Raw genomic sequence first — 112,674 nt, forward strand, 5'->3', positions numbered from 1 at the left:
CGCAGGCGCGCTTGTCGCCCCGCTCCAGTTCGGCCAGCGAATCGGCCACGGTATGGCGGGCCAGCACCGCGAGCGAAGCCTGCTCGGCCTCGTTCACCACCGATTTGAAATACCAGCAGGCGTTGGCGCTCACCAGGCAGCGGGCCGGCACTTCAGGGCGGGAAGCCCAGATGCGCTTGTCGTCGATCACTGCCAGATAGATGTCCCGCAGGGTGATCTCTTCCGCCGGGCGGCCAAGGTGGATAGAGCCGTTTCGGCCCAGGGTAGAAACGATGATGCCGTCTTTAGTCAGCGGGACCATCAGTTTGCGGATAAAGCTGGGGTTGGCTTCCAGAGCGGCGGCGAGGGTGGCGCTCGTCGAACGCATGCCCTGCTTCTCAGCTACGGCGACGCTAAGGACCATTTGCAACGCTGTCGGAAAGCGAAAATCTAACATGTCGTTATCTCTGCGAGACGAAATACTCGGGTTTTACCGGTGCGGCGATTGGCGCCGAACACACCGCTTAATTGCACAATAATATAACAAACACGGGGGCTTTTTTGAAGTTTTGCCCAGTGATATCGCACGCAGACATTAGAACGATCGCAAATTTTTGGGCAGGCAGAAAACAGAAACCCGCGTCAATGTTAACGCCGCTCGCTTAACCGGGTTAAACGATCAGAACTAACACTGCCCGCGGGCTTAATTCGAATGTGGCGATCAGGCTCTGTTCAGCACCAGCTGGCCGTTTTTGTCCAACGGGATTTGCGTGCCCGGATCGTGATCCATGCGGATCTTGCCCTGCTGATTACCGATCTTGTAGGTCACGTCATAACCCAGCATTTTCTGAGACTTGTCGTAGACCGTTTTGCAACGCTGCTGAACGCTGGTGCTGACGTCGTTGTTTTGCATCGCCCCTTGCACCTGGTTGCCGGCATAACCGCCGCCCAGCGCGCCGACCACGGTCGCCACGTCGCGCCCGCGACCGCCGCCGAACTGGTGGCCGATCACGCCGCCCGCCACTGCGCCCAGCACAGAACCGGCGATGCGGTTTTCATCCTGCACCGGCGCACGATGCGTAACGGTGACGTTGCGGCATTCCTGACGCGGCGTTTTGATGGTTTCTTTAATCGGCGTTGCGGCGAGCACCTGCGCGTACTGCGGACCGGCAGAAAAGACGTCCAGGCTGGCTACCGCGGCAATCCCCAGAGCGGCAGCGATACCAATCCCAACACCGGCTAACATTGATTTGTTCACAGGAAACCTCCTGAAAGTGTTACCACGCATTTTGTCCGGGGTCTGTGACCGGCTGCACCGCGCTTATTATTTTGCGCATGGGCGGCTTGCGGTATCCCGGTTTACGGCGTGCGCGACGCGCCGTCTGTAAACGAGGTAAAGTCTGCACAATGATTTGAGGGCCCGCAATAAGACAAGGGGACCAAAAATGCGGGAAAACGGCCGTTTTGCCGCTGTTTAGGAGGAATCTTAAGAATTTTACCCATGCCGACGACAGCTTATGCTGAAGAATCAAACAACCGCCGCCGTTCGCCTCGCGCCGCCATAAAAAAACCCGCGCGGGCGAACCGGCGCGGGTTGGTCGACGAAGGCAGGATCAGTGCATTTTCAGACGCGGGCGGATCACCCGGTTGATGCCGCCTACCAGCATCATCAGGCCGGTTTTGATGTAGCCGTGCAGCGCCACCTGGTGCATGCGGTACAGCGAGATGTAAACGAAGCGCGCGATGCGCCCTTCCACCATCATCGAGCCGCGCATCAGGTTGCCCATCAGGCTGCCGACGGTGCTGAAGCGCGACAGCGACACCAGCGAGCCGTGGTCTTTATACACGTATGGCTTCAGCGTCTGGCCGTTCATCAGCGCCAGAATATTGGTGGCGCAGCGCGAGGCCATCTGGTGCGCCGACTGGGCGCGCGGCGGCACGAAACCGCCGCCCTCTTTCGGGCAGGAGGCGCAGTCGCCGATGGCGAAGATGTTCGGATCGCGCGTGGTCTGCAGCGTCGGCTCCACCACCAGCTGGTTGATGCGGTTGGTTTCCAGGCCGCCGATGTCTTTCATGAAGTCCGGCGCCTTGATGCCGGCCGCCCATACCATCAGATCGGCGTCGATGAACTCGCCGCCCTTGGTGTTCAGGCCTTTGGCGTCCGCGCTGGTCACCATGGTGTTGGTCAGCACGCGTACGCCCAGTTTGATCAGCTCCTGGTGCGCCGCAGCGGAAATGCGCGGCGGCAGCGCCGGCAGAATGCGCTCGCCGGCTTCCACCAGCGTCACGTTCAATGCGCTGTTGTCCAGGCCTTCGAAACCGTAGCTGTGCAGCTGCTTCACCGCGTTGTGCAGTTCGGCGGACAGCTCAACGCCGGTGGCGCCGCCGCCGACGATGGCGATGTTGACCCGCTCTTTTTGCCCCGGCTGCGCCGAGAACTTCAGGAACAGGTTGAGCATTTCGTTGTGGAAGCGACGCGCCTGATGCGGGTTATCCAGGAAGATGCAGTGCTCTTTCACGCCCGGCGTACCGAAATCGTTCGAGGTGCTGCCCAGCGCCATCACCAGGATGTCGTACGGCAATTCGCGCGCCGGCACCAGCTCGCCGCCCTGCTCGTCGCAGATCTGCGCCAGCTGCAGCGTTTGCGTCTCGCGGTTGATGTTGGTCAACGACCCCAGTTGGAAGCTGAAATGGTGGTTGCGCGCGTGCGCCAGGTAGCTGAGCGCATCCACGCCGTCATCGAGGGAACCGGTCGCCACTTCGTGCAACAGCGGTTTCCACAAATGGCTGTGGTTGCGATCCACCAGCGTGATCTCCGCTTTGTTCTTGCGGCCAAGTTTATGGCCCAGGCTGGTCGCCAGCTCCAAGCCACCGGCGCCGCCGCCAACAATAACGATTTTCTTCTTTGGCGTTGTCAAAATAACCCCCTAAATGTGAACCATTTGTTATTCCAGGGTAAATAAATAATATCCTTAGAATACATAGGGTTCGCTTAAAATAAATCGGCTCTCTAAGGCCAGAATAACATGCGAGGTTATTTGGTCATACCAAAATTGACGTACATCAAATTTTTTTGGTTAAAGGCTGGACGCGGGGATTTTTTGGGGATTGTGATTCAAATAGTTAGCGCTGAGTCACAGTTTTAAATTTTGCCGATTGCCACGAAAAACTTTACCTTGGCGTACAAAAAAGCCGCACTTTCCGTCGGTACAAAACGGGGAGCGCGGCTCGCGGCGGCGTTATGAAACTGTTAACCCAGCGCCTTGAACGCCTTGATCCGCTGCAGATGGGGTGAGATGTTTTTGAACTTGTGCGTCTGCTGTTCATCCCAGACGATTTCGTAGTAGTGATGCAGCAATTCGGCGCTGCGCCGGTTATCCAGCACCTCGTCGTGCCGCGACAGCACCACCAGACAGCGGTCGCGGTTCTTCTCGCGGAAATCCTCCACGCACTTGGTGGCGATATCGCGATACTCTTCCGGCCGGTCTATCTTGCCGTGCATGTGCTCTTCCGGGTACAGATTGGGGTTGAACATCGCCTGGCGAATGCCGCACAGGAAGCCGATGCGCTCCGCCCAAAAACCACCGAGGCCGACCCCGCAGATCAACGGGTGCGCGTCGCCGCCCTGCTGCACCGCCTTGTCCACCTCTTTCAACAGATGCTGCATGTCGTGACGCGGATGCAGTGTGCTGTAGCTGATGAAGCGCACGTCCGGATCGATAAACTGCAGCTGTAACACCTTTTCATGATTGCCGGGACTGGTGGAATCGAAGCCGTGCAAATAGATAATCATGTGGATCCTCGCAACAAGCCAAGGGCCGCGGGCGCGGCCCTCATCATTTCCGCTCTGCGCCGCGGCGCGGCGCCTGGATTCACCCTTGCGAACGCTGCTTGTGCTCCTCCCAGCGTTCGCTCAGCGCGCTGAGCGCCTTGTGCGCCTGCTGCCAGCGCTCGGAGTCGCGCAGTTCCTGACGGGTGAACTGACCGCGATGATATAACCGCTTCACCTTCTCTGCTTTGACCGGGGACAGGTTATCCAGCACGCTGACCGCACCTTCGCGGTGGTTGCACACCAGGATCATGTCGCAACCGGCATCCAGCGCCGCCTGGCCGCGCTCGGCGTAGCTGCCCATAATGGCGGCGCCTTCCATCGACAGATCGTCGGAGAAAATCACGCCTTCGAAGCCCAGCTCCTGACGCAGGATCTGCTGCAGCCAGTAAGGCGAGCCGCTGGCCGGACGCGGGTCCGCTTCAGTATAGATGACGTGGGCCGGCATGACGGCGTCCAACAGCTGGCGATTGATCAGCTCGCGGAAGATCGCCATGTCGTGCTCACGGATCTGCGCCAGCGGCCGCGGATCGCGCGGGGTTTCCTTGTGCGAATCGGCGCTGACGGCGCCGTGCCCCGGGAAGTGTTTGCCGGTGGTTTTCATGCCGGCACTGTGCATGCCGAGGATAAAGCGCTCCGCCATCGCCAGCGCCTGCTGCGGATCGCTGTGGAACGAACGCTCGCCGATCGCCGCGCTGCCGTGGCCGATGTCCAGCACCGGCGCAAAGCTGATGTCGATATCCTGTGCGATCATTTCCGCCGCCATCAGCCAACCGGCCTCCTGCGCCAGACGACCGCCTTCCTGCGCATCGTGCAACGCGGCGAACGACTGCGCCGCCGGCAGGCGGGTGAAGCCCTCGCGGAAGCGCTGTACGCGCCCGCCCTCCTGATCTACCGCCACCACCAGCCGATCGTGCGAGGCGGCGCGGATCTGGCGCACCAGCTCACGCAGCTGCTCCGCATCGTGGAAGTTGCGGGTAAACAGGATCAATCCGCCAACCAGCGGGTGTTTCAAAATTTCGCGTTCTTCTGCATCCAGCTCGTAGCCGGCGACATCTAGCATTACTGGGCCCACGGGCACCTCACTTCATTATTGTTCGTTCAGAATTCGGATGATGATAAACAAAGTCGCCGGCGCACCGCCGCGCCCCAGCGCAAAAATTCGGCGTCGCCGCTCTGCTGCCAGCGCACTTCAAACCACAGCAGCATCAGATAATCCACCCACGGCAGCCAGCGGCGCACCTGCGCCTGCAGCCGGGCGACGTCGTGATAGCCCTGGCGCGCGTAGTGCTGCAAAAAGTGCTGCTGCTGGCCGGCCGACCAACCGTTGCCGCGAAACAACGCGGCGATATCCAGCGCCACGTCGCCGTCGGCGGCATATTCCCAGTCGATCAGCCGCAGCCCTTCGCCGGTGGCGAGCAGATTGCCCGGATGGATGTCCATGTGCAGCGGCGCCAGGCGCAGTGGCCGTGGTAAGGCGCTGCGTAAAAAATGACGCTGCAGGCGCAGCCAGTCAGGGGTTAAACGCCGCCTATCCAGCTGTTGCCAGTAGCGGCGGAACTGCCGTCGCAGATCCAGTCGGTAACCGCTGAGCGGCCGCCGGTGCAGTTCCGCCGCCATCGCCGCCAGCTCGCCGCGCTGATTCAGCGCCGCAAACTCGGTATCTGTGACGACGTCACCTTCGAGCCATTCGAGGATAAGCCACTGATTATTTTGTGCGAAAACCCATGGCCCCAGCCCCGGCGCGCAGCGGCGCAAGACCCGCGCTTCCCGCCGGCGGCTCACGCCCAGCGCGCGTTTTTCCGCACTGTGCTGCCGCGCCAACAGCGTGATGCCCACACCGTCGATGCGCCAGCTCTCGCCGGTCAGCCCCTGCACCGGGCTGAAATGACAACCGGCGGTATTCACCGCCGGCAGTCTGGTTTCCATCAATCGTCGCAGCGCGGCCTCAGCGTTTAACGGCGCCATTGCCCGACCAGACGATCTCGCCGGTTTGCACCAGCATCAGCTGCATATCCAACGCCGGCGACTTCACGTCGCCGCTGACGTCGCTGTACAGCACGTACTGCGCGCCGACGATGCGCGCCAGGCCAATCGCCTTGCTGCGCGAACCGAAGCTGTCATCCGCCGACAGGCCCAGCGTTTGTCGGGCGCTGGTCAGCTTCGCTTCCGGCACCACGCTGAAGGTGGAGTTCGACGCCAGCGCCTTGTACAGCGCAGCGGTAGCTTTGCCCATCTGCAGCGAACCGTTGGTATTGTTCTTGACGCTGTCCAGCAACAGCACGCTGCCGGCCGTGACGCCATCGGCCTTCAGCATCTGCCCCACCAGCGGCTGAACGCTGCCCAGCCAGTCAAGCTGCTGGATTTTCGGCGGCTGCGGCACCGGCTCGCTGGTTGGCGGCTGTGGCTGCTCGACCGGCGGATTCGGTTGATCCGGCTCGACGGTGACCGGCGGCAGCGGCTGATCCGGCTCAGGCGGACGCGACAGACAGCCGCTCAGGGTTAATGCGGCCAGCGCCACTAAGACGTACTTTTTCATGCTTTTTCTCCAAACCTGGCAAGCGCTTACAGGTACAGATACAGACGCGCGCTTTTGGCGTCCAGGTTGCCGTTAATCGAGTAGATTTTGGTGTCCGAGTCGGGCGCCACGACGATCTCGCGCGGTTTCTCGAAGGGGCGAATATCCAGCCCCTGCGCGTCGTACCAATAGAAACGATAATGCACGGTGACCGGCGTCGATTGGCTGTTGTTGAGCACCGAGGTCGCCATCACCCGCCCGGAGGCGTTCGAAATCGAGGGCGTATCGGCCAAAATGCCGGCGGTCAGCACCGAAGGATCCATCACCACCGTTTGGCGTTTATTGACCGCGATGCCTGACGGCGAGCTGCACCCCATCAGCAACGCGGCGGGCAACGCCAACGCCACCAGACCACGCAGAGTTTTTTTACCGCGCATGATTTCCTCGCTTAACGTGACAACAGCGGCCCCAGCGAGCGGCCACCGACCAGGTGCATATGAATATGATAGACCTCCTGACCGGCGTGGCGGTTGCAGTTGACGATCAGGCGATAGCCGTCTTCGGCGATGCCTTCCTGTTCGGCGATCTTCGCCGCGGCGGTGATCATGCGGCCCAGCGCGGCTTCGTGCTCCACGGTCACGTCGTTGACGGTTGGGATCAGCACGTTGGGAACGATCAGCACATGGGTGGGTGCCTGAGGGGAGATGTCACGGAAAGCGGTGACCAGTTCATCCTGATAAACCACATCAGCAGGGATTTCGCGGCGGATAATTTTACTGAAAATCGTTTCTTCGGCCATCTGGCGTTCCTTGTTTTACACAATTAGCTGTACGCAGTATGAGTGACAAATTCTACTGCTTTCAACCTGATTGCGCACTTTCCGCGTCGAGTGCTGCAGATTCGCGCAGGCCGGCGCCCCGCTTGTGCATCTTTTCACTTTGGTTATTCACTATTGTTGCTTTACTTGCCCCGTGCCGCCGCCAATAGTAACCCCATGATTAACAAAGAGTAGAGGGTGTTATGCCACTGAGGATTTCGGCGCTGTGTGCGCTGTTGCTGAGCGCGGCCGTTCAGGCGGCCACGGCGGGCGGTATCGATCTGCAGGCTAACCGAGAGCCGATACGCGCAGAGCCGAACCCGGCCGCTATCGCACTGATTCCGGAGAACTTTCACTTTGCGGTGCCCGGCAAGCTGACGGTGGCGGTGGCGTTCGAGAACTCCCCACCGCTGGCGCTGTTCGCCGATGACAATAAAACGCTGATCGGCAGCGATCCGGACATCGCCCGCCTGGTGGCCGACAGCCTCGGGCTGGCGCTGAATCTGGTGCCCACCTCCTGGGAAGATTGGCCGCTGGGCATCAGCGCCGGCAAATACGATGCGGCGATCTTCAACATCGCCGTGACCAAACAGCGCAAGACCAAATTCGACTTCGCCACCTATCGGGTGGACACGCTGGGCTTTTACGTCAAATCCACCAGCCACATCACCTCGATCAACCGGCCGCAGGACGTCGCCGGGCTGCGGATCATCGTCGGATCCGGCACCAATCAGGAAAACATTCTGCTGGGATGGGATAAACAGAACCGCGCCGCCGGGCTGCCGCCGGTGCAGCCGATCTATGTGACCGACGACGCCGCCACCAACCTGAGCATTCAGTCCGGGCGGGCCGACGCGTTCTTCGGCCCCCACTCCACCGGCGCCTACAAGGCGGCGCTGACCGGCAAGACCAAAATGGTCGGCATCGGCCCCAGCGTGGCCTACGTCGCGGTTACCAGCAAGAAAGGCAATGGGCTGGTGAACGCCATCAACGCCGCCATCAACGGCGTCATCGTCAGCGGCGAATACGCGCAGGTGCTGGAGCGCTGGGGCGAAGGCGACGAAAAGGTCGAGCGCTCCGCCATCAACCCACCGGGCATCGGCGACTAGCCGCCGATAAGCTGCGGCGCATGCCGACGCATCCACTCGGCCAGCGAATCGAGCGTCGGCCGCAGCGACTTACCGAGCGCGGTGACCTGATACTCCACCCGCGGCGGCACTTCGGGAAACACCTGCCGCGTCACCAGGCCGCGCTGCTCGAACAGCCGCAGCTGGCGCGTCAGCTCTTTTTGCGCAATGGGCGCCACCGCCCGCTGCAGCTCGCTGAATCGTACCGGGCCATCGATCATTATCAGCCGATACAGGATCGGTATCGCCCACTTGCCCGACACCAGATTGACGAAGTCCACCATCGGGCAGGATTCGCCCGGCGTCGGCAACGCCGCCAAATTATTTTCCGCCGCTAATGGCGCTTGCGCCGTCATTTCATCCCACCTCGCCCTTTAGTATCCAAAAGGTGCCTACTATGCAAAAGGAACTATAGCGCAAATAATGCCGCAACTAACGCTAAAGAGGAATCGGTTATGTCACGACTGCAAGGCAAATACGCATTGATTACCGGCGGCACCAGCGGCATCGGGCTGGAAACCGCCCGCCAGTTCATCGCCGAGGGCGCGACGGTGGCGATCACCGGGCGCAGCCAAAGCGCCCTGGACGCGGCGGGCCAGGCATTGGCGGGCAAGGCGCTGTTGCTGCTGAGCGACGCCGGCGATATCCCGCAGCAGCGCGAACTGGCGCAGCGGCTGGGGCAACGGTGGCCGCAGCTGGACGTGCTGTACATCAACGCCGGCGACGTTACGCATCGCCCGCTGCAGGAGTGGGATGAGCAGAGCTATCAGCGGCTAATGGACATCAACCTGAAGGGGCCGTTTTTTCTGATCCAGGCGTTGCTGCCGCTGCTGGCCAACCCTTCTTCGGTGATCCTGTGCGGTTCGGTCAGCGCCCATATCGGCCTGCCGCAGAGCAGCGCCTATGCCGCCAGCAAAGCCGGCTTGCTGTCGCTGGCCAGAACGCTGTCCGGTGAGCTGCACGCGCGCGGCATTCGCGTCAACGGCCTCAGCCCCGGCCCGACCGAAACCCCGGCGTTGGGTAAGCTGGGGTTGGCGGAAGCGGATGAGCAGGCATTGCGCGACGATATCCGCGCGCTGGTGCCGATCGGCCGCATGGGCAGCGCACTGGAGCTGGCCAAAGCGGCGGTGTTTCTGGCGGCGGACGAGTCGGCCTTTATGGTCGGCGCCGAGCTGCAGATGGACGGTGGCGTGGGGAATTTATAATTTAGCGAAGCGGCCGCACCCCGCGCGGCCCATAAGATCACCCCAGCCCAGGGATCTCGACGCCGAAGGTCTGCAACAGCAGCACCACGTTGAGCAGCACGATCACCACCGTACCGACTATCGCCGCCAGGCTGGTCCAACGGCCGTTGGCGAACTCGCCCATGATGTCGCGGCGGCGAGTGAACATCACCAGCGCGATCATCGGCGCCGGCAGCGCCAGGCTCAGCACCACCTGGCTGTAGACCAGCGCGTCGGTGGCGTTGACGCCCATCGCCACCACGATAAACGCCGGCACCATGGTGACCAGGCGGCGCACCCACACCGGAATGCGGAAGCCAACGAAGCCCTGCATGATCATTTGCCCGGCCATGGTGCCCACCACCGAGCTGGAAATGCCGGAGGCGATCAGCGAAGCGAGGAAGATGCCGGCGGCCGCTGCACCGAACAGCGGCGTCAGCGTATGGTAGGCAGTGCCAATTTCGGCCACGTCGCTGTTACCGGCGTGGAAGGCGCTCGAGGCCATGATGACCATCGCGATATTCACCAGCCCGGCGAGCGCCAGCGCGATCACCACCTCAATATTGGAGAAACGCAGCAGCTTGCGCCGTTCGCCGTTATCGCTGGCCGGGCTGCGGTGCTGGGTCAGCCCCGAATGCAGGAAAATGGCGTGCGGCATCACGGTGGCGCCGATAATGCCAACGGCGATGGTCAGCGCCTGCGCGTCCGGCAGCTGCGGCGTCACCATGCCGATCCCGGCCGCCTGCCAGTCCACCGGTACGATGAACATCTCCACCAGGTAACACAGCGCGATGATGCCCACCAGACCACCGATCATCAGCTCGACCGGGCGGAAACCTTTTTTTTCCACCATCAACAGCGCATAGGTGATCACCGCCGTCACCCCCATCCCCGCCAGCAGCGGCATATGGAACAGCAGCGCCAGCGCGATCGCCCCGCCGAGAAACTCCGCCAGATCGGTGGCCATCGCCGCCACTTCGCTGAGCAGCCACATGCCGATCACTACCGGCCGTGAAAACTGGTCGCGGCACATCTCCGCCAGATTGCGATTGGTGACGATGCCCAGCTTGGCCGACAGCGCCTGGAACAACATGGCGATCAGGTTGGCCATCACCACCACCCACAGCAGGCTGTAGCCGTATTTCGCCCCGGCCTGAATGTTGGTGGCGAAGTTGCCGGGATCCATATAGGCAATAGAGGCAATCACCGCCGGGCCGGCGAACAGCAACGGCGTAAAGGCACCGCGCTTGCGTCCGGCAAGGGCGGCGCCAATCGCAATGTTGGTCCGTTCGGTTAACGATGGAGTGGTTGCCGCATCACGCATGAAGTACCCTCAATCTTTCACTGGTTATTTTTCCACCTATCATGCTGACAATGTAGCATCGGCTACACTTTATGCAACAGGCGAAATTCATTGGCTTTGTGTAGAGATATTTCTAACTACCACAATGCGTGGCATCGAATTGATAATGTGTGCTATTTGGACTAACTTAGGGCAACCCTTCCCGCATTGCCGGGAGATGCCATTTTTATGCTTACAGGACGCCCCACGCTATGGTTACCCGCGCGCCAGATAACGCCGACCGCCACGCCCAGACCGACATGCCGGACGAGGCCGAGCACGCCCTGCGTTTTAGCCGCGCCCGCGAAGCGCAGTCCAATGCGCTGATCGAAGATTACGTTGAGCTGATCGCCGATTTGCTGCAAAGCACCCGCGAAGCCAGAACCACCGACATCGCGCGCCGCTTCGGCGTGTCTCACCCGACGGCGATCAAAAATATCGCGCGGCTGAAAAGCGCTGGGCTGGTGGAATCGCGCCCTTATCGCGGGGTGTTTTTAACGGAAGAAGGCGAGCAGCTGGCGCAGAAGGTGCGCCGCCGTCACCGCATCGTGGTCGATCTGCTGATGTGCGTCGGGGTGCCGAGCGAAACCGCCGAGCTGGACAGCGAAGGGATTGAGCACCATATCTCGGACGAAACGCTGGCGGTGTTCGAGCATTACCTGCAAAAGCACGCCAAACCCTGACTCCCGGAGCGCCGATGAGCTACGCCGTGCGGCAAATCCATGATCTGCGCCTGGTGGTTTTCGCCGAAGCCGGGCCGCTGTTGAAAGACGAAAACGACGTCAGCCTGTTTATCGCGCCCGCCTTTGAACACGATGCCGGGATGATTGCCCTCCCCGTCACCGCCTCGACGCCGCCTTCTTCCAACTCAGAAGCGGCATGGCGGCCGCGCCATATCGCAGAAATTCATCAACTACCGCCTGCGCGTGGCGCTGCTGGGCGATATCCCCCCCCGGCCGGCGCAAAGCAACGCGCTGCAAGATTTCGTGCGTGAAGCCAACCGCGGCGAACAGGTCTGGTTCCTCTCTTCTCTCGCCGAACTCGAACAGCGGCTTGGTGCCTGATAGAAAAGGTTCATCGCGCTTTACCGGGAAGTGCTGCTTTGATTTTCAGGAAGAAGTAAGCGTTATCCCGAAAACCATAGGCCATTCGCTTCACCACTTTTATCTTATTGTTCATCCCTTCCAGTATGCGGATATGATCACTCTTCCTCATTTTGATATTTCAAGGAGATGTAGTTGCATGCAAAACCACAGCTCCCAAGGCATTACTCCTTTTCTGAACAAAAATCACCCTGTCAGATTCATAGTTACCACCGGGGTAACATATCCTGATATTGGTCCCTAAATCGGGATCATCAACATCTGCACCAGAACAGCTTTTGTAACTTCCTGATGCGTAAGAATAGTGGACCGTATAACTGGACGTTTCGCCTGGCACCAGATACGTAATTGTGATTATTGGAATCAAAAAAATAAATAACAAAGAAACGCAAGCGCCACCATAAAACTTTAGATAATCAATGTACTTATTGCTTTTAACAGCACCTTTATTTATAAAATACAATGAAATAAATAGGGAAAACACCATCGCAGAAACAACCATGCAGCGATTCGTTGAAACACGGAGAAAAGTGATTTGATAAATTTCTCGCTTCCATACGATGAATAGAAAAACAACAATTAGAAATGATATGGTCGCAGCGAAGAGAAACGGATAGGAGTACTTTTTCACTCGAAGAGTCCTTCTTACAAAATCCTTGTTATAGGTATAGACATTAGACCTATGTTGTTGGGACTACACGTCAACGCAACAATCTTAAGTCGGTTTAACGGCGAAGCGAAATCCCGCGCAGTTTTGCACAATAATTCGATCTCATCCATTACAGACCTGCTCTGGCGCGGGTTCGTTCTACTTTGGACCTTGAAAAAAGGGAGGCTTTCGCCTCCCTTGGTAACTCCCCTGCCTGAATCAGTGATTACGGATGTATTCGTCCATATCGGTTTTCAGGTTGTCGGACTTGGTGCCGAAGATGGCCTGCACGCCGGAGCCAGCGACGACTACGCCCGCTGCGCCCAGTTTCTTCAGGCCCGCCTGGTCAACTTTGGACACGTCGGCCACGCTGACGCGCAGACGGGTGATGCAAGCATCCAGGTTAGTGATGTTTTCTTTACCGCCGAAGGCCTGAACCAGCGCCGCGGACATTTCGGAACCGCCCTGCGCAGTCTGCTCGGCAGCGGTGTCTTCACGGCCCGGGGTTTTCAGATCCAGCTTGGCGATCAGCACGCGGAAGATGGTGTAGTACACCAGACCGTAGACGATGCCGACGATCGGGAACAGCCAGATTTTGCTGCTGTTGCCGCTCAGTACGATAAAGTCGATCAGGCCGTGCGAGAAGCTGGTGCCGTCACGCATGCCCAACAGGATGCAGATTGGGAACGCCAGGCCGGCCAGGATAGCGTGGATCACGTACAGGATCGGCGCGACAAACATGAAGGAGAACTCGATCGGCTCGGTGATACCGGTCAGGAACGAGGTCAACGCGGCGGAGATCATGATGCCGCCGACTTTCGCGCGGTTTTCCGGCTTGGCCGAGTGCCAGATGGCGATGGCCGCAGCAGGCAGACCGTACATTTTGAACAGGAAGCCGCCGGACAGTTTGCCCGCGGTTGGGTCACCCGCCATGTAGCGAGGGATGTCGCCGTGGAATACCTGGCCCGCCGCGTTGGTGAATTCACCAATTTGCATTTGGAACGGTACGTTCCAGATGTGGTGCAGACCGAACGGCACCAAAGCACGCTCAACCACACCGTAAATGCCGAAGGCCACGACCGGGTTCTGATAAGCCGCCCACTGCGAGAAGGTCTGGATAGCCGTACCGATCGGCGGCCAGATGAAGGACAGTACTACGCCCAGAACGATCGCCGCCAGACCGGAAATGATCGGCACGAAACGCTTACCGGCAAAGAAGCCCAGGTATTCCGGCAGTTGAATGCGGAAGAAGCGGTTGAACATATAGGCCGCGATGGCACCGGAGATAATCCCCCCGAGCACACCGGTATCCGCCAGGTGCTTGGCCGCAATCTCTTCAGCCGGCAGGTGCAGCACCAGCGGCGCAACCACCGCCATGGTTTTCACCATGATGCCGTAGGCCACCACCGCCGCCAGCGCAGAAACGCCGTCGTTGTTGGTGAAGCCCAGGGCGACGCCGATGGCGAAAATCAGCGGCATGTTGGCGAAGACCGAACCGCCCGCTTCCGCCATCACGTGGGAGACTACCGCAGGTAGCCAGCTAAAGTTGGCGGAGCCGACGCCCAGCAGGATACCTGCGATAGGCAACACGGACACCGGCAGCATGAGCGATTTACCTACTTTTTGCAGGTTTGCAAATGCGTTCTTGAACATAGTTGAGTGTGCTCCTGAGTAATAATGCTTTGCTACTTCTTGTCGCGATAATTCGCGCTGCAAGGGGGGGAGAAAAACCCCTGCAATTCAGGGTGTCTGAGCACCCCTTGAATTTATTACGCAGAGTAAAATAAATAGCCTGCGCAATGTTTGATGACAATCACGTTTCGATGATCGAGCCGCAGTAACTTTGCATAAACCGGCTGTTTTTTGGCAAAACTGACCAAAAAACATGCATCAATCACCCTGAAACGGGAGGGAACCTTACCCGTTTCAGTGATTAATTACGAGCTTAAAAAAAATTACGCAGACAATGACCTACAGCTATAGCCTAGGTCAAAGATCACAGTTCGAGGTGAAATAAACGTGAAAAGTTGGCGGTGGTGGCTTCGGCCAGTTGCTCCAGGCTGACGCCCTTCAATACCGCCATGTATTCAGCCACATCGCGCACATAGGCGGGTTGGTTTTCTTTGCCACGATGCGGCACCGGCGCCAGGTAAGGCGAATCGGTTTCCACCAGAATGCGATCCAGCGGCACATAGCGGGCCACCTCACGCAGCTGTTCAGCGTTGCGGAAGGTCACGATGCCCGAGAAGGAGATGTAAAAGCCCAGATCCAGCAGAGCTTCGGCCGTGGCCAGATCTTCAGTGAAGCAGTGGAGTACGCCGCCGCAGTCCTGTGCGTTCTCTTCACGCAGGATCGCCAGCGTATCCGCGCGCGCATCGCGGGTGTGGACGATCACCGGCTTGTTCAGATCCCGGCCGATGCGGATATGTTCGCGGAAAGAGTCCTGCTGCAGCTCAAGATTGTCTTTCTGGTAGAAGTAATCGAGCCCGGTTTCTCCCAGCGCTACCACCTGTTCCGCCGCCGCCAGGCGGCGCAGCTCGGCGTAATCATACCCCTCTTCCAGATTGAGCGGATGCACCCCACAGGAGAAGGCCACGTCGTTGCGCTCACCGATCAGCTCGGTCATGGAACGGTAGCCCGGCAGCGTGGTAGCGACCGCCAGCACATAGCCGACGTCGCACGCTTTGGCCTTGGCCAGCGCATCGTCCACATTCTGGTGCAGCGTTTGATAATCCAGACTGTCAAGGTGGCAATGAGAATCGACTAACAACATAATGTTTAACTCTTTTACTTTACAGCGAATGAGGGTGGGAATAGCCGGCGGCGCCGAGCATCTGTTCCCAGCGAAGTAACTGTTCGGTCAGCAGCAGCTCACGATTGACGCCCACCACGCTGAGCAGCTGATGGCGGCAGTTCAGCCACTGCTGCACGATCTGCTGCAGCGAGGCGCTGCTCAGCAGGCTGGCCAGCTGATGCACCAGCGGCTGCTGATCCTGATTCAATACATACTGATGCGCGCCCTGCTGCCACTTCATCGCGTCCACCAGCAGCGCGCACAGCCAGTGCAGGCGCTCGGCGACGTCTTCATGATTCAACACCGGCAGCAGCGACAGCATATCGCGCTGCGGCAGCGCGGCGCTCAACGCGGCGCACAGGGTGCTGCGCTGTTGCCACTGCTGCGGCTGCAACAGCTGTTCGGCGGCCAGCGGCGCACCGTCGTGAAGGCGCAGCGCCGTGAGGCGGTCCGTCTGAGAGCCGGCCGCCTGTCGGCCCAGCCACTGCAGGCTGAGCTGCTCATCCGGGCTCGCCAAATGCCAGTACAGGCAGCGGCTGCGCAGCGTCGCCATCAGGCGCGACGGCTCACGGCAACCCAGCAGAAAATAGGTTTTCTCCGGCGGCTCTTCCAGCGTTTTAAGCAGCGCGTTGGCCGCCGCCTCGGTCAGCTGTTCCGCCTGCGGCAGCCAAATCACTTTAGCGCCGCCCTGCTGCGCGTGGGCGTACAGCGTTTCAATCACCTGACGGATCGGCTCAATGCCCAGGCTGCTCTTGCCCTTTTCCGGCGCCAGCACGTGATAATCCGGGTGGTTGCCCGCCAGCATCAGCCGGCAGCTGTGGCACTCGCCGCAGCTTTTTTCACCGTTGCGCTGCTGGCAGATCAACCAGCGGCTCAGGCCGTAGGCCAGCGCGTCGTCACCGTTGCCCGTTGCCGCGTGCAGCAGCAGCGCATGATGGCCGCGGCCGTCGGCGTACTGCCCAACCAGCTGGCGATAAGGGCCGTTCAGCCACGGGTACCAGTTCATTATGCGCCTTCCTGCTGCCGCAGCCAGTGGCCGAGGCAGCAGCGGATCGCCGCGGTCACCAGCTCCAGCGGCTGGGCGGCGTCGACGGTGACGATGGTTTTATCCTGCGCCGCCAGCTCGAGATAGCGAGCGCGGGTGCGCTCGAAGAACGGCAGCGCCTCCTGTTCGATACGATCCAACTGACCGCGCGCCTGTGCGCGTTGCAGGCCGACCAACGGCGGCAGATCGAGATACACCGTCAAATCCGGGCGAAAATCCCCCAGCACGGTGTCGCGCAGCGAGCTCATCAGCTGCGGATCCACGCCGCGGCCGCCGCCCTGGTAAGCCTGTGAAGAGAGATCGTGGCGATCGCCCACCACCCAGGCGCCGCGCGCCAGGGCCGGTTTGATCACGGTTTCCACCAGCTGCACGCGCGCGGCGTACAGCATCAATACTTCGGCCTTGATGGTCGGCAATTCGCCGTCGATGCCGCGCTTGAACAGATCGCGCAGCTTCTCCGCCAGCGGCGTGCCGCCCGGCTCGCGGGTGAAGACGATGTCGCTGACGCCGTGTTCGCGCAGCACATTGACCACCGTATCGCGCGCGGTGGTTTTACCCGCGCCTTCCAGCCCTTCGATAACAACGAATTTACTTTTCATTCTTTTCCTTTAACGCCTGACGGTACACGCGCACCGCCTGGTTATGGCTCGCCAGATTGGTGGTGAAGGTATGCCCACCCTTGCCGTCGGCGACAAAATAGAGATAAGGCGTTTTGGCCGGATTGGCGGCCGCCTGCAGCGAGGCCTCACCCGGCATGGCGATCGGCGTTGGCGGCAGGCCGGCGATCACATAGGTGTTGTACGGCGTCGGCGTCTCCAGATCCTTGCGCGTGATGTTGCCATTATAGCTTTCGCCCATGCCGTAGATCACCGTCGGATCGGTCTGCAGACGCATGCCGATGCGCAAGCGGTTGACGAACACCGACGCTACCTTGCTGCGCTCTTCCGGCACTGCGGTCTCTTTCTCGACGATCGAGGCCATGGTCAGCAGGTCTTCCGGCGTTTTATACGGCAGGCTGGTGTCGCGGCCGGCCCAGGCGGCCTGCAGCGCTTTGTTCATGCGCACGTGTGCGCGTTTGAGCAGCGCGATGTCGCTCATGCCGGCGGTATACTGATAGGTATCCGGGTACAAATGCCCTTCCGGCGTTTCTCCCGCAGGAATGCCGAGCGCTGCGGCAATCTCCGCCTCACTCTTACCCGCCAGGGTGTGTTTCAGGTATTTGGACTGCTGCAGCACCTGCTGCCAGTCACGCAGGCGTGAGCCTTCGATAAAGCGTGCGGTGAACTGCGCCTCTTTGCCGCTGGCCAACAGTTTCAGCATCTGGCGCACCGTCATGCCCGGCGTGAACCGGTAGGTACCGGCTTTAAACTCCGCCAACTCCGGCTCCAGCTTCAGCAGCCACTGGAACCAGCGCCCGTTGCGTACCAGTTTATCGCGTACCAGTAGCCCTTCCAGCGCTACCCGGCCGGTGCCGGCCGGCAGTTTGAAGATGGTTTCTTGCTGGATAGCCAGCGGCGTATCGGCAAAGCGTTCGATCTTCTGGTAGCCCCAAAACAGCAGCGCCAATACCAGAACAACAATAACAGACAGGACCTTCAGCTTTTTTTTCTTCATTAATCAGCCATGGTTAACAGTGTGGACGCAAAAAATCATACAGCTGGCGCGAAGCATAACGCCATGATTGCGCAGCGTTTACCGGCAGCAGCGGCATCAGCGAATTGCTCACCAGCACTTCGTCGGCATCGGCCAGCGTCTCCAGCGGTTCACTGACGCAGTGCAGACGGTATTCCGAGCCCGCCAGCAGCGCGATCACCCGCCGCCGCATCAGGCCCGCGACGCCGGCCTGGCTCAGATCCGGGGTAAATACCGCGTTTCCCTTACGCCAGAACAAATTAGCCGCACAGCATTCCACCAGCATACCGGCAGTGTCAAGCACCAGCGCCTCGTCGGCGGCCGTCTGGTCAAGATGCGCGCGGATCAGCACCTGCTCCAGGCGGTTCAAATGCTTCAACCCCGCCAGCAACGGATTGCGCGCCAGCGCCACCGGGCTGAGCGCAAGCGTGATGCCCTGCTCGCGCCACTGCAAATAGTGCGCAGGGTAGCTGCTGCGGGCGACGATACGCGTCGGATTTTCGCACCCCGTCGGGCTGTAACCCCGCCCGCCGCTGCCGCGCGTCAGTATCGCTTTGACCACGCCGAGCGGAATTGATTCGGCCGCCAGCGCCATCTCCCGCTCGAAAGCCAGCCAATCGGTGGCAGGCAGCATCAGCCGCTGCGCCGCTTGCTGCAACCGCTCCAGATGCCAGGGCAGCAGCTCGATTTTACCGTCGATAACCCGGGCGGTAGTAAAGCAGCCATCGCCGAACTGCAGGCCACGATCGCTCGGCGCCAGCGCATCGTGGCGCTGTCCGTTAATCCAGTACATGCTTCCTCCTGTTGCCGGGTTATTTCATTACGCTCGCAGGATAGCAGGCGGCGAGACGATACGCAGCCCCGCCAGCGGCCAAACGGCAGGCGTAAAAAAGCCCGGTTAAAAAACCGGGCTTTTCGTCAGCTATCCGCAGCGCGAGTTACACTCGGCGGAAGATCAGCGAGCCGTTGGTGCCGCCGAAGCCGAAGGAGTTACACAGGGTGAACTCCATATCGCTGACCTGGCGCGCTTCGTGAGGCACGAAGTCCAGATCGCAACCTTCATCCGGGTTATCCAGGTTGATGGTTGGCGGTACCGCCTGATCGCGCAGCGCCAGCACGGTGAAGATAGACTCGATCGCGCCTGCCGCACCCAACAGGTGGCCAGTCATCGATTTGGTCGAGCTCACCAGCACGCTGTGGGCATCGGCGCCGAAGACGGATTTCACCGCCTGCGCTTCCGCCTGGTCACCCGCCGGCGTAGAGGTGCCATGCGCATTGATGTAGCCGATTTGTGACGGGGTCACACCGGCGTCAAGCAGGGCATTTTCCATCGCCAGCGCAGCGCCCGCGCCGTTTTCCGGCGGTGACGTCATGTGATAAGCATCGCTGCTCATCCCAAAGCCCACCACTTCGGCGTAGATTTTCGCGCCGCGTTTTTTCGCGTGCTCGTACTCTTCCAGCACCATCATGCCGGCGCCGTCGCCCAGCACGAAGCCGTCACGGTCTTTATCCCACGGACGGCTCGCCGCCTGCGGGTTGTCATTACGGGTGGACAGGGCGCGCGCTGCGCCAAAGCCGCCGACGCCCAATGGGGTGCTGGCTTTCTCTGCCCCACCGGCCAGCATCACGTCAGCATCATTGTAAGCAATGATACGCGCCGCATGGCCGATGTTGTGCACACCTGAAGTACAGGCGGTGGCAATGGAAATGCTTGGGCCACGCATGCCGTACATGATTGTCAGGTGGCCTGCAATCATATTCACGATGGTGGATGGCACGAAGAACGGACTGATTTTCCGTGGGCCACCGTTAACCAGTGAACTGTGGTTTTCTTCGATCAAACCCAGGCCGCCGATGCCGGAACCGATCGCGGCTCCAATGCGGCTGGCGTTAGCCTCGGTGATGTCCAGACCTGCATCCTGCATGGCTTGCATGCCGGCAGCGATACCGTACTGGATAAAGGCGTCCATCTTGCGCGCATCTTTGCGAGAGATGAAATCCTCAGAATTAAAATTCTTTACCAGGCCAGCAAACTTGGTCGCATAGGCAGTGGTATCGAAATGATCGATCAGGCTGATGCCACTCTGACCGGCAAGAAGAGCGTTCCACGTGGACTCTACCGTATTGCCGACAGGAGACAACATGCCCAGTCCGGTCACAACTACTCGACGCTTAGACACGTTTGTCCTCCAGGGAGGGAAAAATATGACACTAGGGATAGAAAAAACTTAGGCGGTCGAACGACCGCCTAGATATGTTCTCTTACTGCTGGCTAGCGTTGATGAAATCAATAGCTGCCTGAACAGTAGTGATCTTCTCAGCTTCTTCGTCTGGAATCTCGGTGTCGAATTCTTCTTCCAGTGCCATTACCAGCTCAACGGTGTCAAGAGAATCAGCGCCCAGATCTTCAACGAAAGAAGCGTTGTTCAAAACTTCTTCCTGTTTAACACCCAGTTGCTCAACAATGATTTTCTTAACGCGTTCTTCGATAGTGCTCATACTCTTAAATTTCCTATCAAAACTCGCTTTCGCGATGGTTTTCGTAGTGTATAAAATGCTGAAAAAGATGCAACTAAATCCCGGCTGGTCAAACCACGATTTTACGCTATTTTGCGGTTTTTGCCTCAAATAACGCAAATGGTTTTCACATTTTTTAAATCATGTACATGCCGCCATTGACATGTAACGTTTCACCGGTGATATAGCCGGCCTCATCAGAGGCCAAAAATGCAACAGCGCTGGCGATTTCTTTAGCATCGCCCAGCCGGTTGGCTGGAACTGATGACAAAATGCCTGCGCGTTGATCATCTGTCAACGCCCGTGTCATGTCCGTCTCAATAAAGCCAGGTGCCACGACGTTGACCGTAATGCCACGCGAAGCAACTTCACGTGCCAAAGATTTGCTAAAACCAATCAGACCGGCTTTAGCCGCCGCGTAATTCGCCTGCCCTGCGTTCCCCATGGTGCCGACAACGGAACCGATGGTGATGATACGGCCAAACCGCTTTTTCATCATAGCGCGCATTACCGCTTTTGACAGGCGGAATACGGAAGTCAGGTTGGTGTCGAGGATATCCTCCCACTCGTCATCCTTCATACGCATCAGCAGGTTATCACGCGTGATGCCGGCATTATTCACTAAAATGTCGATTTCGCCAAATTCGGCGCGAATCGATGCCAGCACGCTGTCGATAGATTGCGCATCAACAACGTTCAACATAAACCCTTTGCCGTTTGCGCCCAGGTAGCTGCTGATCGCTTCAGCGCCGCTCTCGCTGGTCGCGGTGCCGATCACTTTGGCGCCGCGTGCCACAAACGTTTCTGCAATAGCTCGGCCAATACCGCGGCTCGCGCCGGTGACCAGAACGATTTTACCTTCGAAGCTCATCATTTTCCTCTTTATTGTTCAAGCGCCGCCGACAGGCTGGCGGTGTCGTTCACCGCCGCAGCCGTCAGGGTGTCAACAATACGTTTAGTCAGGCCGGTCAGCACTTTGCCCGGCCCCACTTCCAGCAGCGACGTCACTCCCTGTGCTGCGATAAATTCTACGCTCTCGGTCCAACGTACCGGGCTGTACAGCTGACGCACCAGCGCGCTGCGAATCGCTTCCGGATCGTTTTCGGTGCGCACGTCGACGTTGTTCACCACCGGCACCTGCGGCGCGTTGAAGGTGATGTCCTGCAGCGCCACGGCCAGCTTGTCGGCGGCCGGCTTCATCAGCGCGCAGTGCGAAGGCACGCTCACCGGCAGCGGCAGCGCACGTTTGGCGCCGGCGGCTTTGCAGGCGGCGCCTGCGCGCTCAACCGCTTCTTTGTTGCCGGCGATGACCACCTGGCCCGGCGAGTTGAAGTTGACCGGAGAAACCACCTGCCCTTGCGCAGACTCTTCACACGCTTTGGCGATCGCGTCGTTGTCCAGACCGATGATGGCATACATCGCGCCGGTGCCTTCCGGCACCGCTTCCTGCATCAGCTTGCCGCGCAGCTCGACCAGACGGATCGCCGCCTTGAAGTCCAGCACGCCGGCGCAGACCAGCGCCGAGTATTCGCCCAGGCTGTGACCCGCCATCAGCGCAGGCGCTTTACCGCCCTGCTGCTGCCAAACGCGGAAAATCGCCACCGAGGCGGCCAGCAGAGCCGGTTGGGTCTGCCAGGTTTTGTTCAGTTCTTCCGCCGGGCCTTGCTGCACCAGCTGCCACAGGTCGTAACCCAGGGCGGAAGAGGCCTCGCCGAAGGTTTCTTCAACGATCGGGAACTGTGCGGCCAATTCGGCCAGCATGCCAACGGTCTGTGACCCCTGGCCCGGGAAAACAAAAGCAAATTGCGTCATTTTTTCTTCCTGTCCAAATCAGAAACGAACCAGCGCCGAGCCCCAGGTAAAGCCGCCGCCGAAGGCCTCCAGCAGCACCAGTTGGCCACGCTGAATTCGCCCGTCGCGCACGGCTTCGTCCAGTGCGGAAGGCACCGAGGCGGCAGAGGTGTTGCCGTGACGATCGAGCGTCACCACCACTTTGTCCATTCCCATGCCCAGTTTTTTCGCCGTTGCGCTGATGATGCGCAGGTTGGCCTGGTGCGGTACCAGCCAATCCAGCTCGCTGCGGTCCATATTGTTGGCCTGCAACGTCTCATCGACGATACGCGCCAGCTCGGTAACCGCAACCTTGAAGACTTCGTTGCCCGCCATGGTGACATAGGCCGGCTTGTCTTGATTCTGACGATCCTTGTACGGCAGCGTCAGCAGGTTGCCGTAGCTGCCGTCGGCATGCAGATGGGTAGACAGAATGCCCGGCGCTTCAGAAGCCCCCAGCACCACCGCCCCTGCGCCATCGCCAAACAGAATGATGGTGCCGCGATCTTCAGGATCCAGCGTGCGCGACAAGACGTCCGCGCCGATAACCAGCGCATGTTTGACCGCACCGTTTTTCACGTACTGATCGGCCACGCTGAGCGCGTAAGTAAAGCCGGCGCAGGCCGCAGCCAGATCGAACGCCGCGCAGTCTTTGATGCCAAGCATTTGCTGCACCAGGCACGCCGCGCTCGGGAACGCGTGAGTGGTCGTGGTGGTCGCCACGACGATCAGCCCAATGTCTTCTTTAGCCACACCTGCCATTTCCAGCGCTTTCTCAGCGGCCTGGAAGCTCATCGTCGCAACGGTTTCATCCGCAGCGGCGATGCGACGTTCGCGGATACCGGTACGCGTGACGATCCACTCGTCAGAGGTATCCACCATTTTTTCCAAATCAGCATTGGTGCGCACTTGTACGGGCAAATAACTCCCCGTACCGAGAATCTTTGTATACATGTACGATCAGTCACTCTTAGGTAATACAGCCTCAAGGCGCGCAGCAATCCTTTCCGGGACTTGCCGCTGCACCGCCTGCACAGCCTGTTCGATTGCGACTGCAAACGCGTGAGGGTTCGCAGCGCCGTGGCTCTTGACTACGGTGCTGCGCAATCCTAACAGACATGCGCCATTATACTGGTCGGGGTTCAGGTGGCCGAACCGCTTAACCACCCGTTTTTGCAACCAACGGCCCAACAATTTCAGCCACCACGCTTGCTTGTTTCCGTCGCCGGACGATTTCAGCAGCGATAAGAACACCCTGACCACCCCTTCCATGGTTTTCAGGGTGACGTTGCCCACGAAGCCATCGCAAACCAACACGTCGGTCTTGCCGGTGAGCAGTTCGTTTCCTTCCAGGTAACCAATATAGTTGATTGCCGGAGTATTTTTTAGCACAGCGGCCGCTTCGCGGATATTATCCAGGCCTTTGGTCTCTTCTTCGCCAATATTCAGCAGCGCCACCCGCGGTTGCGCAATGCCGATCACCTCTTCCGCCATCACCGCACCCATCACGGCAAACTGCACCAGCATGGTACTGTCGCACTCAACGTTGGCGCCCAGATCCAGCACCACGGTTTTACTGCGTTGCTGATTCGGGATCGCCGTCATCAGCGCCGGGCGTTCGATGCCCTCCAGCGGCTTGACCAACAGCTTCGCCAATCCCATCAGCGCACCGGTATTGCCGGCGCTGACGCAGCCTTGCGCGTTTCCGCTGCTGAGCTGCTCGAGCGCAATGCGCATCGACGTGCCGCGGCTGGCGCGTATCGCTTGTGAAGGTTTGGCGTCGCCGGCGATCACGGACTCGGCGGGCACGACTTGCAGACGCTCCAGAAGAACCGGATCGGCGTGGGCAAGCAAAGGGGAGATGACGTCGGGATTGCCGACCAGCAGGAGATGAAGCTGTAAATTAGAGGCCAGTGCCTGCAACGAAGCAGGCACTGTGACGCAGGGACCGAAGTCCCCGCCCATTGCATCTAACGCCAGGGTTAGACGAGTCAAGGTATCGCTACTTAGCCGATAACCTTGCGACCGCGGTAGAAACCGTCGGCAGTGATGTGGTGACGACGGTGAGTTTCACCGGATACTTTGTCTACAGACAGAGTAGTCGTGGTCAGAGCATCGTGAGAACGACGCATGCCACGCTTGGAACGGGTTGGTTTATTCTGTTGTACGGCCATGGACCTTACTCCTCAATTACTTACGCTTTAAACTGGCTAATACGGCAAACGGATTCGGTTTCTCCGCCTCGGGAGGCAGTTGGCCGAATACCATGTCCGCTTCGGACACTTCACAGTGTTCAGATTCATGTACCGGAACGACAGGCAGTGAAAGAATAATTTCGTCTTCAATCATTGCCAACAGATCGACTTCGCCAAACTCGTCAACTTCGATCGGTTCGTACGCTTCCGGTAATGCCTCAGCCTGCTCATCATTGACGACCGGGCTAAAACAATATGTTGTGTGAACCTGATGTTCGAACGGGACTCCACAGCGTTGGCACATCAACGTTACCGTGACGTCCGCATGCCCTGTTATCACCGCGAGGCGCTGATTGTCGATATTGAACGACAACGACACCTCGACATCACTGTCCACACTGACCACGGAGTCGGCAACACGCGTAACCTGCTCAGGCGCATAGACACCAGCATAGTCCAGGCGTTTCTGAGCGGTACGTACCGCATCAATGGTCAAGGGTAATTTTACCTTTTGCATAGGGCGCGCATATTAACTTTGTAACGACATAGAGTCAAAGAAAAAGGCCGTAAAACGGCTCCTTTCACCAATATTCGCTTCCACAGCGGCCGACAGTTTAAAATGCCGTACCCATTTACGCTACGGTTTGCGAAAAAAATTATGCAGAGATTGCTTTTAGCCTCCACCTCCCCCTATCGAAAAATGCTGCTGGAGAAGCTGCAGCTGCCCTTCGACTGTGCCGCACCCGAGGTGGATGAAACCCCACTGCCGGGCGAAAGCGCCGAAGCGCTGGTGCTGCGCCTGGCGGCGGCGAAGGCGCAGGCGCTGGCCCTCGCCTATCCCGATCATCTGATCATCGGCTCCGATCAGGTCTGCGTGATCGATGGCAACATCACCGGCAAGCCCCATACCGAGGAGAACGCCCGGGCGCAGCTGCGCCAGGCCGCCGGCCAGGCCGTGACTTTTTATACCGGCCTGGCGCTGTACAACGGGCGCAGCAAGCAGCTGCAGGCCCTGTGTGAGCCGTTCCACGTGCATTTTCGCGCGCTGAGCGAAACGGAGATCGCTGCCTATGTTCGCATGGAGCAACCGCTGAACTGCGCAGGCAGTTTCAAGAGTGAGGGATTGGGGATCGCGCTGTTTGACAGGCTGGAAGGCCGGGACCCGAACGCCCTGATCGGCCTGCCGTTGATCGCGCTGTTGGAGATGTTGCGGGCTGAGGGCATCAACCCGCTGGTCTGACGCGGATTACTTGGCCGCCTGCCGGCGCAGCACCTGCAGGCAGTGGCGCAGCTCTTCGTCCATCGGCGCTTCGATGCGCATCGTTTCGCCGGTGGAGGGATGCTCGAAGCGCAGCGCCGCAGCGTGCAGGAACAGCCGCTTCAGGCCGGTACCCGCCAGCTGGCGATCGAACTCGCGGTCGCCATAGCGATCGTCAAAGGCGATCGGATGCCCGGCATGCAGCGTGTGCACGCGGATCTGGTGAGTGCGCCCGGTGATCGGGCTGGCCTTCACCAGGGTGGCGAATTCGTAACGCTCTTCCACCTTGAAGCGGGTTTCCGAAGGCTTGCCTTCGCTGCTGACGCGCACGATGCGCTCACCGCTTTGCAGAATGTTTTTCAGCAGCGGCGCCTGTACGGCCTTGCAGTGGGATTGCCACTGGCCGCGCACCAGCGCCAGATAATCCTTCTGCATGCCCTTCAGCCGCAGCTGTTCGTGCAGCGAGCGCAGCGCGGAGCGCTTCTTGGCCACCAGCAGCACGCCGGAGGTGTCGCGATCCAGACGGTGCACCAGCTCGAGGAAACGGGCTTCCGGGCGCAGCGCGCGCAGCCCTTCGATCACGCCGAAGCTCAGGCCGCTGCCGCCATGCACCGCGGTGCCGGAGGGCTTGTTGAGGATCAGGAGGTGGTCGTCTTCATAAAGGATGCAGTCTGCCAGTGCGGCTACCTTATCCAGCTTGGCGGACACCGGCGTCTCTTCGCGTTCGGCCACCCGCACCGGCGGCACGCGCACCACGTCGCCGGCCGCCAATTTGTATTCGACCTTGATGCGTCCTTTATTGACCCGCACCTCGCCCTTACGCACGATGCGATAAATCATGCTCTTCGGCACGCCTTTCAGGCGAGCGAGCAGAAAGTTGTCGATTCTCTGACCGGCTTCGTCGTCGGAAATCGTGATGAATTGTACTGCTGGATTGTTCGTTTTCATGGTGCGGGATTCTAAATAGAGCGCGTGAATAGCGCCACATCTTTTTCTGTGCTTAACTGTCTCTCTAACGGCGGGCGAAACCCCAGCGGACAATAAGGCAGCAAGCCGATTTGAACGTTTGCGATTTCTTCCGCAGTTAAGGAAAAGTCACCTTGCTATAACGGCATCAGCAGTGGAATAATGCAGTTACTTTCCGCGTTGATTCCCGTTAAACAGGGAAAACGGTGGGATTATAAAATTTGTCTGATCGCGCAAAAACGCAGCAATGGCGTAAGACGTAATGCGAAATCAAACAATTAGCGGGCTGCGGGTTGCAGCTTGGCCGGCAAATGGAATCAGATCTGTCGACGTAAATCAGAGGCTATTCCCCTAGTAAAAGTGCTGTCTTTCACAAAGAAAAGCAGGCTTACCGAGATAATGCGCCCCTATGCAGGCGACAACCGTGAGGTTGACGGCTTTGCGAGAAGACACGGGGCTTTCGGTTTAACTCCGGCCATGAGGTTATTTTGCCCGCAGCTTTGTCGATAATGTAAAAATAACGAGTAAGTTAAGATGAAAAGAATGTTGATTAACGCAACTCAGCAGGAAGAGTTGCGTGTTGCCCTCGTAGATGGACAGCGGCTGTATGATTTGGATATCGAAAGTCCGGGTCATGAGCAGAAAAAAGCGAATATTTACAAAGGCAAAATCACCCGCATTGAACCAAGTCTTGAAGCAGCGTTCGTGGACTACGGCGCAGAACGACATGGTTTCCTCCCCCTTAAAGAAATCGCCCGCGAATACTTCCCTAGCAATTACTCTTCCCATGGCCGCCCGAACATCAAAGATGTGCTGCGCGAAGGCCAGGAAGTCATCGTTCAGGTAGACAAAGAAGAACGTGGCAACAAAGGCGCCGCCTTGACCACCTTCATCAGCCTCGCGGGCAGCTATCTGGTGCTGATGCCGAACAACCCGCGTGCCGGCGGTATTTCCCGCCGCATCGAGGGCGACGATCGCACCGAGTTGAAAGAAGCGCTCTCCTCGTTGCAACTGCCGGACGGCATGGGCCTGATCGTTCGCACCGCGGGCGTAGGCAAATCCGCCGACGCGCTGCAGTGGGATCTCTCCTTCCGTCTCAAGCACTGGGAAGCGATTAAAAAAGCCGCCGAGGGCCGCCCTGCGCCGTTCCTGATCCACCAGGAAAGCAACGTTATCGTGCGCGCCTTCCGCGATTACCTGCGCCCGGACATCGGCGAAATCCTGATCGACAACCCGAAAATTCTCGATCTGGCCAAAGAGCACATCGCTGCGCTGGGCCGCCCGGATTTCAGCAGCAAAATTAAACTGTACAGCGGTGAAATCCCTCTGTTCAGCCACTACCAGATCGAATCGCAGATCGAATCCGCCTTCCAGCGTGAAGTGCGCCTGCCGTCCGGCGGTTCGATCGTCATCGACAGCACCGAAGCGCTGACCGCCATCGACATCAACTCCGCCCGCGCAACCCGCGGCGGCGACATCGAAGAGACGGCGTTCAACACCAACCTGGAAGCGGCGGACGAGATCGCTCGCCAGCTGCGCCTGCGTGACCTTGGCGGCCTGATCGTCATCGACTTCATCGACATGACGCCGGTTCGCCACCAGCGCGAAGTGGAAAACCGCCTGCGCGACGCCGTGCGCCAGGACCGTGCGCGCATCCAGATCGGCCGCATTTCCCGTTTCGGCCTGTTGGAAATGTCCCGTCAGCGCCTCAGCCCGTCGCTGGGCGAGTCCAGCCACCACGTGTGCCCACGCTGTAACGGCACCGGCACCATCCGCGACAACGAATCGCTGGCGCTGTCCATCCTGCGCCTGATCGAAGAAGAAGCGCTGAAGGAAAACACCAAAGAAGTTCACGCTATCGTGCCGGTTCAGGTCGCTTCGTACCTGCTGAACGAAAAGCGCGAATCCGTCAGCGCGATCGAAAAACGCCAGGGCGGCGTGAAAGCCGTCATCGTGCCGAACGATCAGATGCAAACCCCGCACTACTCGGTGCTGCGTGTGCGTAAAGGTGAGGAAACCTCTACCCTGAGCTACCTGCTGCCGAAGCTGCATGAAGAAGACATGGAGCGCCCGCTGGAAGATGCGCCGATGGAACGCAAGCGTCCGGAGCAACCGGCCCTGGCTTCCTTCTCCCTGTCCGCCGATGCGCCGCCGCCGGCTGAAGAAGCTGTCGCCGTGGCCAAGCCTGCCGCTGCCGCCGCCAAGGCTCAAGCCACAGCTCCGGTCGCCGCCAAGCCGGGCTTCCTGGGCCGCCTGTTCGGGGGTTTGAAGAGCCTGTTCGCCGGTGAAGAACAACCTGCCGTCGAAGAAGCCAAACCGGCCGAAACGCCGAAGGCGGAAGGCAACGGTGAAAACCGTCGTCAGGATCGTCGCGGTCAACGCCGTCAAGGCACCGGCCGTAAAGAGCGCGGTGAGCGTGCCGATCGTCCGGAACGCGGCGAGCGTAAAGAGCGCGGTGAAGGCCGTGACAATCGCGAGCGCGACAACCGTGAACCGCGTGAGAACCGTGAAGGCCGTGAATCGCGTGAATCCCGCGATGAACAGCGCCGTAACCGCCGCAACCAGCAGCAGAACGCACCGGTCGCTGAGGAAACCGCCTCGGAAGAAAGCGCTAAAGCGCCGCGCGAAGATCAGCAGCAGCGTCGTGAGCAACGTGCTGAACGCCAGCGTCGTCGTCAGGAAGAGAAGCGCCAGGCTCAGCAGGAAGTGAAAGCGCTGGAAAGCGTTGACACGATCGAGAGCACCGACGAAGAGCAGGAAGAACGCCAGCAGCAGAACATGCAGCGCCGTCAGCGCCGCCCTCTGTCGCAGAAAGTGCGCATCCTGTCTGCGGAAGAAGAACTGCAGCGTGCAGCGGAAGAACTGCTGGCGCCGAAAGCGCCGGTAGCGAAAGCCGCCGACGCGCAGCCGACTGCCGACGACAGCGTCAAGCTGCTGCCGGAAACCGTTGCCGCTCAGCCGGAAGACGATGCCCAGGGCGAAAACCGCGGCAACGGCGAAGGCATGCCGCGTCGCTCCCGTCGTTCACCGCGTCACCTGCGCGTCAGCGGCCAGCGCCGCCGCCGTTACCGTGATGAGCGTTACCCGCTGCAATCCCCAATGCCGCTGGCGGGCGCATTCGCTTCGCCGGAAATGGCGTCGGGCAAAGTCTGGGTAAGCTACCCGGTTGCTCAGGTTGAAGAAACCGAAGTGCAGGCCGAAGTCGTAGAACAGGCAGCGGCACCGGTTGTCGCCGCAGCGGTTGAACAACACAGCGTTGCCGTGGAAGAAACTCAGGCTGCGGCCAGCGTCAACGAGCCGGCACCAGAAGCCGCCGTTGAAACTGCAGCCGTCACCGTAACGGAAGAAGCGGCAGCCGTGGCACCGGTCGTTGCCACCCCGGCCGAGGAAACCCCGGCACCGGTGGAAGCCGCACCGGCACCTGCCGCAGTTGAAGAGCCGAAAGCGGAAGAGACTGCCCCGGCAGTGGAAGCCGAGCCGGTAGCTGAAGCCGTAACTGCAGAGCCTGTGGTTGAAGCCAAGCTGGTGGAAGAGAAGCCTGTGGTCGAAACTGCACCGGTAGAAGCCACGCCAGCGGAAGAAACGCCAGTGGTAGAAGCCGCACCTGCGGCAGCCGCCGTAGAAGCCGCTCCGGTCGAAAAAGCCCCAGCGCCAATCGCCGCGGAACCTACGCCTGTGGTTGCTCAGCAGCCGGCACCGGTGAAAGCCGTGCAGGACGTGCTGTACAAACACATCGCCACTGCGCCGATGACCAAAGCGCCTGCGCCGGCCTACGTGCCGGAAGAACGCAAGCACAGCGATTGGCAGCGCCCTTCCTTCAACTTTGAAGGCAAAGGCTCCGCAGGCGGCCATTCGGCGGTGAGCCAGGCGACCGCGCCGGCCACCAAGCCGCAGCCGGTTAACGAATGAGTTAATCTGCAACCCTAAAAAAAACCCGCCGATGGCGGGTTTTTTCTTGCCGGTAAAAAGGCTCAGGCTATCTTTTTCAGTTTCTTGATGTCCAAAACATCCAACTTGCCGTCAAGCCGGCTGACGAACTGCTGAAAATGCGCCGTCTCATTATGCTTATCCAGCGCTTCACTGCTGGCCCAACGCTCAAAGAACACGAAGACACCCGGTTTTTCCAGATCGCGATGCAAATCATACTGCAGGTTGCCCAACTCCTGGCGGCTCGGCTCGATAATATCGTGCACCGCTTCGCTGACGGCGGCTTCAAATCCCGCTTTCGCTTGCAGGGTGGCGATAACGCGTACTTCCATTGCTTTCTCCCTTTCCACTTGATGAAGGTCGACGGTATTGGCGTCGGCATCGTTGAAATCTCTGCCACTATGCGCCCGCCGCCCTATTGATTTCAACTTGTCGCCAACAAACAGATGCATCTCAGGCACTTTCCGCTTATCCTTACACCCCGGCGTGAATAAACCCATTATTCGCTTTTCATTAGACGTATTTGACCGCCGGAGCCTAGCTAGATGACCGCACAACCTCAAGTTCTGAAAATCCGCCGCCCAGACGACTGGCATATCCACCTGCGTGACGACGAGATGCTGAAAACGGTGGTGCCCTATACCAGCCAGGTATTTGGCCGGGCGATCGTGATGCCGAACCTGGTTCCCCCCGTAACGACCGTGGCCGCCGCGCGCGCCTACCGCGATCGCATTCTGGCGGCGGTCCCGCAGGGCCACAACTTCACTCCGCTGATGACCTGCTACCTGACCAACTCCCTGGCCGCCAGTGAACTGGTCAACGGCTTCGAGCAAGGGGCGTTTACCGCCGCCAAGCTGTATCCGGCCAACGCTACGACCAACTCCAGCCACGGCGTCAGCGACGTGACCGGCATTTACCCGCTGTTCGAACAGATGCAAAAAATCGGCATGCCGCTGCTGATCCACGGCGAAGTGACCGATCCTGCCGTCGATATTTTCGACCGCGAGGCGCGCTTTATCGAACAGGTCATGGAACCTATCCGCCGCCAGTTCCCGGAGCTGAAGATCGTTTTCGAGCACATCACCACCAAAGAAGCGGCGCAATATGTGCAGGCAGGCAATCGTTTCCTCGGCGCCACCATCACGCCACAGCACCTGATGTTCAACCGCAACCACATGCTGGTGGGCGGCATTCGCCCACACCTGTTCTGCCTGCCGATCCTCAAGCGCAATGTCCACCAGGAAGCGCTGCGTCAGGCGGTCGCCAGCGGTTCGGATCGTTTCTTCCTCGGCACCGACTCCGCGCCGCATCTCAAGCACCGCAAAGAATCCAGCTGTGGCTGCGCCGGCTGCTTCAACGCGCCGAATGCCATCCCGGCTTACGCTGCCGTGTTCGAACAACTCGGCGCGTTGGAGCACTTTGAAGCCTTCTGCTCGCTCAACGGTCCACGCTTCTATGGCCTGCCGCTCAACGAAGACTTCATCGAGCTGCAGCGCGTGCCAACCACCCAACCGGAAGAGATCGCCCTGGGCAATGAATCCGTGATCCCCTTCCTGGCCGGTGAAACCCTGAACTGGTCGCTGAAAGACTGATATTTTTGCTCCGCCCTCTTGCCCCCGCACGCGGTTAACTGTATAAATAAACAGTAAATCGCTTCGGGGGCAATTATGCGTGTTGAAGTCACTATAGATAAAACCCGGCCGCTGCCGGCGGGTGCCATTGAGGCGCTGACCGGCGAACTGGGCAAGCGGGTCAATCGCCAGTTTCCAGACGCCGTCGTGCAGGTACGTTATGCCGGCGCCAACGGCCTCTCCGTGCTGGGAGGCGCCAAAACCGACCGGGATCTGATCGAGGAAATCCTTCAGGAAACCTGGGAAAGCGCGGACGAGTGGTTCAGCGCAGAATAACACTGCAATGCTGTTTTTGCCGGGGGTCGCTCTCCGGCTTTTTTGTTTCTGGCGCCCTGCCCATTCATCGCTTACCCTTACTTTGGAACAAAATCCGCCTCAGCGCTGTAGTTAACGCAAAGGAGTAAGCATGGCCCCGGACAAGGTGAAATCCGAAGACGCGATGACGTTTGGTGAACTGCTGGCGCTGATTGCCGATCAGAAAAGGCGCTTGAACGTATTGGAAGTGGCTTTCTCTTATCTGGCCTTCAGCCTGGATGACAAAGCCAACCAACTGCTGATCCACAGCCTGAAGCTGGAATCGCACAGCCAGAACCGCGACGCCGAAACGCAAAAACATTTCGCCCATTTGGCCGAAGAGCTGGAAAAATGCCTGCACGGCTCACCGCCGCCAGCCGGCGCGGAATAACGCCCTGCGCTTTACTCATCCAAAAATTCGCATACCGGTTTGTAGAATAATTGTTCGAATAAATATTTATTTTGCAAATTTCGGTGACAACCCCCTCCACCGATGAAAGCGGATGCGTATACTGTAATTGCTCTCATGATGATGAGCCGCATTGATCCTCGTTAGTCACTCACGGTAGTTACTACTCAATAAGGGGTCTTTATGGACAGAAATGATGAAGTAATTCAGACGCACCCGCTTGTCGGTTGGGATATCAGTACTGTCGACGTTTACGACGCCATGATGATACGCCTTCATTACCTGTCTTCACTAGACCAAACGCCAGAAGAAGCCCAAGTAGACAGAACGCTTTGGCTGACCACAGATGTCGCCCGTCAATTAATCAATATTTTAGAGGCCGGCATCGCCAAGATTGAAGCTACGGATTACCAGGATCTTGATCGCAGAAAACATTGATTCATCGTCCCCTAACCCCTGAGGCGCCGCGCCCCATTCCCGGCGCCTTTTTCTTTGCCTTTCGCCGTTCAATCAGTGCATTGCGCTCGGCAACCTTTTATCATGGGGCGATAAGAAATCGCTATCAGAGAGGGTGGGCACGTGGAATATGATTTGATTGTGGTGGGCAGCGGTTCAGTCGGCGCGGCGGCAGGGTATTACGCTACCCGGGCCGGCTTGAAAGTGCTGATGATCGACAGCGCCATTCCCCCGCACCGCAACGGCAGCCATCACGGCGATACCCGTATCATCCGTCACGCTTACGGCGAAGGTGAAAAGTACGTGCCGCTGGTGCTGCGCGCACAGGCGTTGTGGAATGCGCTGATTCAACAATCCGGCGAGGAACTGTTCCAGTCGTGCGGCGTGCTCAATTTGGGGCCGCAGCACTCCGAATTCATTCGCAATGCTCAGCAGAGCGCGCAGAAATTCCGCCTGAACGCACAAACCCTCAGTGCCGAACAGATCGCTCAACGCTGGCCGGAATTCCGCGCTCCGGAAGGTTACGTCGGCGTTTTCGAGCCGGACGCCGGCTTCCTGCGTTCCGAACTGGCGGTGGCCAGCCTGATCAAGCTGGCGAAAGAGGCCGGCTGCAGCCAGTTGTTCAACTGCCCGGTCAGCGCGGTGGAGCCTATCGATGGCGGCGTTGAGGTCGTCACCGGCGAAGGGCGTTTCACGGCGCAAAAAGCCGTGGTCACCGCCGGCACCTGGGTGAAAGCGCTGTTGCCGCAGCTGCCGATTACGCCATTGCGCAAGGTATTCTCCTGGCATCAGGCGGACGGCCGCTACAGCGTGAACAATCGCTTCCCGGCCTTTACCGTCGAAGCGCAGGACGGCACGCACTATTACGGCTTCCCGGCGGATAACGACGGCCTGAAAGTGGGTAAACACGACGGCGGGCAGCCGATGGCTGCCCCCGAGCAGCGTAAACCCTTCGGTAGCTACGCCAGCGACGGTACCGAAGTTTTCTCCTTCCTGCGGCAGTTTTTGCCGGGTGTAGGCGTATGTTTACACGGCGAAGCCTGCAGTTATGACATGAGCCCCGACGAAGACTTTATTATCGATACCCTGCCGGAGTGCGATCGCCTGATGGTCATCAGCGGATTGAGCGGCCACGGCTTCAAGTTCGCCAGCGCGTTGGGTGAGATTGCCGCGCTGTTCGCGCAGGACAAAGCGCCGCCGGTCGACGTCTCCAGCTTTGGTCTGAAACGATTTAGCTAAGCGAAGGATTTCTCTGTCCAGGTTGCCGCAGAGCCCTGGACAGCGAAATTTGGCGGTTACAATTTATTAACCTGCTAACTCTTTTAAATACCAAGTAAAAATTCTGATAACGGAAATTTCTTGCATTCAGCATTTGAATTTCCGAATTGAACACTTGCAGTGTAAGCCCTATTTTACAGAAGATATGCTCCATCGGCTTTCAACAAGGACGTCACCATGAAACTACTTGTCGTGGACGAATGCTGCTTCACCCGGGTCGGTATAGCCAGCTACTTTGCTGATAGTGGGATTACAACGATCAAGTGCTGCCACAGCATTGAGTACGCTACGCCGCTGTTGGCCAGCTTTCAGCCGAGCCACATTCTGGTGAACCTCAGCAACCAGTGCCGCTATAACGAAGCGGACGCACAGCTGCTGGCGTTTATGGAAGCCAGTCAGTCTGCCTTGCTGTTTATCTATCTCGATACGCCTTACCCCTACAGCGAAACGCCAATGCGCATCGCCGATAACGCGTTCCTGTTCAATAAAAGCATTCTGCCGCTCACCTTGCGCACGCTGCGCGAAAATCCGCTGGCGCTGGCCGATGACGGCGAAGAGCGTTCCCTGTTCAGCCCGCAGGAACTGACGGTGATGAAATATTGGATGGCGGAAATGCCCAACTACCGCATCGCGAAAAAGCTGCAGATCAGCTCGCATACGGTGTATGTGCACAAGCGCCATATCACGGAGAAGATCAACGCGCGCAACCGGCTGGAGTTCTACTCGCTGTATAACGTGCTGCGTTATTTCTACCCGCCCAGCGCGCCAACGAATTCGACGCCGCTGGCGCTGCTGGCGGTGTAACATCAAGCCTGCGATAACGCAGGCTTTTTTATCGCCACTCTTCCAGCGCTCACGCGCGCCCCGCTATAAAAGGTGCCGAGAAAAGGACTATAATCAAAGGTCTCTTTCTTCAGGCGGCTGAAATGTTAAACCGAATACTGGCGGCTATCGTCAACAACGTGCGTGAGCACCTGGTGCTGTATCTTTGTCTGTGGCTGGTGCTGCTGGCGCTGGATGTCTATTTTTTCTTCGTGATGTAACCCATGCCGTCGTCATTTCCCCGATTGAGCTTCAGCCGCTTCGGCGATCCCGCCCAGGTGCTGGCGCTGCAGCAGACGAGCATGCCGTCGCTACGCCCCGGCCGGCGGCTACTGCAGATGCGCTATGCCCCGATCAACCCTTCCGACCTGATCCCGATTCACGGCCAATACGCGCACCGCATCGCCCTGCCGCAGGTGCCTGGCTATGAAGGCGTAGGCGTCATCGTCGATCCGCAAAGCGGACGCTCGACCGGCCGACGCGCACTGGCGGTAGCGGGTGACGGCAGTTGGCAAACCTTCGTCACGTTGCCTGAAGAACGGGTGGTCTGGGTACCGGACGACATCGACGACGCCAGCGCAGCGCAAATCTATATCAACCCGCTCACCTGCTGGGTGCTGCTGACGCAATGGCTACCGCTCAGCGCCGGCGACGTGCTGCTGCTCAACGGCGGCGGCTCCGCCGTTAGCCTGCTGTTGGCGCAACTGACGGCGCTGCGTGGCATTCGTCTGGCGGTGGTGGTACGCAACCTCGCTCATCGCCCAGCGCTGCTGGCCGCCGGCGCCTGGCGCGTTATTGAAGCCCCGCAGCTGGCGCAAATGACCCACTTTGGCGCCCGCGCCGCCATCGACTGCATCGGCGGAGAAGACGGATTGCAGCTGGCGCGGGCGGTTCGCACCGGCGGCGACTTTGTGGCGCTGGGCCTGCTGGGTGGGCGCCAGGTGGACTGGCGGCGCGTGGTAGACGAATTGAAGCTGCGCGCTTCGCTGTTCCACTTGCGCAAATGGAATGCGCAGGCAGCACCGGCGCAGTGGCAAACGGCGTTTTATCAGCTATTCCAGCTGCTGCGACGCGGCCAGCTGGCTTTGCGCCCACCCGCCGCGATTTATCCTTTGCGTCAGTACGCAGCGGCGCTGCAGCACGCAGCCCTACCCGGCGTAAGCGGCAAAATATTCCTTACGCCGACGGTATCGGAGACGATTGCGGTGGATTAACCATTACTCAACGGGGTTCCCAATAAATAAAATACAATGGAGGAAAAGGCGCCTTTTCCGTTAATGCAAACTTATTAGTGGTGAGATGCCCTTTTATTAGGGCAACGGACATTATTATGCTATCAATCTCTACGCTTTGAGATAAGGCGCATCATTACCCAAGAAATAACGATCGATAGTAAAATGAGCATGACAATTAAAGAGTCAAACGATGAACTCATTAAATCTAGTAGGTTTGAGATCTTCGCCACCTTTAAGTACGTATCCTCTGATAGATGCCTGAAAACAACTTCAGCCAGTACGACAAGCCAGGCAACAACAGCAGATTGGGGTTGTAGTGGTAAAGTAATACTGGCCACGGTTTTACAGTAAGAACGGTATCTGTTCTCTGATTCTTCCGGCGTCAGTCCCCCGTTGTAATGATGAGGTCTGACGCTATTGTCGTAATTCAGGATATAACCGCCGATTTGACGCCGGGCCTCATCACTCCCCGCGTAACCATTTGTCGGAACCCATTCTGTTTTCAGACTACGGAAGAAGCGTTCCATTAGGCTGTTATCCCAGCAGTTCCCTCGCCGACTGAGGCTTTGCTTTATCCTGTAACGCCAAAGAACTTGTTGATATTTAAGGCCGGTATACTGGCTTCCTTGGACGCCCTTCTAAGAGTCAAGCTGTTATCGGGATACTGTTGATCCGCCTGTTTTGATTGCGCAGTAACGTGTAAACTTCGCGGGAGATATATCGCTTTAGACAGCGTATCGCTTCCATTTTTGTATGTCCTTCGGCTACACGCCTGGCGACATATTCCTTTGTTTTTGCGTCAGTTCGTAAGCGTCCGATGGCGATGATGTGAAGTGCACTATTTGCAGCACGATCTCCACCACGATTAAGTCGGTAACGGTTCGTTTTTCCAGAAGAAACGGGGACCGGGCTGACACCACACAGTGCCGCAAATCCTGATTCTGATCTTAACCGTTGAGGATTGTCTCCGGCAGTGATCAGCAACTGTGAAGCGCTTTCGTATCCGATAGCATTACGTTTAATCAGCTCAGGTGCCAACTCGTCGACAATTGCCGCAATCATGACATCCAGATCAGCGATTTCGTCATGTAACTCGAGATAGCGTCGGGCAAGGGACTTTAATGAAATGCGATAAACGTTGGTTACATTGCGGTATTCACTGGCATCAGGTCTCCAGGAACCCAGGGTCCTGATGAGCTGCATGCGCGTCATATTTCTGAGCTGTTCACGTAATTCATCCGGGGCAGAGATAATATTTGAATGGATAATCTGGAGAGCGACTCTGCGGGCTGATATTGCTGTTTTTCGGCAAGTTTTTAATACCCGCAGGGACTCAATCATGCCATCACGCGTTTTGGGAGTAACTGTCCTGATGCCTGAGAATGCTGCATGAGCGGCACATTCAGCATCAATTGTGTCACTTTTACCCCGTTTGCGTCGCTCCATCCGGTCTGGAGCAGTCACCTCAAGAACTTCTAACCCGGCGTTCTGAAAATAACGAAGCAAACCGGAACCATAGGTACCTGTGCACTCAACACCAATTCGCTTTAATGTCCCAAACGAGGTCATCCATGCCAGCATCTGCCGGTAACCTTGTCGTGTTGTGGAGAAATACTGAGTCCCAAGGACTTTATTGTTCTGATCTACGACAGCGGCAACGTGCAAATCTTTATGTGTATCCACGCCACCCACAACGGCAGCTTCGGTAACTTTATCAACCATGACAGAGCTCCTGTGAGGAAACAGAGTTGAATCTCCAGACAGATAACCCGGACAGGACAGTAACGAGACAAGCCGTCAGGCCCTTCTTGAGTCACGCGCATCGGTGAGGAGATGCCTCGCATGAAGGCGCTTCCGGCAACCGACGGGTCCAGGGCAGGACACAAAAGGTCGATCGCTGTGTGAGTCAGGATGCGGGAAGGTCTTCACTGCATCAGTAATCACACCAATCTGGTTAAACGGCAAACTAAGTGGTGGTAAAGACTGACATCGGCATTATTACTATCACTATGGAACATGACCTACCGGGGTTGGCCACGCATCTCATAGGCCATCCGTAGGGCACGACTTACCCACGCTGTATCGGCATTCGCTGACAGACTCCAGCCGATAATTCTGCGGACAAAAAGATCCATGACAACTGCCAGATAGCACCAGCGATGCCCTGCCCAGATGTACGTAATATCTCCACACCATACCCGGTCTGGCTCCGGCACAGTGAACTGACGCTCGAGTAAATTCGGCAAACAGATATGTTCCTGGCGGGGATTTTTTATACTGATGTTTTCCGGGCTGACAACTGCTCAGATTCAGGTATTTCATGAGACGCCCGGCACGGTAACGACTCATCGGGACGCCGTTCTGGGTCAGCATTTCAGCCAGAGTGCGTGCACCAGCAGAGCCCCGACTCTGGTTCCATGCTTGGCGTATTTCGCTGTACAACCTGACTCGCGCCGGATTGACAGTATCGCGTCGTTTTCGCCAGTATCGGTAACTGCTACGGTGTATTCCCAGAGCGGAGCAAAGGGTAACAACCGTGTGGCTGTCACTCAGCCTGGCAACTATCGTTAACCGTTCAGTGAGTCGGACATCAAGAGCGCAGTAGCCTTATTTAATATCGTATTCTGTTACTCCAGGCGGCGAACCTGCTTTTCCAGCTCGCGGATACGTTGCTGCTCTGCAGTCATGGGGGTCGCAGAAGTCGTGATCCCCTGACACACTCGCCTGAGCTGGCGTACCCGGCTTTCAAGCGTGGTAAAGCCGACATTCATCGCCTCACTGGCTTGCCGATACGAGTATCCCTTATCAACAATCAGCTGTGCACATTCCAGCCTGGACTCAGGGGTGAAAGTACGCTTAGTTTTCTTGTTCATTAAGTCACCTGTTTCATGTTGGAGTGAGAATATCACCTTTAATCAGGTGGGCAAATTTACTGTGCCACTACAGTTGAAACCGTTTCTCATGTCAGTGATGCCGGCGACCAGTCAGATTTTTGTGCCTTTCCGCCCTTTCCAAAAGCCATCTCTGTCAGTTGAATCAACGGAACACGCTGCTGGCAGATGTTATCGACAAGCTCAATCGTTTTAGCAGGTATATATTTGTCGATAGAGTTGGTTTTTGTAAAAACCTCTAAGCATTGGCGATTATTAAAATGTCATGAGCTAAGTAATGACAGAGTTTCTAAAAGCATTCACTACAAGTAGCAAAACCTCAGTGATTCCACAGTCCATGCCAACTCCCTAGTGCAAAACTATTCCAGCAAAAAAGGCTCCGGTATTAATTTTTTTCAGAGCCAACAATAGTTACATGGTTAATGAATTTATATCGAGTAACTGCCTTAGCTGAAAATCAACAACTGGAAGAACCGGTGAAAAAAAATGACGAGTGGTTTTATACGGAAAAATTTTTCCTTGGTTGACTATGTGCTCTCTGATTTTTAACGGGCAGAACGGCTCACCATTATTCCAGTCGTGTACTCTCACGCGTACATCAGTATAGTCAAGCAATATACAAGGAAGGTACGTTAGCCCAAGATTATTGGCCACGCGATATCGATGGTTGCCATCCATAATGATCCCCGTGTTTTTTTCAATGGGAACGGGTGTTATCCATTTTTGGCAACGCGCTATCTCCTCTGTTAATGCTATAACATGTTCCATGTTGACCTCTTCAGAGGGACGGATCAAGGCAACTGGATGTAATATTACCTCATACTGCATGTTCACCTCACCTGAAATTTTCAAGGGCATTAAGTAAGATATCTATCTCATCTTCACTGTTATACGCATGAACGGATGCACGAACGACTGACTCCAGCCCACGATTTCGCATGTCAATGAATGTCGAACTCGATCGAGAACATGAGACATTAATTCGACGTGGTTGAGCCGATAGGTATTCCTTAACAGATTCAGCTGTTTTATTTTTAATTGTAAATGTAACGATTCCTGACAGATTCTCTCCTTTATCCTGTAACTGAACGTGCGGTATACATTTCAGGCCTGAGCGAAGTTGCTTAGCCAACTTAAAAATCCTTTGCGTTACTTTACCTTGCCCTAACGAAAGCGCATATTTCGCGGCCGCCCCCAGGCCAAGCCTGTCAGCAATATTTGCCTCCCAGCATTCGAATCGTCGGGCTCCTTCGCTAATATGATAACGCTGCTCATCTATAAGACTGGCAGCATGGTGATCAAGCCACACCGGTTCAATATTCGAACTCAGGGTGCTATCCATCCATAAAAAACCCGTACCGCGTGGAGCTCTCAGGTATTTACGCCCTGAGGCTGTTAACACGTGGCACCCAATTTTTTGGACATCAAGTTGTAAATGTCCAATACCCTGGCAAGCATCAAGGAAAAACCACACGCCAGCATCACGAGCAAGGGCGCCTATTTTTTCTACCGGCTGTATTGGTCCTCCATGAGTTCCCAGTATTGGGAGACTGATTAATCTGACTCGAGGATTGTCAAGGGCATGTTGTAACTGCTTCAGACAAACAGCCCCATCCTCATCCGCTTCCAGAATGTTGATCTGAATGCCATCACGTTTTTGTCGTTGCAGGTAAGGTATATAATTGCCTGCATATTCAGTGGTCGAAGTCAGGATGATATCCCCTGGGCGCAAGGGAAGAGAGTAGAATGCGATGTCCCAGGCCCGGGTAGCATTTTCCACAAGCGCGATATCTGCAGGCTTTGCCTGGATCAATTTCGCCAGATAACCATATATATCACCAAGCCATTGGCGCTCACGATCTGCGGCTTCATACCCACCGAGGGTAATTTCTTTTAAATAGTGTTCATGTACAGCCTGTATAACCGGGACAGGCATTAAGCTTGCTCCTGCATTGTTAAAATGAATAACATGCTCAGTCCCTGGCGTGTCAGCGCGGAGTTGTGCCAGACTTAACGTCATGGTTATTCTCCTCTTTTTGCAGGCTTACCATATATCCGGATTGATACGGAACGGGAAGAAATTCCTGATGCAGGCGACGGAATGTGTCATCAGCGTCCAGGTCCGCGAATAATTGTGGATGTATCCATCTGGCTAGTTGCTGGATGGCAATGACATCATACGGGCTGTTGTAGAACTGATGCCAGATGGCGAAAAATGCGCTATTACGGCGTGCAGTGCTATCTGCATAAGCTGGACGGCTGGTGAACCATGCCAGCTTACGCCTGGATTCGTCGATATTGACGCCCGGCCCGAGAGGGATCCACCTTCCACCAGGAACGAAGGCCTGAAAATTCCCGCTGGTGAGTATGACGACATCAGGATTTGCAGCTATCACCTTTTCAGGATTTAACGTAAAAAATGAACCGGGAGCAAGATTGGCTGCGATATTGTCTCCTCCGGCTAATTTAGTAAAACGCCCAAAGCTCCCCTTGCCAAAGGTCATACAGCATTCTTCTGAATAACCTCCAAGACGTTCTAAAAATACCTTTGGCAATGGATTCTTTAATTTTAAAGTCCTGGATGTGACGCGTTGTAACTCACTCTCGCGAAATTTCAAATAGGCTTCAGAGCGTTCCGATTGGCCAAATAACTCGCCAAATAGTTTCACTGTTGGAGGAATATGTGCAATAGGGTCATACCGAAAATCCACGTAGACAATTGGGATACCCGCACTGGCAAGTGCGGCTTCATACCCTGAATCAACAATGGCATTTCGCGCATCCATATTCATGATGATGACGTCAGGTTTCAGATTAATAGCCTGTTCGATATCGAAGGTCCCTTGCTCGCGGCCCCCAAATGTCGGGATTTTCTCCAGTTGTGGAAACTGTTGCCGGTACTGCTGCCATGTTGCCGGATCTGACTGTATTAAATCTTTCCGCCAGGCCACTATCCTCTTGGCAGGATTTTCTTTATCAAGCATGGCGACCAGATACAGTTGGCGCCCTTCCCCAAGGATGACACGCTGTACCGGTAATTTGATGTTAACGGTCCGGCCGAAGAGATCGGTTACAGGCGTCATCGTCTGTTCAGCATGAGCAACTGATGAGGTTAACAATACAATAAAGAGCACAAGTCGTAATATCATTTCTCATAACCTATTTTCTTGTTGAATTCCCTTGAAGAGCGGCTGATTTTTAACGTAATAATTAAAGTCATGGAATACATGACCGCAACGCAAAGAAACAACGCTGACAACCCTGGCCAGAGAAGGACTACGCCCCCCAAAGCAATACCTGCAATGGAGGCGAACTGGCTGATACTCTGGACTACCCCCAATATATACCCTTGCATACCTTCGGCTGTTGTACGCGAGATTAATGCGGTAAGCACAGGCGTGGTTGCGCCAAGGAGAATTCCCCATAAAAAATAAAGCCCGATAAACCAGAGGGTTTCCCTTACTGTAGCCAGCAGCAGTGTTACCAGGATACATCCCATGATGACCCCCACCATTCGGTAGAGCGTGCTGGCTATATCGTGCGCTTCAAACAATCTTGCCCAGAGAGACGCTGATACAATCACTCCCGTAGCCTGTAATCCATAAGCTAATCCTGTTAGCCAATTAGGGGCATTGAACACCGTGCTGACATAAAGAGAAAAAGGCGTTTGCGTAATCATGCGGCTCATTAATAACAAGCCAAGAACCGTCAGTAAGCCAACAATGACGCCATTGTTGATTCCAGTTGGAGTCCTTTTCTTATCTTTTGAATGAACAGCTGAAGTGGACGAGACTTCATGAGGAGCATCAGCAGGTAATATGAAAAGAACAATCAGTGCACACAGCGTACAAATAATAAATGCGCTGACGTTTATCCAGAAGAAACTCAGTAGATCGAGAATGGCTCCCCCGATAATCGCCCCTGCCAAAGAGCCTGCGTTGGTTGACACCTGTAACCAGGCAAAAAGTCTCGTACGCTGTGCCGCTGGCACCATTGCAATACCATAGGCCTGAGCCGGCGCAATATAACCCGCACAGGTACCCTGCAAAAAACGTAAAATAAGCACCAGCCAGACTTCATTGGCGAAAGCAAGCCCGAGTTGCGTTAATGCCAGGCCCATCAGTGCGCGGATCATCATGACTTTATTGCCCGTTTTGTCGCCTACCCGCCCCCAGAATGTACTGGTTAGCATAACGCCAAGCATCGGCGCTATATACACTCCCGTGCCAGCGATGCTCAGTAGTTCTGTGGACGTCATACTTTCGAGATAAAGCGGCCAAAAAGGGCCACTCATTTCCATCGCTCCCATCGAAAGCAGTTGCACGATAAACAGAAACTGGACAATAAAAGTCACGCTGCCCGTTACGCGCATCCTCACTCCCCCCTTATCGTTGGCCAATCGGCGGGGATCGGGGAGGGGGCAATCTTCCCTCCCATATACTCGCAACACCAGTAATAGATTTCTTCTATATATGGTGTTGGCACCCTGAGCCTCTGGCCGATCGAAACCAGCAGGCTTAAACCACAGCCAATATCTTCCCGAAAAACCCGATGGTTTTTATCAAAAATAAAAGTGTCGGATCGCCCTTCGCGGATCAGAGGCAGCGGGATACCCTCATAGGCCTTATTCGTTCGTAAAACGCTGAGGAGTGTTCTGGGGTCAGAAATTGAGTCACCGTATGCCTCGACTATTTCCTGCTGCAATGACTGCACAGAGCTGAGATCGATACCCAGTGAAAGTTCGGCAGCTTTACATAAGGCCTGATTTTCCTCATCACAGCGAGCGAGGAAATAAGCACCGAGTTCCGGGCAGTCACTCCACCAACACGGAATATGATTGAAAGCATGCCCGTGCCACTGCCCCCATGGACCGATGAGACCATAAATGACGGAGCTGTGCATGATTGGATTTCCTGGTGTAAGGGTAATCTCCAGGTAATTAGAAAGCAGAGTGACGGGAGCTTCATAAAGCTGCTTCAGGTAATCAAGCAGAATATCGGTATTCTCAGGTGTTTCCCGGCAATGAACAGCCACGTACAACTGTGATTTCGCCCCCCCCATCCTGACACTTTTTCCAGGTACAAGATCAAACGCAATATGGGGGACATCTTTCATGCCCCATATAACAATATTCGATAAGCCTCCAAATGCTTTTTCTGCCATCCAGTCAAATCCGCCAAAACCGGGAATGGCTCCGACGAAGACCTGCTTATGCCGGGGCAGCGCTGGCGCGATGCTGTGAAGCACGCTTTCGCGCACATGGCTTGGGGCAGTAATGATAATGAGATCTGCAGCGCTACAGGCTTCATCGGCTGACGCCGTCATCCTGACGGCAGGGGCTTTTATAACATTTCCGTCAGGCATGATCGCATGCAACTGAGCGCCACTGCCTTGATATGCGGTGACAGTTTCTGGCCGGCTAGTGTAGAGAGTGACTGCAACTGCGGGATTTTGACTGAATAAAATGGCAGCAAGATGGCCCGTACGGCCGGCCCCACATATTGTTACCCTTAACTTCTCGCCTGAGAACATTATTCTCCCTCCTCAACAGAAGAGAGTGCAAACCAGCTATCAAGTTGCCCCCAAACTTGCTCGGAGAGAAGATCCCGTTCTTTGAGCCACTCCTCATTGAAGATCGTATTTAGATATTTTTCACCGCCATCTGCAATAACGAGAGCCACATTCCCCCGAATCGTTCCATTATTGATAAATTCCAACGCTTTATATATTGCGCCACCGGTAGAACCGCCAACAAGCAGCCCGAAACGGCGCGCAAGATAGCGTGCAGTTTCAAAAGCGCAGACGTCGGAAACCTGTTCACCATAATCAATGCAGCTGTAATCCAGAACTAATCCGACGGTGTCTCCTTCCGGTGTGCCGGTTCCTGATTGATAATAGGGCTTTCCCGGCTTTCCAAATACGATAGAGCCTTCTGGCTCTACGGCGATCGTGACTGTATCCGGATTATGAACCTTGAGGCCATGCGCTATCCCTGTCATCGAACCGCCAGTACCAACACATCCAACCCACGCGTCGACTTTGCCAATCTGGCAGATAATTTCACGCACCAGGTCTGCATATCCACCGGCATTGGCTGCATTATCTGATTGGTTCATGAACACTGCGCCGGGTATTTCACTCGCAATTTCAGCCGCCATACGCTGTCGTTCCACAACCGCGACTTCATTTTCGCCGTAATTACCCTTAACGTAACGAATATCTGCTCCCAGAGCTCGCATGATGGTAATTTTATCCTGAGCGGCATGGTGGTCCACCACTGCAATAAATTTAAGCCCAAATTCGATAGCCGCAATGGCCAGGCCGATCCCCGTATTTCCTGACGATGATTCAACAATTGTCCCGCCTGGTTGGATCCGCCCTGATTTCAGCGCCGCAACAATCATATTTCTGGCCATGCGATCTTTCATGCTCCCGCCAGGATTGTTTTTCTCCACTTTGATATAAAGGCGAGATTCAGATTGCGCCAGCGGTAATTGAATGACGGGAGTATTGCCAATCAAATCAGTTACTTTTCTGAAGATCATTTTACAACTCCTTAATTGTCAACGGTAAAAATGAGATTTTGGCGCGAGCTCATGACCGCGGTCAGTCTTGTGGGGAGCGGGTGCCGGTGGAACTGGTTTTCCAGTAAATCCATTTGGTAACCAGCAGTATTGGCAAATATCAGCAAGTCGCCCGGTTCAGGCAGGTGCTTGAATGTAATCAGACGGTTAGTTATAACGTCCTCGTCAAGGCAACTATGACCCGCAATCCATGCTTTCGCAGCAGGAGGTGGCTCATGAGAATTCTGACGAATATGGAGCGGATCGCTCAGGAATTCAGAGTTGAACCACGTTTCGCATGCACTGAAGCTACTTCCCTCGACAAAAATAACGTATCCGGAATCACCGTGAGGCCGGACTCGACATACGCGAAAAACACTTATGGCGCTCTGGTTGGCCAGACTTCTTCCGGGCTCGACACACAGCGTTAATCCTTCATCGATTAATGCATCGCAGACTCTTTTACCCTCAGGGTCCGCGCCGCCAAGAAACTGAGTGAGCCAGTGCTCAGCGTTTATATCGCCACCATAGGGATAGAAAGCATCCGGGACCCGTCGAGTACGATAGTTTTCCTGCGTTTGTGAGGATAGCCATGCCTTATAGCAATTCCCCTCTACATACTGAACGGGCAATCCTCCCCCGATATCGATAATGCATGGGGAATGGCCAAGATTACGGGCGCAGGCAATTAACGGTAAAGTGTCAAAAAAAGCGTTAACCCTGGATACGGGCGAGTAGCCACTAAGATGGAAATGGAAGCCATCGATTTTTAAGGGATTACAGGTCTCGAGTTTCTGAAGCACAGCACTCACTTCACGGGATGACATACCAAAACGGCTGGTATGGCTGAACGCGGGGCGAAGGCGCAGTAGTATACTGATCCGGCCTGTCGGGCTTTTCCAGCGTTTAGCTACCTCCATGAGGTCGTCCATTTCCTCGACTGAATCCACAACAATCCGCGCCCCCTGCAGAATTAACTCCTGCAAAAAACGTATTGTTTTTGCAGGCCCAGTGGCACACAAATCGTTGCCTCTGCATCCAGCGCGGATAGCATCGTTGAGTTCATGCAGGCTGGATACATCAGCCCCTGTTCCGGCAGTGACGGCCGCCTGTAATAACGACTGTGATTTATTGACTTTAACGCCATAATAAAATTTCGCTTCAATGCCAAATCCCGCCGTAATAGCAGCCATCGCATTGAAATTATTCTCCACGGTATGCGGCCAAACAATATTGAGCGGAGAACCGTAAATTTCTGATAAGCGAACAAGAGTATCAGGGGACGTCTCTAACCATCGGGCAATAACAGGATCCACATAGGGGGGTAATTCTCTGGCCGGGCTTAACCGCCATGAAGTTGTTTCCCGGCAATAGGTATTTAACAGCGAAGCCATATTAAATCCTCTCAGAAATCAATGGTTACCGATGCAAGGAAGGTGCGTGGCGCTCCCTGCGCAATGGTGCTGTATGACGCCACGCCAGCCCAATAATGGCGATCTAACACGTTTTGAACATCAAAGCGGAAAGTTGCCGGTGTACCGTAAACACGCGTTTTATAGGCAGCCCCCATATCTACCGTGGTCCAAGAACGGATAGACTGCGTATTCGCCTGATTGACGTACTGCTTCCCGCTGTAATTGACATGACTGTTCAGGGACAATCCCCGTAGGACAGGGAGGTCATATTCCACACTCGTGTTTGCTTGTATCGGGGATACACCAACGGGTTTGTTACCACGAACGCCAGTGGTGGGAGATTTGGTGAGCTCAGCATCAATCAGGGAAAGACTTCCTGACATTCGCAAATTATCCAGAGGTTCATGGGAGATATTCAGTTCAATTCCACGGTTCCGTTGTTCGCTGTTGGAATTGAATGTATTGTTACCGTCGATTGCACCGCTTGGCTTCGTGATCTGGAAAAGAGCAAGACTGCTTTGGATTCCCGCCTCATCGTATTTAATGCCCACTTCGTATTGACGCGATCGGTATGGACGCATCACCTGACCTGCGTTTTGTGCCGTACCAGGGGCAACATCACCTTTGCTGAGCCCCTCAATGTAGTTGGCATACAGCGAAACGGGTTTCCAGGGACGGTAGACCAGGCCAAGCATCGGAGTGACGGCATATTCATCATAGGAGGATGAACGATCGCCATTAGCGGCGAAGTTATCGGCACGAACCCTTTGGACACGCACGCCTGGCGTGATGTCAACACTTCCATCCAGTACGGTCATTGTGTCGGCAAGCGCGAGACCACTTAACTGGCTGGAGGAGGTTTTTGATACTCTGGCTGGCGCAGAAGGCAGGGTGACATCAACGTCTGGCGGGGAATAAATATTGGAATCTACCGTTTGTCCCCAGGTGCTGGCGATAGCGAGGCGATCATGGTAATAACTGACCTGCAGCGTCGCCTGATGATCAATGGAACCGGTTGAAAAATAACTTCTTGCGCCAGTTTCTAAAATATAACGATTCACCTTAAAGCGGAAATTAGTAATCGTCGAGACGACATCCCCTTTGTCGTTAATAATATTAGGGGTTTGCTCTGATATGCGTGAAACCATCGAGCGCCCACCGCCTGCATTCGCAAAAACGGTCACGTTGTCATTAATATCGTATTCTGTGTGTAGCAATGCCCCCTGATCCCGGATTTTCCACCACATCCCCTTTTGTGCGATGTTTGTCTTGCCATCAGGAGCATCCGGAACATCAATGCCTGCAGCGACGGTGAAGGGGCGATTTGGGGATTTGACGCGCTGATATTGATCAAGCAGGTCAAGGGAAGCCCTCACCCCTCCGTTCCCATAATCGAGAGCAAGCACGCCTAATGCCGTATTTTTATTGGCATTGTCGAGTGCCAAATCGCCACTACTACCGCCACCGTTAAAACGGATTCCCCACATCTCCCCGTCCGGGTTAACCCACAATTTACCGACATCGACATATGCACCGAGTTGGTTGTTGGACTCCCAGGCGGTGGTGAGGCGTTTAATATCCTGAGCTGTAGCCCTTTTAGTCACTGCGTTGATGACACCGCCAACCCCTCCGTTCGGGGACATCCCATAGAGTCCCGCGCCCGGCCCCTTCAGTAACTCTATTCGTTCGAGATATTGCGGCAATAATTGATAATTTGGTGCCACACCATAGACACCATTGAGTGCCACTTCACCGGTATTGCCTTCGCCAATAGGGAATCCACGGATCATGAAAGAATCCAGGATCCCACCTGAAGGAGAGGTAACCCGCACGGATGAATCATTTTTTATAACATCGCCGAGAGATTTAGCCTGCCTATTTTCAATGTATCGCGAGTTATATACCTTGATACTGAATGGCGTATCATGAATGACTTTACTTCCTAATAAGCCAATATGGGTTTGTTTGGATAGTGCATCTTCAGTTTGTGTAACAGTACTGTCGGCGCTAACGACAACGGTATCTTCCGCGTTCGCAATATAAGGAATTAAAACTTCTACAACAGCCAAAACCAGAAACTTCTTTCTACGATTCATAACCATTATCTCTAGTCCCAGAGTTACCGGCGTATCAATCAGCTAAAGGATTATTAAGACCGTGCTGAAGTCGATAATCAGTATATTGTTGTAAATGCATGCTCATTAATGAGCGGGTATACCAGGGATGGTTCATAAAATGCTCGCGTTCCTGATGCCAGAAGCTGGCATCCAGCCTTGGGTGAAGTTCTTTAAATACACGGTCAAGTTCTTCGCCAATAACTTTCCACATACGGTTATCTGGGATGCAATAGAAGTGAGTCAGGCAAAGGGCGATTTCATGTAAATGGCTGACAAGGCAAGCATCCACGACGAAGGTTCTGACGGGTTCAATATCATCTTCAAACACCGTGGGTAAAATGCCAGGCCAGATATAAGGTTTGAGTTCGTAACCTTGCTTACGGAGTGCCGGGGCCCAGCTGCGGCCATCACCGAAGTCACGGATAAGCATGGCCACAGCGCGGCCGGAATCATCAAATAAAACCTGCGTATTTTGTTGGTGTGCTTCAAGCGCCACGCCATAAATCAAATACATAGCCAAGACCGGCTTCAGTATGATCCGGGTATAATGACGAAACCATGTCTCAGGCGTGTCTCCTGACAAGGCAATCAGCTCACTGATAAGGGGATCGGATTTATGCGGGAGCGCGGTAAATAGCGATGCAACCGTGATAGCCAATGAATTATCGTTTCTTGTCCACGCATCCGTACTACGAAACACGACGGAGAGAAACTTACCCTCAGCGTCATCCATACGATCTTTATGACGAAAGTGCCATGCGGCATCTTCCCGGAAAAAGTCGAGCTTGCCGTCAAAACCTTGCTCCACATCCAGGATATCCTCAATAATCGTACTAATACGCGGCCCCATGTGAATGGATTTAGCCTGGAGGCTGCGCATCTCACTGGTCATCCATATGGCAACGGGCAATTTTATAAATGGCAATGCCGGGGCCGTCGGAAGCATTGTTCTGAACGACATTGAGGGTGCGGTTTCAATTTCGGGACCAAATGGCAAAAGAATTCCTTCGTCTATTTCTTTGGCGAAATGACCCAAGATCCAATGTTCAAGATGCCAGGGGTGAAGGGGAATGGGCAGCCATTCTTGAGGGTTGCGATGCTGACTTTCGAGCCAGTCGCACCATTCACTCCAGACGCCAGGAAAGGCCGATGACAGCCATTGACGGATATCCTGAACATGAGGCATCTTCTCGCAATAAACCATGTCGTCCTGTATGGCCCCCATGCGAAGAGTGACTCGGGCTCCAAATTCGGCGGACAGGGCTTCGATGTCTTCATCGTTTAATCCAGGCCGGGACTTCCAGGTAGGATAATAAGGGTGGCCTTCCAGAGATCCCCACTGGTCCAGGAGGGTCGCCCCCTCTCTCAAACTGTGATGGCGTCCTACCCATTTAACAAAATAAGACTCCCCCTTTTTCTCCATATCTTTAGCAATGCTATTCCGCCATTTTGACCGATGTGCTCTGGCCAGCCGATCATTATGGATACTGTTAGCAACATCTTTATTGAATTTAGCTATCCCCTCAGCCGATGGGCTGAAACTAAATTCATTTTTCAGGACGTCGATCAGTTGTTCATGTGACTGAATCGGGGTTTTGCTCCCGTCGGCTGCCTCGAGGATAATATCACCACGATTAATAACACTATTCGCCGGAAAAACCGCCGTTAGATTTAGCTGAAGGATATGTTCTCCATCAGAGAGGCGGTAATTAACCCTACTTTCTTCACCGAAAACCTCAAGTTTCTTTTCATCAAGTAGTTTTTCCGCAAAAAGACAACGAATTATGCGAGAGAGTGCGTTACGTGCCGAAAAATCAGGTTGTGTTGAAAGTGCTTGTCCTGCAAAGCCATTCTCCTCTGCCAACTCCATCATATTTTCTCCCAATGTAAGAGGGTTGAAACGATTAGGTGTAAATTGAGCATCTTAAGGTCAACGTGATATTTCATTGCTCTCTCAGGCTCCTTGAAAACTTTCAGTCACTACGCTACCATCAAAATAAATTCATGTAAATGATAATCAATATCATTCTCATAACCGTAATCAATGATGAGATTACAAATTTATATCAATCACTTAGGCGGTAAAGGTATGAGTGTAGAGATTAGCTATTTGTTTGTCCCTGCTAATAAAGAGGTTATGTTTTCAAAGGCGTTGGCCAGTGGTACCGATGCGATCATTATTGATCTTGAAGATGCCGTTCATCCGAACGAAAAGCCCCTTGGTCGCGATAACGTTCTGAGTTGGCTGCATAAAATTAATAAGAGCAGCATTAAAACCGGAATATATATCCGGATAAATCATCCAAACGACAAGGAGTTTGATGACGACATCAGCTTGCTCAATTCATTAAATAAGCCATTGATTACGGGTGTGATGGTGCCAAAACTGGAATGCAGTGAAACGATAGTCCATATAAATTCAAGGCTTAATTCCGGAATATCAAGGCTACCCTTTATCGGCATCATAGAAACGGCGCGAGGATTGTATCACTGTGAGAGTATAGCCTGTAGCGGTGTGGTCAGATTAGCGTTCGGCTCTTTAGATTATTCACACGATATTAATTGTCTGCAAACACCTGAGGCACTTCTCTATGCGAGAAGTCGTATCGTGGTGGCTTCACGGCTTGCCAACCTATCGCCCCCTATTGATTGCGTCACCCCCGAATTTTGTACGTCCGAAACGTTGTTAACGGATTGCTGTCATGCTCGTTCCCTTGGATTCGGTGCTAAATTATGTATTCATCCGGATCAAATCAATGTGGTTGCCAAGGCATTTAGCCCTACGGAGGAACAAATTAAATGGGCTGAAGAGGTGTTAAAACAATCCAGAGATAACTATGCTTTTCAGGTTGGTGGCTCGATGGTTGATTTACCCTTAATAAAACAGGCAGTCCGTTTAATGAACAGTAAATAAACCAGAGTGAATGTATTGGTCAACCACGCAAACTATAAACAGTCAGATAGAAGCGTTAAGCCACCGTTGGGGGGGTTATTCAAACGCATTAACAACCCCGGGCACAACGTGGCTACAAGAATTCTCCTCACTCCGGCTCTGCCGGAGGCTGGCGCGGAGGGCGGCCGTCGCCCAGGATAACCGCCAGCCGATAGCCGCCCTCGGTGGTCTCCAGCGCGATGCGCGCCACAATTGTCAGCGGCACCGACAGCAGCATGCCGACCGGGCCGAGCAGCCAGCCCCAAAAAATCAGCGACAGGAACACCACCAGCGTCGACAACCCCAGCCCGCGCCCCATCACCCGCGGTTCGAGGATATTGCCGATCACCATGTTGATTGCGATAAAACCTCCCGCCACCACCAGCGCATCACCCAATCCGTTGAACAGCAGCGCCTGAATCAGCGGCGGAATGGCGGCCAATACCGAGCCGATATTGGGAATATAGTTGAGCAGAAACGCCAGCAGCCCCCAGATAAAGGCGAAGCGTACGCCGACCGCCGCCAGGAAGATCCAGACGATCACCCCGGTGGCCAGGCTGATGATGGTTTTAATCACCAGATAACGCGTCACGCCGTCCAGCGCCCGCCGCATCGCGGCGAGGCCTTCATTCGGCTTATCCAGCGCCTGCTGCAGCTTATAAGGCAGCAGCTGCACTTCAAACAGCATAAACACCACGGTCATCAGCAGCAGGAAGACGTTGGTCATGGCGCCAGACAGGTGCCCCAGCATGCGGGTAACCAGATTCATCGCCGCGCTGGGATCGACATATTGCAGCATCGCTTCGCTGGAGAGGCTGATATTGAAGCGATCGGCGTAATACTGCAGCTCGCGCAGTTTCTCGATCATCATGCCGCGGTACTGCGGCAGCGAACGGGCGAACTCGTTCAGCGAAGCGCCCAGCATGCCGATGAACAGCATCACGACCACAATCACCGCCGTTACCAGCAGCGTCACCCCAAGGATGCGCGGCACCCGTCGGCGTTCCAGCATAGCCACTAGAGGATTCAGTACCATCGCGAGGAACACCGCCAGTAGAAACGGCACCACGATGTCGGCGGCGGCTTTCACCCCAGCCAGAATGATCACCAACATCGCCAGCAGGATGGCCAAACGCAGGCTGTTGTCGGTTACACGGGTTCGGCCCATGATGTTTCCTTGTTATTTCATTGGGTTAGCCGGCCATCAAGAGCCGACGCTTGGCGCTAATGGTAGCAAAGTCCGCCGCTATGCCGCAGAGGATTTAGCGTAACCGTTCGAAAAAATTAATCTTTCGATCTGCTCTTCGCCGCGAGAAATAGGCATAACCTTTGCCAACAAATAATCCCACCGAGCAATTTATGGACGGTTTACGTAAAATGACAAAAGCTGACATTAATAGATAATAAGCCTAATTTTCAACAACTAGCATAATCGTTACGTGAAAGAAATAATATCATCTTCAACGATTTATCTGATGAACTCCGAACATCTCAAACAAATTCACTGACTAATATTTCTAAGAAGTAACATAGTTAAATTTATTATTGATTTTATGTTTCCTAAAGTTTAATTATTGCAGCCAGCCAATCGGTAATCGAAGGAAACAGGATGCTCTGGAAAAATACCGCCGATCGTTTCGGTCATGTGTCAGTGTTAATCCACTGGCTGGTGGCGCTGACGGTGTACGGCATGTTCGCACTTGGCCTGTGGATGGTTACGCTGGGCTATTACGACGTCTGGTACCACCAGGCGCCGGAGATCCACAAAAGCATCGGCGCGCTGCTGTTCATCGTCATGGTGATCCGCGTGATCTGGCGCTTTGTCTCGCCGCCGCCCAAGCCTCTGGCCAGCTATGGTCGCCTCACTCGCGTCAGCGCCATTCTCGCGCATCTGGCGCTGTACGCCGTTCTGTTCGGCATTCTGATCAGCGGCTATCTGATCTCGACCGCCGACGGCCAACCGATCAGCGTATTCGGCTGGTTCGACGTGCCCGCCACCGTGACCGGCATGGCGGAGCAAGCCGATACCGCCGGCGCCATTCACCTTTACCTGGCCTGGGCCGTGGTAGTGCTCTCGGTACTGCACGGGCTGGCCGCGCTTAAACATCACTTTATCGATCGTGATGTCACTTTGAAACGGATGCTGGGTAGCAGCGCCGATTAACCTTTGGATTTATGGAGATTGCTATGTTGAAAAAGACCGTATTGGGCCTGACCGCAGGCGCCCTGCTGCTTAGCGCCGGTTCCGCACTGGCGGCGGACTACAAGATCGACAAACAGGGCCAGCACGCCTTTATCGAATTCCGCATCCAGCACCTGGGCTACAGCTGGCTGTACGGCAGCTTTAAAGACTTCGACGGCGGCTTCACCTTCGACGAAAAAGATCCGTCCAAGGACAAGGTCAACGTGACCATCAATACCGCCAGCGTCGACACCAACCACGCCGAACGCGACAAGCACCTGCGCAGCGCCGAGTTCCTCAACGTAGAGAAGAACAAGCAGGCCAAGTTTGAATCCACCGAAGTGAAGAAAAGCGGCGACGGTTATGCGGTGGTCGGTAACCTGACGTTGAACGGCGTGACCAAGCCGGTCACGCTGGACGCCAAACTGATTGGCCAGGGCAACGATCCGTGGGGCGGCTACCGCGCCGGCTTTGAAGCCAACGGCAAGATCAAGCTGAAAGACTTCGGCATCACCACCGATCTGGGCCCGGCGTCGCAAGACGTTGAGCTGATCATCTCCGTAGAAGGCGTACGCGAGAAATAAAAAAAAGCCCGGCTTGGCGGCCGGGCTTCTCATTTCCTCAGGCTCAGCGGGCTGGGCCTTCTTCTTCCGGTGCCGGAATGTGCATCGTAGTCTGCAACAAGCCTTTCGACTTATTGAAGATCTTGACGCCGTTTTCACGGCCGGCACGGCGCGCGCGCTGCTCTTCCCGCGGCAACTTCAGCTCTTCGCGGCAAATCTCGCTGCAGCACCCTTCAAACTTGGCGGCGCAGCTCGGGCACTGAATGAACAGCAGATGGCAGCCGTCGTTCTTGCAGTTGGTGTGGGTGTCGCACGGCGCACCGCACTGATGGCAGTTGGCGATCACATCGTCGGAGATGCGCTCGCCCATGCGCTCATCGAACACGAAGTTTTTGCCGATAAACTTCAGCGGCAACCCCTGCTCTTTCGCTTTGCGGGTGTACTCGATGATCCCGCCTTCCACGTGGTAGATGTTTTTAAAGCCGTTGTGCAGCATATAGGCGCTGGCTTTTTCACAGCGAATGCCGCCGGTGCAGTACATGACGATGTTTTTGTCTTTGCTGTCCTGCAGCATCTCCACCGCCATCGGCAGCTGATCGCGGAAGGTATCCGACGGCACCTCGATGGCGTTTTCGAAGTGACCGACTTCGTACTCATAGTGGTTGCGCATATCGACGAACACCGTATTCGGATCGTCGATCATCTGATTGACGCGATCGGCCTGCAGATACTCGCCGACGTTGCTTGGGTCAAAGCTCTCGTCATCGATGCCGTCGGCCACGATGCGCTCGCGCACCTTGAGGCGCAGCACCCAAAAGGATTTGCCGTCGTCTTCCAGCGCGATGTTCAGGCGCACCTGATCCAGCGCCGGGTGCGAGGCGAACAGCGCGGCTTTGAACGCGTCGAAATTATGCTGCGGCACGCTGATCTGCGCGTTGATGCCCTCTTTCGCCACGTAGATGCGGCCGAACACCTTCAGTTTTTCGAACTGAACGTAGAGGCTGTCGCGAAACGCTTTGGGATCGTCGATGGAGAAGTATTTGTAAAAAGAAACTGTGGTGCGAGGCTCGGTTTCCGCCAGCATGCGCGCCTTCAGTTCCTCGTTAGAAATTCGGTTATGTAACACTGGCATGGTGTACTTTCCTGTCTTTCGGGAGGTGACTGATTATCGCGCGCAGCCTGCCGGCCCGCGCGCGGCGCACATGATACCCGAAAAACCGCCGCCGCGCAGCCCCGCCATAATGCCTACACGGTTGCGCCTGAATAATGCCCGGCCATGATATTGCCGTTAGCCTTTAGCGGGAAATATTGTGGAAAAATCCGGCACCTGATGCATATTTAACGCCGAAAAGGGGGTTTTAATGCGTTGTTTTTTCCCGGAGCGCGAGAAAAATGCCACAATAGTCGCAAACAAACGGCAGAAACGAACCTTGCGGCCGAACTCACCCGGCTGCCAGACCATGCTATGACTCTGTCATTACACTTAAACAACCGTATTCAAACAGAGAACCCATGACTCAAGTTCCTACTTTCAATCGCTCCTTATTGCACCCACGCTATTGGCTGACCTGGGTCGGCATCGGCTTGCTTTATCTGCTGGTGTTGCTGCCTTACCCCGTCATCTACTGGCTCGGCACCTCGATCGGGCGGTTTGCCATGCGCTTTCTCAAGCGCCGCGTCGCTATCGCCCAACGCAACCTCGAGCTCTGTTTTCCCGACATGCCGCAGGCCGAACGCGATGCGCTGGTGGTAAAGAATTTCGAATCGGTCGGCATGGGGCTGTTTGAAACCGGCATGGCGTGGTTTTGGCCTAACTGGCGCATCGAGCGCTGGTTCAAGGTCAGCGGCCTGGAACACATCCAAAAGGCGCGCGACAACCACCAGGGCGTGCTGCTGATTGGCCTGCACTTTTTGACGCTGGAGCTGGGCGCGCGCATCTTCGGCATTCATAACCCGGGCATCGGCGTTTACCGCCCGCACGACAACAAGCTGATGGACTGGCTGCAAACCTGGGGGCGCATGCGCTCCAACAAGTCGATGCTGGATCGCAAGGACGTCAAAGGCATGATCCGCGCGCTGAAACAGGGCGATATCATCTGGTATGCGCCGGATCACGACTACGGCCCGCGCAGCAGCGTTTTCGTGCCGCTGTTCGCGGTGGACAAAGCCGCTACCACCACCGGCAGCTACGTGCTGGTGCGGATGGGCAAACCGGCGATCATTCCGTTCACCCCGCGCCGCCTGCCGGACGGCAAAGGGTATGAGCTGATCATGCAACCGGCGGTGGAAAACTTCCCGCTGGATAATGAAATCGAGGCCGCCGCCTTTATGAATAAAGTGGTGGAAAAAGAGATCCTGATGGCGCCTGACCAATATATGTGGCTGCATCGTCGCTTCAAAACCCGCCCGGAAGGCGAGCCTTCGCTCTACTGATAAAGCAAACCCGCCACCGGCGGGTTTTTTATTGCGCGCCTCTTGAGAATCGACGGCGACGGTGGGATGGTAAAGCCTTTGCCGCCAACCTGGAGCCGCTATGTACATTGTCAGCCTGACCTACCATCGCCCGATCGCCGAAGTCGACAGCCACCTTGACGGGCACATCGCCTGGTTGAAGACCTATTTTCAGGACGGCACCTTTATCGCCTCCGGCCGCAAAAATCCCCGCACCGGCGGCGTGATCCTGGCCAAGGGCATTGACCGTGCGCGGCTGGACGCCATCCTGGCCGAAGATCCCTTCAACGCCGTGGCTCACTACGAGGTCACCGACTTTAGCGCCACCACCACCGCCGCCGGTTTCGAGGCGCTGGCCGGACTATAAAACGCTGTAAATTCCGCGCGCTAAGCGCGGAATAAGGTTAAAACGCCATTTTTAAAACTTTATTTCATTTTTTACCCAATCTTCGTCCCCTCGTTTGCCGTCGCCGCGCTTGCGGCGCATACTTACCACGCTAACTTTCACGTTTTGCCCCTTCATCTTGCCGCCGGCAAAGCGCGTCACCTTTCGGCAGTGGACATTTATGGCTTCGGTAGCAGAACCCGTTAACTGGAAACGTAACCTTTTCGTCGCCTGGGTAGGGTGTTTCCTCACCGGCGCCGCCTTCAGCCTGGTGATGCCGTTTCTTCCGCTGTATGTAGAGACGCTGGGCGTAACCGGCCATCAGGCGCTCAACATGTGGTCCGGTCTGCTGTTCAGCATCACCTTCCTGTTTTCCGCTATCGCCGCGCCATTTTGGGGTGCCCTGGCCGACCGACGCGGCCGTAAACTGATGCTGCTGCGCTCCGCATTGGGCATGGCGATCGTCATGGTACTGATGGGCATGGCGCAAACGGTCTGGCAATTTCTCGCTCTGCGAGCGGTGCTGGGCCTGCTCGGCGGGTTCATACCCAACGCCAACGCACTGATCGCCACCCAGGTGCCACGCAACCGCAGCGGCTGGGCGCTCGGCACCCTGTCAACCGGCGGCGTCGGCGGTGCGCTGATCGGCCCACTCATCGGCGGCCTGTTGGCCGACCTCTATGGTCTGCGCCCGGTGTTCTACATCACCGCCGCGGTGCTGTTCGTCTGCTTCGTGCTGACGCTGCTGTATGTCAAAGAGCAATTCACCCCGGTACAGAAACGCGACATGTTGCACGCACGGCAGGTGTTTGCCTCGCTGAAAAACCCGAAGCTGGTGCTCAGCCTGTTCGTGACTACCATGATTATCCAGATTGCTACCGGCTCGATTGCGCCGATCCTGACGCTGTATGTGCGCGATCTGGCCGGCGCCACCCATAACCTGGCGTTTATCAGCGGGCTGATCGCCTCGGTGCCCGGCGTCGCGGCGTTGATGAGCGCCCCACGGCTGGGCAAGCTGGGCGATCGCATCGGCCCGGAGCGCATTCTGATATGTATGCTGATCGTCTCGGTGCTGTTGCTGATCCCGATGGCCTTCGTGCAAACGCCGTGGCAGCTCGGGGTGCTGCGCTTTCTGCTGGGGGCGGCCGACGGCGCGCTGCTGCCGGCGGTACAGACGCTGCTGATTTACAACTGCACCAATCAGGTGGCCGGCCGCATTTTCAGCTATAACCAATCGTTCCGCGACGTCGGCAACGTCAGCGGCCCATTGCTTGGTGCCGCGGTCTCCGCCGGCTACGGTTTTCGCGCGGTCTTCGGCGTCACCGCTTTGGTGGTGCTGTTCAACGCCGGTTACTCCTGGTGGTGTCTGCGGCGGCGGCCGGGCTACATGCGGGAAGACACGTTGCAGGAAGAACAATAGCTGCATTTATCGCCAATTTCCGCCATTGGCCGGATCAACGCCGCGTTTCCCCTACTTTTAATAATGCTTCCTTCGGGCCTGCGAATTTTCGGCCAACTCGGAACATTCTTACCTCAACATCTTGTTTATCAACAATTAATTAACTTTCAGCGCATAAAACCCGCTGTCAATCATATTCCCGCCGCAACCAACAGAAAAACCAGAAAAGGAGATGCTTGTCGACTTTTCGTCTAAAAAATGGGATACAGGTACTAGACAAAACCAACGACCAGTTATCAAATGGTTAAATAATATCACGCCAGATGTGAACCATCGGCCAAGTGAAAAAAGGTCAGCACGCTTTCCACGGTTTATCAGCGTTGCAGCCGCGGTTTTGTCGGGTAATCCGCATTGGGCGGATCGCCTTCATTAAATACACATACAACCACAGTACGGGCTGCAGCCATGCAGCGCCTTTTTATTGGGAAATCGTTATGCAATCCTCTGTCAATAAGTCAGAAAGCCGGACCTTCTTCGGCCATCCCTATCCGCTGGGTTCTCTGTTCTTCACCGAAATGTGGGAACGCTTTTCGTTCTACGGCATCCGTCCGCTGCTGATCCTGTTTATGGCCGCCACCGTGTACGACGGCGGCCTGGGTCTGGCGCGTGAGAACGCGTCGGCGATCGTCGGCATTTTCGCCGGCAGCATGTACCTGGCGGCACTGCCGGGCGGCTGGCTGGCGGACAACTGGCTCGGCCAACGCAAGGCCGTCTGGTACGGTTCTATCCTGATCGCCCTCGGCCACCTGTCGATCGCCCTGTCCGCGGTGATGGGCACCAACCTGTTCTTCATCGGCCTGATGTTCATCGTGCTCGGTTCAGGCCTGTTCAAGACCTGTATCTCGGTGATGGTCGGCACGCTGTACAAGAAAGGCGATGCGCGCCGCGACGGCGGTTTCTCGCTGTTCTACATGGGCATCAACATCGGTTCGTTCATCGCCCCGTTGATCTCCGGCTGGCTGATCAAGTCACACGGCTGGCACTGGGGCTTCGGCATCGGCGGTATCGGGATGCTGGTGGCGCTGGTGATTTTCCGGGTGTTCGCCGTACCGGCGATGAAACGCTATGACCGCGAAGTGGGCCTGGATTCCACCTGGAACAGCCCGGTCGCGAAGAAAAAAGGCGTCGGCTCCTGGCTGCTGGCATTGGCGGTAGTCCTGGCTGCGGTCATCGTGCTGATCGCTCAGGGCACCATCGTCATCAACCCGGTTGAGGTAGCCAGCGTGCTGGTGTACGTCATCGCCGCGTCGGTCACCCTGTATTTCATCTACCTGTTCGCCTTTGCCGGCCTGAGCCGCAAAGAGCGTGCACGCCTGCTGGTGTGCTTCATCCTGCTGATCTCCGCCGCGTTCTTCTGGTCGGCGTTTGAACAGAAGCCGACCTCGTTCAACCTGTTCGCCAACGATTACACCAATCGCATGGTCGGCGACTTCGAGATCCCGGCGGTGTGGTTCCAGTCGATCAACGCCCTGTTCATCATCCTGCTGGCACCGGTGTTCAGCTGGGCCTGGCCTGCGCTGGCGCGCAATAACGTGCGCCCGAGCAGCATCACCAAGTTCGTGATCGGTATCCTGTGCGCCGCCGGTGGTTTCGGCCTGATGATGCTGGCCGCGCAGAATGTGCTGAGCAACGGCGGCGCCGGCGTATCGCCGATGTGGCTGGTGGGCAGTATCCTGATGCTGACGCTGGGTGAGCTGTGCCTGAGCCCGATCGGGCTGGCCACCATGACGCTGCTGGCGCCGGAGAGAATGCGCGGGCAAATGATGGGGCTGTGGTTCTGCGCCAGCGCGCTGGGCAACCTGGCCGCCGGCCTGATCGGCGGCCACGTCAAGGCCGACCAGCTGGATATGCTGCCGGATCTGTTCGCGCGCTGCTCCGTCGCGCTGCTGATCTGCGCCGCCGTGCTGATTGTGCTGATCGTGCCGATTCGCCGCATGCTGGAAAATACCCAGTCCAAGAGCGCGCAAAAACCGGCGACCACCGCCTGACGGATAACCCATTTTTATCTCGCAAACCGGCGCTCGAGGCGCCGGTTTTTTTATGCTTGCCAGGCCTGATGTTGCAGGACCACCCGGTAGCCGTCAGGATCTTCAAAGGTTTGCCCCGCCCTATCCCAATAGGGGTTATAGGCGACGACCGCCAAGAATCCCGCCGCCCGCATCCGCTCACACCCGGCTCGCCATTCGTTCTCATCCGGCAGGTAAAACACCAGCAGATGATCCTGCGTCGGCGCCTGCCCGACCCGCACCCCACGATGCTGCGTGAACTCCAGATGGTAGGCATGCTGCGGATGCCCGATCATAATGCCGTCAAAGCCCTGATGATCGACAAACTCGCCCAGCCTTTCAAACCCCAACCCGCAGCAATACAGCGTGGCAATCTCTTGCAACCTATCGGTCGGGCGCGCAATGCGCAGCACCGCCTTGGCTATCGACATGAACGCCTCCACCTCATGATAATCTCATACAGCGCCATACCCGCCAGCATCGCCAGCAGGAACGGCCATACCCGTTGTATCTCCGCCCCCGCCAACACCCAGGCCGGGCCAGGGCAGATGCCCGCAATGCCCCAACCGATGCCGAACAACGCACTGCCCACCAGCAAACGGCGATCCGCACGCCTAGCGGCCGGGATCTGCAGCGGTTCCCCCAACAGGCTCCGCTCGCGTCGGCGCGCCCACATAAAGGCCGGCGCCGCTACCGCAATCGCCCCAACCATCACCAACGCCAGCGAAGGATCCCACTGGCCGGTAATATCGAGAAACGCCAGTACTTTGGCCGGATTGGCCATGCCGGCGATAATTAACCCCAGACCGAAAATCACGCCGCTCAGCAGCGCCAACAGAGACTTAAGCATCTTCACCCTCCCAGCAGATGGCGCATCAGCCACACGGTCGTAAAGCCCAGCAGCATAAACACCGCTGTGGCGGCCAACGATCGCGGCGCCAGCCGCGCGACGCCGCACACGCCGTGCCCGCTGGTGCAGCCGCTGCCCAATCGGGTACCCACCCCCACCAACAGCCCCGCGATCGCCAGCCAGCCGCTGCCGGCCGCGACCTCACCAGGAGGCAAAGCCGCCGCAGCAGCATACAGCCAGGGAGAAATCAGCAACCCGCCAAGAAATGCGGCGCGCCAGCCCCGCTCCCGGCCGCCCGTGCTCAATAAGCCGCCGGTAATGCCGCTGATGCCGGCGATGCGGCCGTTGAACAGCAGCAGCAGCGCTACCGCACCACCGATAATGGCCCCACCCGCCAGCGCGGAATAGGGCGTGAAGTGTTGCCAGTCAATGGTCATCTCGGTTCTCCGGCTGTGGGCAATACAGTTGATACAGGGTCGTTAGCAGCACCAGCGCTTTGGCATCGGCTACCGCATAGTAAATCTGTTTGCCGGCTCGCCGGGTGGAGACCAGCCCCTCCTCGCGCAGCACGCCGAGCTGTTGGGACAACGTCGGCTGGCGGATAGCCAGCGCCTGCGCCAGCTCGCTCACCGCCATCTCGCCCTGGCTGAGCCGGCACAGCAGCAGCAGCCGATCTTCATTGCCCAAGGTACGCAGCATCGCACCGGCCTGCGCCGCCGCCTTGCGCATCGCGTCGATATCCATCACCCCTCCAATTAATTTATAAAATTATATAATATCATTTTATAAACTATTTATCTGCCGCGTGCCACAGGCTGGTGTGGAACCGCGCCGCATGGCATGCTGTCATCCCCCTTTTTGCCGCGCGGAGGCCGCTAACGATGCTGCTGTTTCATGACGTTCTGCCGGTCGATCAGCCCGTCCGGCCGTTGGCCAGGGATTATCGCCACGGCGACAGCGAGCCGGATCACTACCATAACTGCGCGCAGCTGATTCACAGCCTGAGCGGCGTAGTGCAGGTCACGACCCGGCTCGGCAGTTGGGTGGTGCCACCCGGCCGCGGCGTCTGGGTACCGGCGAAAATGGTGCACAGCCTGCGCATCACCGGCCAGGTGGCAGCCAGGACGCTGTTCGTCGATCCGTTGGCGCGCGCCGATCTGCCGGCCCAATGCCAGGTGGTGCAGGTTTCACCGCTGCTGCGCGAGTTGATTATCTGTGCGATGGAGATTGCGCCCGGCTATCCGAGCGGCGGGCGCGATGAGCGCGTGATGGAACTGATCCTGGATGAGTTGAGAATGCTGCCGATCCTGCCGTTGCACCTGCCCGAACCGCGTGAGGCCTCACTGCTTGCCTTATGCCGCCATATTCAGGCCACGTTGGCACAGCCCTGGACGCTGGAACAGGCGTCCGCTCATCTCAGCGTCAGCGGACGCACCCTGTCGCGGCGCTTCCAGCGAGAAACCGGGCTGCATTTTAGTGATTGGGTGCGGCGCGCCCGTTTGCTGGCGGCGTTGAACGCGCTGGCGACCGGCCGCTCAGTGTTAGAAGTGGCGCTGGATCTTGGCTATGACAGCCCCAGCGCGTTCAGCGCCATGTTCCGCCGGTTATTGGGGGTTGCGCCCAGCGACTATTTCAGCCGGACCGCGCCGACGACAGATAGCGCCCGGCAACGTTGAACAGCGCCTGCAGCGAAGCGCTGGCGGAGTCAACGTCGATGCCAACGCCGTAGGTCGCCTCACCTTGCGGCAGCGTACAGCGGATGTAGGCCACCGCTCGGCTGTCGCTCTGATGCCCCAGCGTATGCTCGTGGTAATCTTCGATCGCCAGCGGCAAGCCGAAGCGCCGGCGCAGCGCATCCACCGCGCTGGAAAGCAGACCGTTGCCGGCACCCTGCAGGCGCAGTGGCTCTCCTTCGCAGGCAACTCGCGCGTTGAAACTGTAGGCCTCAACCCCATGACTTTCCGTCTGGTAGCTCAACAGCTGCAAGCACGGCTGCTCCACCAACCCATAGGTGTCGCGGAATAAGCGCCACAGCTGTGCGCCGCTCATTTCCTTCCCGCTGCCGTCGGTCGCACGCTGCACCACCTGGCCGAAATCAATCTGCAGACCGCGCGGCAACGCCAGCCCATGATTTTGTTCCAGTAGCCAGGCAGCCCCGCTTTTACCGGACTGGCTGTTGACCCGTATCACCGCCTCATAGCTGCAGCCGACATCGGCGGGATCGAGCGACAGGTAAGGCACTTGCCACCAGCCATCTTGTCGCTGCCGTTGCGCGGCGAAACCTTTTTTGATCGCATCCTGATGCGAACCGGAGAAGGCGGTAAACACCAGCTCACCGGCATAAGGATGGCGAGGATGCACCGGCAGCTGATTGCACTGTTCCACTACTTCCACCACCTGTTTCAGGCGGCTGAAGTCCAGGCCCGGCGCCACGCCCTGGGTATAGAGATTCAACGCCAGCGTAACCAGATCGACGTTGCCGGTACGCTCTCCGTTGCCGAACAGGCAGCCTTCGACCCGATCGGCACCGGCCAGCAGCGCCAGCTCCGCGCAGGCCACGCCGGTACCGCGATCGTTATGCGGATGTACGCTGATCGCCACATCGGCGCGACGGCTGAAGTGACGGCAGAACCACTCAATCTGATCGGCATACACGTTGGGCGTACTCACCTCCACCGTCGCCGGCAGGTTGATGATCATCGGCCGCTGCGGCCCCGGTTGCCACACCTCCGCCACCGCCTCGCAGATCTCCAGCGCGAACTCTAATTCGGTAAAGCAGAAGGTTTCCGGCGAATACTCGAAGCACCAGGCGGTATCGGGCTGAGCCTCGCAATGCCGGCGAATGCGCCGCGCGCCGTTCACCGCCAGCGCCACGGTTGCGGCCTTATCCTGACGGAACACGATGTCGCGAAACATCGGCGCCGTGGCGTTGTACAGATGCACGATAGCCCGTGGCGCCCCCAGCAGCGCCTCGAAGGTGCGATCGATCAGATCGTCTCGCGACTGCGTCAGCACCTGAATCGTGACGTCGTGCGGGATCAGTTGCTCGGCGATCAGCGTGCGCACAAAATCGAAATCCGTTTGCGACGCCGAAGGGAAAGCCACCTCAATCTCTTTGAAACCGCACTGCAACAACAAGTGATAGAATTCGCGCTTGCGCGCGTTATCCATCGGCTCCGCCAGCGCCTGGTTGCCGTCGCGCAGATCGCTGGAGCACCAGCGCGGCGCCTGCCGCAGGGTACGCGCAGGCCACTGGCGGTCCGGTAACGTCACCGGCGGGAACGGTCGGTATTTGCTTGAAGGGTCGATTAACATGGGCTTCTCCTGGCACCTGAGTGAACGATAGCGTCATTATTTCCCGCCATCGCCTCTTCTTCTCCCGCTTTGCGGACAACCGTCGTCGCAAAGCGGACAACAAAAAAATTTGCATCCTGCGCCAGTGAGACAACAATTAGTTTTGACGTTTTCACCCACGCGACGGCAGTGCGCCGGGCGCTCTACTCTGATTGTCAACGGAGGCGAACATGAGCCTGTATGCAACCCTGGAAGAAGCCATCGAGGCCGCACGTGAAGAGTTTATCGACACCGCCGAAGGCGGCGGCGATGACGAACCGCCGGTGCCGCAGCAGTTCAATCTGCAAAAGTACGTGATGCAGGATGGCGACACGATGTGGCAGGCCGAATTCTTCGAAGATGAAGGCGAAGCGGTGGAATGCCTGCCGCTGCGCAGCGGTGCGGCGGCGCAGGCGATATTCGACGGTGACTACGACGAGGTGGAGATCACCGCCGAGTGGATAGACGAAAATACCCTGTACGAATGGGAAGAAGGCGACTTCCAGCTCGAGCCGCCGCTGGATACCGAAGAAGGCCAGGCCGCGGCCGATGAATGGGATGAACGTTAACCCGCACCACGTTTTTATCGCCAAGGAGGCAGCATGATTATCCGCCGGGCCCGCCCTACCGACTACCCCGCCATTTTACAGCTGCAGGGGGAAAACGTGCCGGAAGCGCTCGACGAGCGCCGAAAACGGCAGGGATTTATCGTATCGCGCATGAATGAGGCGCAGCTGACGGCGATCAACCGCGGCATCGGCATACTAGTGGCCGAGCAGGAGAACCAACTGGCAGGGTTCGTTTGCCTGATGCCCGCCGACGTGCAACCGCGGCCGCCGGTGGTGGATGCGATGCTGGCGACGCTCGCCACGCAGTCGTTCGCCGGGCGGGCGCTGAGTGAGCAGCGGGTGTTTCTCTACGGCCCGGTTTGCCTCGACGCCGCCTGGCGCGGCAAAGGCGTGCTGAAACGCCTCTACGCCGCCGTCAAAGCGCACACCAGTCATGACTACGACGTGGGCGCGCTGTTTATCGACGACGACAATCCGCATTCGTTGGCCGCTCACGTGCAAGGGTTGGGCATGACGGCGCTGGCACCTTTCCATTGTGGGCAGAAAGGCTATCAGCTGGTGGTGTTCGCCACCCGCTGAGCAGGTTTATTCATAGGGGCCATGCTGCGCATCGAACGGCAGCATAAAGGTGTCCACCACCATCGACAGCGGCACATCTATCACCGTGACGTAACGCCAGGGCGTATCGCGCAAATCCCACTGCACGCCGGGATAGTACTGGTGGCCATGCCCCGCACCGGGCACGGTGCGGCTGATGATGCTGCCGCAACCGGTTAAGACCATCACGCCGGCCGCCACGCAGGCCAGCCGAAGGTAGGAAGAGAGCTTCACGACATTGACTCTGAGCAAAGGGTTGTTTCGCGAGTGAACAACGCATCGGCCGCAGTCTATCACAGTTCCCTTTCTCTTCCGGTACCGGCGCGCGTAAGCAAAAGGTAAAAAAAAACGGGGAACGCGCCATGCGCATTCCCCGTCTGAGCGTTACCGTTCAGCGATTAACGTCGGCCCGTTGGGTGTGCCAGCGGGTTGTGCGGCAACTGCTGATAGTGCTCACGCCAGGCAGCGCCTTCCGGCAACAGCCAGACGCGCTGGTGCAGACGAGCCAGCGTGACCGGATCGCTCAGCAGCTCCAGACGTTTGCCCTTCACCAGCTTCTCCGGCCCCAGCTGCAGCGCTTCGTTCACCCGCTCCTCGCGGTTGCGATCGAGGGTAGCACGCAGATGGTGACGCGCCGTCGCCAACGCCGTCGCCAGCGCGTTGAAGGACGGGTTGACCACCGCATGCATAAAGCCGTTGGTCAGCGCGCGGTTGCGGTTGAGATGCAGGTACTCTTCCGTCGCCAGCAGCTCGCGCGGCGGGTTGTACTCTTCCGGGATCAGGAACAGCTTGGCGCGTTTGCTCTTCATGCCCAGCGTCGCGCGGCTCGACAGTACCGACACGAACGGCGACAGGATCAGCGAGAACACGATCGGCGACAGCCACCACAGGAAGCGCAGATCCAGCCACGCCATGCCGCCGGCCCATACCAGGCCCAGCAACATCTGCGAGCCATGGCGGCGGAACGCTTCGCCCCAAGGCGTATCGTCATCGTCACGCTGCGGCGAATTCCACACCACTTCCCAACCGAGGAAGGCGCTCACCACGAACACGGTGTGGAACAACATGCGCACCGGCGCCAGCAGCACCGAGAACAGCATTTCCATCAGCATCGAAATGAACAGACGGAACGCCCCGCCGTACTCTTTCGCGCCCTTGGCCCAGATCAGCACGATGCTGAGCAGCTTCGGCAGGAACAATAGTACCAGCGTGGTGGAGAACAGCGCTATCGCCAGCTCGGGCCGCCACTGCGGCCAGACCGGGAACAGCTGCCGCGGCTGCAGGAAGTATTGCGGTTCCATCAGGGTGTGCACCACCTGCAACGCGGTGGAGAGCGCCAGGAACATGAACCACAGCGGCGCCGACAGGTAGGACATGACGCCGGTCAGGAACACCGCGCGGTGCACCGGGTGCATGCCTTTCACCAGGAACAGGCGGAAGTTCATCAGGTTGCCGTGGCACCAGCGACGGTCGCGTTTCAGCTCGTCCAGCAGGTTTGGCGGCAGCTCTTCATAACTGCCCGGCAGATCGTAAGCGATCCACACGCCCCAGCCGGCGCGGCGCATCAGCGCCGCTTCAACGAAGTCGTGCGACAAGATTGAACCGGCGAAGGAACCCTCGCCCGGCAGCGGCGCCAGCGCACAGTGCTCGATAAACGGCTTCACGCGGATGATGGCGTTATGGCCCCAGTAGTGCGACTCGCCCAGCTGCCAGAAATGCAGGCCGGCGGTAAACAGCGGCCCGTAAACGCGGGTAGCGAACTGCTGCACGCGCGCATACAGGGTATCCATACCGGACGCCTTCGGCGCGGACTGGATGATGCCGGCGTTCGGGTTGGCTTCCATCAAACGCACCAGCCCGGTGAGGCATTCGCCGCTCATCACGCTGTCGGCGTCCAGGATCACCATGTAGCTGTACTCACCGCCCCAACGACGACAGAAGTCGTCGATGTTGCCGCTCTTGCGTTTTACGCGACGGCGGCGGCGGCGATAGAAGATGCGGCCGTGGCCGTCGACATCGCGGCACAGCTCCATCCACGCCTTTTGCTCCGCCACGCAGATGTCCGGATCGTAGCTGTCGCTCAGTACGTAGATATCGAAGTGTTCCAGCTGACCGGTCGCAGCGACGGACTCATAGGTCGCACGCAGGCCGGCGAACACGCGTTCGACGTCTTCGTTACAGATCGGCATGATCAGCGCGGTGCGGTGCGCCGGGTTGATCGGCTCATCGCCCTTGATGGTGGAGGAAATGCTGTATTTGTCTTTACCGATCAGCAGCTGCAGGAAGCCCATCAGCGCGGTCCAGAAACCGGCCGAGACCCAGCAGAACAGTACGGCGAACAGGATCAGAATGCCGGTTTGCAGCACATACGGCAGCAGCTGCAGCACCGACTGCATCAGATCCTGATCCAGCATGGCGATAGGATCGATCAGCGCCCAGCCCTGATAAGGCAAGATGGTTTTCATGTACCAGGTGGCGATGCCGGTCTGCACCAGCATCAGCACCAGCAGCACATAGCGGCGCATGGAACCGACAACGCGCCAGCGGTTCTCGGCCTCGGCCTCCTCTTTGGTGGCGTGCCGATTGTGCGGCGAACGCCCCAGCAGAGAATCCCAGAAGCGCGCCACCGGGTTGGTACGCCAGGCTTCCGGGAACATGGTGGTTCGTTTGATCGGCGGCGTCGCCTTCAGAATGGCGCGCCCTTCGGCGTCGGTGTCGAAATCGTCATCGCTGACCGCATCCGGCCAGGCGCTTTCGATGCGCGGTTTGACCGAGGCCAACGCCACGTCATCCGCCGACAGGCTGTTGACGTTGGCGTCGGCGGCGCCCATCTGCCGATGGAGCGCCTCCAGTGCCTGAGCGTCATCCGCCGTGTGAGGGTTGAGCGCCTCCGACCGCTCAGCGGTCAGAGGCAGCGCCGCAAGATAATCCTGGGCGGGTTGAGTAGGCTTATTCATTGGCAGGTAGCTGATAGCTCCAGGTTTCCGACAGAGTCTTATCGCCATTGACCAGCGCCGCGCGCATTTCTACCGGCTTCTTGTCGTCTTTCACTTTCAGACGTACCGTCAAGCGCCAGCCTTTGGTCACTGGGTTATAGCGGACGTTGTTTTCTACCATTTCACCGTTGTCGCCGATGCTGATCTGAGAAGCGACCGGGGTGTTGGCGTCCAGCCCTTTCAGCACCGGGCCGACGAAGTCGACCAGGAAGGCCACGCTGCCGTCAGGCTCGCGAATCAGGTTGGACTGCTTCACGTCACCGGTCGAACGCATGGTCCGCGCCACATAGGCGATGTCTTGCGAATGCAGTTTGTCTTCGTCGCGGGTGAAGTTCAGACGGTAGCTCAGCGTCAGCGGCTTTTTGGCTTCCGGCAGCGTATCCGGCGTCCAGAACGCCACGATATTGTCGTTGGTTTCATCCGCCGTCGGGATCTCCACCAGCTCGACCTTGCCTTTACCCCAGTCGCCCTTCGGTTCGATCCAGGCGCTTGGGCGCAGATCGTAACGATCGTCCAGATCTTCGTAATCCTTGAAGTTGCGGCCGCGCTGCAGCAGACCGAAGCCTTTCGGGTTCTCGACGGTATAGGTGCTGACGGACAGGTGTTTAGGATTGTTCAGCGGGCGCCAGATCCACTCGCCGTTGCCGGCATGGATAGACAGACCGTTGGAGTCGTGCAACGCCGGGCGATAGTTCAGCGTCGGCGACGGCTGGTTCGGCCCGAACAGGTACATGCTGGTCAGCGGTGCCAGGCCCAGTTTACCCACCTTGTCGCGCAGGAACACTTTAGACTCGACGTCCACGGTGGTGTCGCGGCCCGGGATCACCGTGAAACGGTAAGCGCCGGTGGCGCGCGGGGAATCCAACAGCGCGTAGATCACCAGGTGTTTGTCGCCCTGCTTCGGACGCTCAACCCAGAATTCGCGGAAACGCGGGAACTCTTCGCCGGACGGCAAAGCGGTATCGATAGCCAGGCCGCGAGCGGAAAGCCCGTAAACCTGCCCTTTACCCACCACGCGGAAATAGCTCGCGCCCAGCAGGCTCATGATCTCATCGTTTTTGTCGGCGCTGTTGATCGGGTAGATCACCTTGAAGCCGGCAAAGCCGAGGTTTTTCACCGATTCAGGGTCGTGTTTGACCGAACCGAAGTTGAAGTAATCCGGGCTGTACTTGATCTGTTTTACGCTGGTGGAGGTGACTTCATTGATTTTCACCGGCGTGTCGAAGTACATCCCCTGATGATAAAACTCAAGCTTGAAAGGGGTTTTCAGCTTGCTCCAATAGGCTTTATCGTGATTGAACTGAATCTGCTGATAGTCTGCGAACTTCATCTCGCGGAACTGAGAAGGAAGGTTGCTCTTCGGGGCTTCGAAACCTTTGGCGGCCAGATCCTGCGCCTGCTTGGCCACATCATCAATAGAAAAGGCCCATGCCGGCGAACTGAACAGCGTGAACAATACGGTAGCACCTAACCAACGAACGCTCGCGGCGCGTGGTTGTCCGGATAATATATTAACTAGCACATCCCCCCCTATTCGTGTGCTCAAATCATTTAAATCCATATTAATGGATTACTCAGCTTTCCGACAACATGATAAATGGATGGTTCATGTTTACGGCTCATTGTTTAAGCAGCTGATGGAACACCAGCGTAGCAAGCCGCGCAACAAGACGCTATGGAAAAATGCGGGGGGCTATAGTAGGGTTTCGGATAACAATTTAACGTTTGACGACTTATTAAGCGTGTTAATGAGCACCCGATTAAATCACCAGCGGTAATCTATGACTAAAGGCAGCAAACAGCGCGAGTTTTTCCTCGATTCGATCCGAGCCTATTTGATGTTGCTCGGGATTCCGTTTCACCTCTCCCTGATTTATTCCAGCCATGCCTGGGCGGTGAACAGCGCGTCTCCCTCCTTCTCGCTCACGGTGCTGAACGACTTCATCCACGCTTTCCGCATGCAGGTGTTCTTCGTGATATCCGGCTACTTCTCCTACATGCTTTACGAGCGCTACGAGCGCCACCAGTGGCTGAAGGTCAGGCTGGAGCGGGTGGCGATCCCGCTGTTGAGCGCCATCCCGCTAATTACGGTGCCGCAGTTTTTCATGCTGAAATATTTCACCGATAAATTAAACGGCTGGGATGAATTTTCTCTCTATCAGAAATTAAATGTAACAGTTTGGGAATTGGTTTCTCATCTGTGGTTCTTATTGACGCTGTCGTTGTTAACCTGTGCCTGCTTTTATCTGTTCCGTAAAATCAAGCGTCAAACTCGTGAGCATATTCCGGCGTTAATAAACAGACTGCGTGGATTAGGAAACATCTCACTGTGTTTCTTTATTTATGCGGTATGCTATTCGGCCGCACACCGTATTATTTTAATTGTCGCGCCGCAGCTATTATCCAACGGCCTGTTCAATTTCGTGGTGATGGAGACGATGTTCTACCTGCCGTTCTTCATCCTCGGCGCTTATGCGTTTAAGTACGTGTGGCTTAAGGAGATTTTTCTGCGTCGCTCGCCGCTGGCGCTGCTCGGCTCGCTGCTGCTGTTTATCGCATATATGCTGAATCAAAAGCTGTTGGCACACAGCAGCTATATGTTCGAGCTGGAAGTGGTGATCAAAACCCTAATGGGGATCCTGATGACCAACGTGGTGTTCTCTTTCGGGCATAACCTGCTGAATTATCACTCGCCGCGCATCACCTATCTGGTCAACGCCTCACTGTTTATATATCTGGTGCACCACCCGTTGACCCTGATATATGGCGCTTTCGTGACGCCTTATATCGGCAACAACCTGTTGGGATTCTTGCTGGGCCTGCTGTTTGTGTTCTCGCTGGCCTTCGCTTTATATGAACTGCACAAGCGTATTCCGGTGCTGCGCTTCTTGTTCTCCGGCAAGCCGCAATAACCTTGCGCCCCTGTAAACCCGATCGTTTGCAGGGGTTTCCTGTCATCTTGCCGTCGTGCAAAAAGCCTATACTGGTGATTTGCATGCAAAGCACACATTGCTCAGCCTGGCGCCGTCCGTTAGGGCAAAGTGATACGGCTGAATAGATACCCTAATCGTTATAACTGCGATGCATAAGTAGAAATCCGGATCCCTGCCTTACGGTAGTGATTGGGCTCAACACCCCCGAAGGGCTGCGCGATCGTTTACTTCATTCGATGGCGTTAGCTGCATCTCCCTTCCGTCACGACAGAGAGGATTTTGAATGACTGATAAGAAGACCCCGGCTCAGGAAGCCGAAGTGGAAAACGCCACCCTGCTGAAGATCCTCGGTAGGCTGCTGTCCGCGTTGGACGCCTCAATCAGCGGCAAAGAACGCAGCGTTTTGGTCACTGAACTCTCCAACTTCAATCTCGACGGCATTTCCGAAACGGAAAGCAAGTTGGCCAGCGAGCTGATCAAACGGGCGCTGGAATCGCTCGACCACTAACCCTACCGCGCCTGCAAACCATTGAGCCTGCCTGCGCGGGCTTAATGGTTTTTCCCTCAGCCACGATCGGCCATTGTTGCCAAAGCCGAAATACAGCAGCCTGATAATGTTGGATAAAAGGCAGGATTCTCTCTCTTCTCCTCACTTTCTTCGGTTAATCACACCAAAGGGCAATAATTGATCGGTTGTTTTCGCAATCAGCCTTGGCGTTTTACCCACTAAACACGCTATCATCGACACACGCGCAGTGCCCCCTATCCCCCAGCCTCAGGAGAACGATATTTTGGATGCCAGCACCATTAACAGTTTGTTCGTCATCGGTGCCGTGCTGGTGGGGGCAAGCATTCTGCTCAGCTCATTTTCTTCCCGGCTCGGTATTCCGATCCTGGTGATCTTCCTGGCGATCGGCATGTTGGCCGGCGTCGACGGCCCCGGCGGCATCGTCTTCAGCAATTATCCGGTCGCTTACCTGGTCAGCAACCTCGCGTTGGCGGTGATCCTGCTCGACGGCGGCATGCGCACCCGGGTCAGCTCTTTCCGCGTCGCCCTGTGGCCGGCGCTGTCTCTCGCCACCGTCGGCGTGGTGATCACCGCCGGCCTGACCGGCATGGCCGCCGCCTGGCTGTTCAATCTCGATCTGCTGCAGGGCTTGCTGATCGGCGCCATTATCGGTTCCACCGATGCCGCCGCGGTCTTCTCGTTGCTGGGCGGCAAAGGCTTGAATGAACGTGTCAGCGCCACGCTGGAGATCGAGTCCGGCAGCAACGATCCGATGGCGGTATTTCTCACCATCACGCTGATTGCGATGATCGCCGCCGGGGAAACCGCGCTGAGCTGGACCTTCCCGCTGCATCTGATGCAGCAGTTCGGCATGGGCATCGTCTTCGGTCTGGGCGGCGGCTGGCTGCTGCTGACGCTGATCAACCACATCAAACTGGCGGACGGCCTTTATCCGCTGCTGGCGGTGAGCGGCGGCATTCTTATTTTCGCGCTGACCACCGCGCTGGACGGCAGCGGCATTCTGGCGGTGTACCTGTGCGGCCTGCTGCTGGGAAATCGACCGATCCGCAACCGTCACGGCATCGTACAAACCTTCGACGGCCTGGCCTGGCTCAGCCAGATCGGCATGTTCCTGGTGCTCGGCCTGCTGCTCAACCCGCACGAACTGCTGCCGATCGCCATCCCTGCCCTGCTGCTGTCGCTGTGGATGATCCTGTTTGCCCGCCCGCTGTCGGTGTTTATCGGCCTGCTGCCGTTCCGCAGCTTTACCCTGCGGGAACGCGGCTTTATTTCCTGGGTCGGCCTGCGCGGCGCAGTGCCGGTGATCCTGGCGGTGTTCCCGATGATGGCCGGCCTGCCCAACGCCCAGCTGTTCTTCAACGTGGCGTTCTTTGTGGTGCTGGTCTCCCTACTACTGCAAGGCACCACGCTGTCGTTTGCCGCCAAAAAAGCCAAGGTGATCGTGCCGCCGGCGCTGACGCCGATCTCCCGCGTTGGGTTGGATGTGCACCCGGAGAACCAGTGGGAGCAGTTCGTGTATCAGCTTTCGGCAGAAAACTGGTGCGTCGGCGCGGCGCTGCGTGAGCTGAGAATGCCGCCCAACACCCGCATCGCCGCCCTGTTCCGCGGCAAAGAGCTGCTGCACCCTAGCGGCAGTACCCGACTGCGGGAGAACGATATTCTGTGCGTCATCGGCCATGAGCACGACCTGCCGATCCTCGGCAAGCTGTTCAGCCAGGCGCCGGCCGTGACGCTCGACGAGCGCTTCTTCGGCGACTTTATCCTGCAATCCGACGCCCGTTTAAGCGACATCTCGCAGCTTTATGGCCTCAATCTGCAAGACGACGTGGACGAGCAGCAGACGCTTGGCCAGTTCGTCATTCAGCTGATTGGCGGCGAACCGGTGATCGGCGACCAGGTGGAATGGGACGGCCTGACCTGGACCATCGCCGAAATGGACGGCAATCAAGTCAGCAAAATAGGCGTGCGGATCGTAACCGACTGACGCTGCCGCACCGGCTGCGTTACCAGACGAGGGAACTTCTGGCCTTAAGAACGTTCTTAATCACTATCATGATGCATGAAGTACGGCGCCGCTGAATTATATCCGGTTGATATAAAAACAATTTAACAGCGGCGCCAACAGGGATTAGGGATGTGAACGGCAAGACTCGATTTCTTTCGGTGATGACAATCATGGCGCTGGGCGTAGCGGCGCTCGATCTCAGCATCGCCGGTTTGGTCCATAGACTTTTAATTGGATAATTTCAACGTGAAGCAGCGGGAACAAGAAAAAGACATTCTGGGGAAAATACTGGTGACGGTGTCCGCACTTTGCCTGATTCTGGTGGCGGCGTTCCTCATCTGGGGATTCGTGCTGGATTGATACCGCGCGACACTCAGAGATAAAAAAAACCGCCGCGGCGGTTTTTTTATGGGTCAGGCGATCAGATCTTGCAACCTTCGCAGTCCGCTTCGTCTTCGAGGAACTCAGGGACCTCTTTTACCTTCTGCGCCGCTTTTTCTTCGGCTTTCGCCAGTTCGGCATCGATATCAAAATCGAAAATATCATCACTCATCGCTTGGTCCTCACTCTGCTTCACGTTCAAACGCTGAGTATAATCGACAAGCCGCCGGCCGGAAACCTTTCAGTTTGCCGCCGCCAGCCGCGGTGGCTCATCCTGCGGCTTTTTTCCGTAGGCCATGTCGTACACGTCGTAGAAGTCGATTTCGCCCTTGTTGCCGATGATCACCCGCATCTTCTGTTTCAGCGCGGCGCCGATAGACGGCTCATCCAGCAGCTGCTGCACCGCATAAGGCGACAGCGCGCGGGTAAAGTACCATTCGCCGTTGTAGCAAACCCGCAGATCCAGCACCCCGATGTCCTCGAAGCGGTATACCGGCCGGATCTCTATCAGCAGCATGGCGAACATGAACAGCACGAAAGCGGTGAAGCCCAGGAAGGCATATATCCCCATGTAAGGCACCTGGTACATCACGGCGATCACCGCGAAATAACCGGCGAACATGGCAAGGCACAGATAGCGGTGAGTGCGGGCGAATTCGCTGTTGAAGCGCGGCTTGCCGTCACGCCCTTCGCGCCGATTGATCTGTTCAATCTCTTTAACCAAGATGCTTTTAATCGCGTCCATCGTTACAACCTTATGCTGGAAACAGCATTGCCATCAAATCTCACCGCCAAAAGTAACACAAGTACAGTTTCGCCGGGTAGATCAGTTAGCCAACTTAATGGCGGCAACTGTTATAGTTCGGATTCAGCGCGGCTGGGCGGCCTTGCCTTGCGCAAACATGAACATGCGCTGGGCTACATCGTCGGCCTGTTTGATTTTCTGCTTTTGCGGTTCGTTGCTGCGTTGAATGGCGCGGGCGTAAGCGATTTCATGAGCCTGATCGATCATCGCGATGATCCGGTCACGTTCGGTCTTCTCCATATTGCCCAACATGGTGGTGATAATCGCCTGATAAGCGTTGGACGCGGCGCTCAGCGCTTTCTCTCTCGCCTCGAGGGCGGCGACGCGTTGCAAGAGTTCCTGCAGTTGCTCGGAGTGAGACATATCGACCTCCTGTTGCCGGGCAGCAAGCCTGCCTGATTACAGTTTAGCAAAGGATCGAAAGAGAAAGAGGAAGGAAAGCCAGCGGTTACGGTAAAGCACACCCGAAAATCCCAACGAGGAGCCGATAGTGCAAATCAACCCGGGTGCGCTTTACGGTAAGCGCGGTGAGATGAAGGGAAGAAAGCTGGCGCGCTATGCAGGACTCGAACCCGCGTCTATCAATTTTCAAGCCAAAACAAGCCATTATAAAACCAATCACTCTGCCAACTGAGTTAATAGCGCGTTCCTTCGCTTCGGGGTGCCATTATCCACAACAACCTTATGGACTCAAGCTTTTTTAGCATAATACCCTGAATTTACAGATAAGTCTTAGGTTATCGATAGCGTTATGGCATTACGGCAGCTCAATAATCCGGTAATCGCCGGTGATGAGCGGCTTGCACAAAATCTTGTAGCCATCGCTGTCAAAGTGGCTGGCCGCGCTCTGCAGCCGCTGTGCCTGCGCCAGGCTGCTGACCGAGCCCAGATAAAACCAATTGTGAATTACATGGTACTGGCGCAGCGTCTCGCCCTGCTCTTCCAACGCCACTCGCCCGGCGAACGGCCAACAGGCGATGCGTAGCTGTTCCAGCGCCGCGCCGAGCCGCCGCGCATGTTCCTGCGCCGGCTCCACGCCGCAGCAGGCACCGGCGCACTTGCGCAGGCTGTAGCGGAAGCAGGCGCGCCCGGCGGGCAGCTTGTCGATCCCCAGCTTGCCGTAACATAAACGATGCTCGTCGGCGATGGCGCGCAGCTTTTCCAGCGCGGCATGGCGATTGGCAAACAGCCCATAAAGGTGGGGCGTGACGGCGAAATCGATCTCTTTGGCGTGGGCAATCGTCACCGTGTCCGCCTGCAGACGCAGCGCGCACAGCTGTTTCGAGCGCCGCAGGCGTTTGTTGAACAGCGGCTGCTGTTGCTTGATCAATTGCGCCTCCAGCAGCAGTGCCCCCAACTCGCCCGCAGTCTCAATAAAGCTGATGTGCCGGGTTTGCCGCAGCATTTTTGCCTCATCCTGGGCACGGAAATGCGCCATTACGCGGCTGCGTACGTTGACGCTTTTACCGATGTAAAGCGGCAGGCTTTCGCTCTGGCCGTGAAACACATAGACGCCCGGCCCTTTGGGCAACGGCGCCAGGCAGGCGCGCAGGTGCTCCGGGTATTGGTAAATGTCGATTTCCGGCTCGAGGCGGTTTGGCATCATGGCGGCGGCGTTATCCTGCTGATGAATGAATACTGGTTTTTTAGCCAGTATAGCGTGCCGCACAGCCGGTTGCACACCCGGCGGATAATAACTCACCGTGATCTTTAGCGGGAAAGCCTTTACTATCCCCTTTCCAGCGGGCAAGCGCCTCACGTTTAGCGCCAGTTCAGGCTGGCGCTGCCATGATGGCAGACTGGAACCGCCGCTTTTATCGTTATGGAAAACCTGGGCATGCCATCACTGAAACTCACACCCCGTCGTCTGGCGTTGATCGCCGTCATCGTTTTCATCGCCGTCGCCATCGCGCTAACCCTTTATTGGCAACGCCCGCCGCAGCAGGATTACGTTACCGCACCGGCCCGCCTGGGCGATATCGAGAATGCCGTGTTGGCCACCGGGCGACTGGATGCCGTCGAACGCGTTAACGTCGGCGCGCGGGTCTCCGGTGAAGTCAAATCGCTGAAGGTCAAACTGGGGGATCGCGTCACCAAAGGACAGCCGATCGCCGACATCGACGATCTGCAACAGCGCAACGATCTGCGCAACGCCGAGGCGGCGCTGAACGTCATCAAAGCCGAACTGCAGGCCAAGCAGGCACAGCTTAAGCAGGCCGAGTCGCGTTTCAAACGCCAGCGGCGCATGCTGAACGACGAAGCCAGCTCGCGTGAAGACTTCGAAACCGCCGAGGCCACGCTCGCCACCACCCGCGCCGAACTGCTTTCGCTCAATGCGCGCCTGGTGCAGGCGCAGATTGAAGTCGACAAGAAAAAGATCGACCTGGGGTATACCCGCGTCGTCGCGCCGATGGACGGTATCGTCATCGCCGTGGTCACGCAGCAGGGGCAAACGGTCAACTCCACCCAAAGTGCGCCGACCATCGTCAAGCTGGCGCGGCTGGATATGATGACCATCAAGGCGCAGATCTCTGAAGCCGACATCACCCGCATTTCGCCCGGGCAAAAGGCTTACTTCACCATTTTCTCCGATCCGGATAAACGCTACGACGCCACGCTGCGCACCATCGAACTGGCGCCGGAATCGGTGATGAAAGACGACTCGCTCGCCGGCACCAGCTCCGCTTCGGGCTCCGGCACCTCGAACGCGTCGGTCTATTACAACGCGCTGCTGGACGTGCCCAACCCGGAAAACCGCCTGCGCATCGCCATGACCGCGCAGGTTTCCTTGCTGCTCGGCGAAGCGAAGAATGCTCTGCTGGTACCAATCCAGGCGGTGCATAAAACCGAAGGAAAAGTGCAACAGGTGCAGGTGCTGACCCAGGATCAGCGGCTGGAAACGCGCGAAGTGACCACCGGCATCACCAACAACGTCGACATTCAGATCCTCAGCGGCCTGAAAGCCGGTGAAACCGTGGTGCTGTCGCAGCCCGCCGCCAAGTCGGCTGAGGATGGCATTTTCCTGTGAACGCGATCATCGAGCTAAAAGGCATCAGCCGGACCTACACCAACGGCGGTCAGGCGCTGACGGTGTTGAAAGACATCGATTTGACCATCGCCGCCGGCGAGCTGGTGGCGATCATCGGCGCCTCCGGCTCCGGCAAATCGACGCTGATGAACATCATGGGCTGTCTCGACGTGCCGGATCGCGGCGACTACTACATCAGCGGCCAGAACGCCGCCCACCTGTCGCCGGACGAACTGGCCCGCCTGCGCCGCGAGCATATCGGCTTTATCTTCCAGCGTTATCACCTGATGCCCGATCTCAGCGCGCTGGGCAACGTTGAAATTCCGGCCATCTACGCCAACGCCCGGCGCGATCAGCGGCGGCAACGGGCGGCGCAACTGCTCGCGCGGTTGGGACTGGAAGGACGCGAAGACCACAAGCCCGGCCAGCTTTCCGGCGGCCAGCAGCAGCGCGTCAGCATCGCGCGCTCGCTGATCAACGGCGGCGAAATTATCCTGGCGGACGAACCGACCGGCGCGCTGGACACCCAATCCGGCCAGGAAGTGCTGGCGATCCTGAGCGAGCTGAATCAGCGCGGCCACACCGTGGTGATCGTCACCCACGATATGAACGTGGCGCAGCATGCGCAGCGCGTCATCGAGCTGCGGGATGGCGAGATCATCGCTGACAGCGGCCGCCAATCGGCGCCCGCCGCAGCGCTGCCGCCGCCGAACCGCAGCCGGCAAAGCGGCTGGCAAAGCCTGATCGACCGCACCCGCGAGTCGCTGCACATGGCGCTGAAAGCGATGAACGCCCACCGCCTGCGCACCGCGCTGACCATGACCGGCATTATTTTCGGCATCGCCGCCGTCGTTACGGTCGTGGCGCTGGGCGAAGGTGCCAAGCAGCGCACGCTGGAGAATATCAAGGGACTTGGCACCAACGTGGTAAGCATCTATCCGGGGCGTGACTTCTTCGACGACGCCATCGACAGCATCCGCACTCTGGTGCCGGCCGACGCCGACGCGCTGGCGCAGCAAAGCTTCGTCGACAGCGTCAGCCCGGAGGTCAGCGCGTCCGACAGCATTCGCTTTCGCAGTAAATCCGCCACCGCGTCAATCACCGGCGTCGGGCGCGACTATTTCCGCGTCAACGGCATCACGCTGGTGCAAGGCGCCACCTTCCGCGACGATCGCAACGCGCTGCAGGAAGTGATCATCGACGACAATGCGCGCCAGGCGCTGTTCGGCGATTTCGGCGTCGAACCGCTCGGCCAGATCGTGTTTCTCGGCTCGGTGCCGGCGCGGGTGGTCGGCGTCGCCAAAAGCGAACGCAACTATGCGCCCAACCGCATCAGCGTCTGGATGCCTTACAGCACGGTGATGTACCGCATGGTCGGCAAAACCACGCTCAGCGGCATTACCGTGCGGCTTAAGGATGACGTCGCCAGCGAAGCCGCCGTCAGCGCCATTACGCAGTTGCTGACCCAGCGCCATGGCGTCAAGGATTTCATGACGTTCAACCGCGATCAGTTCCGTAAATCGATCGAGCGCACCTCGATGACGCTCAGTTTGCTGATCCTGATGGTGGCCTCGATCTCGCTGGTGATCGGCAGCCTGGGCGTGATGAACATCATGCTGGTCTCGGTGACCGAACGCACCCATGAGATCGGCGTGCGCATGGCGGTCGGCGCACGGCGCGGCGACATCATGCAACAGTTCATGATCGAGGCGGTGCTGGTCTGCCTGATCGGCGGCGCATTGGGCATCGCGCTGTCGTTCGCCGCCGGGTCGCTGTTCACCTCGCTGGCGGGCGGCATGTTCACCGCCATCTATTCCTGGCAAGCCGCCGCGACGGCGTTTTTCTGTTCAACCTTAATCGGCATGATCTTCGGTTATCTCCCCGCCCGCAAAGCGGCAAGGATGGATCCGGTCGTTTCATTGGCCAGCGAGTAACCCATGAAAATTTTCTCTCCCTTGGCATTAAGCCTCGCCGCCCTGCTCACCGCCGGCTGCGGCAACGCCCTAAAAAGCGACTACCGGGCGCCACAGGTCAACTACCCGACGAGCTGGCAGCACGCCGCCGAAAACGCCGCGCCGACGCCGTTCGACTGGCGCGATTTCCACGATCCCGAGCTCGACCGCTGGCTGCATCAGGTGATGGCCAGCAACAACGATCTGGCCGTCGCCGTGTTGCGCCTCTACCGCGCGCGCCTCGAGGCTGAACGCGTCGGCATCAGCACCGCGCCCGACGTCAACGCCTCGTTGAACAGCAACATCAATCGCCCGCTGTCGGAGTCCTCCGCCTGGAATAAAACCAGCGGCGCGACGCTCTCTACGAGCTATGAAGTCGATCTGTGGGGCAAATTGGCGCGCCAGCGCGACGCCGCCGAGTGGGCCAGCCAGGCTTCCGAGCAGGATCTGCAGACGGCGCGCCTGACGCTGCTGGCCAACGCCGCCACGAATTACTGGCGCATCGGCTTCCTCAATCAGCAGATCGGCGTCAGCCAAGCGAGCATCGACTACGCCAAACAGACGCTGCGGCTGGCCAACGCCCGCTACCGGGCCGGCAGCATCTCGGCACTGGACGTGGTGAACGCGGAACAAAACGTACTGACGCAGGAAAGCCGGCTGCTGACGTTGCAACACGAGCGTCAACAGGCGTTGAACGAACAGGCGGTGCTGCTGGGCGTACCTTCAGGCCAGACCACCATCGCGCCCGCACGTCTGCCGACGGCGGCAATGCCGCAGATCAGCACCGGCATTCCCGCCAACGTCTTGAGCCGTCGCCCGGATCTCAGCGCCAAAGAGCTGCGGTTGCGCGCCGCTCTGGCCAACGTCGACGAGAAACGTCTGCAATACTACCCCGCTTTCAGACTGACCGGCTCGCTGGGCACCAGCAGCAGCGCACTGCTGGAGTTTCTGCGCAACCCGACGGGCAGTCTCGGCGCCGGCCTGACGCTGCCGTTCCTGCAATGGCGGCAAATGGGGGTGGATATCAAGATCGCCCGTAACGACTACGAACAGCAGGTGCTGGAATTCAGGCAGGCGCTGTACAAGGCGATGGGCGATGTGAATAACGCCCTGTCGCTGCGCGCGCAGCTGCTGGCACAAGAGGCGCAACTACAGGCTTCGCTGGCGCTGGCGCGCAAATCGGAGCGGCTGAACGAGGTGCGTTACCGGCAGGGCGCCGTCACCATTACCGATTGGCTGAATGCTCAGGAGCAGCGTCGTCAGGCGGAGCTGGCGGTGGACGAAAACCGCTTCGCGCAGTACCAGAACCTGGCGAAAATCTATCTGGAATTCGGCGGTTCATCGGCCCTCTAATCCAAACTGCCTGGCCATCCGGCCAGGTAGATTTTAAGCGGCAAACACATCAATTTTTCCTGTTTTATCTCCCGCACTCTCTATACTTCAAACATGGCCAATCAGACGAAAAACCGTCAAATCGCACAATTATTAGACCATTCTCGCACCAAATCGGTGCAAATACTTAAGTTAAACTGCTGGATTTGATCGCCGCAAGATATAACGTTAAGCTATAGATGCAAAATAATTAGTCACCTAAATGACATAACCTTGGTATAAACGGCCGTATTTTGTGATCCACATCTCAACTTAAATGTGGATAATGAATCGTCTTGAACCGCGATTCGATTAGCCGATTTGATAACTCGAAAACAACAGTGAACGGAGATTACGCTTTCACGAACAACGAATAATTCATTAAGGGATGATTATATGAAGTTAAGAAAAAAACGACATAAACCGATGCACATTAACGACATCACCATCATCGATGACAGCAAACTCAAGAAGGCGATCACCGCGGCGGCCCTGGGCAACGCGATGGAGTGGTTCGACTTCGGCGTATACGGCTTTGTCGCCTACGCACTTGGCCAGGTCTTCTTCCCCGGCGCCTCGCCCGGCGTACAAATGATCGCCGCGCTGGCAACCTTCTCCGTGCCCTTCCTGGTGCGTCCGCTCGGCGGTCTGTTCTTTGGCGCCATGGGTGACAAGTTCGGTCGCCAAAAGGTGCTCTCGGTCACCATTATCATCATGGCGGTCAGCACCTTCTGTATCGGCCTGATCCCGTCCTATGCGTCGATCGGTATCTGGGCACCGATCCTGCTGCTGTTGGCCAAGCTGGCGCAGGGCTTCTCCGTCGGCGGTGAATATTCCGGTGCGGCAATTTTCGTCGCCGAATACTCGCCGGACCGCAAACGCGGCTTTATGGGCAGCTGGCTGGACTTCGGCTCCATCGCCGGCTTTGTGATGGGCGCAGGCGTGGTGGTGCTGATCTCCAGCATCGTCGGCGAAGCCAACTTCCTCGACTGGGGCTGGCGTATCCCGTTCTTCATCGCCGCGCCGTTGGGCTTGATCGGCCTCTATCTGCGCCATGCGCTGGAAGAAACCCCGGCGTTCCAACAGCACGTGGACAAGATGGAGAAAGAGGATCGCAACGCCATCGAAAATCCGCCAAAAACCTCGTTCAAAGAGATCGCGGCCAAACACTGGAAAAGTTTGCTGGTGTGCGTCGGCATCGTGATTTCCACCAACGTGACCTATTACATGCTGCTGACCTACATGCCGAGCTACCTGTCGCATAACCTGCACTACTCGGAAGATCACGGCGTTCTGATCATCATCGCCATCATGATCGGCATGCTGTTCGTACAGCCGGTAATCGGCCTGACCAGTGACCGCATCGGCCGTAAGCCGTTCATTATCGGCGGCAGCATCGGCCTGTTGGCGCTGGCGATCCCGTGCTTCATTCTGATCAACAGCAACGTGATTGGCCTGATCTTCGTCGGTCTGCTGGTGCTGGCGGTGCTGCTCAACTCCTTCACCGGGGTGATGGCCTCGATTCTGCCGGCGATGTTCCCGACGCACATCCGCTACAGCGCGCTGGCGATTTCGTTCAACATTTCGGTGCTGATCGCCGGTGCGACGCCGACCGCCGCCGCCTGGCTGGTCGAAGTGACCGGCAACCTGTACATGCCGGCCTACTATCTGATGGTCGTGGCGGTGATCGGTCTTATCACCGGTCTGTACATGAAAGAAACCGCCAACAAACCGCTGCGCGGCGCGACGCCGGCTGCATCTGACCGTTCAGAGGCGAAAGAGCTGCTGCAGGAGACCTACGACAACATCGAACAGAAAGTCGAGGACATCAACGCACAGATCGCCGAATTGGAAAAGAAAAAGCAGATCCTGATCGACCAGCATCCCAAGCTGGACTGATCGGCGCTGAAAGACAAAAGCCACCCATTTGGGTGGCTTTTTTGCTTTGAATTCAACCGAAAGAATACGCAGCGCATTTTATGACAATCGGGTTTGATGGTAGGCTTTACAGCACACTCTTAATTGATGAAGCACGCGATCATGAGCAAAATGGACCTTCCCGTCATCATCGGCATCCTTGTTATGCTCACCCTGTGGCTCGGCGCACTCTTCAACATCGGCGATATCACCTTCACCATTTCACGCCTGTTCCACTGGATTGAAAGCCAACGCGGCTAACCCGCACAGGCGGTGGAAAACATCGGCTATGATTGAAAGACCTTACCGCCATTTTCCGCGATTATCGCTCGCGATAAAGGGGACTGTATCATGACCGATTATGCGTTCTACAATCAGATCCTGACACGACTGGCCGCCAATCACCCCGGCACGCTGGATGAAAAAACCTACGAACTGTGGAAACAAGACGCCACCAGCCCGCATGCGTTCGCCGATCCCTTCGCCTATCTCAAAACCAAGGGCCTGATACAGGCCTATGTGATGAGCGACATCGACGAGAACAACTATGATATCGACCCGAATCAAACGCGGATCACCACCGCCGGCCTCGAATTCATTCGCAACGGCGGGTTCAAATAAGGGCGACGCGCGCCAATAAAAAACCGCCAGACGGCGGTTTTTTACTCTACACGCATGCGGGCCGGCTCAGGCGGGGAAAGCCCGATAAAATATGCGCAGCACTTCGTTGTCGCCCTGGCGTAAAAAGCCGCCTTCAGGCTGCCAACGCAGATCGCGCGCCAGATTGAGATTTTCCCAGCCGACCGCGCCCCCCACGCCGATGCAAAGATTTTTATTGCCTGCGGCAAATCCCGCTCCGGTACCGATCATGGCATGCAGCAAACGGGGCGCCGCCGCGTCACGCAGGGAGAATATGCCGATAAAACATCCCTGCGGCGCGCGCAGCATATCGGCCATCGTGCGGATCTCGGTATCGTCCGGGCTAACGAAATGTTTGTATTGCTTATCGAACACCGTCTGCCACAGCTGCTTGTATTTCGCCTTGCTGAGCGCGCCTGAACGGTGGGCACAAAGCACCACCGCATCCCAGCACATCTCCCCGCTCAACGAAAGATACTCTTCCGTATCGGTTTGCGGCTTATCGGCGTAATGCCGTGCAAATTCAGCCGCATTCAAATGCGGCGGCACGGCCTGTCTGGCAACGTCACTCTTGTAGCGTTTGAAATTCAACCAATGCACGAGAAGCCTCCTCTTCACCCGGTAGATTAACAAACCGGCAGCCATGGATGAGACGCGCCATCAAATCCAGGGCATCGTCGGCAGCGGCGATTTCGTCGTCATTCAGCCCCTGTTCCACCGACCGCTCAATCGCGTTCATCACCCCTGGAGCGCTGGTTTCATCCCCCTGTGACACCACGTCCAACACGGCTTTGCCAATCGCCAAACAAAGCTCATGATCAAACTCAACCTCTTTATACGGATACGGTTGCATAATCACTCCGATAAATTTTTACCCCAGAATACTAGACCACAATGGCGTATCGCGCCTGCCGCCGTAGCGCAGCGCTGTGTGCAACCGAAGAGAAATGCATCAGGCCCCGGGTTGATAGCCCGAAGCCCGATAAAAGGCAGGTTATTGCGATGCTTGTTCGGTAGGGCGAATAATAAAACAAGTGGCGGTTGCCGAAGCCAGCAGCTTCCCTTGCGCCGTTTTGAGCGTGCCTTCCGCGAAGGCCACGTTTTTGGCCGCATAGACCAGACGCCCTTCGGCGATCAGGTCAGTTTCCTTCGGCACAGGGCGCAACATTTTAGGTTCATCGCGCTTTACCGGGGAACGCTGCTTTGATTTTCAGGAAGAAGTAAGCGTTATCCCGGTATCCATAGGCCATCCGCTTCATCACTTTTATCTTATTGTTCATCCCTTCCAGCACGCTGGTATTCAACCTGTGTCTGGCACTCGCGATGATGCCACCGGCATACCCTTTCAGTTTCTCGGCGAAGTGTTGCAACGCCTTGATTCCGCTTTCCTGAGACTGCCTGTACCAGCTTGTCCAGCGTCTCTGCGCCTCTTGTTCACTCGGGGCGTACCACAGTTCTTTCAGCGTCGTTTTCATCAGCCATACCACATTCAGCGGCTGATTCGCCTCCAGCAACTCCGTGAGCTTTACCTCATGCCCTTCGGGCAGGTTTTCTGGGTTGCGCAGCAGCAGCCAGCGGCTGCGTTTGATGACCTGACGCGATTTTGGGTTATCACGGAGTTGATTGGCCTGGTCGACGCGGACCCGGTCGATAACCTCCCGGCCATACTTTGCCACCACATGGAACAAGTCATAGACCACTTCCGCCTGCGGGCAGTGATGCCTGACCTCCAGGTCTAACGCCGTATTCATATCCATGGCGACAGACTGGATAGCAGCACAGCCTTCAGCGCCCAGCCAGACGAAGAAGGGGCGGAAGGCCGCTCTGCTGCGGCCTTCGCCCACCCACAACACCTGTTGCGTATCCGCATCCATCACCACGGTGGCATAGCGATGTCCTTTGAACAGGGCGAACTCATCCATCACCAGACGGCGGAGGGTATGGCGCTGCGGCTCTGTTCGTTCCCGCAGCAGACGCCGGTAGTCGATATTCTTGACCGTATGCCAGTGCAGTCCGGTGAGTTGTGCAACATGTTTAATCGGCAGTAAACGGGTCAGTGACTCAACCCATACGGATAGCGTCGTGGTATATCTCTGGCGTTCAGGCAACCAGCTGATTTTTTCGGTGGTGACCCCGCAATGGGGGCAACACAGGCGCCGGACGGGGACGTTGAGCCAGACGACCCAATCGAGCAGCTGGCGTTCACGCACTCGGCGGAAGGAAACATCATGCACAACAGGCACCCGCCGCTCACAACGACGACAACAGGGCATGACGGCAGCGTCAGGCTGGAGCTGGATAAGCAGGGAGTTGGCAGAAGGATGCGAGAAGGAATTGACGACAAAGCCTTCCCAGAACAGGGAGCAAAGGTTAGCATTCATAGTGACGGCAGTTTTGAAGGTTTAGGGTGTGTTTTGGCGAATACAAACCTAAACGTTCTGACTGCCGTTTTCTATTGGTTCACGCTAAAGCGCGATGAACCACATTTTAACCTGCAGATCGACGGTGCCATACCCAATCCCCGCGCCCAGCGTACTGTGCACCGCGCAACCGGTCACCGAGTCCAAGACCGTGGCGGCAAAGCCGCCATGAACGCCCCCAGCGGATTCAGGTGGCGCCCGTCAGCCCGCGCCAAGATGCGGATGTACCCCTCTTCAACCGCCACCGGTTTCATGGGCACGGTTTCAGCGATCGAAGCCGGTGGGATTTTACCGGCCATCGCAGCCTGTAACAGCGCCAGTCCTGTCATTTTTGTCGGGTCCATGGGTTTCTCCTCGGGTCAGTAAACCTCTCATATAGTAGAGGTCAGACCTGTTAGCTTGCTTTTTCGTGCGGATGCCACCTACGCCCTGACTCCTTTGAGTGTGACCAGCATCACTCTTTAGGGTTAATAACCACAAAATTATTAGTGCCTTTAGATTTAAAACAATTTTCTGCAGCCAACACGGCCGGAAACTGAGCGCAGTTAAGTTCAACATTATTAAGGCGTATTTATCATGGATTTCTTTCTGCAATTAGCGGTGATATTGGCATGCCTGCTGTATGGGGCGCGTAAGGGCGGCATTGCGCTGGGGTTACTGGGTGGGATCGGGTTAATGATCCTGGTGTTCGGCTTTCACCTGCAGCCCGGCAAACCGCCGGTAGACGTGATGCTGGTGATCATCGCGGTGGTGGCGGCCTCCGCCACCCTGCAGGCCTCGGGCGGGTTGGACGTCATGCTGCAGATCGCCGAACGGATGCTGCGACGTAACCCGCGCTATGTCTCGATCATCGCGCCGTTCGTGACCTGCATTCTCACTATCCTGTGCGGCACCGGGCACGTGGTGTACACCATCTTGCCGATCATTTATGACGTGGCGATCAAAAATAACATCCGCCCGGAGCGGCCGATGGCGGCCAGCTCGATCGGCGCGCAGATGGGTATTATCGCCAGCCCGGTTTCGGTGGCGGTGGTCTCACTGGTGGCGATGCTCAGCAGTTACACCTTCAATGGCCGCCATCTGGAATTCCTCGACCTGCTCTCTATCACCATACCTTCTACGCTGTGCGGCATTTTGGCGATCGGCATCTTCAGCTGGTTCCGCGGCAAAGACCTGGACAAAGACCCGGAGTTCCAGAAATTCATCTCAGTGCCGGAAAACCATCGCTATGTCTATGGCGATGCCGCCACCTTACTGGATCGGGTGCTGCCACGCAGCAACTGGATCGCCATGTGGATTTTCCTCGCCACCATCGCACTGGTGGCGGTGCTGGGGGCGTTTTCCGATCTGCGGCCCAGCTTCGGCGGCAAACCGCTCTCCATGGTCCTGGTGATCCAGATGTGCATGCTGATGGCCGGGGCGTTGATCGTCATCATTACCCGCACCAACCCGGCGTCTATCTCTAAAAACGAAGTGTTCCGCTCCGGCATGATCGCCATCGTGGCGGTGTATGGCGTCGCTTGGATGGCGGAAACCATGTTCGGCGCGCACCTGGCGCAGATCGAAGCCACGCTGGGCGTGCTGGTGAAAGAATATCCCTGGGCCTATGCGCTGATCCTGCTGCTGGTGTCGAAATTCGTCAACTCGCAGGCCGCCGCGCTGGCGGCACTGGTGCCGGTGGCGCTGGCAATCGGCGTCAACCCGGCCTATATCGTCGCTTCGGCGCCGGCCTGTTACGGTTATTATATTCTGCCGACCTACCCCAGCGATCTGGCGGCGATCCAGTTCGACCGCTCCGGCACCACCCGCATCGGCCGCTTCGTGATCAACCACAGCTTTATTCTGCCCGGCCTGATCGGCGTCAGCGTCTCCTGCGTCTTCGGCTGGATCCTCGCCGCGGCGTTCGGTTTCTTATGAGTTGTATTTCGGAGCCCTGCGGGGCTCCCCAAGCACGCGGCAATCCATGGGTATAGGGGATAACAAGAAAGGAAAAAATGCCGGTGCAGTACGAATTTCAGACACAAAAAAACCGCCTCTCGGCGGTTACGACATTACTACTTATTGCTTTGATTATTCGGTATTTTTGTTCCCTGGTACCCGGGGCGGGACTTGAACCCGCACAGCCATAAGCCGAGGGATTTTAAATCCCTTGTGTCTACCGATTTCACCACCCGGGCTCGGGAAAGTTGGAGGCGCGTTCCGGAGTCGAACCGGACTGGACGGATTTGCAATCCGCTACATAACCGCTTTGTTAACGCGCCTTTATTCTGTTTGCCTTTTCAGGCCAAAGCCGGTGATTCACCCACTTCGTTTTGTTCTTTTGGTTGGCGATGTTGAAATCGCTTATCCTAATCATCTGATTCTTAAGTAATTTATTTCGTTACTGCCGAATCGATGGACTGCATTATGGACTAAACCCCCCACCTTGGCAACCCCCCGAAATAGCAAAAAGTTCTCTAACGCTTTCAACTGCTTATTTTGTGGGCGCACTGTTCACAATGCCGACGCAAAGGCAAGCGGAATGTTGATTTTATATGCATCGGTTCAGGAATTCACGGGCAAATCGGTTCTTTTTTCTCGGCAGGAACCGCTTACCCGCGCCCTCTCCGGCTTTTCATCTGCTTATGGTGATGGGGTACCGTGCACAGCATCATCATGGGAGACATCGCGCAACCTCCGGCGCCACCATAAAAACCCAGCGATCGTGCCTGGCAAAACCGCGATCGTACCAAAAATACGCTGATCGGCATTCAGCAAACCAGGAGCAACGGCGGATAGCACCGCGCATAACAACAGAAACCACCGCAATCGGCGAATGCCGGGATGAGCGATTCCGACGATAGCCCCCACCAAACATGCCGGCAGAAAACCGAGCGCATAGGAAAAAGCCCCAATGAACACCAGCATTCCCAGCACATCGCCGACGTTAAAGTATCCGGGATCCACATAGCCACTGATACCAAACGTCATCAGCAGCAGCATCAGCATGCCCCCTAACGGCGGGGCGACCAGCCCGAAGAACAATATGCATCCTGCCACTCTTCTGACCAGATGCCGCATAGCGCCAGACGTCATACTCCCTCCCGTTCCCGCTTCCTTTGATACCGGCAGTGGATATTTAACCTATGGATTGCAATAAAAAGAGGCCCCAACCCGGCGGGCGCCGTAATCCATAGGCTTAAGTGGGTTTCTTCGAGGGCTTTTTCTTCGCCGCAGGCAACTGAGCATAAGTGAGCGCGATTAATTGGGAAAGCCAGGCGCTTTCGCCCCACTTCTCTTCCGGAATCACAAAACAAGGCTTTGCGCCCGGATAAGGTGGCGCTTCTGAATGTCCGTTCAGAAACGCTTTGCCACCCGGCGTCGGTTTAACAAACAACCGATCATCGCAGACCAGCGCCACCATTTTCTCAGCGCAATAAATACCATACTCACCGAACATCTTCTTCGCCGAAAGCTTACCCGACGCAGAGATATTGCCGATGATAAACTCTACCGTACTCAGTTTTGAAACCATCGGGCTCCCTTCTTCGTATTCGCAGTACAGCCGTATCAAACTCGGTTCAATTTACTCTTATCCAGAGAGTAAACGTTATAGAAACCTACAAGTCGCCCTCTTTTGTCGTCTAAAGAACGCCTCGCCGCAATAGTAAAACGCCCGATAAAACTCATCGGGCGACAATGGCTTGAACGACATCACGATTAATCAGTAACAAAGATGGCGGAATCAACGTCGGTAGCAGCTATCCGCCCAAGCGACGCCGCCCAGCAGGGCTTAATCCTTGTTATCAGACTCGCGGAAACATCCCTTCTTGAAGTCGTTTGTGCAGCATCCCCGAGCGGCGATACCGCCTGAAAAACCACTGGGATGTCCAGACTATTTGCGAGGAGAGAAAAAGTACATCATGTAAGAAGAACGCGCGATTCTGTTGCTTCGGTATATCGAATCGACGGCCAGAAACATAGCCGCTGATTAAAGAGGGGGGAGGTACAGAAAGCGAGAGGGAATAGAAAACGAAAAAGGGGCCGAGGCCCCTTTCGCTTACCTGCCGAATCACGGGGATTCAGCAGGCTAATGTTTGGAGCGGGAAACGAGGCTCGAACTCGCGACCTCAACCTTGGCAAGGTTGCGCTCTACCAACTGAGCTATTCCCGCATTACCAGAACTGACTGATTTCTTTGCTATCTTTCGGCAATTCATCGTTGTCGTCTGATGCGATGCATTCTACTTACCTGACGTGATGAGTCAATAAAATTGTTGGCTCATCACGATCGTTTGCCGATTTTTGCAGCGCATCGATCACGGTTCCAGCAGATCGTTGCGCGCAGCATTCAAATATTGGAACATCGACCAGAAAGTCAGTACCGCCGCGATATACAGCAAACCGATCGCCACATACTCTACGGAGCGGTCCGGCCGCCACAGCAAGCCCACCAGCGACATCATCTGCGCCATGGTTTTCACTTTGCCGATCCAGGACACCGCCACGCTGCTGCGTTTGCCAATTTCCGCCATCCACTCTCGCAGCGACGAAATGATGATTTCACGGGCGATCATGGTGGCCGCCGGCAGCGTGATCCACCAGCTGTGGTAGTGTTCCGCCACCAGCACCAGCGCCACCGCCACCATCACTTTGTCCGCAACCGGATCCAAAAACGCCCCGAAGCGCGTCGTTTGTTTCCAGCGGCGTGCCAGGAAGCCGTCAAACCAGTCGGTGACGGCGGCAAACACAAAGATAACGGCGCAAACCATCGGAGCCCAGCTGAACGGCAGATAAAACGCCAGCACAAAGAATGGGATCAGAACTACGCGAAACAGGGTAAGCCAAGTCGGTATATTCAATTGCATAATGCTACGGTAACTATCTGGCTAGAGTGGAAATTAAGAGTATGTTGCTACATTGCCCTCAGTGTTTCAATGCATTGTAGATCTTTTCTGCCAATGCTTGTGAAATACCCGGCACTTTTGCAATTTCCTCCACGCTGGCGTTCAACAAAGGTTGCAGTCCGCCCATATACTTCAACAGCACCTGGCGCCGTTTCGGCCCTACGCCTTCAATCAGCTCCAGTGCGCTGGTATTTCTGACTTTCGCCCTTCTCTGCCGGTGGCCGGTAATCGCATGATTGTGCGAATCATCGCGGATGTGTTGGATCACATGCAGCGCCGGCGAATCCGGCGGCAGCGAAATCCCCTCGCCTTCCGGCACGAAGAACAGCGTTTCTAACCCGGCCTTGCGATCGGCGCCTTTGGCGATGCCAATCAGCAGCGGCTTGTTCTTGTCCCAGGTAACGTTCAGCGATTTGAACACGTCGATCGCCATGCCGAGCTGCCCTTTGCCGCCGTCGATGAAGATGACATCCGGGATCTTTTTCTCTTCCAGCGCCTTACCGTAACGGCGCTTCAGCACCTGCGTCATCGCCGCGTAGTCATCGCCGGGGGTGATGCCGCTGATATTATAGCGCCGATACTCCGCGCGCACCGGGCCGTTACCGTCGAACACCACGCACGAAGCCACGGTTTGTTCGCCCATGGTATGGCTGATATCGAAGCACTCCATGCGGTTGATTTCCGTCAGGCTCAGCACCTTGGCCAGCTCCGCCAGCCGCTGATGGATCGTCGACTGTTGCGAAAGCTTGGTGGTCAACGCCGTTGCCGCGTTGGTACGCGCCAGCTTCAGATAACGGGCGCGGTCACCGCGCGGCTTGCTTTGAATTTGGATCTTGCGCCCCGCCAGCTCGGAGAGCGACTCCGCAAGCAGGTCTTTTTCCGGCAGGCTGAAATCCAACAGGATCTCGCCGGGCAAGGTACGCGCCTGGCTGCCTTGCAAATAGAACTGGCCGACAAAGGTCTGCACCACTTCGCTCATATCCGTGCCGCCCGGCACTTTAGGGAAATAGCTGCGGCTCCCCAGCACCTTGCCCTGACGGATGAACAGCACATGCAGGCACGCCATACCGGCGTCGAACGCCACGCCGATCACGTCCAGATCGTCGCTGTCGCCCGACACGAACTGCCGTTCGGTAACGCGGCGCACGGCCTGAATTTGATCGCGAATGCGCGCCGCCTCTTCGAAATTGAGCAGTTTGCTGGCTTCTTCCATGCGCGCAATCAGCTGATGCAACACCTGCTGATCTTTGCCCGAAAGGAACAGCCGCACGTAGTCCACCTGCTGCCGGTACTCTTCTTCACTCACCAGGCCAGCGACGCAAGGGCCCAGGCAGCGGCCGATCTGATACTGCAGACACGGGCGCGAGCGATTACGATACACGCTGTTTTCGCATTGGCGGATCGGGAACAGCTTCTGCAGCAGCGCCAGCGTTTCACGCACGGCATAAGAGTTGGGAAAAGGCCCGAAATATTCGCCCTTGGCGTGTTTGGCGCCGCGATGCACCGCCAAACGGGGATGGGTATCCGCGCTGAGAAAAATCAGCGGATAAGATTTATCGTCGCGCAAAAGAACATTATATCGCGGTTGGTACAATTTAATGTAGTTATGTTCCAACAACAGCGCTTCCGTTTCGGTGTGGGTAACCGTTACGTCTATTTGCGCGATATTTTTAACCAGCGTCTCGGTTTTACGGCTGCTGACCTGCTGCCGAAAATAGCTGGCGAGACGTTTTTTCAGGTCTTTGGCTTTACCGACGTAGATCACCGTGCCCGTGGCGTCGTACATTCGGTAGACGCCGGGCTGGCTGGTGACGGTACTCAGGAAGGCTTTGGCATCAAAACGGTCATTCACTGCTTAACAACGTCTCCGCATTGAACAATCCATGTCGGATGGCCAGGTGGGTCAGTTCGACGTCGCCGCTGATATTCAGTTTGCTGAACATGCGGTAACGGTAACTGTTCACCGTTTTCGGGCTGAGACTCAACTGCTCCGAGATCTCATTCACTTTTTTGCCTTTGGTGATCATCAGCATGATCTGCAACTCGCGTTCAGACAGGCAGCTGAACGGCGTTTCGGCCTGGGGCTCCAGCTGACTCAGGGCCATCTGCTGGGCGATATCAGACGCGATATAGCGCTGCCCCGCATGCACGGAGCGCAAGGCGTTAATCACTTCCTGCGGCGCGGCGCCCTTGCTCAGATAACCGGCGGCCCCCGCCTGCATCACCTTCGCGGGCAACGGGTTTTCAGTATGGATAGTCAACATGATGACTTTGACGTCGGGTGCATAACGCACAATCTTGCGCGTGGCTTCCAGCCCGCCAATGCCCGGCATATTCATGTCCATCAGCACGATATCGACAGCGTTGCCACGGCACCATTTTACGGCGTCTTCACCGCATTGGGCCTCACCGACAACTTTTATACCTTTGATATCTTCAAGAATGCGTCGTATCCCTGCGCGCACCAGTTCGTGGTCATCAACAAGAAGAACGCTAATCAAGGAAAAATCTCCAAAAAAAGGGAGTAACGCAATCAGCCTCTGTTTTCGCCAGAGATATTACTTGTTTTTCATGTACAGGATCTTTAGCTACAACCAATTGAAATAGATAGAAAAAAGGCTTCGTTTGTGATCTGATTTAATCGCAAAAAAAAACCGACACGCCCGAAGCCATGACTATTATCAATGCAACCCAGTACCTCAAGCAACTTCTTAGCTCTTCTGAACTCAACCGGATCGGTAAATTTACCGGTTTTTGTCAGCGACTCCGGGATATCCAGCCTGCGAGACTACTCCCGGCTCTGCTCTCAGGGCTTGGTTGCGACAAGGTGGATGGTATTGCTGGTTTGCATCGCCATTTCAATGCGTTGCAGCTCCATGATACTGACCAAATAGCGTATAAACCCTTTCACAACCAGTTACGCAAGCAGGGTTTTCCCTTGTTCATGCGCGCACTGGTTGAACGAGCCATCGCCTTACGCCTCAAGGAGTGTCTACCGGACGCCCACGGACTGGCAGGCTTTGAGCAGGTACTGCTGCAGGACGGGTCGTCATTCGCGTTACATCCGCAATTGGCAGAACATTTCCCGGGCCGATTCAATAAGCACAGCCCCGCTGCGGTAGAGTGTCATATGACCATGTCCTTGCTGGACCAGTCGCCGATATCGATGAGTATCACGGCGGATACCGAATCGGAGCGCAAGCATCTTCCGGCCGCAAATTCGTTAAATAACAAACTGTTATTGGCGGATGCCGGTTACATCAGCCGCGAGTACTTTGCTGATGTGACCAAAGCCAAAGGAAGCTATCTGGTCAGAGGGAGTCAAAATCTCAATCCCAAAGTACAGGCAGCTTACCGACAGGACGGCAGGGAAATGCCCAAGTTACTCGGAAAAAAGCTCAAGGATATCGATCGGAGAAGCTGCAGAGCCGAGGTTCTGGATCTGGATGTGAGTTCGGGAAAGTATAAATATCGACTCATAAGACGTTGGTTTGCAGAGGAAAAACGGTTCTGTATATGGATGACCAATCTTCCGCGTGAGCGATGGCCAGCCGAGAAGGTGATGGCATTGTATCGTTGCCGTTGGCAGATCGAACTGTTGTTCAAAGAGCTGAAATCACATAACCGGTTGAAGGCGTTCGCGACACGACAAAAAGCGATAGCGGAAGGCTTGATCTGGGCTAGTTTGCTGGCCTTGCTGGTCAAACGTCGGCTGGCGCTGACGCTGATTGGCAGCGCGGAGTTATCGATGCTGAAGATTGCCAAAAACAGCGCGCTTTGGTTAATGCCGATATTGGCGAGCATCATCCATGGTGCGTGGCAGGAAATAACAGAGAAGTTGGAGTGGGCAATGGTGTATTTATCCAAAAACGGCAAAAAGAGTAGGCAGAGAAAATCCAAGCAAAACAACACGTTAGACGGTATTATTAATTCGCTTGCCGCTTAAGGTTCTGTACATGACTTGTTTTTCAGACAAGAATGAACACAGATTAATACATACTTCCGAATAACTTTGCGGAGCAGAGCTGATTTTTCAATTTTAGCCGTCTATGCCGCCAATAAATCGTCACGTCGGAAAAGATCGGGCGACGAAAATAATTTCGTTGCGCCGCGTCAGACACAGGATAGCGCGATAATCATGCAGCAAGGGGGAAATCTGTGTAAGCAATCACGACATGAATAATATTAGCACGGCGGTTGGCCGTTTGTAATCATTTGATATTTAAAGACGTAGCAAAAACCACCGCCATCGCCGGCCGAACACCCGACGTGCAGAACTATTATTCCCGGCGAACATCGGCAAAATCGGTGCCAGCCGCCTCAAATAATTATAATAACCCCAATGGTTCAACAATAACGTGTCGGACAAATACTTGTTAACCGCCCCGAAATAACTTACAGATAATGGATGATTCAAGCTGGCGGTGAACGGACGCTGCCCGCCGGCGTGAGCTGAGCAAGCCCGGTGCAGATGATGGACGCATGCTATGCTATACTCCGCGCCCAGTTAAATTCGCCGCTGCGCATGGGGCAACGTTTAGCCCGCGCGCGGTGTGCCAAAGCAGCTTGTATCAGGCTACGGCCTCAAAAAATCAGGAGAGAAAATGAGCAACGTTGATTTCACTACGTCTGCAAACCCGGAGATCTTGGCGACCGAGGTTGCCTGCCTCAAAGCCACGCTGACGCTGATCCTGAAGTCGATCGGCCAGGCCGACGCCGGGAAAGTTATCATCAACATGGAACGTTTTATCGCCCAGATTGAAGATCCCACCCAGGCGGAAATCTTCAAGAACAGTATTCAGCAAATCAAGCACGCTTACCGTCAGTAAGCGTTGCGTCTCAGACCCGCGCTTCATGCGGGTCTGCTTTTCCCCGCGTGACGCCACACCCCATTGATCTTGCACGTGCTTTCGGGCAGTGTGTTGGCTTTCCCCCACCCCCGGGACCATTATGGGCATCCTTGTCAAAGCGCTGATCGGCGCACTGGTCGTGGTTCTGATCGGCCTGCTGGCCAAAACGCGCAATTATTATATCGCCGGTTTAGTTCCGCTTTTCCCCACCTTCGCCCTGATTGCGCACTACATTGTCGGCAACGAGCGTTCCATTGCGGCGCTGAAAACGACGCTGATTTTCGGCATGTGGGCAGTGCTGCCCTATCTGGTGTATTTGATTTCTCTGTATTTCCTGATTAACAGCCTGCGGCTGTCGTTGGCCCTGGGGGCGGCGGTGCTGTGCTGGATTGCGGCGGCGTGGCTATTAATTACCCTCTGGGGATGGTGGCAAGGACGTTAACGCCCTTGCCCGGCCGGGGTTACGGTCGCCCCGCCTGCAAAACGAAACCGCGCTGCCGGTCACCGGCGATGCGCAGATAGCGGCTTTCACCGGCGCGCAGCGTCATCGGTATACTGCCTCCGGTATCACGCCAAATGCACAGGTGATTCTCGATCATATCTTGCCCGATACTGACCGAGATATTGCCTGGCGGCACGCGAAACTCTGCTTTTTCTTTCGCCTCCAGCGAAGCGGCAAACTCCCCATTCACATAGACGCCGGTGCGGCAGCTGCCTGCGAGCATTCCGCTGTCGCGAACCACCACCACCGTGCCGTAAGGCGTATCCGGGATATTCTGATAGAGCATCAGACGGCTCGGGGGCGGTAACTGAGCCTGTTGCGGCGGTATGGCTTGAGTCGCACATCCCGTTAACAGTGCAGAGGCAAATAACAACGCGGCGTAATGCTTCATCCTTGGCTCCTGAAGAAAATAATGCTTATCGTAACAAGAGAATAGCTGCCTCCAGTAGCATTCATGTCGCAGAGGCGAAAAAATCGGACAACTTCCCACGCCCCCACCAGCCCTCAGGAATAAGAAGATTCTGCATTAAAGCTCTTGAAATAAAGGCGATTATTGCAAATTTAAAACTTGACCATGCCACGTTGGATATCTGCCGCAAACGCACCACTGACGTAACTGAAACCATCCGGCGTGACGTAAACCCGGGTATGGCCGGTCTCTGATAACACCGCCACCATATATCCCAGGCTGATCATTTCATGTGAAGGCACATTCATCGGGGTTAGAAATCCACGCCCGCGGCACCACTGATAAAAGCGAGTTCGCCCATATCCCAACACGGCGCCAACATCAGAGAGGTGCTTAAATGCATCATAATCCTCTGATGGTGAAGGTAAACCGTCATGACTTTCAGGCGTTTTCTTTATCCCAGACAAAATAAACTCCTTTTTTGACTCTGTCGCGAACGGTTATCCTTCATCTGAGCTGAATTTAAAAAATCCAAATTTAAAATGCAAATGAATTCCCTGTAACTAAAAAGTCTTTCATGGATGAAATCTGAAAATAAAACCACAATAAAAAAACAGAAATAAAAAAATAAGGTATTAATACCGGGAATTAAATTTTAGGCATGGGTAAATATCCTAAATAAAAATGACCTTAAAATAGGATAAGAAAATGCTTAGCATGCATATTGTTTCGCTGCTCGAAATGATGCAATGGCGATCGGTATATTGCGGCAAAAAAGAGAATGGATAAAACTAGCGTCACATCGCCCCCTCGTCGTGAGATCGCGATCCCTGCAGGCCTCCCTCAATTCGCCACATCCTCTCACGACGCGGCGCTACCTTAATCACACCTAAACAATAACAATTATCATTTCCAATTGTTCCGTCAGTTTATTACACTTTCCCACCTCGCCAGTTAGGAACATTCCTAGGCGGCGAGCCTCAGGATAGAGAAAGAATTAGGGACACCATGAAGAATTGCCGTTGTTTGATTGTTTTGCCGTTATTGATGTTGACCGCCTGCACACAATGGGAAAGGCCCGGCGCGGTTGAGAGTACCCGGAATGCCGAATATGCCGAATGCCGTAGCCGCGGCTATGATCGCTTCCCCCCGGACGTGGTACGGGACGTGGAGTTCAGCTACGAAAACAAATACATTCCTTGCGAGAAGAACAAGAAAGACTGTCCATCGGGATACCGCTATGACAAGGAACCGTCGATTAAAACAGTGCAGACCGATCGCAATCAGTCCGCCCGAGACGCCACCATAGAAGCCTGTATGTACGGCAAAGGCTGGCGTGAGAAAACCTACTATTGGCCGCAATGGTGATGCAGCGACGTAGGATTGGACTGAAACGTCACCGCAGCGATGCGCCATCAATTGGCGTCGTCGCTGCAATGCCCTCCCAGCGCAACCAGCGTTTCCGCTCTGACCGGCGTTAAAGGCACACGCGGTGGCGGTAAAGGCCAGCCCAAAAGCTGCCTCGCCGCCGTCGCACAGACTTTGCCCTGGCAAGCTCCCATGCCACAACGGCTGCTCAGCTTGGCCGTGTTCCAATCTGGCTGATGGCTCACCTGTTCCAGCGTGACGTCTTCGCAGCGACACAGTATCGTTTGCGGTTTGGCCAGCGAATTCAAGCGATCATCAAGTGCAAAGGTGCTTGCCACCGCCGTGGCGAAACGTCGCCACTGCCGCCGCTGCGCCGCCAGGCGCTCTGCCTTTTCCCGCTGCCCAGTGGCAGCATAACCGGCGATAGCGCCTTCAGTGAGTGCCAATTCACTGCCGCCGATGCCGGTACACTCCCCGGCAGCAAAAATATGCGCCAGGCTGGTTTGCTGCCAATGATCCACCGCTACGGCGTCGTGTTCTATCCGACACCCCAGCAGCATCGCCAACTCAATATTCGCCACCAGGCCAAAACCGCAGGCCAACCTGTCGCAGGCGATCGTTCTCTCCCGCCCGCCGTTATTGACGTGCACCGAGGTTAAACGTTCTTGCCCCAACGCCGCCAGTACCCGGCTGCCGGCAAGGTAACGACGCGGCATCAGGGAAAACGCCTGACGCAGTTTGGCCGGCCAGCGCCACAGCCCGCCGGTGAACGCCGCCAACCGCCAAAGCGGCGCCTGTTCCGCCACCAGCACTACCTCGCCGCCGGCCTGTTTCACGCTGTTCGCCACCGCCAGCAACAGCGGACCACTGCCGGCGATCGCCACTCGCTCACCACGGATCGCCAGCCCCTGCTTGATTTGCGCCTGTAGGCCACCGGCGCCGGTCACCCCCGGCAGCGTCCAGCCGGGAAACGGCAGCAACAGTTCACGCGCACCATTGCATAAAATCAGCTTTTGATAGCGAATCACGCCGCAACCTTCGGCATCTTCATAGGCCAATCGGCCAACGCCACACTGCGCCACCAGCTTGCAGCCGGACTGTAGCGCAATATTTTCCCTCGTCGCTATCGCATGCCGATAGCGGTTCGCCGTTTCAGGCAAAGCCACCTGCGGCCCATCACGCCAGATTTGCCCGCCGGGATGCGGATTATCATCAATCATGCGCACCTGACCACCACTTTCCGCTGCGGCCAGCGCCGCCGCCATGCCGGCCGGCCCGGCACCGACGATCAGCACCTCACAGTCGAAGTTACTCATCATCGCTCCTCTCAATGCGCATACCGGCTTGGCACAACGTCTGACACGCCAGACGACGCAGACCGTTAATGGTCACTCGACACTCCTGACAAACGCCCATGCCGCAAAAGGGGGCACGCGGTTGGTGTGAAATCGACAACCGACAACGAGCGTCGCCACACAGGCTGAGTGCCGCAGCGACGCTAATGCCAACCGGCACCCGGCAGGGATCGCCATCGATGCTCAACGTAAGCGTGTTTTGTCCTTCATTCATACCGACAGCTCCTCGGCGGCAAACGCCCGCGCCGCCAAATACGGGGTATCGTCAATCTCCGGCGTTTGCCGGCCGATCTGAGCAGTAATCAGCGCGGCGCTGCCGAGGGCAGTCGTGACGCCCAATCCCTCGTGCCCCAACGCCAGCCACAGCCAGGAATGCCGCGGATGCACGCCCAGCAGCGGCAGCCCGTCGACAGAGGCGGCGCGCAGCCCGGTCCAGCAGCGAATGATGTTCATCTGCGCCAGCACGGGCAAGAAATGCTGCGCACGCGTGAGCATCGCCGCCAGCACTGGCATGTCCAACGCCGAATCAACCGCATCGAACTGGCGGGAAGAACCGATCAGCCATTGCCCGGTTGGCCGTGCCTGCACATTGAATGCCACCGAGGTGCCGCCGCTGGCATGCGCGCTGGCGCCGTATCCCAACTCCACCAACTGATGCCGCACCCGCGGCGGATAGCGATCGGTGATCGCCAGATGGCCCTTCTTGGCGTGCAGCAAAGTCTGGGGCAATAGGCTATTGGCCCTAAGGCCGCAGGCCAGGACTACTATAGGCGCAGCCAGGCGCCTGCCGTCCGCCAGCCGCACGGCCCGCTCTTCCAGCGCTGCTGCTTCGCCATGTACCACGTCGATCGCCGCGCCACCGTCGGCCAACAGCCAGCGAGCCGCGAGCGGCGCATACAGAATGCCGTCGCCCGGCACCCGCAGTCCCCCGGCCAGACCGTGCCGCAGCATCGGCTCCACGGCGGCGATCTGCTCCGCCGTCAGCAGTTCCGCGGCTACCCCCAGCTCCGCCAGCCGCGCCCGTTTTTGCTCGGCGATGGCCATTTCATCCACTTTATCCGCCAGCCATAGCGTTCCGCAGCCGCGCCAGGCACACGCTTGCGGCATGCGCCCCGTCACTTCACGCCATAACCGCAGCGAATAAGCGTTCAACGCCAGCTCAGCCGGGTTGTCGTCCATGCACACCAGATGCCCCATGCCGGCGGCCGTAGCGCCGGCGCGGCGATCGTCCACCACCGAGACGCGATACCCCTCCCGCGCCAGCCGCCAGGCGCAGGCGGCACCGATGATGCCGGCGCCGATCACGATGACATCGGCTTTCCGCCCGACGCCCATCAGCGAATTCCCCAGACAAAGGGATCGCGTTCGTCGAGCAGCAGTTGGCTATCGGCGCACACATAGGCCTGCCCGCGAATAAAGGGGGTAATGCGATCGCCATTCCGGCGATAGTAGGCCTGAAACTCGCTGCCGATCACGCTGGCCTGCCGCCACTGCGTGTCCGGCGGCAGCTTGCCTTCCGCTGCCAGACACGCCAGTTTGGCACTGGTGCCGGTGCCGCACGGGGAGCGATCATAGGCTTTGCCGGGGCACAGCACGAAGCTGCGGCTGTCGGCCTGCGGATCGTCACCGAACAGTTCGATATGGTCTATCGCTCCGCCGTCTTCACCGCAGATGCCCGCCTGCTCCAACGTCTGCCGCACCGCCCAGGTGAACGCAGTCAACGCCTCCAGATTTTGTTTATCGATGGGCAACGGCGACTCGCCGATCAGGAAGAACCAGTTGCCGCCCCAGGCGATGTCACCCGTCACCGGCCCGTAACCCGCCACCTCAAGCCGCACCTGGCGGCGGTAACGATAAGCCGCCACGTTCTCCACCGTGACGCTGCCGTCCTCGTGCAGCGTGGCGTTTACCGGGCCGACCGGGGTCTCTATCAGGTGACGCCCGACGTGGATGCGCCCCAGGTGCGCCAGCGAAGCGATCAGCCCGATAGTGCCGTGCCCGCACATGCCCAGGTAGCCGCTGTTGTTAAAGAAGATCACGCCGGCGGTGGCCTGTGGCGAACAGGGGCGGCACAGCAACGCCCCCACCAACACGTCGTTACCGCGCGGCTCTAGCATCACCGCACAACGCCAATCGTCATAATGTTGCGCGAAACGCGCCCGCCGTTCCGCCATGCTGCCCTCGCCAAGATCGGGAAAGCCTTCGACGATCAGGCGGGTCGGCTCTCCGCCGGTATGAGAATCGATCGCCCGCAAAGCGGTGATATGCGCAGAAAGTGCCATCGGCGTCTCCTGGGTTAATGAGATGTTACCAATGGCGTTAGCCTGAACGAATGTGGCCATAACGGCTTGATGCGTTTCGGCGCGGCAAATGAAGAAATCAGCACAGTGACAAAAGTCAGGCCTGACGCGTCGCGGGTACGCCCTTAACGAAAATCATAACAATAACTTATTTATCATAACCTTACTTTCATGCTAAACCTCCACGTGGCGAGAAACGCCGCAGTTTTCAAGCAACCACCACGCACCGCGCGGCAAAAGTATGCGGCAATCCGCATATTTGGCAGGCGGCCGGAAATAGCGCTTGATTCGTTAAAGAAAAGTTAATATTGATGCGAAGACATCAACCCGAGCCGCCTGTTTTTCCGGCTAACGACCGAAAAGGGACAGCTATGCGATCCACTTCAGACTATCAGCCTCCGGTTTCTCTCTCTCCGCCTTCGCTCGTGGGGCTGCCGGAGCAAGAGGACGTTTTCGCCGTCGAACATCTTTCGCGCCTGTGCGACGGCCTGGCGCAGCAGCGCCCGAACAACCTGTGCGATCTGCTGAATACGCTGGCGCTGATCGCGCCGCTGCTGAACGCGATCCCCAACGTGGTGTTCTTTATCAAAGACGCCCAGGCCCGCTACCTGCTGGCCAACCTGACGCTGGCCAGGCGCTGCGGTTTCAAAACCGTTACGCCGTTGCTGGGCAAGACCTCCGCCGACGTTTTTCCCGCCCAGCTCGGATCCGGCTACACCGAGCAGGATCTGCGGGTATTGCGCCACGGCGTGCTGATCCAGGATCAGCTGGAAATGCACCTGTACAACGGCCGCGAAACCGGCTGGTGCCTGACGCAAAAGCTGGCGCTGTACGACGCGCAGGGCAAAATCATCGGTATGGCGGGTATTTCTCACGATCTGCAGGAGGCCAGGGCCCATCACCCGGCCTACCAACGGCTGGCGGCGATCGACGTGCACATCCGCCGCCACTACGCACGGCCGATCGCACTTGAGGAGCTGACGGTGCTGACCGGCTTGTCGGTGGCGCAGATCGAACGCTATTGCAAGCGTATCTTCCACCTCACCCCGCGCCAGATGATCCACAAAGTGCGGTTGGAAAAGGCCACGGAACTGCTGGCCGGCGATCTGCCGATCACCGACATCGCGCTACTGTGCGGCTACACCGATCACAGCGCCTTCAGCCGTCAATTCAAAGCGATGACCGGCTCTACGCCGCGCGATTTCCGCCTGACGCTTTCCGCTTAATACGCTGATTTATCTGGTTATCCCCCTCTTTTCACGGTGCACCGGCGCCCGTTTTTTTCACGCCCGCTATTCGGCGCCATTGTGCCAATTTCGTCGCGGCAATCGGCGAAAAGCGTCAAGCCACCCCGCGCAATACCGGTCAATCTGTCGGTGAGCCTTACCAAAGATTCACTTTTCATTAACACTTCGGACGACAGGACAAACACGATGAGCCATAAAGCCATAAGCTGGAGCGGCGTATTCCCGGCGGTGACGACCCAGTTCCGCAACGATTTCTCTCTGGACCTCGATGCCACTCATACGGTGATTAAAAACCTGGTGCGCGACGGCGTCTCCGGCCTGGTGGTGTGCGGCACCGTCGGTGAAAACACCTCGATGACGGTGCAAGAGAAGCTGGCGGTGATCGAAGTGGCAAGAGACGCCGCCGACGGTAAAGTTCCGGTGATCGCCGGCATCGCCGAGTTCACCACCGCCTTCGCGCAGAACATGGCGCGTGAAGCGCAAAAGGCCGGCGTCGACGGGATTATGGTGATGCCGGCGCTGGTCTACTCCGCCAAGCCGCACGAAACTGCCGCGCACTTCCGCAGCGTCGCCTGCGCGACCGATCTGCCGATCATGGTCTATAACAATCCTCCCATTTACAAAAATGACGTCACGCCCGACATCCTGACCTCGCTGGTCGACTGCGAAAATATCGTGTGCTTCAAAGACTCTTCGGGCGACACCCGCCGTTTTATCGATCTGCGCAACGAAGTCGGCGATCGCTTCGTGCTGTTTGCCGGGTTGGACGATGTGGTGCTGGAAAGCCTCGCCGTTGGTGCGCAAGGTTGGATCTCCGGCATGTCCAATGCCTTCCCGCGCGAAGGGGAAACGCTGTTCCGGCTGGCGAAGGACAAACGCTATGAGGAAGCCTTGGCGCTGTACAGCTGGTTTATGCCACTGCTGCACCTCGATGCCCGCCCCGATCTGGTGCAGTGCATCAAACTCTGCGAACAGCGGGTCGGCCGCGGCAGCGCCGTCACTCGTCCGCCGCGCCTGCCGCTGCAGGGCGGGACGCTCACCGAGATCAACGCCGTGATCGATAAAGCGCTGGCCACTCGCCCTGCGCTGCCGAACGTCGGCCTGTAACGCCTTCATCGCTCGGCCATGCCGGGCGTCATGCTTTCTCTACCGGGGGGAACCGATGCCCAACGATCGCTATGCCGCCATCAGCGGCCAACAATTTATCGGCGGCCAACGCCGCGCCACAGGAGAAGCGGCGCTGCTCAGCCTGCGTGCCGACGACGGTCAGCCGACCGGCTACCGCTTCCACCAGGCCACGGCGGCAGAAACCTCCGCCGCCGCAGAAGCTGCCGCCGCGGCCTTTGCACCCTATTCGCAGCTCAGCGCGGAACAACGCGCGAACTTTCTCGACGCCATTGCCGAGGAGTTAGACGCATTGGATGAGGCTTTTTTCGCCTTCGCCATGCAGGAAACCGCCTTGCCGCCGGCGCGGTTGAGCGGCGAACGCGCCAGAACCAGCGGCCAGATGCGGTTGTTCGCTACGCTGCTGCGGCGCGGCGACGTCGAGGGCGTGCGTATCGACTGCGCGCTGCCGCAGCGCTCCCCCTTGCCGCGCCCCGATCTACGGCAATACCGCACGGCGCTCGGCCCGGTGGCGGTATTCGGCGCCAGCAACTTCCCGCTGGCGTTCTCCACCGCGGGTGGCGATACCGCCGCCGCGCTCGCCGCCGGCTGCCCGGTCGTGTTCAAGGCGCACAGCGGCCATATGATCACCGCCGAGCTGAGCGCTCAGGCGATCGAGCGCGCCCGGAAACGTACGGGGATGCCTGCCGGCGTCTTCAACATGATCTTCGGCAACCGCGTGGGAGCCGACCTGGTACAACATCCGGCGATTCAGGCCGTGGGATTCACCGGCTCACTGCAAGGTGGTCGAGCGCTCTTCGATCTGGCGACGCGACGCCCTCACCCCATCCCGGTCTTCGCCGAAATGTCGAGCATCAACCCGGTCGTGATCCTGCCGCAGGCGCTGGCGCGGCGCGGGCAGCACATCGCGCAGGAACTGGTCTCTTCCTTTACGCTCGGTTGCGGTCAGTTCTGCACCAAGCCCGGCGTGATCGTCGCGCTGCGTGGCGCCGCCTTCGATCGGCTGGCCGAAACGATGAGCGCCTTGGTCAACGCCGCCGAGCCGCAACCGATGCTGAATACCGGCACGCTGGAGCACTACAGTCACGGGCTGGCGGCCCTCGATGCGCACCCGGGTATGCGCCGTCTGGCGGGCCGCAGCGAAACGCCCCCTCATCGGGTGACGGCACAGCTGTATCAAGCGGAGGAGGCACTGCTGCTGCAGGCCGATCCGCTGCTGCAACAGGAGGTCTTCGGCCCGGCCAGCATCCTGGTCGCTGTAAATAGCGAAGCACAGCTGCACGCGGCGCTGTCGGCATTGCAAGGTCAGTTGACCGCCACGCTGCTGGCGGATGACGGCGATCTCGATATGGCCGCCGGGCTGACGACGCTGTTGGCACGCAAAGCCGGTCGGGTGCTGTTCAACGGGTATCCGACCGGGGTAGAAGTGTGCGACGCCATGGTGCACGGCGGCCCCTATCCGGCGACCAGCGACGCACGCGGCACCTCGGTAGGCACGATGGCCATCGAACGTTTCCTGCGGCCGGTCTGTTTGCAAAACACGCCAGCGGCGCTGTTGCCGCCACCGCTGCAGGACGCCAACCCGCTCAACCTACTGCGGCTGGTGAACGGCGTTTTCACCCGAGATCCCCTGGTTTCACCTGCCCCAAATTAGCCCGGCCGCATCTGCCTGCCACTCAATAACAAAAGGGTAATACCATGACAACCCAAGGCAAATTCAAGAAGCAGCTTACGCTCACCGATCTGACGTTCATCGGTCTGGGCGCCATCTTCGGCTCCGGTTGGCTGTTCGCCGCCAGCCATGTCTCCTCCATCGCCGGCCCGGCCGGCATCTATTCCTGGTTGATCGGCGGCCTGGCGGTGCTGCTGCTCGGCATCGTCTACTGCGAGCTGGGCGCCGCCCTGCCGCGCGCCGGCGGCATTATTCGCTATCCGGTGTTCTCGCACGGCGAACTGATGGGTTATCTGCTGGGGTTTATCACGCTGATCGCCTTCTCAAGCCTGATCGCCATCGAAGTCGTCGCCGCCCGGCAATACGCCGCCGCCTGGTTCCCATTCCTCAGCCTGCCGGGTTCCGGCGACCCTACGCCGATCGGCTGGCTGGTGCAGCTGGCGCTGCTGTGCTTTTTCTTCGCGCTCAACTACTACAGCGTCAAAACCTTCGCCAAATCCAATAACCTGATCAGCGTGCTGAAATTTCTGGTGCCGCTGCTGGTGATCGTGGTGTTGTTCAGCTTTTTCAAACCGGAAAACCTGCACAGCCAGGGCTTTGCTCCCTTCGGTTCCGCTGGGGTTGAGGCCGCCATTTCCGCCGGCGGCATCATCTTCGCCTACCTCGGCCTGACGCCGATCATTTCGGTCGCCAGCGAGGTGCAAAGGCCGCAGCGCACCATTCCCATCGCGCTGATCCTGTCGGTGGTGCTGTCCACCATCATCTATGTGCTGCTGCAGATAGCGTTTCTCGGCAGTATCCCCAGCGAGATGCTGAGCGGCGGCTGGGCCGGCATCAGCCAACAGTTCTCCCTGCCGTTTCGCGATATCGCCATCACGCTGGGCATGGGATGGCTGGCATTTCTGGTGGTCAGCGACGCGATCGTTTCACCGAGCGGCACCGGCAATATCTATATGAACGCCACGCCTCGCGTGATCTACGGTTGGGCGCGCGCCGGCACCTTCTTCAAACTGTTCACCCGGGTAGATGGCGAGTCCGGCATTCCCCGCCCGGCGCTGTGGCTGACCTTCGCTCTCTCGGTATTCTGGACGCTGCCGTTCCCGTCGTGGGAAAAGCTGATCGGCGTGGTGTCCGCCGCGCTGGTGCTGAGCTACGCCATCGCCCCGGTCACCGCCGCCGGGCTGCGGCGCAATGCGCCCGATATGCCGCGTCCGTTCCGGGTGCGCGCTTTCTGCGTGCTCGGCCCGTTGTCGTTTATCATTTCGGCGCTGATCGTCTTCTGGTCCGGCTGGGATACCGTCTCCTGGCTGCTCGGTTTGCAGATCCTGATGTTCTTCATCTACATCCTGTTCAAAAATCAGGTGCCGACCCACGCCGTTAGCCTCCGGCAGCAAATTTGGTCCTCGCTGTGGCTGATCGTCTTCTATGCGCTGGTGATCGCACTCTCCTACCTCAGCAGCTTCGGCGGCATCGGCGCCATTGCCCACCCGTGGGACACCCTTACCATGGCGGTGATTGCGCTGGCGGTTTACTACTGGGGCGCCTATACCTGTTTACCCCAGGCCAATTTTATCGGCGATGAAGAAGAATGAACCCAGGGAGGACATCAAAATGACATCCATGCACGTTCTGTCGCTGGAACAGGCTTATCAACTGGCGTTGCGCGCACTGCGCAGCAACGGTTTCAATCAGGCGCATGCCGAGGCGGTGGCACAAAATGTCACCCAGGGTGAACGCGACGGCTGCGCTTCGCACGGGTTGTACCGGCTCTTGGGCTGCGTGCGATCGCTGCAGGCAGGCAAGGTTTCTGCCGATGCGATACCCAGGCTGTTCGACCAAGCGCCGGCTATCTTGCGCGCCGATGCCGGCGGCGCATTTTCTCTGCTGGCCTACCGCACCGCTCTGCCGGCCTTTATCGATAAGGTGCGCACCAACGGTATCGCCGCGTTGGCGATCAACCGCTGCGTGCACTTCTCCGCGCTGTGGGCCGACATCGAACCGCTGACCGAGCAGGGGTTGGTGGCCTTGGCCTGCACGCCCAGCCACGCCTGGGTGACGCCGGCCGGCGGTTCGCGCCCGCTGTTCGGCACCAACCCCATCGCCTTCGGCTGGCCGCGCCCGAATCGCCCGCCGTTTTTATTCGACATGGCCACCAGCGCAACGGCGCGCGGCGAAATCGAATTGCATCGCCGCGCAGGCACCCCGCTGCCTGAAGGCTGGGGCATTGATAAGGCAGGCAATCCGTCCACCGATGCCGCCAGCGTGTTGGAGGGCGCAATGCTGACCTTCGGCGGACATAAGGGCTCGGCGCTGGCGGCGATGGTTGAATTGTTGGCCGGGCCGCTGATCGGCGATATGACCAGCAAGGAATCGCTGGCCTACGACGACGGCACCGGTTCGTCGCCTTACGGCGGTGAGCTGATCATCGCGTTGGATCCTGAACGTTTTCTCGGTGCGGATAGGGCGAAATATTTCGCCAGCGCAGAGGCGATGTTTGCTGATATGCAGGCGCAAGGCGCACGCATCCCCGGCGAACGCCGTTATCGGCAGCGGAGGCAGAGCGAACGAGACGGCGTGGAGATCCCCAGGACGCTGTACGACGAAATCGTGGCGCTGTGCGATTAGCGCCGGATTGATTCCCCCGCGCCGGCAATCCGGCGCGGGCGAGTTTTATCCTGCCTGAGCCAGGTCGCTGTGCAGGCGCTTGCGCCATACCGGTTTGGTATCCCAGCGGGCGAAGTGTTTCGCCTCTTTACCCGGCTGCACCTGATGCCACATGTCTTCTTGCCACCGGATCGGTTCCTTTCCTCGCAACGTTGGGCGAGTCTGTTTAATCGTCCGTTGCAAAACGCCCGCTTCCTCAGTGGTAATGGGCGGCGCCTGTCTGGCGGCGTCCAGCGCCCGGTTGCCCAACGGCGCCATCACCTGATACAACACGTTGACCTGCTGCTGCGTCGCCTGCTGATTAGTGCTCATCCCCTTACCCGACCAACCGTCGAAGTTTTCACCGGGATCGTCCCCCTGCGCACGATATTCATTACCCGGCCCCTCGACGATATTCCATCCTTGCCAGGTCACCAGAGTGTGTAATCCATCGCGATCCTGCAGGTTTTTATTCTTGATCTGTTTGAGCACCTCGGCGCGGTTTGGCACACCGATCAGGTTCATAAACTCGTCCAGCGCGTCCCAATGCTGCCCCGCGACCAGACCATTCCAGACATTACGCAAACAGTTCCAGGGAATGGTGTGATGCCAGGTCAGCGTGATAAGCGGTTTGGTTGACGCATGTTGCCAACGGCTCGGTTCACTGCCCCGATCGCCTCTGATGATCCCATCAACTTCTAATGGCATAGCTGCCCCTCTTCTGGCTGAGATGAAGAATATGCGCAAGGCCGGTGCCCAGGTTGGCATAAAAACGTCAGCTAAAATCGTAGCAGCTCAGGCTGAGATGGCAATAAAACGCCAGGCACGCTCTGCAGCCGACCGGCAACCGCAGAACGCGCCCGAAAACGGTGGGCTTAAGACGGATTATCTGACGACCATCACCGAAATATTGGCATGGCGAACGATAGCGGCAGCGTTAGACCCCAGCAGATAGGTTTTCACGCTCGGGCGGCGCGAACCGATGATGATCAGATCGGCGTCGATCTCTTCCGCCAGCTCCAGCGCCTGATCGCGCGCAGAGCCGAAGCTGACGGTGTAATTGAGGCGTTCCAACGGCAGATCGATTTCCGACATGATTTTCTTCAGCTTCTCGACCGCCTTCACTTCCGCCTGATTCTCAAATTCCTTGAGACCGAACGAATAGGCAGTAACAAAAGCCGAGGCATCCGGCAGCGCATGGAAGAAATGCACTTTAGCGCCGGACATCTTCGCCAAATATTCCACATGCTTCAGCGCATGTTCGGTCAACAGGTCCTCTTCAATATCGATCGGCACCAAAATAGTCTTGTACATATTACGTCCTTTCTATGTAAACCGGGTGCCTACAGAATACTGCCGCGCACGGGCGCGGTGAATCGCTTTATCACGCTTTTGTGATCGGGGGTAAATACTGATAAGGATAGTTCTTAATTTAACAAAATATAAACATCACACCGATAACGGATAGGCGCTTAATTATTTAGCACTCGAGATTAAATCAGCTGCAAATAAACCGCTTTGGCGGTGGCGGCGGTCTTATTAGCGACAGAAAGTTTTTTAATCGAGTTGCCGATATGGAAATTGACCGTACGCTCGCTCACCCCCATCAACAGCGCGATCTCTTCCGCCGTTTTCCCTTCGCTGCACCAGCGTAAGATGTCTTTTTCGCGCAGCGTCAGCACATCTTTTATCGCGTCGTCGTTCACCGAGATCAAGGCTTCACGCAGCGTTTTATGGGCAGTTTGCGCCAGCCAAAGGAAAAAAGTTTCATTTACTGCGCGCGCTTGCGGCGTTTGCTCGGGTAGCGCTTTACCGGCAAATGTCAGGATCCCCAGCCGGCCATAACAATCCTTAACCGACTGCGACCAGCCGGCGCACAGGCCGAATTGCGCCATATACCGCCAAAGCGTCGGCCGCTCGTGATAAAAGCTTTCGTCCCACTGGAACTGCAGCGTGGAATGGTGAGCGCGCTCAATAACCGGATCCTGCAAATACACCCGCTGCCGCCGGTAATCCTCGAGATAGTTCGCTGAAAAATTCCCTTCGATCAGCATCTTGGGGCGGCTGGCCGGATAACAGGAAAACACGATGTAGGAGAAATAATCAAACCCCAACGCCTCGGCGCAGGGCTCCAGCTGCGTCAGAAAGCATTC

The 112,674-nt window shown here is 57.0% G+C and carries 117 protein-coding genes, 4 tRNA genes and 3 pseudogenes (2 of these 124 running past the window's edge); 45 read left to right on the forward strand and 79 right to left on the reverse strand.

Features of this window, described 5'->3' with window-relative positions; translation table 11 throughout:
- The 9 genes from GF111_RS02815 to hinT all read right to left on the reverse strand — a co-directional run.
- A protein-coding gene (locus GF111_RS02815) for an Rrf2 family transcriptional regulator (RefSeq protein ID WP_015377469.1) crosses the window boundary here: on the reverse strand, positions 1-436 show its 5' portion. The gene continues 44 nt to the left of window position 1, outside the view; the window shows 436 of its 480 coding nt (coding positions 1-436); the start codon lies at positions 434-436; its stop codon lies off the left edge, out of view.
- Between the two features lie 264 nt (positions 437-700).
- Positions 701-1,237, reverse strand: coding sequence for a glycine zipper 2TM domain-containing protein (locus tag GF111_RS02820; protein ID WP_168166356.1), 537 nt, complete (start codon positions 1,235-1,237; stop codon positions 701-703).
- 355 nt (positions 1,238-1,592) lie between these two features.
- Complete coding sequence (locus GF111_RS02825) at positions 1,593-2,897, reverse strand: NAD(P)/FAD-dependent oxidoreductase (RefSeq protein WP_004928794.1); 1,305 nt, start codon at positions 2,895-2,897, stop codon at positions 1,593-1,595.
- Between the two features lie 332 nt (positions 2,898-3,229).
- Complete coding sequence (ycfP, locus tag GF111_RS02830; RefSeq protein ID WP_033638056.1) at positions 3,230-3,772, reverse strand: alpha/beta hydrolase YcfP; 543 nt, start codon at positions 3,770-3,772, stop codon at positions 3,230-3,232.
- A gap of 79 nt (positions 3,773-3,851) precedes the next feature.
- The gene (gene nagZ / locus GF111_RS02835; protein ID WP_038875555.1) at positions 3,852-4,871 is read right to left on the reverse strand and encodes a beta-N-acetylhexosaminidase; all 1,020 of its coding nucleotides are present in this window, start codon (positions 4,869-4,871) and stop codon (positions 3,852-3,854) included.
- 38 nt (positions 4,872-4,909) lie between these two features.
- Complete coding sequence (thiK, locus tag GF111_RS02840) at positions 4,910-5,776, reverse strand: thiamine kinase (RefSeq protein ID WP_055312611.1); 867 nt, start codon at positions 5,774-5,776, stop codon at positions 4,910-4,912.
- A complete protein-coding gene (gene lpoB / locus GF111_RS02845) occupies positions 5,757-6,347 on the reverse strand; it encodes a penicillin-binding protein activator LpoB (RefSeq protein ID WP_038875549.1) in 591 nt (196 codons plus the stop codon). The genes thiK and lpoB overlap by 20 nt, the downstream gene beginning before the upstream one ends.
- A gap of 26 nt (positions 6,348-6,373) precedes the next feature.
- Positions 6,374-6,763: a YcfL family protein gene (locus GF111_RS02850; RefSeq protein ID WP_047727786.1), complete on the reverse strand. Its 390-nt coding sequence runs from the start codon at positions 6,761-6,763 to the stop codon at positions 6,374-6,376.
- Between the two features lie 11 nt (positions 6,764-6,774).
- Positions 6,775-7,125, reverse strand: a complete 351-nt coding sequence (gene hinT, locus GF111_RS02855) for a purine nucleoside phosphoramidase (protein WP_004928776.1) — start codon at positions 7,123-7,125, stop codon at positions 6,775-6,777.
- Between the two features lie 221 nt (positions 7,126-7,346).
- Between hinT and GF111_RS02860 the strand changes: the two genes are divergently transcribed.
- Complete coding sequence (locus GF111_RS02860) at positions 7,347-8,252, forward strand: transporter substrate-binding domain-containing protein (RefSeq protein ID WP_147095371.1); 906 nt, start codon at positions 7,347-7,349, stop codon at positions 8,250-8,252.
- On the opposite strand, the gene GF111_RS02865 is transcribed toward GF111_RS02860, so the two are convergent.
- Complete coding sequence (locus GF111_RS02865; RefSeq protein ID WP_072145090.1) at positions 8,249-8,626, reverse strand: helix-turn-helix domain-containing protein; 378 nt, start codon at positions 8,624-8,626, stop codon at positions 8,249-8,251. The genes GF111_RS02860 and GF111_RS02865 overlap by 4 nt on opposite strands.
- A 99-nt stretch (positions 8,627-8,725) precedes the next feature.
- Between GF111_RS02865 and GF111_RS02870 the strand changes: the two genes are divergently transcribed.
- Positions 8,726-9,475 carry an SDR family oxidoreductase gene (locus GF111_RS02870; RefSeq protein WP_047727790.1) on the forward strand — a complete coding sequence of 250 codons (750 nt, stop codon included), beginning with the start codon at positions 8,726-8,728 and terminating at the stop codon, positions 9,473-9,475.
- Between the two features lie 37 nt (positions 9,476-9,512).
- Here the strand turns inward: GF111_RS02870 and GF111_RS02875 are convergent, their stop codons facing one another.
- Positions 9,513-10,817 carry an Nramp family divalent metal transporter gene (locus GF111_RS02875; RefSeq protein ID WP_038875537.1) on the reverse strand — a complete coding sequence of 435 codons (1,305 nt, stop codon included), beginning with the start codon at positions 10,815-10,817 and terminating at the stop codon, positions 9,513-9,515.
- A 230-nt stretch (positions 10,818-11,047) separates the two neighbouring features.
- Between GF111_RS02875 and mntR the strand changes: the two genes are divergently transcribed.
- Genes mntR through GF111_RS02890 form a run of 3 tightly spaced genes read left to right on the forward strand, consistent with a single transcriptional unit; the run spans position 11,048 to position 11,899 of the window.
- Positions 11,048-11,518: a manganese-binding transcriptional regulator MntR gene (gene mntR, locus GF111_RS02880; protein ID WP_038875534.1), complete on the forward strand. Its 471-nt coding sequence runs from the start codon at positions 11,048-11,050 to the stop codon at positions 11,516-11,518.
- Between the two features lie 14 nt (positions 11,519-11,532).
- Positions 11,533-11,829 (forward strand): hypothetical protein, encoded by a 297-nt coding sequence (locus tag GF111_RS02885; RefSeq protein WP_224217874.1) that lies wholly within the window; start codon positions 11,533-11,535, stop codon positions 11,827-11,829.
- The gene (locus GF111_RS02890) at positions 11,780-11,899 is read left to right on the forward strand and encodes a DUF4180 domain-containing protein (protein ID WP_253714365.1); all 120 of its coding nucleotides are present in this window, start codon (positions 11,780-11,782) and stop codon (positions 11,897-11,899) included. Before GF111_RS02885 ends, GF111_RS02890 begins: the two co-directional genes overlap by 50 nt.
- A 10-nt stretch (positions 11,900-11,909) precedes the next feature.
- Here the strand turns inward: GF111_RS02890 and GF111_RS02895 are convergent.
- The 16 genes and pseudogenes from GF111_RS02895 to yceD form a co-directional block, all read right to left on the reverse strand.
- Positions 11,910-12,035, reverse strand: a pseudogene (locus tag GF111_RS02895) (transposase); the annotation flags it as partial.
- Between the two features lie 24 nt (positions 12,036-12,059).
- Complete coding sequence (locus GF111_RS02900) at positions 12,060-12,569, reverse strand: hypothetical protein (protein WP_071934105.1); 510 nt, start codon at positions 12,567-12,569, stop codon at positions 12,060-12,062.
- Between the two features lie 237 nt (positions 12,570-12,806).
- On the reverse strand, positions 12,807-14,240 hold the full coding sequence (ptsG, locus tag GF111_RS02905) for a PTS glucose transporter subunit IIBC (protein WP_016928184.1): 1,434 nt from the start codon (positions 14,238-14,240) through the stop codon (positions 12,807-12,809).
- A 343-nt stretch (positions 14,241-14,583) separates the two neighbouring features.
- Positions 14,584-15,360 (reverse strand): metal-dependent hydrolase, encoded by a 777-nt coding sequence (locus GF111_RS02910; protein WP_055317130.1) that lies wholly within the window; start codon positions 15,358-15,360, stop codon positions 14,584-14,586.
- Between the two features lie 19 nt (positions 15,361-15,379).
- Complete coding sequence (gene holB / locus GF111_RS02915) at positions 15,380-16,387, reverse strand: DNA polymerase III subunit delta' (RefSeq protein ID WP_038875527.1); 1,008 nt, start codon at positions 16,385-16,387, stop codon at positions 15,380-15,382.
- Positions 16,387-17,025, reverse strand: coding sequence for a dTMP kinase (tmk, locus tag GF111_RS02920; protein WP_038875525.1), 639 nt, complete (start codon positions 17,023-17,025; stop codon positions 16,387-16,389). The genes holB and tmk overlap by 1 nt, the downstream gene beginning before the upstream one ends.
- On the reverse strand, positions 17,015-18,040 hold the full coding sequence (gene mltG / locus GF111_RS02925) for an endolytic transglycosylase MltG (RefSeq protein WP_147191023.1): 1,026 nt from the start codon (positions 18,038-18,040) through the stop codon (positions 17,015-17,017). Before mltG ends, tmk begins: the two co-directional genes overlap by 11 nt.
- 13 nt (positions 18,041-18,053) lie before the next feature.
- The gene (gene pabC / locus GF111_RS02930; protein ID WP_147191021.1) at positions 18,054-18,851 is read right to left on the reverse strand and encodes an aminodeoxychorismate lyase; all 798 of its coding nucleotides are present in this window, start codon (positions 18,849-18,851) and stop codon (positions 18,054-18,056) included.
- A gap of 145 nt (positions 18,852-18,996) precedes the next feature.
- Positions 18,997-20,238, reverse strand: coding sequence for a beta-ketoacyl-ACP synthase II (fabF, locus tag GF111_RS02935; RefSeq protein ID WP_038875521.1), 1,242 nt, complete (start codon positions 20,236-20,238; stop codon positions 18,997-18,999).
- 82 nt (positions 20,239-20,320) lie between these two features.
- Entirely contained in the window at positions 20,321-20,557 is a 237-nt protein-coding gene (gene acpP / locus GF111_RS02940; protein ID WP_004719003.1) for an acyl carrier protein, read from the reverse strand.
- Between the two features lie 154 nt (positions 20,558-20,711).
- A complete protein-coding gene (gene fabG, locus GF111_RS02945; RefSeq protein WP_016928193.1) occupies positions 20,712-21,446 on the reverse strand; it encodes a 3-oxoacyl-ACP reductase FabG in 735 nt (244 codons plus the stop codon).
- 11 nt (positions 21,447-21,457) lie between these two features.
- Complete coding sequence (gene fabD, locus GF111_RS02950) at positions 21,458-22,387, reverse strand: ACP S-malonyltransferase (RefSeq protein ID WP_015377451.1); 930 nt, start codon at positions 22,385-22,387, stop codon at positions 21,458-21,460.
- 18 nt (positions 22,388-22,405) lie between these two features.
- Positions 22,406-23,359: a beta-ketoacyl-ACP synthase III gene (locus GF111_RS02955; protein WP_025302411.1), complete on the reverse strand. Its 954-nt coding sequence runs from the start codon at positions 23,357-23,359 to the stop codon at positions 22,406-22,408.
- A gap of 6 nt (positions 23,360-23,365) precedes the next feature.
- Positions 23,366-24,400, reverse strand: coding sequence for a phosphate acyltransferase PlsX (gene plsX, locus GF111_RS02960; RefSeq protein ID WP_071845251.1), 1,035 nt, complete (start codon positions 24,398-24,400; stop codon positions 23,366-23,368).
- An 11-nt stretch (positions 24,401-24,411) separates the two neighbouring features.
- Positions 24,412-24,579 (reverse strand): 50S ribosomal protein L32, encoded by a 168-nt coding sequence (gene rpmF, locus GF111_RS02965; protein ID WP_004927778.1) that lies wholly within the window; start codon positions 24,577-24,579, stop codon positions 24,412-24,414.
- Positions 24,580-24,595: 16 nt separating this feature from the next.
- The gene (gene yceD, locus GF111_RS02970) at positions 24,596-25,117 is read right to left on the reverse strand and encodes a 23S rRNA accumulation protein YceD (protein WP_004927780.1); all 522 of its coding nucleotides are present in this window, start codon (positions 25,115-25,117) and stop codon (positions 24,596-24,598) included.
- 141 nt (positions 25,118-25,258) lie between these two features.
- On the opposite strand from yceD, the gene GF111_RS02975 reads away from it, so the two are divergent.
- A complete protein-coding gene (locus GF111_RS02975; RefSeq protein WP_094461284.1) occupies positions 25,259-25,840 on the forward strand; it encodes a nucleoside triphosphate pyrophosphatase in 582 nt (193 codons plus the stop codon).
- A 6-nt stretch (positions 25,841-25,846) separates the two neighbouring features.
- On the opposite strand, the gene rluC is transcribed toward GF111_RS02975, so the two are convergent.
- The gene (gene rluC / locus GF111_RS02980; RefSeq protein ID WP_038875510.1) at positions 25,847-26,806 is read right to left on the reverse strand and encodes a 23S rRNA pseudouridine(955/2504/2580) synthase RluC; all 960 of its coding nucleotides are present in this window, start codon (positions 26,804-26,806) and stop codon (positions 25,847-25,849) included.
- A 552-nt stretch (positions 26,807-27,358) separates the two neighbouring features.
- Here rluC and rne point away from each other — a divergent pair.
- Positions 27,359-30,733 carry a ribonuclease E gene (gene rne / locus GF111_RS02985; RefSeq protein ID WP_147191019.1) on the forward strand — a complete coding sequence of 1,125 codons (3,375 nt, stop codon included), beginning with the start codon at positions 27,359-27,361 and terminating at the stop codon, positions 30,731-30,733.
- 62 nt (positions 30,734-30,795) lie between these two features.
- Here the strand turns inward: rne and GF111_RS02990 are convergent, their stop codons facing one another.
- Positions 30,796-31,083: a putative quinol monooxygenase gene (locus tag GF111_RS02990; RefSeq protein ID WP_015377446.1), complete on the reverse strand. Its 288-nt coding sequence runs from the start codon at positions 31,081-31,083 to the stop codon at positions 30,796-30,798.
- Between the two features lie 213 nt (positions 31,084-31,296).
- On the opposite strand from GF111_RS02990, the gene pyrC reads away from it, so the two are divergent.
- From pyrC to GF111_RS03030, 8 genes are all read left to right on the forward strand, one after another.
- Positions 31,297-32,343 (forward strand): dihydroorotase, encoded by a 1,047-nt coding sequence (pyrC, locus tag GF111_RS02995; RefSeq protein ID WP_147191017.1) that lies wholly within the window; start codon positions 31,297-31,299, stop codon positions 32,341-32,343.
- A 75-nt stretch (positions 32,344-32,418) separates the two neighbouring features.
- Positions 32,419-32,658, forward strand: a complete 240-nt coding sequence (dinI, locus tag GF111_RS03000) for a DNA damage-inducible protein I (protein ID WP_038875499.1) — start codon at positions 32,419-32,421, stop codon at positions 32,656-32,658.
- A gap of 130 nt (positions 32,659-32,788) precedes the next feature.
- Positions 32,789-33,067 (forward strand): hypothetical protein, encoded by a 279-nt coding sequence (locus tag GF111_RS03005; RefSeq protein ID WP_038875495.1) that lies wholly within the window; start codon positions 32,789-32,791, stop codon positions 33,065-33,067.
- Between the two features lie 201 nt (positions 33,068-33,268).
- Complete coding sequence (gene bssS / locus GF111_RS03010) at positions 33,269-33,523, forward strand: biofilm formation regulator BssS (RefSeq protein ID WP_004927812.1); 255 nt, start codon at positions 33,269-33,271, stop codon at positions 33,521-33,523.
- A 141-nt stretch (positions 33,524-33,664) separates the two neighbouring features.
- The gene (gene solA / locus GF111_RS03015) at positions 33,665-34,780 is read left to right on the forward strand and encodes an N-methyl-L-tryptophan oxidase (RefSeq protein ID WP_038875492.1); all 1,116 of its coding nucleotides are present in this window, start codon (positions 33,665-33,667) and stop codon (positions 34,778-34,780) included.
- A 216-nt stretch (positions 34,781-34,996) separates the two neighbouring features.
- Complete coding sequence (locus GF111_RS03020) at positions 34,997-35,623, forward strand: LuxR C-terminal-related transcriptional regulator (protein WP_038875489.1); 627 nt, start codon at positions 34,997-34,999, stop codon at positions 35,621-35,623.
- Between the two features lie 122 nt (positions 35,624-35,745).
- On the forward strand, positions 35,746-35,862 hold the full coding sequence (locus GF111_RS03025; RefSeq protein ID WP_004927822.1) for a DUF2770 family protein: 117 nt from the start codon (positions 35,746-35,748) through the stop codon (positions 35,860-35,862).
- Positions 35,863-35,865: 3 nt separating this feature from the next.
- Positions 35,866-36,855, forward strand: a complete 990-nt coding sequence (locus GF111_RS03030) for a zinc-dependent alcohol dehydrogenase family protein (protein ID WP_047727808.1) — start codon at positions 35,866-35,868, stop codon at positions 36,853-36,855.
- Positions 36,856-37,199: 344 nt separating this feature from the next.
- On the opposite strand, the pseudogene GF111_RS03035 reads toward GF111_RS03030, so the two are convergent.
- The 12 genes and pseudogenes from GF111_RS03035 to GF111_RS03090 form a co-directional block, all read right to left on the reverse strand.
- A pseudogene (locus tag GF111_RS03035) lies at positions 37,200-37,505 on the reverse strand (integrase core domain-containing protein); the annotation flags it as partial.
- Positions 37,506-37,521: 16 nt separating this feature from the next.
- Entirely contained in the window at positions 37,522-38,598 is a 1,077-nt protein-coding gene (locus tag GF111_RS03040; protein WP_000227969.1) for an IS110 family transposase, read from the reverse strand.
- 236 nt (positions 38,599-38,834) lie between these two features.
- Positions 38,835-39,785 (reverse strand): annotated as a pseudogene (locus GF111_RS03045) (IS3 family transposase); the annotation flags it as partial.
- Positions 39,786-40,178: 393 nt separating this feature from the next.
- Positions 40,179-40,595 carry a ParB N-terminal domain-containing protein gene (locus GF111_RS03050; RefSeq protein ID WP_071845398.1) on the reverse strand — a complete coding sequence of 139 codons (417 nt, stop codon included), beginning with the start codon at positions 40,593-40,595 and terminating at the stop codon, positions 40,179-40,181.
- Positions 40,596-40,602: 7 nt separating this feature from the next.
- Positions 40,603-41,787, reverse strand: a complete 1,185-nt coding sequence (locus tag GF111_RS03055) for an aminotransferase class V-fold PLP-dependent enzyme (RefSeq protein ID WP_147191292.1) — start codon at positions 41,785-41,787, stop codon at positions 40,603-40,605.
- Positions 41,756-42,916 carry an ABC transporter substrate-binding protein gene (locus tag GF111_RS03060; protein WP_047727816.1) on the reverse strand — a complete coding sequence of 387 codons (1,161 nt, stop codon included), beginning with the start codon at positions 42,914-42,916 and terminating at the stop codon, positions 41,756-41,758. The genes GF111_RS03055 and GF111_RS03060 overlap by 32 nt, the downstream gene beginning before the upstream one ends.
- Complete coding sequence (locus tag GF111_RS03065; protein WP_055313583.1) at positions 42,913-44,139, reverse strand: MFS transporter; 1,227 nt, start codon at positions 44,137-44,139, stop codon at positions 42,913-42,915. Before GF111_RS03065 ends, GF111_RS03060 begins: the two co-directional genes overlap by 4 nt.
- Before the next feature lie 2 nt (positions 44,140-44,141).
- On the reverse strand, positions 44,142-45,299 hold the full coding sequence (locus GF111_RS03070; protein WP_038875476.1) for an NAD/NADP-dependent octopine/nopaline dehydrogenase family protein: 1,158 nt from the start codon (positions 45,297-45,299) through the stop codon (positions 44,142-44,144).
- Entirely contained in the window at positions 45,299-46,312 is a 1,014-nt protein-coding gene (locus GF111_RS03075) for a PLP-dependent cysteine synthase family protein (protein ID WP_038875474.1), read from the reverse strand. Before GF111_RS03075 ends, GF111_RS03070 begins: the two co-directional genes overlap by 1 nt.
- An 11-nt stretch (positions 46,313-46,323) precedes the next feature.
- Positions 46,324-47,724 (reverse strand): Y4yA family PLP-dependent enzyme, encoded by a 1,401-nt coding sequence (locus tag GF111_RS03080; protein ID WP_048233340.1) that lies wholly within the window; start codon positions 47,722-47,724, stop codon positions 46,324-46,326.
- 11 nt (positions 47,725-47,735) lie between these two features.
- Positions 47,736-49,841 carry a TonB-dependent siderophore receptor gene (locus tag GF111_RS03085; RefSeq protein WP_147191290.1) on the reverse strand — a complete coding sequence of 702 codons (2,106 nt, stop codon included), beginning with the start codon at positions 49,839-49,841 and terminating at the stop codon, positions 47,736-47,738.
- A gap of 34 nt (positions 49,842-49,875) precedes the next feature.
- Positions 49,876-51,735: an IucA/IucC family siderophore biosynthesis protein gene (locus GF111_RS03090; protein WP_147191289.1), complete on the reverse strand. Its 1,860-nt coding sequence runs from the start codon at positions 51,733-51,735 to the stop codon at positions 49,876-49,878.
- A gap of 171 nt (positions 51,736-51,906) precedes the next feature.
- On the opposite strand from GF111_RS03090, the gene GF111_RS03095 reads away from it, so the two are divergent.
- Complete coding sequence (locus GF111_RS03095; RefSeq protein ID WP_223294880.1) at positions 51,907-52,776, forward strand: CoA ester lyase; 870 nt, start codon at positions 51,907-51,909, stop codon at positions 52,774-52,776.
- A 127-nt stretch (positions 52,777-52,903) separates the two neighbouring features.
- On the opposite strand, the gene GF111_RS03100 is transcribed toward GF111_RS03095, so the two are convergent.
- Entirely contained in the window at positions 52,904-53,962 is a 1,059-nt protein-coding gene (locus GF111_RS03100; protein ID WP_038875466.1) for an AI-2E family transporter, read from the reverse strand.
- A gap of 441 nt (positions 53,963-54,403) precedes the next feature.
- Here GF111_RS03100 and GF111_RS03105 point away from each other — a divergent pair, with 441 nt between their 5' ends.
- Together GF111_RS03105 and GF111_RS03110 are read left to right on the forward strand one after the other, a co-directional pair.
- Complete coding sequence (locus GF111_RS03105; RefSeq protein WP_033646456.1) at positions 54,404-54,958, forward strand: cytochrome b; 555 nt, start codon at positions 54,404-54,406, stop codon at positions 54,956-54,958.
- Between the two features lie 23 nt (positions 54,959-54,981).
- Positions 54,982-55,560: a YceI family protein gene (locus GF111_RS03110; protein ID WP_016928208.1), complete on the forward strand. Its 579-nt coding sequence runs from the start codon at positions 54,982-54,984 to the stop codon at positions 55,558-55,560.
- A gap of 43 nt (positions 55,561-55,603) precedes the next feature.
- Here the strand turns inward: GF111_RS03110 and GF111_RS03115 are convergent, their stop codons facing one another.
- Together GF111_RS03115 and GF111_RS03120 are read right to left on the reverse strand one after the other, a co-directional pair.
- The gene (locus tag GF111_RS03115; protein WP_033638032.1) at positions 55,604-56,671 is read right to left on the reverse strand and encodes a rhodanese-related sulfurtransferase; all 1,068 of its coding nucleotides are present in this window, start codon (positions 56,669-56,671) and stop codon (positions 55,604-55,606) included.
- Between the two features lie 156 nt (positions 56,672-56,827).
- A complete protein-coding gene (locus GF111_RS03120) occupies positions 56,828-57,001 on the reverse strand; it encodes a hypothetical protein (RefSeq protein ID WP_162420071.1) in 174 nt (57 codons plus the stop codon).
- Between the two features lie 50 nt (positions 57,002-57,051).
- Between GF111_RS03120 and GF111_RS03125 the strand changes: the two genes are divergently transcribed.
- The 4 genes from GF111_RS03125 to GF111_RS03140 all read left to right on the forward strand — a co-directional run bounded on the left by GF111_RS03125 (position 57,052) and on the right by GF111_RS03140 (position 61,822).
- Complete coding sequence (locus tag GF111_RS03125) at positions 57,052-57,972, forward strand: Kdo(2)-lipid IV(A) acyltransferase (protein ID WP_038875457.1); 921 nt, start codon at positions 57,052-57,054, stop codon at positions 57,970-57,972.
- Between the two features lie 100 nt (positions 57,973-58,072).
- Positions 58,073-58,357, forward strand: a complete 285-nt coding sequence (locus tag GF111_RS03130; protein WP_047727826.1) for a YciI family protein — start codon at positions 58,073-58,075, stop codon at positions 58,355-58,357.
- Positions 58,358-58,556: 199 nt separating this feature from the next.
- Positions 58,557-59,795 carry a multidrug efflux MFS transporter MdtG gene (gene mdtG / locus GF111_RS03135; RefSeq protein ID WP_038875451.1) on the forward strand — a complete coding sequence of 413 codons (1,239 nt, stop codon included), beginning with the start codon at positions 58,557-58,559 and terminating at the stop codon, positions 59,793-59,795.
- Positions 59,796-60,268: 473 nt separating this feature from the next.
- Positions 60,269-61,822 (forward strand): peptide MFS transporter, encoded by a 1,554-nt coding sequence (locus GF111_RS03140; protein ID WP_147191534.1) that lies wholly within the window; start codon positions 60,269-60,271, stop codon positions 61,820-61,822.
- A 50-nt stretch (positions 61,823-61,872) separates the two neighbouring features.
- Here GF111_RS03140 and GF111_RS03145 read toward each other — a convergent pair whose 3' ends face one another.
- The 4 genes from GF111_RS03145 to GF111_RS03160 are packed head-to-tail and all read right to left on the reverse strand — an operon-like array spanning position 61,873 to position 63,434.
- A complete protein-coding gene (locus tag GF111_RS03145; protein ID WP_060435429.1) occupies positions 61,873-62,271 on the reverse strand; it encodes a VOC family protein in 399 nt (132 codons plus the stop codon).
- Complete coding sequence (locus tag GF111_RS03150; protein WP_038875443.1) at positions 62,262-62,690, reverse strand: YeeE/YedE family protein; 429 nt, start codon at positions 62,688-62,690, stop codon at positions 62,262-62,264. Before GF111_RS03150 ends, GF111_RS03145 begins: the two co-directional genes overlap by 10 nt.
- Before the next feature lie 2 nt (positions 62,691-62,692).
- Positions 62,693-63,127 (reverse strand): YeeE/YedE family protein, encoded by a 435-nt coding sequence (locus GF111_RS03155; protein ID WP_038875441.1) that lies wholly within the window; start codon positions 63,125-63,127, stop codon positions 62,693-62,695.
- Positions 63,117-63,434, reverse strand: a complete 318-nt coding sequence (locus GF111_RS03160; RefSeq protein WP_038875439.1) for a helix-turn-helix transcriptional regulator — start codon at positions 63,432-63,434, stop codon at positions 63,117-63,119. Before GF111_RS03160 ends, GF111_RS03155 begins: the two co-directional genes overlap by 11 nt.
- Positions 63,435-63,571: 137 nt before the next feature.
- Between GF111_RS03160 and GF111_RS03165 the strand changes: the two genes are divergently transcribed.
- The gene (locus GF111_RS03165) at positions 63,572-64,366 is read left to right on the forward strand and encodes a helix-turn-helix transcriptional regulator (RefSeq protein WP_038875437.1); all 795 of its coding nucleotides are present in this window, start codon (positions 63,572-63,574) and stop codon (positions 64,364-64,366) included.
- Here GF111_RS03165 and leuA read toward each other — a convergent pair.
- On the reverse strand, positions 64,323-66,005 hold the full coding sequence (leuA, locus tag GF111_RS03170) for a 2-isopropylmalate synthase (RefSeq protein ID WP_038875434.1): 1,683 nt from the start codon (positions 66,003-66,005) through the stop codon (positions 64,323-64,325). The genes GF111_RS03165 and leuA overlap by 44 nt on opposite strands.
- A 209-nt stretch (positions 66,006-66,214) precedes the next feature.
- Between leuA and GF111_RS03175 the strand changes: the two genes are divergently transcribed.
- Together GF111_RS03175 and GF111_RS03180 are read left to right on the forward strand one after the other, a co-directional pair.
- Entirely contained in the window at positions 66,215-66,592 is a 378-nt protein-coding gene (locus GF111_RS03175; RefSeq protein ID WP_038875431.1) for a MysB family protein, read from the forward strand.
- A gap of 33 nt (positions 66,593-66,625) precedes the next feature.
- Positions 66,626-67,171, forward strand: coding sequence for a GNAT family N-acetyltransferase (locus GF111_RS03180; RefSeq protein WP_038875428.1), 546 nt, complete (start codon positions 66,626-66,628; stop codon positions 67,169-67,171).
- A 6-nt stretch (positions 67,172-67,177) separates the two neighbouring features.
- On the opposite strand, the gene GF111_RS03185 is transcribed toward GF111_RS03180, so the two are convergent.
- From GF111_RS03185 to GF111_RS03195, 3 genes are all read right to left on the reverse strand, one after another.
- Positions 67,178-67,375: a YceK/YidQ family lipoprotein gene (locus GF111_RS03185; protein ID WP_046688460.1), complete on the reverse strand. Its 198-nt coding sequence runs from the start codon at positions 67,373-67,375 to the stop codon at positions 67,178-67,180.
- A gap of 212 nt (positions 67,376-67,587) precedes the next feature.
- A complete protein-coding gene (gene mdoH, locus GF111_RS03190; RefSeq protein WP_038875422.1) occupies positions 67,588-70,146 on the reverse strand; it encodes a glucans biosynthesis glucosyltransferase MdoH in 2,559 nt (852 codons plus the stop codon).
- Positions 70,139-71,707 (reverse strand): glucan biosynthesis protein G, encoded by a 1,569-nt coding sequence (locus tag GF111_RS03195; protein ID WP_170310507.1) that lies wholly within the window; start codon positions 71,705-71,707, stop codon positions 70,139-70,141. Before GF111_RS03195 ends, mdoH begins: the two co-directional genes overlap by 8 nt.
- A 259-nt stretch (positions 71,708-71,966) precedes the next feature.
- Between GF111_RS03195 and mdoC the strand changes: the two genes are divergently transcribed.
- The 4 genes from mdoC (at position 71,967) to GF111_RS26685 (ending at position 76,012) form a co-directional block, all read left to right on the forward strand.
- Positions 71,967-73,097: a glucans biosynthesis protein MdoC gene (mdoC, locus tag GF111_RS03200; RefSeq protein WP_047727839.1), complete on the forward strand. Its 1,131-nt coding sequence runs from the start codon at positions 71,967-71,969 to the stop codon at positions 73,095-73,097.
- Positions 73,098-73,401: 304 nt separating this feature from the next.
- Positions 73,402-73,626, forward strand: coding sequence for a hypothetical protein (locus GF111_RS03205; protein WP_038875417.1), 225 nt, complete (start codon positions 73,402-73,404; stop codon positions 73,624-73,626).
- A gap of 283 nt (positions 73,627-73,909) precedes the next feature.
- Positions 73,910-75,631: a potassium/proton antiporter gene (locus GF111_RS03210; protein ID WP_038875414.1), complete on the forward strand. Its 1,722-nt coding sequence runs from the start codon at positions 73,910-73,912 to the stop codon at positions 75,629-75,631.
- A 252-nt stretch (positions 75,632-75,883) separates the two neighbouring features.
- Complete coding sequence (locus GF111_RS26685) at positions 75,884-76,012, forward strand: hypothetical protein (RefSeq protein ID WP_038875412.1); 129 nt, start codon at positions 75,884-75,886, stop codon at positions 76,010-76,012.
- 61 nt (positions 76,013-76,073) lie between these two features.
- On the opposite strand, the gene GF111_RS26690 is transcribed toward GF111_RS26685, so the two are convergent.
- The 5 genes from GF111_RS26690 to cho form a co-directional block, all read right to left on the reverse strand.
- A complete protein-coding gene (locus tag GF111_RS26690; protein ID WP_015377413.1) occupies positions 76,074-76,205 on the reverse strand; it encodes a hypothetical protein in 132 nt (43 codons plus the stop codon).
- A 69-nt stretch (positions 76,206-76,274) separates the two neighbouring features.
- Positions 76,275-76,778 carry a YlaC family protein gene (locus GF111_RS03215; RefSeq protein ID WP_047727841.1) on the reverse strand — a complete coding sequence of 168 codons (504 nt, stop codon included), beginning with the start codon at positions 76,776-76,778 and terminating at the stop codon, positions 76,275-76,277.
- Between the two features lie 123 nt (positions 76,779-76,901).
- Positions 76,902-77,201: a sigma-S stabilization anti-adapter protein IraP gene (locus GF111_RS03220; protein WP_016928230.1), complete on the reverse strand. Its 300-nt coding sequence runs from the start codon at positions 77,199-77,201 to the stop codon at positions 76,902-76,904.
- 185 nt (positions 77,202-77,386) lie between these two features.
- Positions 77,387-77,483: transfer RNA gene (locus GF111_RS03225), tRNA-OTHER, on the reverse strand.
- A gap of 112 nt (positions 77,484-77,595) precedes the next feature.
- Positions 77,596-78,444, reverse strand: a complete 849-nt coding sequence (gene cho, locus GF111_RS03230) for an excinuclease Cho (protein ID WP_038875409.1) — start codon at positions 78,442-78,444, stop codon at positions 77,596-77,598.
- Positions 78,445-78,684: 240 nt separating this feature from the next.
- Between cho and GF111_RS03235 the strand changes: the two genes are divergently transcribed.
- From GF111_RS03235 to GF111_RS03260, 6 genes are all read left to right on the forward strand, one after another.
- Entirely contained in the window at positions 78,685-79,866 is a 1,182-nt protein-coding gene (locus tag GF111_RS03235; RefSeq protein WP_038875627.1) for an efflux RND transporter periplasmic adaptor subunit, read from the forward strand.
- On the forward strand, positions 79,863-81,800 hold the full coding sequence (locus GF111_RS03240; protein WP_038881825.1) for a MacB family efflux pump subunit: 1,938 nt from the start codon (positions 79,863-79,865) through the stop codon (positions 81,798-81,800). The genes GF111_RS03235 and GF111_RS03240 overlap by 4 nt, the downstream gene beginning before the upstream one ends.
- A gap of 3 nt (positions 81,801-81,803) precedes the next feature.
- The gene (locus tag GF111_RS03245) at positions 81,804-83,171 is read left to right on the forward strand and encodes a TolC family protein (protein ID WP_147190635.1); all 1,368 of its coding nucleotides are present in this window, start codon (positions 81,804-81,806) and stop codon (positions 83,169-83,171) included.
- A gap of 414 nt (positions 83,172-83,585) precedes the next feature.
- Positions 83,586-85,088, forward strand: coding sequence for a glycine betaine/L-proline transporter ProP (gene proP, locus GF111_RS03250; protein WP_038875399.1), 1,503 nt, complete (start codon positions 83,586-83,588; stop codon positions 85,086-85,088).
- Between the two features lie 141 nt (positions 85,089-85,229).
- Positions 85,230-85,367: a hypothetical protein gene (locus GF111_RS03255; protein WP_162215441.1), complete on the forward strand. Its 138-nt coding sequence runs from the start codon at positions 85,230-85,232 to the stop codon at positions 85,365-85,367.
- A 90-nt stretch (positions 85,368-85,457) separates the two neighbouring features.
- The gene (locus GF111_RS03260) at positions 85,458-85,727 is read left to right on the forward strand and encodes a hypothetical protein (RefSeq protein WP_038875392.1); all 270 of its coding nucleotides are present in this window, start codon (positions 85,458-85,460) and stop codon (positions 85,725-85,727) included.
- 66 nt (positions 85,728-85,793) lie between these two features.
- Here the strand turns inward: GF111_RS03260 and GF111_RS03265 are convergent, their stop codons facing one another.
- The 5 genes from GF111_RS03265 to GF111_RS03285 all read right to left on the reverse strand — a co-directional run bounded on the left by GF111_RS03265 (position 85,794) and on the right by GF111_RS03285 (position 88,509).
- Entirely contained in the window at positions 85,794-86,390 is a 597-nt protein-coding gene (locus GF111_RS03265) for a hypothetical protein (RefSeq protein ID WP_217354304.1), read from the reverse strand.
- Positions 86,311-86,598, reverse strand: a complete 288-nt coding sequence (locus tag GF111_RS03270; protein WP_038875386.1) for a hypothetical protein — start codon at positions 86,596-86,598, stop codon at positions 86,311-86,313. The genes GF111_RS03265 and GF111_RS03270 overlap by 80 nt, the downstream gene beginning before the upstream one ends.
- Positions 86,599-86,739: 141 nt before the next feature.
- Positions 86,740-86,913: a PaaI family thioesterase gene (locus GF111_RS03275; protein ID WP_224217811.1), complete on the reverse strand. Its 174-nt coding sequence runs from the start codon at positions 86,911-86,913 to the stop codon at positions 86,740-86,742.
- Between the two features lie 7 nt (positions 86,914-86,920).
- Positions 86,921-88,126, reverse strand: coding sequence for an ISL3 family transposase (locus tag GF111_RS03280; RefSeq protein WP_047729874.1), 1,206 nt, complete (start codon positions 88,124-88,126; stop codon positions 86,921-86,923).
- A gap of 173 nt (positions 88,127-88,299) precedes the next feature.
- Positions 88,300-88,509 (reverse strand): hypothetical protein, encoded by a 210-nt coding sequence (locus GF111_RS03285; protein WP_224217812.1) that lies wholly within the window; start codon positions 88,507-88,509, stop codon positions 88,300-88,302.
- A 232-nt stretch (positions 88,510-88,741) separates the two neighbouring features.
- On the opposite strand from GF111_RS03285, the gene GF111_RS03290 reads away from it, so the two are divergent.
- On the forward strand, positions 88,742-90,082 hold the full coding sequence (locus GF111_RS03290) for an anaerobic C4-dicarboxylate transporter (protein WP_025302367.1): 1,341 nt from the start codon (positions 88,742-88,744) through the stop codon (positions 90,080-90,082).
- 174 nt (positions 90,083-90,256) lie between these two features.
- Here the strand turns inward: GF111_RS03290 and GF111_RS03295 are convergent.
- From GF111_RS03295 to uvrY, 8 genes are all read right to left on the reverse strand, one after another.
- Positions 90,257-90,342: transfer RNA gene (locus GF111_RS03295), tRNA-Leu, on the reverse strand.
- Between the two features lie 10 nt (positions 90,343-90,352).
- A tRNA-Cys gene (locus GF111_RS03300) sits at positions 90,353-90,426 on the reverse strand.
- A gap of 361 nt (positions 90,427-90,787) precedes the next feature.
- Entirely contained in the window at positions 90,788-91,240 is a 453-nt protein-coding gene (locus GF111_RS03305) for a hypothetical protein (protein ID WP_049194208.1), read from the reverse strand.
- A 103-nt stretch (positions 91,241-91,343) separates the two neighbouring features.
- The gene (locus tag GF111_RS03310; protein ID WP_162420073.1) at positions 91,344-91,679 is read right to left on the reverse strand and encodes a TfoX/Sxy family protein; all 336 of its coding nucleotides are present in this window, start codon (positions 91,677-91,679) and stop codon (positions 91,344-91,346) included.
- A gap of 563 nt (positions 91,680-92,242) precedes the next feature.
- Positions 92,243-92,318 (reverse strand) — tRNA-Gly (locus tag GF111_RS03315).
- A 144-nt stretch (positions 92,319-92,462) separates the two neighbouring features.
- Positions 92,463-93,011, reverse strand: coding sequence for a CDP-diacylglycerol--glycerol-3-phosphate 3-phosphatidyltransferase (gene pgsA, locus GF111_RS03320; RefSeq protein ID WP_033642639.1), 549 nt, complete (start codon positions 93,009-93,011; stop codon positions 92,463-92,465).
- 58 nt (positions 93,012-93,069) lie between these two features.
- On the reverse strand, positions 93,070-94,902 hold the full coding sequence (gene uvrC / locus GF111_RS03325) for an excinuclease ABC subunit UvrC (protein WP_147190633.1): 1,833 nt from the start codon (positions 94,900-94,902) through the stop codon (positions 93,070-93,072).
- Positions 94,895-95,551, reverse strand: a complete 657-nt coding sequence (gene uvrY, locus GF111_RS03330; RefSeq protein WP_004927947.1) for a UvrY/SirA/GacA family response regulator transcription factor — start codon at positions 95,549-95,551, stop codon at positions 94,895-94,897. The genes uvrC and uvrY overlap by 8 nt, the downstream gene beginning before the upstream one ends.
- Positions 95,552-95,721: 170 nt before the next feature.
- On the opposite strand from uvrY, the gene GF111_RS03335 reads away from it, so the two are divergent.
- From GF111_RS03335 to GF111_RS03345, 3 genes are all read left to right on the forward strand, one after another.
- Entirely contained in the window at positions 95,722-96,996 is a 1,275-nt protein-coding gene (locus GF111_RS03335) for an IS4-like element ISApu2 family transposase (RefSeq protein ID WP_011191341.1), read from the forward strand.
- Positions 96,997-97,654: 658 nt separating this feature from the next.
- On the forward strand, positions 97,655-97,879 hold the full coding sequence (locus tag GF111_RS03340) for a DUF2594 family protein (protein WP_004927950.1): 225 nt from the start codon (positions 97,655-97,657) through the stop codon (positions 97,877-97,879).
- Between the two features lie 121 nt (positions 97,880-98,000).
- Positions 98,001-98,342, forward strand: coding sequence for a GlpM family protein (locus GF111_RS03345; protein WP_038875376.1), 342 nt, complete (start codon positions 98,001-98,003; stop codon positions 98,340-98,342).
- Positions 98,343-98,361: 19 nt separating this feature from the next.
- Here the strand turns inward: GF111_RS03345 and GF111_RS03350 are convergent, their stop codons facing one another.
- The gene (locus tag GF111_RS03350; RefSeq protein ID WP_147190630.1) at positions 98,362-98,793 is read right to left on the reverse strand and encodes a hypothetical protein; all 432 of its coding nucleotides are present in this window, start codon (positions 98,791-98,793) and stop codon (positions 98,362-98,364) included.
- Positions 98,794-98,963: 170 nt separating this feature from the next.
- Positions 98,964-99,278, reverse strand: a complete 315-nt coding sequence (locus tag GF111_RS03355) for a hypothetical protein (RefSeq protein ID WP_038875370.1) — start codon at positions 99,276-99,278, stop codon at positions 98,964-98,966.
- Positions 99,279-99,819: 541 nt separating this feature from the next.
- On the opposite strand from GF111_RS03355, the gene GF111_RS03360 reads away from it, so the two are divergent.
- The gene (locus tag GF111_RS03360; RefSeq protein ID WP_004927961.1) at positions 99,820-100,179 is read left to right on the forward strand and encodes a hypothetical protein; all 360 of its coding nucleotides are present in this window, start codon (positions 99,820-99,822) and stop codon (positions 100,177-100,179) included.
- 47 nt (positions 100,180-100,226) lie between these two features.
- Here the strand turns inward: GF111_RS03360 and GF111_RS03365 are convergent, their stop codons facing one another.
- Genes GF111_RS03365 through GF111_RS03380 form a run of 4 tightly spaced genes read right to left on the reverse strand, consistent with a single transcriptional unit; the run spans position 100,227 to position 103,816 of the window.
- On the reverse strand, positions 100,227-101,495 hold the full coding sequence (locus GF111_RS03365; protein WP_047727854.1) for an FAD/NAD(P)-binding oxidoreductase: 1,269 nt from the start codon (positions 101,493-101,495) through the stop codon (positions 100,227-100,229).
- Positions 101,488-101,748, reverse strand: a complete 261-nt coding sequence (locus GF111_RS03370) for a (2Fe-2S)-binding protein (RefSeq protein WP_071605387.1) — start codon at positions 101,746-101,748, stop codon at positions 101,488-101,490. Before GF111_RS03370 ends, GF111_RS03365 begins: the two co-directional genes overlap by 8 nt.
- Entirely contained in the window at positions 101,745-102,869 is a 1,125-nt protein-coding gene (locus tag GF111_RS03375) for an FAD-binding oxidoreductase (protein ID WP_147191406.1), read from the reverse strand. The genes GF111_RS03370 and GF111_RS03375 overlap by 4 nt, the downstream gene beginning before the upstream one ends.
- Complete coding sequence (locus tag GF111_RS03380) at positions 102,869-103,816, reverse strand: 4-hydroxyproline epimerase (RefSeq protein WP_038875361.1); 948 nt, start codon at positions 103,814-103,816, stop codon at positions 102,869-102,871. Before GF111_RS03380 ends, GF111_RS03375 begins: the two co-directional genes overlap by 1 nt.
- 389 nt (positions 103,817-104,205) lie before the next feature.
- Between GF111_RS03380 and GF111_RS03385 the strand changes: the two genes are divergently transcribed.
- The 5 genes from GF111_RS03385 to GF111_RS03405 all read left to right on the forward strand — a co-directional run bounded on the left by GF111_RS03385 (position 104,206) and on the right by GF111_RS03405 (position 110,503).
- The gene (locus GF111_RS03385) at positions 104,206-105,060 is read left to right on the forward strand and encodes an AraC family transcriptional regulator (protein WP_038875357.1); all 855 of its coding nucleotides are present in this window, start codon (positions 104,206-104,208) and stop codon (positions 105,058-105,060) included.
- Positions 105,061-105,267: 207 nt separating this feature from the next.
- On the forward strand, positions 105,268-106,188 hold the full coding sequence (locus tag GF111_RS03390) for a dihydrodipicolinate synthase family protein (RefSeq protein ID WP_038875354.1): 921 nt from the start codon (positions 105,268-105,270) through the stop codon (positions 106,186-106,188).
- A gap of 55 nt (positions 106,189-106,243) precedes the next feature.
- Positions 106,244-107,860 carry an aldehyde dehydrogenase (NADP(+)) gene (locus tag GF111_RS03395; protein WP_055312160.1) on the forward strand — a complete coding sequence of 539 codons (1,617 nt, stop codon included), beginning with the start codon at positions 106,244-106,246 and terminating at the stop codon, positions 107,858-107,860.
- A gap of 44 nt (positions 107,861-107,904) precedes the next feature.
- Positions 107,905-109,470, forward strand: coding sequence for an APC family permease (locus GF111_RS03400; protein WP_047727862.1), 1,566 nt, complete (start codon positions 107,905-107,907; stop codon positions 109,468-109,470).
- A gap of 19 nt (positions 109,471-109,489) precedes the next feature.
- Positions 109,490-110,503: an Ldh family oxidoreductase gene (locus GF111_RS03405; protein WP_147191404.1), complete on the forward strand. Its 1,014-nt coding sequence runs from the start codon at positions 109,490-109,492 to the stop codon at positions 110,501-110,503.
- 45 nt (positions 110,504-110,548) lie between these two features.
- On the opposite strand, the gene GF111_RS03410 is transcribed toward GF111_RS03405, so the two are convergent.
- The 3 genes from GF111_RS03410 to GF111_RS03420 all read right to left on the reverse strand — a co-directional run.
- Entirely contained in the window at positions 110,549-111,229 is a 681-nt protein-coding gene (locus tag GF111_RS03410) for a hypothetical protein (RefSeq protein ID WP_047727863.1), read from the reverse strand.
- A 177-nt stretch (positions 111,230-111,406) separates the two neighbouring features.
- The gene (locus tag GF111_RS03415) at positions 111,407-111,835 is read right to left on the reverse strand and encodes a universal stress protein (protein ID WP_038875339.1); all 429 of its coding nucleotides are present in this window, start codon (positions 111,833-111,835) and stop codon (positions 111,407-111,409) included.
- Positions 111,836-112,014: 179 nt separating this feature from the next.
- Positions 112,015-112,674 carry the 3' portion of a LuxR family transcriptional regulator gene (locus tag GF111_RS03420; protein WP_038875336.1) on the reverse strand. 57 nt of this gene lie beyond the right edge of the window, so the window shows 660 of its 717 coding nt (coding positions 58-717); its start codon lies beyond the right edge, outside the window — the gene reads right to left on this strand; it ends in the stop codon at positions 112,015-112,017.

This window comes from Serratia sp. HRI (assembly GCF_010119335.3).
In the GTDB taxonomy this organism is placed as follows: Bacteria; Pseudomonadota; Gammaproteobacteria; order Enterobacterales; family Enterobacteriaceae; genus Serratia; species Serratia nevei.

What these genes read in the sequence shown, in the direction of transcription:
- GF111_RS03305 (WP_049194208.1), bottom strand. Translation starts at nt 91,240, where the DNA reads ATGACGTCTGGCGCTATGCGGCATCTGGTCAGAAGAGTGGCAGGATGC.
- GF111_RS03120 (WP_162420071.1), bottom strand. Translation starts at nt 57,001, where the DNA reads ATGGTCTGGCAGCCGGGTGAGTTCGGCCGCAAGGTTCGTTTCTGCCGT.
- GF111_RS03375 (WP_147191406.1), bottom strand. Translation starts at nt 102,869, where the DNA reads ATGGGCGTCGGGCGGAAAGCCGATGTCATCGTGATCGGCGCCGGCATC.
- GF111_RS03415 (WP_038875339.1), bottom strand. Translation starts at nt 111,835, where the DNA reads ATGTACAAGACTATTTTGGTGCCGATCGATATTGAAGAGGACCTGTTG.
- GF111_RS03040 (WP_000227969.1), bottom strand. Translation starts at nt 38,598, where the DNA reads ATGGTTGATAAAGTTACCGAAGCTGCCGTTGTGGGTGGCGTGGATACA.
- hinT (WP_004928776.1), bottom strand. Translation starts at nt 7,125, where the DNA reads ATGGCCGAAGAAACGATTTTCAGTAAAATTATCCGCCGCGAAATCCCT.
- fabD (WP_015377451.1), bottom strand. Translation starts at nt 22,387, where the DNA reads ATGACGCAATTTGCTTTTGTTTTCCCGGGCCAGGGGTCACAGACCGTT.
- GF111_RS03335 (WP_011191341.1), top strand. Translation starts at nt 95,722, where the DNA reads ATGACTATTATCAATGCAACCCAGTACCTCAAGCAACTTCTTAGCTCT.
- GF111_RS02850 (WP_047727786.1), bottom strand. Translation starts at nt 6,763, where the DNA reads ATGCGCGGTAAAAAAACTCTGCGTGGTCTGGTGGCGTTGGCGTTGCCC.
- GF111_RS03070 (WP_038875476.1), bottom strand. Translation starts at nt 45,299, where the DNA reads ATGTTCTCAGGCGAGAAGTTAAGGGTAACAATATGTGGGGCCGGCCGT.
- GF111_RS03130 (WP_047727826.1), top strand. Translation starts at nt 58,073, where the DNA reads ATGTACATTGTCAGCCTGACCTACCATCGCCCGATCGCCGAAGTCGAC.
- GF111_RS03220 (WP_016928230.1), bottom strand. Translation starts at nt 77,201, where the DNA reads ATGTCTCACTCCGAGCAACTGCAGGAACTCTTGCAACGCGTCGCCGCC.
- mdoH (WP_038875422.1), bottom strand. Translation starts at nt 70,146, where the DNA reads ATGAATAAGCCTACTCAACCCGCCCAGGATTATCTTGCGGCGCTGCCT.
- cho (WP_038875409.1), bottom strand. Translation starts at nt 78,444, where the DNA reads ATGATGCCAAACCGCCTCGAGCCGGAAATCGACATTTACCAATACCCG.
- GF111_RS03065 (WP_055313583.1), bottom strand. Translation starts at nt 44,139, where the DNA reads ATGCGCGTAACGGGCAGCGTGACTTTTATTGTCCAGTTTCTGTTTATC.
- pabC (WP_147191021.1), bottom strand. Translation starts at nt 18,851, where the DNA reads ATGTACTGGATTAACGGACAGCGCCACGATGCGCTGGCGCCGAGCGAT.
- GF111_RS03290 (WP_025302367.1), top strand. Translation starts at nt 88,742, where the DNA reads ATGGATTTCTTTCTGCAATTAGCGGTGATATTGGCATGCCTGCTGTAT.
- rpmF (WP_004927778.1), bottom strand. Translation starts at nt 24,579, where the DNA reads ATGGCCGTACAACAGAATAAACCAACCCGTTCCAAGCGTGGCATGCGT.
- proP (WP_038875399.1), top strand. Translation starts at nt 83,586, where the DNA reads ATGAAGTTAAGAAAAAAACGACATAAACCGATGCACATTAACGACATC.
- GF111_RS03285 (WP_224217812.1), bottom strand. Translation starts at nt 88,509, where the DNA reads ATGGACCCGACAAAAATGACAGGACTGGCGCTGTTACAGGCTGCGATG.
- GF111_RS03140 (WP_147191534.1), top strand. Translation starts at nt 60,269, where the DNA reads ATGCAATCCTCTGTCAATAAGTCAGAAAGCCGGACCTTCTTCGGCCAT.
- GF111_RS03175 (WP_038875431.1), top strand. Translation starts at nt 66,215, where the DNA reads ATGAGCCTGTATGCAACCCTGGAAGAAGCCATCGAGGCCGCACGTGAA.
- bssS (WP_004927812.1), top strand. Translation starts at nt 33,269, where the DNA reads ATGGACAGAAATGATGAAGTAATTCAGACGCACCCGCTTGTCGGTTGG.
- GF111_RS03345 (WP_038875376.1), top strand. Translation starts at nt 98,001, where the DNA reads ATGGGCATCCTTGTCAAAGCGCTGATCGGCGCACTGGTCGTGGTTCTG.
- GF111_RS03265 (WP_217354304.1), bottom strand. Translation starts at nt 86,390, where the DNA reads ATGGCTGCCGGTTTGTTAATCTACCGGGTGAAGAGGAGGCTTCTCGTG.
- GF111_RS03360 (WP_004927961.1), top strand. Translation starts at nt 99,820, where the DNA reads ATGAAGAATTGCCGTTGTTTGATTGTTTTGCCGTTATTGATGTTGACC.
- GF111_RS02885 (WP_224217874.1), top strand. Translation starts at nt 11,533, where the DNA reads ATGAGCTACGCCGTGCGGCAAATCCATGATCTGCGCCTGGTGGTTTTC.
- GF111_RS03050 (WP_071845398.1), bottom strand. Translation starts at nt 40,595, where the DNA reads ATGCAGTATGAGGTAATATTACATCCAGTTGCCTTGATCCGTCCCTCT.
- GF111_RS03165 (WP_038875437.1), top strand. Translation starts at nt 63,572, where the DNA reads ATGCTGCTGTTTCATGACGTTCTGCCGGTCGATCAGCCCGTCCGGCCG.
- GF111_RS03095 (WP_223294880.1), top strand. Translation starts at nt 51,907, where the DNA reads ATGATGAGATTACAAATTTATATCAATCACTTAGGCGGTAAAGGTATG.
- GF111_RS03255 (WP_162215441.1), top strand. Translation starts at nt 85,230, where the DNA reads ATGAGCAAAATGGACCTTCCCGTCATCATCGGCATCCTTGTTATGCTC.
- holB (WP_038875527.1), bottom strand. Translation starts at nt 16,387, where the DNA reads ATGAACTGGTACCCGTGGCTGAACGGCCCTTATCGCCAGCTGGTTGGG.
- GF111_RS03155 (WP_038875441.1), bottom strand. Translation starts at nt 63,127, where the DNA reads ATGACCATTGACTGGCAACACTTCACGCCCTATTCCGCGCTGGCGGGT.
- GF111_RS03380 (WP_038875361.1), bottom strand. Translation starts at nt 103,816, where the DNA reads ATGGCACTTTCTGCGCATATCACCGCTTTGCGGGCGATCGATTCTCAT.
- lpoB (WP_038875549.1), bottom strand. Translation starts at nt 6,347, where the DNA reads ATGAAAAAGTACGTCTTAGTGGCGCTGGCCGCATTAACCCTGAGCGGC.
- tmk (WP_038875525.1), bottom strand. Translation starts at nt 17,025, where the DNA reads ATGAAAAGTAAATTCGTTGTTATCGAAGGGCTGGAAGGCGCGGGTAAA.
- GF111_RS03115 (WP_033638032.1), bottom strand. Translation starts at nt 56,671, where the DNA reads ATGCCAGTGTTACATAACCGAATTTCTAACGAGGAACTGAAGGCGCGC.
- GF111_RS03005 (WP_038875495.1), top strand. Translation starts at nt 32,789, where the DNA reads ATGGCCCCGGACAAGGTGAAATCCGAAGACGCGATGACGTTTGGTGAA.
- GF111_RS03110 (WP_016928208.1), top strand. Translation starts at nt 54,982, where the DNA reads ATGTTGAAAAAGACCGTATTGGGCCTGACCGCAGGCGCCCTGCTGCTT.
- rne (WP_147191019.1), top strand. Translation starts at nt 27,359, where the DNA reads ATGAAAAGAATGTTGATTAACGCAACTCAGCAGGAAGAGTTGCGTGTT.
- GF111_RS02875 (WP_038875537.1), bottom strand. Translation starts at nt 10,817, where the DNA reads ATGCGTGATGCGGCAACCACTCCATCGTTAACCGAACGGACCAACATT.
- leuA (WP_038875434.1), bottom strand. Translation starts at nt 66,005, where the DNA reads ATGTTAATCGACCCTTCAAGCAAATACCGACCGTTCCCGCCGGTGACG.
- GF111_RS03245 (WP_147190635.1), top strand. Translation starts at nt 81,804, where the DNA reads ATGAAAATTTTCTCTCCCTTGGCATTAAGCCTCGCCGCCCTGCTCACC.
- rluC (WP_038875510.1), bottom strand. Translation starts at nt 26,806, where the DNA reads ATGAAAACGAACAATCCAGCAGTACAATTCATCACGATTTCCGACGAC.
- GF111_RS03270 (WP_038875386.1), bottom strand. Translation starts at nt 86,598, where the DNA reads ATGCAACCGTATCCGTATAAAGAGGTTGAGTTTGATCATGAGCTTTGT.
- GF111_RS03145 (WP_060435429.1), bottom strand. Translation starts at nt 62,271, where the DNA reads ATGTCGATAGCCAAGGCGGTGCTGCGCATTGCGCGCCCGACCGATAGG.
- GF111_RS03310 (WP_162420073.1), bottom strand. Translation starts at nt 91,679, where the DNA reads ATGGTTTCAAAACTGAGTACGGTAGAGTTTATCATCGGCAATATCTCT.
- GF111_RS03125 (WP_038875457.1), top strand. Translation starts at nt 57,052, where the DNA reads ATGACTCAAGTTCCTACTTTCAATCGCTCCTTATTGCACCCACGCTAT.
- nagZ (WP_038875555.1), bottom strand. Translation starts at nt 4,871, where the DNA reads ATGCTAGATGTCGCCGGCTACGAGCTGGATGCAGAAGAACGCGAAATT.
- GF111_RS03160 (WP_038875439.1), bottom strand. Translation starts at nt 63,434, where the DNA reads ATGGATATCGACGCGATGCGCAAGGCGGCGGCGCAGGCCGGTGCGATG.
- thiK (WP_055312611.1), bottom strand. Translation starts at nt 5,776, where the DNA reads ATGGCGCCGTTAAACGCTGAGGCCGCGCTGCGACGATTGATGGAAACC.
- GF111_RS03100 (WP_038875466.1), bottom strand. Translation starts at nt 53,962, where the DNA reads ATGGGCCGAACCCGTGTAACCGACAACAGCCTGCGTTTGGCCATCCTG.
- GF111_RS03275 (WP_224217811.1), bottom strand. Translation starts at nt 86,913, where the DNA reads ATGTTGCGCCCTGTGCCGAAGGAAACTGACCTGATCGCCGAAGGGCGT.
- GF111_RS03090 (WP_147191289.1), bottom strand. Translation starts at nt 51,735, where the DNA reads ATGATGGAGTTGGCAGAGGAGAATGGCTTTGCAGGACAAGCACTTTCA.
- GF111_RS02865 (WP_072145090.1), bottom strand. Translation starts at nt 8,626, where the DNA reads ATGACGGCGCAAGCGCCATTAGCGGCGGAAAATAATTTGGCGGCGTTG.
- GF111_RS03030 (WP_047727808.1), top strand. Translation starts at nt 35,866, where the DNA reads ATGCCGTCGTCATTTCCCCGATTGAGCTTCAGCCGCTTCGGCGATCCC.
- GF111_RS03205 (WP_038875417.1), top strand. Translation starts at nt 73,402, where the DNA reads ATGACTGATAAGAAGACCCCGGCTCAGGAAGCCGAAGTGGAAAACGCC.
- GF111_RS03340 (WP_004927950.1), top strand. Translation starts at nt 97,655, where the DNA reads ATGAGCAACGTTGATTTCACTACGTCTGCAAACCCGGAGATCTTGGCG.
- pgsA (WP_033642639.1), bottom strand. Translation starts at nt 93,011, where the DNA reads ATGCAATTGAATATACCGACTTGGCTTACCCTGTTTCGCGTAGTTCTG.
- GF111_RS02860 (WP_147095371.1), top strand. Translation starts at nt 7,347, where the DNA reads ATGCCACTGAGGATTTCGGCGCTGTGTGCGCTGTTGCTGAGCGCGGCC.
- mdtG (WP_038875451.1), top strand. Translation starts at nt 58,557, where the DNA reads ATGGCTTCGGTAGCAGAACCCGTTAACTGGAAACGTAACCTTTTCGTC.
- GF111_RS02975 (WP_094461284.1), top strand. Translation starts at nt 25,259, where the DNA reads ATGCAGAGATTGCTTTTAGCCTCCACCTCCCCCTATCGAAAAATGCTG.
- pyrC (WP_147191017.1), top strand. Translation starts at nt 31,297, where the DNA reads ATGACCGCACAACCTCAAGTTCTGAAAATCCGCCGCCCAGACGACTGG.
- GF111_RS03080 (WP_048233340.1), bottom strand. Translation starts at nt 47,724, where the DNA reads ATGGCTTCGCTGTTAAATACCTATTGCCGGGAAACAACTTCATGGCGG.
- acpP (WP_004719003.1), bottom strand. Translation starts at nt 20,557, where the DNA reads ATGAGCACTATCGAAGAACGCGTTAAGAAAATCATTGTTGAGCAACTG.
- GF111_RS03410 (WP_047727863.1), bottom strand. Translation starts at nt 111,229, where the DNA reads ATGCCATTAGAAGTTGATGGGATCATCAGAGGCGATCGGGGCAGTGAA.
- mdoC (WP_047727839.1), top strand. Translation starts at nt 71,967, where the DNA reads ATGACTAAAGGCAGCAAACAGCGCGAGTTTTTCCTCGATTCGATCCGA.
- mltG (WP_147191023.1), bottom strand. Translation starts at nt 18,040, where the DNA reads ATGAAGAAAAAAAAGCTGAAGGTCCTGTCTGTTATTGTTGTTCTGGTA.
- GF111_RS03395 (WP_055312160.1), top strand. Translation starts at nt 106,244, where the DNA reads ATGCCCAACGATCGCTATGCCGCCATCAGCGGCCAACAATTTATCGGC.
- GF111_RS02955 (WP_025302411.1), bottom strand. Translation starts at nt 23,359, where the DNA reads ATGTATACAAAGATTCTCGGTACGGGGAGTTATTTGCCCGTACAAGTG.
- GF111_RS03105 (WP_033646456.1), top strand. Translation starts at nt 54,404, where the DNA reads ATGCTCTGGAAAAATACCGCCGATCGTTTCGGTCATGTGTCAGTGTTA.
- GF111_RS03370 (WP_071605387.1), bottom strand. Translation starts at nt 101,748, where the DNA reads ATGAATGAAGGACAAAACACGCTTACGTTGAGCATCGATGGCGATCCC.
- yceD (WP_004927780.1), bottom strand. Translation starts at nt 25,117, where the DNA reads ATGCAAAAGGTAAAATTACCCTTGACCATTGATGCGGTACGTACCGCT.
- GF111_RS03280 (WP_047729874.1), bottom strand. Translation starts at nt 88,126, where the DNA reads ATGAATGCTAACCTTTGCTCCCTGTTCTGGGAAGGCTTTGTCGTCAAT.
- GF111_RS02910 (WP_055317130.1), bottom strand. Translation starts at nt 15,360, where the DNA reads ATGTTGTTAGTCGATTCTCATTGCCACCTTGACAGTCTGGATTATCAA.
- GF111_RS03020 (WP_038875489.1), top strand. Translation starts at nt 34,997, where the DNA reads ATGAAACTACTTGTCGTGGACGAATGCTGCTTCACCCGGGTCGGTATA.
- GF111_RS03180 (WP_038875428.1), top strand. Translation starts at nt 66,626, where the DNA reads ATGATTATCCGCCGGGCCCGCCCTACCGACTACCCCGCCATTTTACAG.
- GF111_RS02990 (WP_015377446.1), bottom strand. Translation starts at nt 31,083, where the DNA reads ATGGAAGTACGCGTTATCGCCACCCTGCAAGCGAAAGCGGGATTTGAA.
- GF111_RS03150 (WP_038875443.1), bottom strand. Translation starts at nt 62,690, where the DNA reads ATGCTTAAGTCTCTGTTGGCGCTGCTGAGCGGCGTGATTTTCGGTCTG.
- mntR (WP_038875534.1), top strand. Translation starts at nt 11,048, where the DNA reads ATGGTTACCCGCGCGCCAGATAACGCCGACCGCCACGCCCAGACCGAC.
- GF111_RS03025 (WP_004927822.1), top strand. Translation starts at nt 35,746, where the DNA reads ATGTTAAACCGAATACTGGCGGCTATCGTCAACAACGTGCGTGAGCAC.
- GF111_RS03405 (WP_147191404.1), top strand. Translation starts at nt 109,490, where the DNA reads ATGACATCCATGCACGTTCTGTCGCTGGAACAGGCTTATCAACTGGCG.
- GF111_RS03260 (WP_038875392.1), top strand. Translation starts at nt 85,458, where the DNA reads ATGACCGATTATGCGTTCTACAATCAGATCCTGACACGACTGGCCGCC.
- GF111_RS03390 (WP_038875354.1), top strand. Translation starts at nt 105,268, where the DNA reads ATGAGCCATAAAGCCATAAGCTGGAGCGGCGTATTCCCGGCGGTGACG.
- GF111_RS03055 (WP_147191292.1), bottom strand. Translation starts at nt 41,787, where the DNA reads ATGACGTTAAGTCTGGCACAACTCCGCGCTGACACGCCAGGGACTGAG.
- GF111_RS03365 (WP_047727854.1), bottom strand. Translation starts at nt 101,495, where the DNA reads ATGAGTAACTTCGACTGTGAGGTGCTGATCGTCGGTGCCGGGCCGGCC.
- GF111_RS26690 (WP_015377413.1), bottom strand. Translation starts at nt 76,205, where the DNA reads ATGAGTGATGATATTTTCGATTTTGATATCGATGCCGAACTGGCGAAA.
- ycfP (WP_033638056.1), bottom strand. Translation starts at nt 3,772, where the DNA reads ATGATTATCTATTTGCACGGCTTCGATTCCACCAGTCCCGGCAATCAT.
- GF111_RS03215 (WP_047727841.1), bottom strand. Translation starts at nt 76,778, where the DNA reads ATGGACGCGATTAAAAGCATCTTGGTTAAAGAGATTGAACAGATCAAT.
- GF111_RS03060 (WP_047727816.1), bottom strand. Translation starts at nt 42,916, where the DNA reads ATGATATTACGACTTGTGCTCTTTATTGTATTGTTAACCTCATCAGTT.
- dinI (WP_038875499.1), top strand. Translation starts at nt 32,419, where the DNA reads ATGCGTGTTGAAGTCACTATAGATAAAACCCGGCCGCTGCCGGCGGGT.
- GF111_RS03400 (WP_047727862.1), top strand. Translation starts at nt 107,905, where the DNA reads ATGACAACCCAAGGCAAATTCAAGAAGCAGCTTACGCTCACCGATCTG.
- GF111_RS03085 (WP_147191290.1), bottom strand. Translation starts at nt 49,841, where the DNA reads ATGAATCGTAGAAAGAAGTTTCTGGTTTTGGCTGTTGTAGAAGTTTTA.
- GF111_RS03385 (WP_038875357.1), top strand. Translation starts at nt 104,206, where the DNA reads ATGCGATCCACTTCAGACTATCAGCCTCCGGTTTCTCTCTCTCCGCCT.
- GF111_RS03350 (WP_147190630.1), bottom strand. Translation starts at nt 98,793, where the DNA reads ATGAAGCATTACGCCGCGTTGTTATTTGCCTCTGCACTGTTAACGGGA.
- fabG (WP_016928193.1), bottom strand. Translation starts at nt 21,446, where the DNA reads ATGAGCTTCGAAGGTAAAATCGTTCTGGTCACCGGCGCGAGCCGCGGT.
- GF111_RS02870 (WP_047727790.1), top strand. Translation starts at nt 8,726, where the DNA reads ATGTCACGACTGCAAGGCAAATACGCATTGATTACCGGCGGCACCAGC.
- GF111_RS03185 (WP_046688460.1), bottom strand. Translation starts at nt 67,375, where the DNA reads ATGGTCTTAACCGGTTGCGGCAGCATCATCAGCCGCACCGTGCCCGGT.
- GF111_RS03075 (WP_038875474.1), bottom strand. Translation starts at nt 46,312, where the DNA reads ATGATCTTCAGAAAAGTAACTGATTTGATTGGCAATACTCCCGTCATT.
- ptsG (WP_016928184.1), bottom strand. Translation starts at nt 14,240, where the DNA reads ATGTTCAAGAACGCATTTGCAAACCTGCAAAAAGTAGGTAAATCGCTC.